Genomic DNA, 115343 nt, shown 5'->3' on the forward strand with positions numbered 1-115343 from the left:
GCATTAGGACTCACCGCCTTTGCTGGACTCTATTTCATTCCATAAGGGATGCTTAATTGTATAGTTCGTATTTTGCAAAACAATCTGCTTTCCTATTTGTTGTTCAATGTTAAAAATTAAAGGTGCAAGCAAATTAACCGTCGTTTTAGACTGATCACTATTCCATGTACAAATACATCGTACTGATATCTGTTCCTGACTTGTAATCCCAATATCCTCTAGAGCATCATCAGATAACTCAAATTCATAATCTTCAAAGAAATCAAATGGATTTACGGTGATAAAAATAGTAGCTGGCTGCTCTACTGCACTGAAAAGACTAAATAATTCATTATGCTCCTGTAGCTGAAATTCCCGAAGTTGTTCAAATCCTGGTATTCCTTTCGGAAACACATAAAGACTAGTATTTTTATCTTGGTTCTCTTCATCTAATTTCTGTTCTGGGGTCATAAGTAACTCCTCCTATATATAGTAACAAAAAAGCTACGGACCACTCGTCCATAGCTTCAAATTATAAATGTCAAAGATAAAAATCAGCTCATAAAGTCCATCAGGGATGGCTGCATGATCTTAGCTGATGATTTCAGGGCAGCCTCATAAATGGTTTGGGCAGATGTAGCCTGAATCATCAGACTAGCAACATCCGCATCTTCCGTTTTAGCTTGAAGTGTCGTCAAATTTAAATTTCGCTCTTCCAAACGGGATTGTATCAGTTCAACTCGATTCGTACGTGCACCCACTTCAGACAAACTTGTTTGCATTTTAGTAAAGCGGGATTCGATACTTGAAAGTTGACTCGATATTGCTGTACTATTTCCGCTGCTTAGTGCAGAAGATATAGCATCCATGACCTTAAAAACATTATCAGCATCTGTAGATTTCCCAAAGAAATCGCTACCGGACGTATTTACCCGAAATGCATCTTGGTCTCCAACTGCATAGCTGACAGCGCCTTGATCCGGATTAATCTGATCATAACTTGTTACCGTAGCAGATAGCTGATACGGCATCTGATCATAATTTTGTCCATTAAAAACATACTTCCCACGAAGCTGGCTGTTACCAATATTCATCATTTGTTCTTTTAACTGATCAACTTCCAGTTTAATTGAATCCAATCCAGATTGAGGAAGCGTTTCACTTGAAGCCTGTACTGTCAACTCTTTAAGACGCTTCATTACATCACTGGCTTGTTGCATGGTTGTATCAGTGAAATCCAACCAGCTAACAGCCGCATCTGAGTTCGTCTTGTATTGTTCATTAGAAGCTAACTCAGCTCTGTAACGTAGCGCATAAGTTACCCCCACTGGGTCATCTGAAGGCTTGTTCAGCTTACGACCAGTCGAAATCTGATTCTCCATTTTACCCATATTACTATTATTTCGATTCAGGTTACTGAGCAATTGCATATTAGTCATCCCTGAAGTCACTCGAATTGGCATGGCTTACTCCACCTTCTCATTATACTAGAGACCTACGCGACCTGTACCATTAATCAGCTTTTCCAACAGTTGATCAAAAGTTGTCATGAACCGGGAAGCTGCACTATAAGCATGTTGGAACTTGATCATGTTTGACATTTCTTCATCAAGCGACACCCCGCTGACGGATTGGCGGTTCAAGTCCACTTGCTCGGTCAACAGCTGTGCATTTTTCGATTGACGCTCTGCTTCCTGGGTTTGGACACCTAATTGTCCAACAATTGAACTGAAGAAGTCATCTACCGTAGTAGATTGGGCTTGAGTTGTATTAAAACCAAACTTCACATTTTTTAGGCTCGCCATAGACAATGCCAAAGCATTGTTACCTACAGTTACCTTTTCATTAGCCGTTCCCGTTCCATCTACACGCAAAGAACTGGCAATTTTATTGGGATCATCTTGAATATCCTTATTCAGCGTAATGTTACCGGCTGTAATAGCAGCTCCATCTTTCGAGGTAAAAAACACTCCTCCCTTTTCTGGAGTTATGCCACTGAGTGTGTATCCCAATTGATGGAGTCCATTAATCCCTTGTACAGTCACTTTCAAATCCGCGGTCAAGGTTCTGTTGTTATTCGCATTTGAGTAAGTCACTGCTGCATTGTTGACACCTGAATTTAGTACCGTTCCCTCAGGCAGAACTGTACCTGCAGGCAAAGTAATTTCAATGTTACCATTCGCCAGCGTATTAGCTAACTGGTCCATCTGAGTTTTGTAATCTGCTACATATTTATCTCTGGATAAAATCATACCGTACACTTCGCCATCAGTTAACGCTCCACCTTGATATGCAGCCTCAAGGCCAGCCGCCGTAATAGCAGTTACCTCTGTGCCAGCCACAGCTATCTGTCCTGCCACCGTTACCTGATAACCGTTATCCAGCTGAGTTACCTGCACATTTGCAAGCTTGGACAACTTATCAACTGCATAATCCCGCTGATCACGCAAGTCATTTGGATTATCCCCAAGTTGTTCCAACTTGTAAATATTACCATTCAGGTCCGCTATAGACTGCAATAACGAATTCATCTCAGATGTTTTTAATGTAACGTTATTAGTCAAATCAGAACTGAGTGCATCCAGTTGCTTGCTAGCCTGGTTCAGCGCATCTGTCAGAGCAAGCGTAGTCTCTTTTACAATTTTGCGATTCGTGACATCCTGAGGGTCTTGGCTCAGATCGGACCATGAATCCCAAAAATTATCCATGACCTTACGAATACCTGTATCGGAAGGTTCATTCATAATGGTCTCAAGCTTGTTCAGTGTGTCATAACGGATGTCCCATCCACCTTGAGAAGAACTTTCATTACGATACTGATCGTCCAGAAAAGTCTGACGGACGCGCTCAATAGCAGTGAATTCAACCCCTGTACCCATTTGACCTCGTACAACGGAACGATTCAAACCGTAGGCTTCCATAGAATCCGAGGCCTTCATACTAACCACTTGTCTGGAGTAACCAGCTGTGTTGGCGTTTGAGATATTGTGTCCGGTTGTATTAAGTGCTGCCGTTTGTGTGTTTAAGCTTCTTTTCGCTGTTTCTATACCATGAAATGTTGAGACCATGTTTTCCTCCTTCAATTAGGCGCGTGTATCAAATAGTCCCGCTCGTACAGTAGAGGTGCTTTTGTCAGCTGGACGCTGATAGACCGCTTCAGATTCCGCATAATATGACATACTCTCAATAGAAAAATCAATATAGGAAAGCGCCTGTTGTATAAGCTGTTGATTCAACTCATTTAATTTTTTCAATTCTACAAGCGTATCCGCTAGTTTTTTTTGAATTTGAAGGAGGCGCTGCTTGTCTTCTACATCAAACACAAGACGAGACAACTCCGTAATATTGAGATTCAACTTAGACTTAATACCACGTTCCTGCAAAAATTCATATGCTGCCTGCAGGCGTCGCTCATCCAGCTGTTCAATGTGTCTGGACATCTTCGATTCCTGGTTCATGACTAGAATGAGCTGATCTACCTTATTTGATATCAGTGCTTCTTTTTTTTGATTCCCTAATGTAATCAACTGCTCGTGAGCCTCTCTAAGTTGCTCCAGCACATCAATCAATCGCTCTAAAGGCATATTCCTTCACCTAGCTTTCAGAAGACTGCTTGAAGTAAGGTAACAGCTTCTCTGCAATTTTATCGGCATCCACACGATAGGTTCCAGAAGCTACTTGCTGCTTAAGCTCCTGAATTTTCTTAACACGGTCTGCATCACTGCTGCGGTTCAGCATTTCCATTGCTTCCGGAGAAATCGAAACCTCATCCTTGCGGCGGGACTTCTTAAGCTCCTCTTGACGTCCTGTTTCAATATTTCGCTGATATGGATTAATAGCTCCGATGCGGTTGGTCTCGTTAATTTTCATAACTTCCACCTTCCTTAGTTATTTGATATGGTCAGAATGTATCAGACGACATAGCGTCGAACATGGTTCGTATTATGCCTCACTTCTTTATTTTGTGCATGTTGCTAAAAATAAAAAAACCGATAAGCTCTATAAAGATTATCGGCGGTATTTGAAACTTTTTGAATAGCTGAATGCGTTTTTAATTCCCCTGTACTACTTTCCACGAAGTTTATCAATCGCGCTGTAGGTACCTAAGCCCATATTATTACTTTGATCCTGATTACTACTGTCGCGTACAGCCTGATGCAGGTCTTTAGTCAGACGTGTTCGACAAGAATCGCACATATGCCCTTCACGAATCGGTATCCCGCATACCTCGCAAGGATACGTCATATTGGGCGCATTAGCAATGGAAATACGTCCCTCACGTATAAATGTCGTGATTTGCTTTACAGATACCTCAGTAGCCTCTGAAAGCTCATGCATATGAATGCCCTTATTTTCACGTATATGTTTGACACAACGTTCGTATTCAATTTCAATTTCTTTAATACAGTTCTGACAGATTCCCCTGACATTCTTAATAAACAGCTTTCCACAGCGAGGACAGTTATCCAAATTCATCCTCTGTAGCGCCCCTTTCCAATTTCCGATCTTTAATTACTTTTATCCTTACATTAACTTATAATGAAGAGCCTCGTCTAGCAAATATTTCAAAAAAGGATTTTCAGATTTTACACAATTGCACATCTTATAAGTTATCATATTAAAAGTAAAAGAGAGAATGATCCATCAGCAAAATTTTCTCTATATTTATATGCATCAATATGCAATGACATAAAAATAAAGAAAGCCCATGAAGGCTAATAGCTCAGCCTAGTGCATGTATCTATTTATCGTCAAACATTACACCGTACTTTAGATAGAAAATAAAATAAGCGCCATTCCAGTTATTTTCGGGAATAGCGCTTCATTATACAATTGTAATAGCTATATATGAATATGAGTAAAGGTAGAAATTATCAAGATGAGGGAAAAACCGGGCGAAACAATCCTCAGAAGAATTCATGTTCACCTGTGCCCCGAATGACATCAAGGAAATCCTCTAAATCCGGGGGAACGGCGCCCATACGAATGCTCCGCACATGGAGTGTGGGTATTCATAAATCTCATAGACCTAACATCATCTCAACTTATAACATATTGAAATCAAGCTAGATGCATCAGTGGAAATTTGCAGCCCAAATAAACAAGCTATTTCACAATTAATTATTCAAAAAAGCATTGTTTTAATAGAGGCCTTCCCGTATACTATAGTCAAACGCTTGGTTTAAAAAACACATTTCATTATACATTTATAATGATAATTATTTATTTGTGTTTGTTTGCGGCACTTGCAGTTCTTGGCCTACTTTAACCAGGTTATTGATTTTAACCAGTTCTTCAACAGTCACACCGTATTTTTCAGCGATAGAAGCCAATGTGTCGCCCTCTTGAACATTTACAGTGATTGTATTTACAGTTGCTGGTGTTTCAGTTGTAGTCGTTGCTGGTTTTGTAGTTGTTGCTTGATTGTTGTTCTCTGTTGTCGATTGAGCAGGTGTTGTAGTTGCTTCGTTCTCAGTAGTTTCAGTTTTAAAGAACTTAGCTTCAAATGCTTTTTGTGCCGCTTCTTGTTGCTCTCTCATGATTTGGTCTTCCAATTGTTGTTTTTCGTAATCTGAACCAGATTTCGCCAATACTTGACCTGTAGCAAGTGGACTCAACAAAGACACTGCACCTAAACTAACTGCCAACATGCTAGAAACTGCTACTTTTTTCATTACGTTTTTCATGATTTTGTTCTCTCCTCTTTTTAACTTTAAATTTTAATTAACTGCTTTACTACTGAGCGAGACACTCCCAATGTCCGCTCTTTAGTCATTAGCTAATCACTTATTACCAATCATGTTAGCTATCAACAGATAGAAATTGTACTCCTCTTTTCCAAAAAAATCAACCTCTAAATTGAAATATTCTGTTTTCATCCCTCACTTCCTTACTTTTTGTTTGTCTCTATACTTTTTATTATATACCTCTCTCTAGCTCGTTGTCAAATCCTGCTGATTGTACGGCTTAAAAGACTTTTACTCTATCATTTAATCCTACTTTCAAGAGAGTTATAACCTCTTTTTCATAGTTTCAAGCAAAATTTCATGGAAAATACTAGATATTTAGACTTATGATCTTGCTAAGGTCAGGCAAAAAATAGTCAAATGTATTCCTTGCTCTAATGCCTTTTCTCTCAAAACACGTGCACACGCCTGCAATGTGCTCCCCGTTGTATAAATATCATCTACAAGCAAAACGGTAACGGAAAGCTTGTTCTCCGTAACACATTGAGATTCAGTTTTTAAAATAAAAGACTTCATCAAATTCGCCATATTGGGGTGGACAGAAAACGCATTATTCATGGTGTTCATGCGTTCCTTTTTGGATTTAAAACTTTGTTTGCCTGTATCTTGTGGACGAGCAAGTAAAGATAGGAAGGGGAGCTTATTCCTCCTAGCAATCTCTTCTGCCAAGATCTGAGCCTGATTGAAGCCTCGCTCTGTCAGCCTCTTCTCACTTACCGGGACACAGGTCACTACATCCACACTCCACAAAGATTGCTTGAAACGAGAATGTTTAAGACTTGCAAACTCATACCTCATCGCCTGATAGGCTCGATTCATGATCTCGCCCAGCAAGGAGCCATACTTTTCATTTCCACGATATTTGAACTGCCCAATCCATTCTCTCATCATCGGTGTATAGCTGGTTGCACTCCGATTGCACACATAGTAACGTACTAATCGGTCAAGCCTTACGCAATCCGGGCAACACGTCGGACGTCCACAATAAACACAACGAATATTGTAAACCCAAGGAATTTGAAGCGAACAAGAAGTACAAATTCCGGGAAATTCGGAAAAACGCCCTGTGAGAGTGCCGCAAGCCATACATGTTTGGGACTTGCGATGGAATAACCAATTCAAAAATAGACGGGTTGTTGGAATCATCCCCATACCAGAATGCACCTTTCTTGGTAGTTTACGTACCGACTTTGTTTCAGGTTTCACATTTCCAAAAAAACTTTTTTTATTTAATGCATTTAGTGCTTCGCCTCCTTCAGGTATCCTCTTTTCCGAGCCAGTGCATTCATACGTTTAATCTGTCTAATTGCTCTCTTTTGACCTCGAGTCCATTGGGGGGATGTAAAAATAACACCTCCACATGGGTCATCCTTGGACCTTCCTGCGCGACCCGCCATTTGGACAAGAGCGGCTTCATCAAAAAGACTGCTGTCCGCGTCTAATACGTACACATCACTCCGTGGAACAGTTACCCCTCGCTCCAAAATAGTCGTTGTAACCAGCACACGTATTTCAGTAGCTCGAAATAAGCGCACTTTAGAGGTTCTTTCTTCATCCTGTGAGGAGGTGCCTGCAATAGGTACATCAGGTAATTGTTTAATCAGCAGCTTCACAAGTCCCTGAATATGTGAGATTCGTGTCACAAACAGGAAAACCTGTGCCCCACGTTGTATGGATACGCGTAGGCGTTGAATAAAGGATGCGGGAAGCCGACCTTTTTGCAGCCAATGTTGCACTGAAGCAGTCTCCAGACGAAATGGGACAGGTAGAGGGTGACGATGAAAACGAACGGGAACCTTGGTGTGTGGCAGTAGACCGCGTGCAGCCTCTTTCTGCAAGGATTGCGGAGGTGTAGCAGACAAATAGATAAACTTTCCCTTCGGCTTACATACTGCTCGTGCAGCAAAGGCAAGCATAGGATCATTGTGATAAGGGAACGCGTCTATCTCATCAATCACAACCAAATCAAAGGCTTGACGATAACGCAATAGCTGATGTGTCGTTGCCAGTGTAAGCTGTCCCCTTTGCCACCGTTCTGCGCTTCCCCCGTAGAGCGTCACCATGCTCACATCGGGAAAAGCGATGGCCAAACGAGGCGCTAACTCCAGTACCACATCACGGCGTGGTGTTGCCACAAGTGCCGTTCCTCCGTGGTCCAACACATATTGCAAAAGCGGAAACATCATTTCCGTCTTGCCTGCGCCTGTTACAGCCCAGAGCAGAAAACGTTCTACCGTGGTATCAGGTACCTGCCGATCAGCGTTATGTCTCGCACCTTCGCCAGGTTTTGGCGAAGACTGCTTGCTGCGGGCAAGGTTGCTGCCCTGCGAAGCGGCAGCATCTGATCCCCGGCGCGCAACCCTAACGCGCCGGAACAACGCCCGGAGCCCACGGCCTTCCGGGCGAAAACGAGCCCGCACTTCGCCGTGCGGTGCGGCCAAAAAGCGCAGCGCCGCTTCGGCGGCGGCACGTTGTGCAGGGCTCAGCCCCCAGCGGTCGAGTTCCGTCGCCGGGGCCCTGCCTGCTGTGCACGGCAGGACGGGTTTCGCTACGCCACGAAGCAGCAGCGAGCATTCACGGCTGCGCCCGAGTGCGAGACATGTCTCGCAGTAAGCGCACGCCTTACGTCCGCACGATGCGCAGCTCGTGCGGTGCACTATCCCGCTGCCACAACGATTGCAGCGAAGTTCATGCGTACGCGCGGCAGACCAGCGCGTACGTGGTGCTGGAGCGAGGCCAGCAGCAAAGCAGAGTCGGCCTTGCAGATATGCAAGTTGTGCAGCGGATCGCCAAGTATGCTCCAAACCTGGCGCTGCCTCTGCCAGCAGCGCTTCGACTTCCGGAACGAGTAACTGGCGTCCTAACAACAAATTTGCCAGTTCATTCGCTTGTCGTGTTAAACACTCCCTATCCAATCCATCAATTCCCGTGATGAGACTCCTTTTTTGAAAAAAACGTAAAACTCCGTCTGTTTCCCGTCCCTCATCCCCACCTTTTGTGCAGGAAGTCCACCCTTGTACATGATCCCAAATGCATATATTTTCTACTCCTCCAGATAAAATTCGTTCACCATCAAAAGGCTCAAGAGCCAGTTCACTTTTTAGCTGTGCGAGAATATAAGCCCACCACTGCCCTTTTCCCCATCGCTCCATATCTGCCAATTCCTTAAATGTTTCGCACAACTTTGTCCCCCAGGACAAGGGAAGCTCATCTCCTAATAACACCCATCTTTCGACAACATTCTCCTGCCCCTCATCTTGATTCATCCACCATGTCATATCTACTCGAATATCCGCAGATAATCGGAGAGTCCAATTCCCTTTATACCTCACTGCATATACTGCAATCTTCACCTTCCCCTGCTCCTCCCATTCATGATTTTTGCGGTTCTTGTTACCCCAGAGAACAGCAAAAAAGCACACTCCTATGGCTAATAGCCTGAAGTGTGCTTCACATCAAGTAGATCTCAACGAAATCCCTGTCGTCTTGCCTATGCAACTGTTTTAAAACATTTATATCCGATTTTAACCACGATGTCCACAATCCCCTATCGCTAAGGAACAAATGGGGCGTCCGCCAACGACTTGACCGTTCTAAGATCAATAACAACCTGCTTTTCACCGCCTGACTTCGGTAAGACCGGGTTCCCCGGTGAAAAACGACTTGAAATGACTGAAACATCCATATGACTATAGCGTAGTAGCCGTGTCAGAATCGGTAGCGTATCGTCCATAGATTCATCATCCAGTACTGTCACATGTAGCGGCCTCCGGTGTAGCCAGGCAAGTATGTTCAGCGAACGCATCACCCATTCCACACGATCTCCGTCATTGGACGTAATCACAATATAGCGAGTCGCGCGATGACCCGGAGATATTGCGCGTGAATCTTCACCATTGTGATAAGCCTGAACCGCCTGTCGTATATACATAAGATGAACGACTGCGGCTCCCACACCGTATATAAGCAATATCCAAACCAAGTGAGCCGTCACGAGGGTTCCACCTCCTCCTATAGCGACAATATATGCCGTATAACAGGAAGAGGTGTCACGGTTATGTACTGGGTTTCCGTATGAGCGGACATATCGCTCCCAAAGAAAGGCGGTATAGCATTCATATCTATTAGCAGCTGCATCATCTAATTCATGGAAAGACTACACTTTACAGCGTAACCCATCCATATTTAATTGAGTTAATAACTGCTTGTGTACGGTCATCAACCTCCATTTTTTGCAGAATGCTGCTGACATGGTTTTTGACTGTTTTCTCACTAATGAATAAATATTCACCGATCATCTTGTTGCTCTTACCTTCAGCCATCAGACGCAGCACTTCAGCTTCACGACGGGTCAATGGATTATTTTCACCTGCGACAAACTTCACGCCGGCTTCCTTCGTATGACCTTCAGCCATAGCCCCTGTTTCATTCAGGTAGGTCATCCGGCGAAGCTGCTGAATGAGCTTACCCGTTACCTTCGGATGGATAAACGCATATCCTTCATGAACCGAACGAATTGCATTAATGAGGGACTCGGCCTCCATATCTTTTAACAGATAACCATTGGCTCCCTTGCGCAACGTCTCGAATACATAGCTTTCATCATCATGAATGGATAAAATGATAACTTTGACATCCGGGAACATCTCACGCAGTTTTTCGGTTGCCTCTACACCATTTTCAATTGGCATATTAATGTCCATCAGAACAATATCTGGTTTCTCTACGTTACAGAATTCCAACACTTGAATACCATCGCCACATTCTCCGATGACCTCAATGTCGTCCTCCATATTCAAAATACGTTTAAGTCCTTCACGGAACAACTGATGATCGTCCGCTAAGAGAACTTTAATGGGTGCATTGCTAATTTCCTGATTTTCCATGTTGTTACTCCTTTCCCTTTTCCACGTTGGTTGGGATATGAATCACTATCTTGGTGCCTTGATTCTCAGCTGATTCGATCTCCATTCTCCCCTCGAGCAGTTCAACCCTTTCCCGCATACCAATCAGACCAAAATGCCCATGATCTTTGCTTTTTTGCTGAAAAAGCTCTGGCTTAAAGCCCAAACCATTATCCTGCACCACGATTTTTACAAGCTGCGCCTGATAGGTAATCTCAACAAGCACATAGGTAGGATAAGCATGCTTGGCAGCGTTGGTCAAAGCTTCCTGGATCAGACGGTAAATGGCTGCTTCCATCGCGGAAGAGAGACGGTGTTCCTTGCCCCTTGTTTCAAAAAGCGATCTAATTTTCGTTTTTTCTTCAAAATCCTGCACATATTTCCGGAGCGTCGGAATAAGTCCCAGGTCATCCAGGGCCATAGGACGCAAATTGAAAATGACCTTTCGCATTTCCTCAAGACTGGAGCGAACCTGTTTCTTCAAGTCTACTATTTCGTCCTGAACCATCTTAAATTCCTGCTTGGCGATCATTCTTTCCACAATTTCCGTCCTAAGCACTAGATGCGCAAGGAGCTGCGCAGGTCCATCGTGAATTTCACGGGATATACGTTTGCGCTCCTCTTCCTGAGCCAAAATAATTTTCAGACCAATAAACTGCCGGTTTTTGGCCGATTCGATGATCCGCGTCACTTGCCCCAATTCACCCGACAAATATTCCAGCACGACCCCCATCTGCGAACCGATGGTTTCGGCGCGCTCGACAGAAGCCTCGACACTTTTGGCCCGCTTTTGAAGATCATCTCTTCTGGCTTTGAGATACATTTCCTTCTCGCGGAAAATCATCACATCGAGTTGAAGCTGTGTTGCCTTCTCATAAGCCTGCTTGATATCCTCTTCCGAATAGCGAACGAAGTCGCGGCTGACCTCAGTCAACCGAATGCGGGACCGCCGATAGTTCATTTCCAGCTGGTCCACCTTTTCGATCGTTTCTGCTGTTTCCTTCAAGACGCTCTGGAGCTCCTGATTTAACGTGACCAGCTCGGTCCGGGCCGTGTCCAATATTTCGAACATCTGATATTTGCTGTTCTCCATCACCTGGATGGCATTTTTAATGACTCGGTCTATGATATCGGCTTGAAAGTCCACAAATGTTCTACTCCAATCCTAGCATTTCAAGTATATATCATACCATATCATGACTGGAGGGTGATGGTCTTCGTTTCTTGTTCCCATTTTACAGTCATTCCTAACTGCTCAGAAACGAGTCTCAATGGGACTAAAGTCCTACCTCCTAGCACAATGGGTGCAACATCAGTGCTTTGACGCTTCCCGTTCAGAACAACTTCTTTTTTCCCTACGGTCAAATCCATCAGCACACCGCCGCGCATAATGGTGATCCGCTGATCGCCCGCATTCCATTTGGCTTGTCCGCCAAATGCGTCCAGTACATACTTGATCGGAACATACGTTGAACCATCGCGAGTCATCGGAGCGGCATCAATCGTGGTCGGCGTTCCGTTCACCGTCATTGATTTTTGTCCAATCGTCATTTGAGCTGTTCCTTTTTTGAGTCCTTCTGTACCGACCGTTCCTGGTGTATTAAAAGAAATATTATCAAAAGCAACATTACCTGTTTTAGCACGCTCGTCCTGACCCTCTGCTACATTGACCACATAAAGACGCTTCAGCTTCGCCGGATACGAAATATTCAAACCGCTCATATCTGCGTTAATGGTTTTCCAGCCGTTCCAGTCGATCACTTTAGCGAGATCAATATATGCTGTTTTGCCTTGGGCATCCTCTAGCTCCGCACGCAGCCAGTTCAGACTCTTATCCCCTCTGACATCAATTGAGATAGAAGCAGCCGCCTGTTCAAGCGTTTTCCCGGATGTGCCGTTCAATTGAGCGTAAGCATACATTTTACCACTGCCGTTCGTCATATCGTAGTTCAGCTCCAGCACTCTGGAATTGGCATGGTCGCCATCTCCTTGTACAACAGCCGCTGTGCCGGTAACACCTTCCACATTCGAAGTAAAATCAACCGGATACGAAACATTTTCGAAGTTCTCCCAGTTGTTTGTACTTGCTCCGCCAGCAGACAGGAAGACGACAGCGCTGAAACCATCATAGCGACCGATGGCATAGCCCGTTTTCACGCCTGCATCCACTGTATTTACCGTAAGCTGATTGTCCTTGACACTTCCCTTAAAGCCGATGAACTCCCATTTGAGCGCATCTGACGTAATGCTGACACTCTGTCCATCTTTTGTCTTTGCCGTTACCGGTACAGCGATTTTAGCTCCAGCGGTAAGCGAGCCACTTCCAGTGCCAGCGGTAAGTGATGAAATTTCATCTGCTCCAAGCACCGTGACCTTGGTTGTAGCGCTGGCTGAGCCACTGGATGCCGTTAAAGTAGCAGTTCCCGGTTTGGCTCCCTTTACAGCACCGCCGCTCACTGAAACAACAGCCGGATTGCTGGATTTCCACGTCACTTGTACTTTCGAGGTATCGAATGGATTGTAGTAATTGTCATAACCTTTGAAGGAATAGCTTCCGGTCTGACCAATCAGCAACGTTTTATTGCCCTTGATGGTGAAGCCTTTGAGCGTTCCTTTAGGAGCATTGGTATATACCCCCACTCCATTTACAATACTACGTTGCTCTGTGCCATATTCTGTATTGAACGTAAGTCCCACTGTCGTATCTCCCAAATCACGAGTCACCATGGTGGTAGAGCCGCCCCCGTCAAGGTTCATACCCTTCCAGACGCCAATATCTTTCATCAGCGTTTGCAACTCGCTCAGGGATACACCAACGCTGTTCCCATTCTTCTCAACAGCAATGACATAAGCGTAACGCTTGTCACGAGAATATCCCAGAGCTGTACGCGCACGCGTCCCGCCTATGCTTGTTGTGCTTCGAGAAAAAGAGGTTTTCTGACCGTCATTTACTAATATGGTATGTCCACCAATCATCATTTGAAGGTTAGAAGGATCTACTTCGCTCCCTGTCGATTTAACCCGAAGGTGATAGCTTGTTTCTACCGTCTGTCCCACGGTCAGATGCGCTTTGGCATAATCAGCAGCTTTACCATGAGTACGTAAAATATAGCCATCCTGCGGAACGGTCATATTCAACGTAGCATTGTCGGAGACTTGTGTAACCACACCATTTTGTACCAATATCTCGGTGGGCGTTGTCGAACTGTTTTTGGGCCGCTCAATCGCTTTCCAAGCAGATGTATAAATATACATAGCATTAGAGTGGCTATAGCCGCCCCCACTCGTCTCAGGCGAATACGAAGCCTTGTTCATCCCCGCCAAAGAGAAGGACGACCCATCTCCAGCTTTTACTGTACCTTCAAAAGTAAACTGCTCCACCATGGGAGAACCATCCTTGGTTACAGCAAAGGCATACATACCCGTTAAATCAGACGGAGTAGACATCAACACACCCTTGGATACTTGTCCACCGATCGGCGCTCCCTCGCTGGAGGTATTAAAATAATCTCCGTTTACACCAGCAACCGCCCCGGTCTCTTTTGCCATGCCACCTGTACTCTGACGGGTCGTAAACTGTCCATTCTTCCCCGTCATGACATCCAGCTTGACGTACGGATTTTGTAAGTCCACTCGAATGATATCAGCCAGCGCTGTTCCTTTGGACCCTTTAAAACGATATTTCAATAATGTTGCACCCGAAGTAATGATCTCTTCGCCCAATTTTACAGTTGAACCAGAGGCTGCACTTGCGATTGGAGCAGACATCCAACCATTCAAGGGGATTAGAGCCCCAGTTCCAGCAACCGGACCGACCCATAATACCCCTGCCAGTGTTAACACGGCCCATCTTTTAGCAATTCCTCTACCATTTACTTTCACTTCACTCTGTTTCTTATTACTTAAAAACATTTGGATAATAGCTCCCATCTCCAGTGTATTCAAACGGTTTTATTCCGCACGTGTACTCTATCAATAAACAAAAAAATCCTCTTATGTTAATAGACTTATTATATAGGCAAAAGTTACGAAAATCCCGTCAACTAATTCATAAAATCTAAAACGACGAATTGACGAATGCAATATCGGCGCACTATAATACATTTGAACTTAATAGTTCAAATAATACTGATTAGTTCACAACTCCAATTATGACCCTATCGGAAGGATTGATAATCATGAATAAACAACGGGCCATCATCATATTCACTTTATCCCTGAGCATCGCAATGACCGGATGTTCTACAGAAAAAAAAGATGCCGCTCTAGGCTCATCTGCACAGCCAACCGTTGTGCGCACCGCAATCGTCAAATCCACGCCACTTCAAACGGCCTATAACTTGTCAGGCACTCTTCAGGCTTATGAGGAGAACACACTGGCTTTCCAAAATGGAGGCACTGTAGCCAGTGCATATCTCACTGTCGGTACTGCTGTACAGAAGGGCGCCGTTATTGCTAGTCTGGATGACGCTGACTACAAGCTTCAGGTGGCACAGGCGACAGCCTCCATCTTGGAGGCACAGGCTGGTATTGATAACGCACAGGCTAATTTACAGGCTGCTACCTCCGCGATTCAATCCGCCGATGCCGGCATTACAGGAGCTCGCGCGAATGTTAACAAGGTCAATAAAGGCGCACGTGCTCAAGAGAAACAACAAGCGCAAGCTACTGTAGATAAGGCACAAAGCGCTTATAACAAGGCCAAGACGGATAGCGAGCGTACACAGAAGCTATTTGAGGCAGGAGCTGCTACCGCATCAGATAATGAAAATGCTCGCCTGAATGCTACCGCAGCCCTGAAAGACCTAGAACAAGCCAAGGAATCCCTGTCCCTTTTGCTGGAAGGAGCCACAGCCGAAGATCATCAATCCGCCCAAGCTTCCTTTCAAGATGCGCTTGCAGGTAAAAGCAAAGCCCTTGCGGCCAGTGAACAGGCTGCAGCTTCCCAAAAACAAGCCCATGCCAACTACGAAAAAGCCCTTGTTGCCAAGGGGCAGGCAGAACTTGCACTTTCACGTACACGTCTAATCTCTCCTGTGAACGGTGTAATCTTAGACAAAATCGTGAATACAGGTGATTTGGTCGCGTCAGGGCAAGCCGTCTATCGCATAGGCTCCATCGACCGCCTCAAAGTACTGCTTCCTGTACCAGATAGTGAAATTAAGGATTGGAAAAAGGGTCAACAAGTAGAAGTGGCGCTCTATGAAGAGACTCGTCAAGGTACGGTGTCTAACGTCTATCCTTCGACCAGCACCGACACGGGAAGGGTTAACGTAGAGATTGTTATAAACAATCCACAGCGAGACTGGTTACCTGGTCAGGTCATTAAAGCTGCTCAACAGGTGACCGACAAGAATGGGATTCTCGTTCCTGCCGAAGCAGTCATTAACACGGGAAGCAAGCCTTTTATTTTCAAAGACATTCAAGGAAGAGCTGTTAAAACCCCTGTGGAGCTTGGTAATCAGGTTGTAGATAATCAGTTGCAAATCGTATCGGGACTTCGTGAAGGCGAACGTATTATCGTTAAAGGGGCAGAAAACCTGTTTGATGGAAATGCGATTCAGTCGGAGGAAGGCGGACGCCCATGATTGAGTACATCGTAAAAAAACGAAAAATTACATTGCTGTTTTTTGTCATGCTGATTTTGGTCGGAATCTTCGGCTTTTTCCAGTTACCACAGCAGGAAATGCCGGATGTCACCATACAGAATGCTATGGTAACAACAGTCTACCCCGGTGCTTCACCACAAAAAGTAGAACAAACCGTAACCAAAGAGCTGGAGAAACGCATTAAGGAAGTTGAAGGTGTTAAAACGATTAGTTCGACTTCTGGTAACGGATTCTCCTCTATTTTAATCGAATCCAAAAACGGAGTTGATCCTCAAACGGTTTGGGATAATATGCGTAAAAAAGTGCAGGATGCACAAGCTGATCTTCCTCAAGGCGCTGAAGTGCCTGTTGTAAATGACAAGCTAACCAGCTCTTTTATCGGCTCCTATGCCCTAACAGCTGACTCTTCCGCACCACTGTATAAACTAAATGATTTAACAACAACTTGGAAAGATCAGCTCAACACCATTTCTGGCGTATCTAGCGTCAAATTCAATGGTCTCCCTGATCAAGAAGTACGTGTTCATATTGACAACCAGAAGCTTCAGCAATACCAGCTGTCATGGGGACAAGTAGCTCAAGCGGTCCAGTCTCAAATTGATCGGGTTCCTACTGGTAATATTGAATACAACGGACGTACCTATCAACTTATTGTTCGCGAGACCGAAAAAGCTGATGAATTGAATCAGGTCCTTTTGACACGCACCAAAGAAGGTAATCCTGTATATTTGAGAGATGTCGGCACAACCGAGCTGGCACATCCTAATACAGAATACTTTGCCTATGTAGAGGGTAAACCGGCGATTACGCTAAGTATTGGAGCAGAAACAGGCACAGACATCCCTTCTATGAGCGAAAAGGTCAATACCAAGCTCAAAGAACTGGAGAAAACACTTCCCGCAGGTGTTCACTTTCAAACTCTTTTTGCACAAAAGGATCAGGTAAGCCATATCTTTGACGACTTAAAGCGTGAAACGATTCTTGCGATTGCGGCCGTTATTCTCGTTTGTATGTTGGGGCTGAATTTGCTCACCTCTGCATTTGTTGCACTGGCCATTCCTATTTCGGTTTCGATTGCCATTATCTTTTTGCCTATGTTCGGCATCACTCTAAATCAGATTTCCGTTGTCGGTCTGATCATCGTACTCGGCATACTCGTGGATGATGCCGTAGTTGTAAATGATAATATTGAGCGTAGACTTACGGAATTAGGAGAATCACCCTCAGTCGCAGCTGTAAAAGGTACCAAAGAGGTCATGCTTTCTATTTTGGTTGCAACTCTGGCTACCATCTCAGCTTTCGCGCCATTGTTGTTTCTTCCTGGAAATGTAGGTGCCTTTATTAAACCTATTCCTGCTATTGTCTCCCTGACCATGCTTGCCTCTATGATCATGTCGCTCACCATCATCCCTATTTTTCGAGAATGGTATGAGAAGCGCAGACAGGCTCGTCACCCTCAGGGTAAATCTAAACCAGCAGGCTTGCTCGGCCAGCAGATTCATTCTTTAAACAAGCTCTATTCACAAAAACTGATGCCTAAGGTCATTCAGCGTCCCTTGTTGACAGCCATGATCGGACTCATGCTTGGAACAGCCGCCTATGGATTAGTTCCCTTTACCTCAGTTGAACTTTTTCCTGAGTCGGAAGATCCTCATGTTGCACTAAATGTAAAAATGCCTGTAGGCACTTCAATTGCGGAAACCGACCAGGTCGTTAAAGACCTTGCAGGCTGGGTGAAAAAGCAACCTGAAACTTCCAAGGTCGTCTACAGCGCTGGAGGGACTGCCCCACAACTGTTTAGTGACATTAATAGTTCGGGTGGAAATATTAGTTATAACGAAACGGTGGGGCAGATTGCTGTCGTCGGCAAAGAAAACGTATTCGATCTCAATACGACAGTTGATGCTTGGGAACAACATGTTAAGAAATCCTACCCTGGAGTTACAGTTACGATGTATGTTCCTCGTCTCGGGATTCCAGTGGGTAAGCCCGTTTCTATTCGTATCTCAGGTCAGGATCTGAATGAACTGCAAACCCTTGCCCAGAAGGCAAAGGAGCAGATCGCGACAGTAGAGGGCACAACAGGCATCGTGGATGATATAGGAATTGAACGATATGCATTGGACCTTGAGGTCAACAAACAAGCGATGGATCAATACCTGGTAAGCTACACAGATTTGACTCGCACCCTGCTTCTATTAAAAGAAGGGGCCCAAGTCAGCCAATTTGATACTGGAAACAGTCTGGTAGATATTAAAATGTATTTGAATCACAGCGACGAGGAACCAAGTAAGCTTTTCCAACAATTAAGTGTAGTTAATGCAGCGGGTAAGCAAATTCCATTAAACCAGCTTGTCCAGATTAAGCCGTCATTTGCTATTCAGCAAATCAAGCATTACAATATGGAGCGGACGATTACGGTGGAAGCCGATTTGAACGGACGAACTGCAAGCGAAGCGATGGTTGATGTTGAAAGTAAGCTGGCGCAAATGAAGTTCCCAGAAGGCTACAAATGGGAGGTTGGTGGGGAAACCTCTGACCAATCGACCATATTCAAGGACTTAGGACAGCTGGCGATCGTTGTAGTCTTGCTCATTTTACTCTTGATTACTATGCAATTTTATTCTCTCTCCATTCCTATTATTATTATGACGACCGTGTACCTGGCAGCAGCCGGCGGGATTATTGGTATTTTCTTGACCGGTATGCCTATTGGTTTTATGAGCATCATGGGAATTATTGCACTCGCGGGCATTGTTGTGCGGAATGGGATTGTGTTAATTGAATTTATCGAGGATGCACGACATGAAGGAATGGAATTAAAGGAAGCCGTAATACAGGCGGCCGCTGCTCGCTTCAGACCGATTTTATTGACATCTTTGGCAGCTATTGTAGGTATGATTCCATTAGCACTATTGGGAAGCCTGCTCTTTAAGCCACTGGCGTTTACCGTCATTTTCGGTTTGTTATTCTCGACCTTGTTAACCTTGTTTGTCGTGCCGTCCTTGTATATGATCATGGCCAAGTACAAGATGCGCCGTCAACTCAAAAAACAGCAGCACACAGTTATCACACGTGACCAACCTTTGTGATGTATAAAGTGAATTCGATGCTGTCGAGTTGGCCGGTCCCTAGGGGGAAGTATGTATGGAAAGTAAAAAAAATGATATTTTACAGGCGGCCATTCGGCTGTTCTCCAGAAAAGGCTATTATTCAACATCTGTTGAAGAAATAGCCAAAGAAAGTGGGATGGCGAAAGCATCCTTCTATAAATATTTTCAAGGAAAAGAAGAACTTCCTCTAGAAATGTGTATCATTCTGGAAAATAACATTGAACAAGACATCCGGGCTCTCTACAGTAAACCTGATCTTTCTAAGCATGATAAACTGCACGGTTTTATTGTACTTTACTTGAAAAATCTCGTTGAAAACAAAGTGTATCTCATGATGGATCTTCCTGAGCCTTCCATACTTATTTTTCAGAATGAACAACTCAATTACGCATTCGAGAATCATGAATACAAATTGTACAGATGGGTTCGCGAGTGCCTGATTGATATTTTTGGTCCGAGCATTGAAGATCATGCATGGGATATGACCTTTGTACTTAAAAGCATTGTGTTTGAATATATCCGCTTCTTTGCCGATCGGATGAATGATGAAACGATTGAACATCTAACACAGTTTATTATCTTCTTATCCAGCTCCTTGGCAACCAGCCTGAACAATGCTGATTCAGCTCCACATTTATTCTGGAGCAAGCAAGGCTGGTTACCTGAAAGTGCTCTAAGTAATCCCTTTGACCAAGGTCGTCAAATTAACAGCCTTCTCCACTCCTTGGAAGACAGTATACTGCTGTCTTCGTGGAGTTCAGAGGAGAAACAAGAGTGTCAGCAAATCTACGCTCATTTAAAGGAAGAGGCTCTGAAATCGAACCCGCAAAAAGGCCTCCTGAAAGCCCTTTTTGCGTATTTGGAGCAGTACAAGGAACTGCAAAAGGTTTGTCGTTTACTTAAAAATTTATTGGACCATGCACCGATATCCGAGTAGTCACTCAGTATTCGGTACTTCGGTGCAAATTCATACTTAACAGCGAAACACATCAAAAAAAGACTGTTCATGCAAAGCATGAAACAGTCTTTTTGGGTTATTGTTTTTATTTTGATAATATACGAGGAATTACAGCCCCGCTTGTTCTTTTAGAATTTCAGCTTTATCTACGCTCTCCCATGGTACATCCAAATCTGTACGGCCAAAGTGACCGTAGGCAGCAGTTTGCTTATAAATTGGACGACGCAGATCCAACATGCGAATGATGCCTGTTGGGCGCAGATCAAAGTTATTTCGGATCAATTCAACTAGCTTCTCATCGCTTACTTTACCCGTACCGTATGTATCGACGTTAATCGAAACAGGCGTAGCTACACCAATGGCATAAGCAAGCTGAATTTCCACTTTGTCTGCCAATCCAGCTGCCACGAGGTTTTTCGCTACATAACGAGCAGCATAAGCAGCGGAACGGTCCACTTTGGTTGGATCTTTACCGGAGAATGCTCCCCCGCCGTGACGCGCATAACCACCATACGTATCCACAATAATTTTACGGCCTGTCAGACCTGCATCTCCTTGAGGGCCACCGATAACAAAGCGTCCTGTTGGATTAATGTAATATTTGGTTTGCTCATCCAGTAATTCGGCAGGAACAACTGGCAAAATAACCTTTTCTTTGATATCTGCTTGAATTTGCTCCAAAGTAGTATCTTCCGCATGCTGCGTAGAAACCACAATAGCATCAATACGAACAGGTTTGCCATTTTCATACTCTACCGTTACTTGAGTTTTACCGTCTGGACGAAGATAATTCAGTGTTCCATCCTTACGTACTTCAGACAAACGTCGTGCAATACGGTGAGACATAGCGATAGGCAAAGGCATCAACTCAGGTGTCTCGTTCGTAGCAAAACCAAACATCAATCCTTGATCCCCAGCCCCAATGTTTTCCGTTTCTTTATCTACTTCAGCAGGATCACGGCTTTCCAAGGCAGCATTAACCCCTTGAGCAATGTCCGGCGACTGTTCATTCAAAGAAGTCAATACAGCGCAAGTATTATAGTCGAAACCGTATTTCGCACGTGTATAGCCAATTTCCTTAATCGTATTACGTACAATGGATGGAATATCCACGTATTCCGATTTGGAGCTGATTTCACCAATGACGAGAACGAGACCAGTAGCTACCGATACTTCACATGCTACCCGTGCATTAGGGTCATTAGCCAGAAAGGCGTCCAATACAGCATCGGATATCTGATCACAGATTTTATCCGGATGGCCTTCTGTTACAGACTCGGACGTGAACAAATGGCGGCCTTTTACAGACATGAATTTCAACCTCCCACAATTAAAATACATGAGGATTTATTAAAAAATCCTGACATGGCAATGGCATTATTCAGATACCTTCAAGCCAACAAATGGCGGGAGATATCTTGTTACCTTATTAATAAAAAATGAACCTTTTCCGGTAGGAAAAGGTTGCGTACAAGCCTCAAATGCCATGATATCCTATTTAAAACAAGGTGTCAATTCATGCAGCCCAATTACAACATTCGAAATTGAGGTAAGTTTACATGCAAATCAATTTTCGATTCACATGTAAATAACCCTAGTTTATACGCTACTATATAATCAAAAACCTAGAAAATTATAGCTATTTACAATGTACCAAATTCAGATAAACTACGTTCAGCAGATTGTATCAGTCGCTTAGTAATTTCACCACCAACTGAACCGTTCTGTCTTGAAGTCAAATCACGCCATGCTACATTTTGGCCCCCCGCAAACTCCCCCAATTCTGCAGCAAATTCACTGTCAGCATTGGGATGTATATGAGTATATTGAGGATTATAAACTGGTAGCCCAAACTCAGCAGCGATTTCGTACTTCAAATCATCTAACCTGGCACGGCTTTCGGGAATTAATCGTCTTTGGCCTCTTGACGCCATCGTATACACCCTCCACTAAACATATTGTCTTTCATGGGGTTAGTGTGCAGCGATTAGGTTCAATTTAGCCAAGAACAATTTGCTATCCCAAGCAGTATTTAAGAAAAAGAGCCACCGAAAGCAGCTTATATACAAAAACAGTTTACTGAACAGTGTAACCGCCTCGTACCATAACGACCAGACCAAACTTCTGACCTTCTTTTACTTGAATACCTCTTCCTTCTCTAGGAAAGGATAATAAATGATTTTTTTCGACAGTCTGATTATGGACAATTTCCGTTCCAGAAGTAATATCAATAGCACCACTGGCATCCATACTATACACAACGGCATAACCATTACGTAAAATAAACTCTGACCCTGCTTTGGCAATCAGTTTTTGACCAGGCTTTACATCAACTACCTTTAAAGCCTCTGTCTGCTCTGGTGTGGAAGTTTTCCCTGCACCAGAAGTTCCTGACGCCGATGGGTTAGAAGTAGCGTTTGTTGCTGGAGTAGTCGAACTAGTTGCTTTACTACTCGTGTTACTTGCTGGTACTCCACCTTTGATGGCCTGAGCAATTTTTTGATCAACATAGCTTTTGGTTACGACTGGATCATCAGCTGTTCCAGGTTGACCAGAACTGGAGGCTCCATTTACTGAATTGTTCATCAAAGAGCCAGCCAAAATTCCTCCTCCAAGTAAAACAGCAGCCAACGATACTTTATAGCGTGATTTCATGAAGTCCTCCTACAGCAGGTTATAGCAAGTATAGTTAAGTTTTAATTATTGTGCGCTAGCTCCAGAAGAACCCTGCATAGCCCAAGGCTTATTGAAAGCCAGCTTCAAAGTATCAATATTTGTAACTATATCTTCGGCCTGTTGCTCAGCAGTAGTGACTTTCAAATTAGCTTCATAAACCTGAAGCTCTGTAGCCAACCCAACATCAAATTGCTTCTTAGCCATATCAGCCGCACTTCTAGCACTCACCAAGCCAGCTTGAATCTGTGAATATTGACTTTCCAATGCTTTGATATTGTTATAAATTGTTCTTACAGCTTCTTCGAGTTGTCTCTTTGTGCCTTCTGTAGCATACTGAGCCTTTTCAACATTAAGTTGTTCAGCTTCATAAGGGGTATTTCCTGGAGTGCTAAAGTTATAAAGCTTCAAACTCAATTCAGCCAAATCCACTTTTTGCTCACTCAACCAAATAGCCGTGCTGCTAGTAAGTACTTGGCTTACTTTTGTCTCTACATTATCTTTAAACTCAGAATATACAGGTTTATCCTTTAATTCATAACGTTGCTCTGGTTTGTAACCAATCACTTGGTTCAAAGATACATATGCACTATCTAAATCTTTTTTTGCCTTCTCTAAAGCAGCTTGATTTTGAGTCAACTGATTAGTCGCTTGCGTGACCTCATAATCACTCGACATTTGATTATCTCTCTTGATTTGCGCAACTTTAAGTTTACGTTCAGCATCTTCAATATTCAATGCAGCCAGCTTAACAGCATTTTGCTTTTGAAGGAGCTTGTTATAGAGATCCTTCACATTATATTCAATACCTTCTTTGGTCATTTCAAGGCTCTTTTTGGTTGCCTCATAATTAAGATTCGTTTGGGCATAACCTTTGTAAGCTTTATCTTGCGCCTCATTACCTGCTTCTGCTGGAACAAAGTCAATATTTTTTCCTGTTTCTTTCATAATTTTTCCTGCCTGGTCAATATTCACTTCTCCTGTTTTCACTGAAGCACTATCAGCAATAGCCAGTTTGACTGCATCATCATAGGTCAACGAATCATTATAATAGGTATCATAAGTAACTTGAGTCACAGGAGTTGTGAGAGGCTTACTGGACAAACTGTTGGTTTGGTCGTCAGTAGTACTGCCATTAGCTTGATTGGAAATGGTCACTGTTCGTGTAGCCTGATCCCAATTTACTTTGGCGCCTAATGATTGGCTCACAAAACGTAAAGGAACGAGTACTTGACCCTTTTGAATTTGAGTTGCTGCATCGAGTTGTACAGGATTACTATTTTTATAAGCAAGCTTGGAACCAACATTCAAAGCCAATGTATCTTCATTTTTAGAAGCAGTTACTTTTTTAGCTTTGCTGTCCCAATCGACTTTCGCACCCAAGCTTTCAAAAACACCACGGAGAGGCACCAAGGTTGTATTTTGACTAACAACTGGGGACTGGGTATATTGCTGTGTTACACCGTTAATAATAACCTTTATATCACCTGGTTGAGCTCCTGCAAGACTGGCGAACGCAGAAGAAAGAACCAATGTGGACAGTACTGCCACTCCAAAACGTTTCATAATTTCTCTCCTTTGTCAATAAGACTAATAAAAGAAAAGGGCTCCAAAAGGAACCCTCTTCTCATCTAATTCAGTTAACTCAAAAGAGTTGCTCTTAAATTAGTTGTTGTTTTCAACAGTTACTGTTTTAGCAGTTGCATCATAGTTGATGGATGCATCCAGCGCTCTGCTCACCCAGAAGATAGGCAGTACAGTACGGTTTTTGTTAGTTACAGCTTTAACGTCCATACGAACCACAGAACCGTTAATAGTCAACAGGTTTGTGTTCAGTTTGATTTGAGCAACGCGGTCACCTTTAATCAGGGTAACTGTGGAAGTTGCTTTGTCAAACAGGATGTTTTGTGGGGATACACCCAAAGCTTCAGCTGCATAACGTACTGGCAAGTAAGTGCGTCCGTTTTCAGCATAAGCAGCTACATCAGAAGTTTTACTTTCGCCGTTCACAGTGTAGGAAGTGCTTCCCAGTGTGAAGACAGCTTTAGTTTTAGTAGCACCTGGAGCTGGAGTTCCAACAGTTGCGATTGCTACTTCAGCAGCTGCAGTGTTGTTGTCTTTCCAGTTTTGAGTGTTGTCAGTTGCGCCTTTGTATGCAGTGTAAGAAACTGCGCTACCTTTCAGCTTAGCAACGATGTCGCCTTGAGCTACAGTACGGTCAACAGTCAGCTTAGGAGCCGAGATTGTGATTGTACTTGGAGTAGCAGATTCGCTATCGATGTAGAAGCTCAGACGGCCTTTGTTGCTTTCGCCGTAAGTATCAGTAGATACGCTCTTCACTTTAACGTCACCAGCTGTAACTTTTACTTCTGGAGTAGAAGCAAAACGTACGCCTGTTGGCAATTCCAAGATTACTTCACGGCTACCATCTTTCTTAACGAAAGCTTCTTTAGCAGCTTCAGTGATTGTGATATCGCCAACTTGTTGATCGCCCAGACCGATTGTCAGGGTTGGTTTGGAAGCAGCAGCCAGAGTAACTGCTTGTTTCACAGTTGCAACCTTAACATTACCGCTCAAACCTTGGCTACCAGCAACTTCAACGTTCAGATCGCCAGAGAAACCTGGTTGCGTAGCAACTTCAACGTTTCTCAGTTTCAAAGTACCAGCATCAGTTGTGCTGTTAGGGTTGTTGAAAGTCAGTTTCAAAGTACGTTTGTCAGAGTCAGTGTAAGATACCTCTGCTCCACCCAATCCGTTGGTATTTTCCATAGAACCAGCGAAGCTGTTTCCTGGGTTGTTACTCTTGAAAGTTTCCTGCCAACGAGCACCTTCAGGCAGACGCAAAGTTACAGTACGTCCTTTTACAAAAGATTTAGCAACAGTTTCTTTAATTACGATATCGCCAACTTTTTGTTCGTCATGCCCAGCAAGAATAGTTGTTGGAGTAGCAACAGTAACTCCACCACCGATTTCGCCATAGTTACCAACAACAAGAGAGCTAACATCAGTTGTTGCGTTACCAGAAACGCTAACAGTAACATCGCCTTGTTTAGCATTTGTTTCATCATCTACATGGAATTTAACTGGCAATTGGAAAGAATTTTGTTTAGAGCTTTTCACAGTATCTTTCAATCTTACAGTAAGAGTATCACCATCAGATTTAGCATCAATGTCAGCAGCTTTTATATCACCAAAAAGAATTGCTGCTGTACCGGAAGCATCCCATTTAAAACCACTTGGCAATTTCAACTTGATATAGTTACTACCTGTCAAAGAACCTGCAGTTTCCTCTTTAACTTTCAATGTTGCAGTGAAGTTATCTTCACTGGAAACTGTGTCGTTTGCAGCAAGAGAAACTTGACCAGAAGAAACAACGTTTGCGATTGTAATTTCACCGCTAGTCAAACCGCTATTGGAAGCTGCATCAATAGCTGCTTTAACTGGACCGTTACTTGGACCAGCTACATTAATTCTACTAAAGTTCAAGAAGAGAGTAACATCATCTTTAATGTTATCTTGACCCGTAAAAGTGATTTTTGCGGAGTTTACGTTAACTGGTTTACCATCAGTGTCATAATTGTTGATGATTGGAGCAACTGTAATACCAGTATCTTTATTATCATCAAAATCAGCGTATACACCCAAGCCATAAGTAGCATCACTTACACTACCTGGGCCATTTTGTGTTCCAGTTACACCAGCAATTTTCGCAACATCGCTACTGTTAAAATAAAAACCTTTAGGCAAAGTAACAGTAAAAGAAGATCCATCTCTTACAGAAGCTTTGCTCACTGTAATTTTCACTCTGCTATCAAGATTTGTGAAATTTTCAGCGTTTCCACTAATAGTAGGAGTATTCACAGTTGTGAAACTAGAAGATGCATGGATAGCAGTTGGTGCAGTCAGTGCTGCGATTGGAGCTGCAACACCAGCAACCAATGTTGCTGTTGCCAGCACGTTGATCATTTTTTTATTAAACTTTGTCATAACCTTTTTTTCTCCTCCTTGAATATAACCAGAAATATTATTTTTGTCTTTTTGTCGGATCTTGTCACTCATCAGTCGTTACACCTCCTTTCCGAGCTTTATGAGAACCCTTATAAAATGATATCTGTGACAATATCACAGAAGCTTGGAATCTAGTTGAAAGAAAGCGTCCATTTATGACGTACTCCAGTATTATACAATGTGATAACAATGCAGTAAAGATTTTTTTTAGCGAATTTTGTCTTTACGCTTTTGTACCCCTTTGTTTCATACTCACCCAATTAGACGTAGCATGGGTTCAAAAAGTTGCGTCCGTTTCAAAAAAATTTTTATTTTTTTTTGATTATGTATTCCGCTTTCCACAGTCATAATTATACTATTGAACCTGTTCCTCCGTCATCCTACAACTTTTACCTTCTCAACCTTAAATGTACAAGGGTTATTTTCGTACATCTAAGTCGGTCTTTAATGGAGTATATTCGTTAAGAATTATCCATAGAATATATAAAGTACATAAAGTCTTATAGATTCCCTTGAAATCTAATACTCTAATACACTTTAAGTAGTAGGAATGACGGAGTAACAGTGATTTACGGTATATATAACCGAGACAAATTACTTCACTACATTAATCTTCGCGCCATCCGTAAGCAGACTAACGCCCTTAACGACAACATTTTGTCCTTCAGCAAGCCCCTTGGTTACCTCAACCTGTTTGGCACTTTCCTGGCCTGTCTGCACTTCTACCCGCTTAGCCACTGTTCCTTCCACTACATAAGCATACTTTTTCCCTGCCTGCTCCGTAATGGCATCCTGCGATACCAAAATGTTTTTAGGAGCTTCTGATTTCATGTATACAGTTACAACCATCCCTGATTTTAATTCGCCAGAACCATTAGGAACTGATACCTCAATAGGGTATGCCTTCAGATCATTATCCATTACCGGATTGACAGCCGATACTTTGGCCTCAATTCGCTTATTTAACGAGTCCACACCTACAGTCACAGATGAACCCACCTGCAACTTAAGAAGCTCAGATTCAGAAACGTTAACTTTTGCAATAATAGGATTGGTATTCGCTATTGTAGCAACCGCAGATTGTGCACTAACCATTTGCCCCTGTGTTCCTGTTACTACCGATATCGTGCCGGAAATTGGAGCTTTGACTACAGTATCCACCAATTGACTACGAGCTGTGTCTAAACTGGACTTAGCCTGATTGACAGAAGCACGAGCTACGTCAATGCCCGTTTTCTGTTGTGCAAGACGTAATGATTTTTGAGCATTATTATATGTTGTTTGCGCACTTTCCTTAGATGTTTGTGCATTATGAAGTGTGATCTGTGCATTCTCCACCGCAGTTACAGCCCTTCTATGCGCTATTTGAGACTGCTCTAACTCGGATTGAGAAAGAGCACCCGCACTAAACAGCTGTTGGTTGCGATTGAGCGTATTTTGAGCATCACGCACGGAACTCTGAGCATCTACCAGACTGGTCTGAGCTTGAGTGATCGTGTTGTCTTGCTGGACAAGCGCACTTTTGGCTTGATCCACGCTGGATTCTGCCTGCTGCACCGATTGCGCTGCACCTGACTCTGCCTGCTTTAAATTGGCCAGGGCAACCTGATACGACTCTTGGGATTGCTTAATCGAGTCCCGCAAGTCCTTTTGGTCTATAGTAAACAATGTGTCGCCTTTATTTACTTTTTGGCCCACTGTAAGGTTAATACTTTGAATTTTACCACTAATTTTCGGAGACACCTGAGCTGTCTCTTTGGGAGCAAAGCTTCCAATAATACCTGTTGAATCGTTAATACTACCTTTAGCCACTTTTGCTACTTGAACTGGAATGGCTTGCTGCGCCGTAGTTGGTGCGGCAGGGGCCTCTCCCCCACCGCAACCCGCTAATGCAACTGATAAAAGCAAAGTTGTAGCAATCAGAGCACTTTTTTTATTCATTATGTTTCTCCACCTCACCTTATATATGAACACTTTTTTGTAGTTTCGCTTCTTTTTTTAATTCTCTCTTCGCTTGTCTTTTTAATTTCCGATTCTTACGTTTTTGTATCATATTATCCATGATGACGTAGACTACCGGAATAAGAATCAATGTAATAACAGCTGCGAAGGATAACCCGAATACAACAACAACTGCCATCGGTGCTTGTGTTTCGTTACCCTCTCCTGTAGCGAATGCCATTGGAAGCAAAGCTAGTACAGTAGCCAGCGTGGTCATCAAAATCGGACGCAACCGCTCAGACGCTCCATGAATAATAGCTTCATCCCGATCTTGGCCGTCTTTTCGGAGCTGAATTATAAAGTCAATCATAACTATGGCATTGTTGACGACCAAACCGACGAGCATGATGTAACCCGTCAAAGCTGAAACGCTGAGACTCGCCCCGGTTACAGCTAAACCGATAAGCACACCAATTACCGTAGGTGGAACGGAAAACATAATAACAAACGGTGTGAGCAACGATTCGAACTGTCCTGCCATAACCATATAAATGAGCACGACAGATAGTAAAATAGCTATCGCCAAGTTCGTAAAGGACTCCAGCATTTGTTCATTTTGTCCACCACCCGTATCTGCACTGTAGCCTTCAGGGAAGTGAGTACTCTTCAAAAGAGCATCTATTTTTTGATTAATAGTAAGAATATCCCCTGTTCCATCAATATCAGCTGTAATCTGCACTTGACGCGTTTGGTCTTCACGAGTAACAGTATCGGGTACAGTCCGTTTATCAATACTTACTACGGAAGACAAAGGTACATCAATACCTTGCGATGTGGTAATCCGTAAGGCTTTTAGATTTGACAAATCATGGCGGTTTTGCTCTGGCAACGATATCTTCACATCAATCTGATCCTCACCTGTACGATAGCTTGTGGCGACTGATCCATTAAAAGACGTATTCACTGCTGATAAAATTTGAGTTGCTGATAAGCCATATCGACTTGCAAGTTCCCGATTAACGGTAATCTCATATTCTTCGCGAACGGCACTCAAGGTACTTTTCACATTGACCGTACCCGGTATGTTTTTTACGTCCGCAACGAGATTGTCCGAGAGTTCTCTCAGGACGTCAATATCGTCACCTTTTAAGTTAATATTAACAGCCGCTCCGCTTGAAAGACCTGTTGTAGACGCCATTGTAATCTCTGCATCCGGAATGCTATCAAATTTTTTACGAAGGCCCTCAACTACACCATCTGTTGGCTGATGTCCATCCTTCAGCGTTACGCTTAGATCCGCCGAATTAGTTGGAGCTGCCCCTGAATAACCAGAATTGCCACCAGAACCAACAGTCACTGTCATTTTATCTAGATCCGGAACTTTCAAAATTTCTTTTTCTATATCTTGAACAACCTTTTCCGTTTCTTCCAAGACCGTTCCATTAGGAAGTTTCACGTTAATTGTGAATTCCCCAGTATCAGATGCTGGGATAAATTCAGCCTTAACGAAAGAAATTAGAGATCCAGCTGCCACAAACATCAATAAAGTAATGATTAACACAGATTTTCTATGGTTAATTCCCCACTTCAATACACGGCGATACCCACCCTTAAATTTCTCAAAGCCAATATTAAACCACACAATAGGGTTAACACCCTTATAAGTACCTGAAGAATAAATGGATTCATCTGGCACGGTAGGTAGCCAACGTGAGCCCAGCATCGGCACAATCATAAGGGATACAAGCAAGGCTGCAATGTGAGAGAAAATAACGGTTAACGCCAACGGTTTAAATAGAACTCCCGCAATTCCGTCAACAAAAACAACTGGTAAAAATACTACGATCTGCGCAAGTGCAGATGCCATAACGGCATTACCCACCTGCTTGGAGCCATCAATAGCCCCTTGTAGCATGCTTTTCCCTTCATGTCGCTGTCTAAAAATATTCTCAATAATAACAACAGCAAAATCGACAAAGGATCCTAACCCCAGAAGCAAACCGCTCAGTGAAATAATATTAATGGTTTGTCCGGTGAAATACATCATCATAAACGTAGCTACGAAGGAAATTGGAATAACGATAGTAGCAATAATGGTAGAACGTATACTATTCAAAAATAATAGCAACACAATAGCTGCGATAATAAGTCCCAGTATAGCATGCTCTACTAATGAGTGTACGGAGTCGCTAATGGGTTTGGATGCATCTGTTACCATCTCCAATTGAGTTCCCGGAGGCAATTCCTTCCGTATCGAATCTAAACTATCCTTTACAGAATCGGCGATTGAAAGGGTATTCCCCCCTGTAGCTTTAGTAACAGAAATATTGATACTTGGCTTTCCGTTATAGGTAGAAATGGTTGTAACATCATCCAAGGAATCTTCAACTTTCGCGATGTCCTTTAGCTTAATGCTTCCCTTCCCTACTGGAATTGGCGTTTCACCCATTTCTGAAACAGCTTTGTATTCACCTTGAACCCGAAGTTGGATTTCTGTATTGCCTCGGTACACCGAACCAGCAGAACCCGCTACGTTATTAGACGATAGCGCTTGGCTGATTTGATCTAGCGTAATGCCATAGCTTTGAAGTTTGGCTTGATCTACGGTAATCTTCACAAGCCGAGCTTGCCCACCTGACATGTTGGCTGCAGCTACTCCCGCAATTCTTTCAAGCCGCGGCTCAATAATATCTTCAGCAATAGGCTTCAACTTGTTAATATCCTGGTCTCCTGTAAGAGAGAGCGTAATAACCGGCGTTGCGTTGAGATCCACCTTAAGGACACGTGGCGAATTAGCCGCCTTGGGAAGTGACCCTTTAACCCCATCAACTTTATCTCGCATGTCGAGGGTTGCTTGATTGATATCTACTCCCCAGTTAAATTGAATCATGACCATAGATGTTCCTTCTGAAGACTCGGACATGACTTTATCCACGTTCTCAATAGAAGCCAGACTTTTCTCAATAGGTTTAGTAACCAATTCCTCAACTTCTGTAGGCGTTGCATTTGGAATACTAGTCACCACTGCAGCGAATGGCAGCTTCATATCCGGCATTTGCTCTACAGGAAGTCTTAACGCAAAAATACCGCCCCCGATTAACAAAGCAATAATTAACATAAATACTGTTACAGGACGGCGTATTGAAAACTGAGACATCTCATCACTCCCCACTCACTTCTCTATGTAATATTTAAGCACACACATCCACTACTACGATGAAATAAGCGTAAGGTTTCAGATAAATGCGCAAAAAAAACATATAAAAAAATAATAAACACATTTTGAGATAAAAGCTTAAAAAAAAGCAATTAATTACAGACGTTTAAGCTAAATCCAAAATAAAAAACGTTGTAAGGCTAATCCAAAGTTCTTACCTCATTGATATTATGGCATAGGCCCTTAATTCCAGTCAAATAGCTGATTTATAAAAAACATCCCTCTCATGTATATGAAAGGGAATTTCCATTTCGCATGGAGGGATGTTTAATAATTTCAGGTGTTTTGTTGATTAGATTTTAGGAAGCAGCTTTTTATCAGCCATAACTTTAGCTACAATAATGGCTGCATCTCCACGTAAGGTCAGAGAAGTAGGATTAAACATATATCCTTTTTTCAGATCGCTTGCATCAACAGGTGAACCCGTAATAAAGCCTTTCTTGGCAATAGCCAATACAGATGCCTGTGCATAGTAATCAATTTTGTCCGCATCTTTAAAGGTCTTAGACAGATTCTTCATGATCTTGTCATGATCTGTTTCAAGCTTCAAATTCAATGCCTTAGCGATAATGACTGCTGCATCTTGGCGTGTGATTACATCTTCCGGCATAAAGATTCTTGGTTGCGAACCTTTGACAATACCAGCGCGTGCAGCTGTTTCAATATAACGATAATCATAGAGCGCATCTGCTGATATCGTATTTGGAATAGACACGTCGTCAAAATGCTTCGCTCCGCTGAAATTAAGCGGAATTTGCAGACCTTTGACGATCATAGACGTAAATTCGCCTCTTTTAATGTAGCTGTCAGGTCCAAAGCTATTAATTGGATCCATTGGGTTCATGACACCTTTAGCCAAAATGGCTTCGATGTAATCTCTGGCGTATTTGTGCTTAATGACATCACTATACGTTTCTCCAACTTTAGCAACTACATAGTAACCGAAACGATCAAACGGTACTTTAATGGTGTGTTTTTTCGGATCCACCACACCACCAATGTTCTGCCAGTCTTTAAGATCAGAATCAAAATAGAACACCGACATTTGTTTCCCTGCATCCTGAGCAATACTGCTATCATACGTCAGCGTCAATGTAGCACGCTTGGAAGGTACTAGCTCGTTAGATGGGTCACGCCAGTAGAAGTTTTTGATCTTGCTATTGTCATTTTGCGATTTGTTAGCCAATTGATATGGATCAGCACCATATGTCACCGGATCGTAAGCATCCGTTTTGATATCATCTGCGGTACCAGGGTCAATCCAGAATACCGGACTGGACTTGGTAAAGCGACTTGGAAAATCCCGGTTGAAATATTTACTTCCATCTGCGATCAAGCTCCGCATATCGGACAATGCTTTTTCAGTTTCAAATTCATGACGATCTACCACACCATCTTCGCTATTTGCTATCGCAAAGTACAAAGTATGGCCAGAGAAAACCTGGTTTTTGAATTGCTGTGGTTGATCGTAATCCCGGCGAATTAGACTCGTTCCCTTCGCAAAAGCAAGTGTAAGATTACCATCGAACACTTTGTGCGATGTTTTCATCGCTTCCATGTACTGCTCGCCAGGGATATTAGTAGGCACATATTTAACAGTAATAGTCTGTTTCAGTTTTTCTTTGCCTACAGTAACCACTACATCAATTTTATTATCTTTGTTGGCTTTTAGACCTGTAACGATGGCTTTGTAAGTTGATGGATAATCAATGGTGCCATCATAATCAGAGTCGAAACCCTCTTGAACTGCTGTTTCTTTACCTACCGTAACACTATCTGCATTACCTGCATTTACAACAACTTGCACAAAGTTTTGATTCACGATTCTCTTTTCAGGGAGTGGACGCAAAATATCAAAAGATGTGGATTGACCGGATACTTGCAGTCGGAAAGTAGCAAATGGTCCGCCCTTGCCGCTATTGTACAAGGTAATGTTATAAGCTACTGGTGTTCCATCTTGCGAAATAGTTTGGTTTTTCAACACAAAGCTGAAATACTTTTTATCCGGATGGTAGTACACAAGCAGGTCTTTTAAATCTTTATTTGTAAATTTATCTGTAGTAGAACCGGAATTGTATGTTGTCTTAGCATCTTCTGCTGAGAAAAACTCGTTACTCAGTGTCCAGTTGACTTCACTGTCATCCGATCCCTTAATCTCCAAAATATATTGATCTTTATTAGCAATATCACTTAACGAACCATTTACCTGATCTGCTTTACCCAAATCAGCAATACTGAAAGTACCAAATACATTGATATTTTTCAGAGATGTATTGTAGTTGGTGTCATCCACTTTGGTGAAATTAGCATCTTTTGATTTCGGAGCAATTTCGCTATATTTCGGCGTATTGCTCAAGCCGCTAACTGGTGTAAAAGGGATGATTCCTTGTGTGTTGGGAACAGGAATTACTGGAATATTCGTCTGTGTAAAGTTTACTTTTACCGTATTGCTGTACTCAATACCTGGCTTGTATACAAACTTGATTTCATTATTTCCGTTCGCCAAGGCATTGGCTGCGGCTGTCTCCGAGGAAGCAGCAAGCTTGAAGTCCGCTCCTGAACCATCCAAATCAACCAATACATTATTAATATACAGAAATACATTTCGGTTACTTCCAGTGTAATGAATATCTGCTGCGTTGCTCACATCAAGTAATTTACCTTTAAAGTTGCCCAGCTGAGTCAATTTATAGGTATTCAAGTTTGAGCTGGATGTATTCAACGGAATTTGTTGCCCATCATAAATCGTGTCGTATTTCATGAACGGACCCTGCAACAGATTCACCGTAGCTTTAATTAACTTGGTCGAATCACCATTCAGATAAAAATTCAGTACATTTTGTCCTTCTTTAGGCAAAGTGTCTACATAAGCAACAATTTTCTTCACTTGCGTTGACTTACCATTAATTGTACGAATCACATCTTGAGGCGACCCTACAGTATGAACCGTTACTCCGGAAAGCTCACTAATTGAAGAAGGTGCACCATTAACAACGATAAACTCCATACCTACGGGTACAGATGCAGCATCTGTAGTCTTGTTCTTCATAGAGCTACCTGTTAATTTCATAGCTTCATCTAGGGCAGCTGCCTGATCAGACCCGCTTCCTTTAGTTCTGTTCAACAATTGAGTATTAAAATCAGGAAGATAGTTAACATCATCAATATACGGCTGAGTGCTGCTGCGCAATGTAAATTGGACAGCCGATGGAGCTGGAGGTGTACTGCTATCCGTATAAGTTATGCCCAGGGATGCTCTGGTCAAATGATCAAGTACAGCTTCCGAAGGTACAGTCACCTGAAATGGATATACTTTATAACCATTTGATGTAACTACATTTGCAGTATCAATTGTGGCATCAACCCCAGTCGCACTACCTACAGCACTACCATTGTTACTCACATCGGTAAAACGTGCATTGATTGTGGCCACTCCTGGATCGGTTGCACCGCCTGGCACCAAAACATTACCTTTTAAAACCACACCACTTGTAGACGATACGGTAAAGTCAGGCGAAGTGGTCAAATCAGCAGAAACATTCCCATCCTTATTCAGGGTCAAATCAGAGAATTCCGGTTTACCCGTATAAATCGTAATTTCACGTGTAACTGTGAGGGCCTGAGTTCCGTTGCCCACTTTAATAGTCACTATATTTTTACCTGGACTGAGTACCACACTACCTGTTAATTTATATGCGGTATAAGAGTTAACTGTATACGTATTACTGCTTTTTGCAGACGTGAGCGTTACACTGTCAGCATTAGGAGCCGTACCTTGAATGACTACTTTCACATCATCCGTACCGCTATTGCGTGCGTCTGTCAGCACCGCTGTCTGATTCTCAAGCAACTGCTCGGTTTCACCATTCAACGTAGCAGATAGATCATAAAGCTTAGGCCCATCCTGATACTCAATGTAAATGGAGTCCTTCATATCAGCCGAATTTTGGCTACTTTGAAATGTAATCCGGTTCAAACCAGGAAACAGTTTAATGTCTGTAACTTTAAGCGTAGAGCCACTGACTGTAATTCCGCCTTTTTGACTCTCGTTCTTATTAACCACGTTAAGGTTTGTTCCATTTTTAGAGAGTTGGAATACACTATAAGATATAGTACTTCCGTTCACTCCGTTAATCGTACCGTTAACTGTAACTCGGTCAGTGTTTACCATTCTAGCCGAATCCACATCATATTTTTCACTTGGAAAAATAAAATAAGTTCCCGTCGCAGCATGAGCCGTACCTACCAGGGCCGCCGGCACCAAGCCAATGATGAGACCAACCGTCAGCAACATGGATAGCAATCGTTTCAAATCATTGTCCTCCTTTGATTCTGTCGCACCTTGGGGTACGTAATCATTCAATACTTTTTTTATCGGTAGTAAACATACAAAAAATTAGTAAATTCTCAAAAAAGGAGGGAGTTTTTTTACAGCAAACATCAAAAAAGCCTTCAAACCCGCGGTATACCGCCAAGCTTGAAGGCTTACTTTTAAATTAAAATTATAATTTCGAACGCGTTTGGGAATCTGGCTTAGCCAGCAAGCGAATCAGTGTGTTTATAACTGGGCGTTTGGTTTTGCCAACAAGACCAATAACCTCTGCACCAATCTGTAGGAAGAACATCATAATACAAATCACGACAAAGGTGACCCAGTTCGCTTCATTAAGCGCAGCAGACGATTGAATCACAGCCAATACACCGAAAAATGCCGCAATACCGTAGATAATCAACACCGTCTGTCTGTGACTGAAACCTAGTTCGCGTAAGCAGTGATGCAAATGACCTTTATCCGGAGAGAAAATCGGTTTTTTCTGCAACTTGCGACGAATGATAGCAAAGAATGTATCTGACAAAGGTACACCGATAATAATCAATGGCGTAATAAAAGATACGATAGCAATTTGCTTGAAACCAAGCATGGATAGCATGGCCAGACAGAAACCTAAAAATAATGACCCTGTATCACCCATAAATATTTTCGCAGGATGAAAGTTGAAAAATAAAAATCCGATAATACTGCCCAGCAGTACAAGACAAAGCATAGCTACCATGTAATTGCCCATCAATACCGACATCACAAAGATAGTCCCAATCGCAATTCCTGAGACACCCGCAGCCAGTCCATCCAGACCGTCAATCAAATTGATGGCATTCGTTACACCTACGATCCAGAAAATCGTAAGCGGAATGGAAATCCAGCTTTCCAAAGATGAGTATGCATCCTGAAAAGGTACATTTACAAAATCTACACGAATATCAAAAGCAAACACGACCATACACGCAACGGCAATTTGAGCCAAAAATTTCAATTTTGCATTGAGATCAAAACGATCATCGAGAGCACCAATCAGTGTAATCAGCGTGCCGCCAATCAGAAAGGCTGCGATAAAGTTAATATCCCGAGAGGACAGCATTCCGTCAGGCACAAAAGGTAACACCGCCAATAAGGACAACAGAAATGCCAAGAAAATCCCCAGTCCGCCAAGACGCGGCATAATTCGGGTATGTACTTTTCGGGCATTCGGTACATCGACGGCTCCAACCTTCACAGCGAATTTCTTGACGAGCGGTGTCAGTAACAGCGCAAGTCCCAGTGCCATGATGAACCCAATAATATAGATCAATAACATTTGATCATTCGACCCCCAATTTTAAAGCAATCCCTTTTCAGATGTAACCGCATTGAATTATACTCTGATCAAAAATAAATACCAAGCTTCATATTCTGGCAAATTAGCGGGTTTTGAAGGCAGATTCAAGCTATTTATCACACTTTTGTGACGTTTTCTTTTTCGCGCATCACTTTCGCGGCGAATTTCGGCAGCGCAAGCATTCTTTTGTATCGGCTTGGCTCTTTGAGGAGTCTATATAACCATTCAGCCCGTAGCTTTTGGAACAATTTAGGTGCGCGTTTGGTTCTGCCTGATATAACATCGAAGCTACCGCCAACCCCCATCATCACCGGTACACCCAGTTGTTCCTTATATTTACCAATCCAGGGTTCCTGTGTGTCCGCTCCACGTGCTACAAACAACAAATCGGGATTTGCTTCACGAATGGCTGCAATCACCGCTTCATCCTCTTTAGGTCCAAAAAAGCCATCACGCTTGCCACAAACCGTAATCCGGGGATAAAGCTCATGTACCCGCTTTGCGGTCGCTTGAATCACCTCAGATGTTGATCCCAGTAAATAAACCTTCCAATGATAGTTTTCTCCAGCTGCAAGTAATTCATGTAACAAGTCAAAGCCCGCTACCCGCTCAGGTACAGGATGTCCTACATAGTTTGCAGCCCAGACCACGCCAGTCCCATCTGGAACAATCAACTCTGCCTGTTTCATCACGTCCATGTACACTGGATCTTCCAATGCAGCCATGACCATAATCGGATTGGCAGTGATCACTTGATGGGGCTGGCGAGACTCCACTGCTTGAATTAATACATTTAATGTATCTTTCATATTAAGCCTTGATACCGGAACACCGAAAATCGGGACGGTAGGCACATTCGTAACCTTATCAACTGTCACTGTATCCATCATCCTTTGCGACACAAGTAATTAACGATATGCTGTGCCGGTAAGCGAGCCTCACTTTTTAACAAAGCAATGGCCGCTCCCTGGCTCTCAATCCATTGACTTCGCTGATCCAGCAACCGCATAGACTCATTAGCCAGCTTTTGTCCATCCAGTGCCTCTGTAGTGCCTACAGGCTGGCTACCGACACGGCTGAGGAAATGATCAATTTTGGGATCGTAGGATATCCCCAACGGAGGCACCTGGTGGGATGCTGCATAGATCAAGCTGTGTAATCGCATCCCGATCATCAAACTGCAACGACTGACTTCCAAAAGCATCTGTTGAGGATCGGTGACTTGATCGCACATGCTGACAAGGCTTCCCGTCCCCCTAATATCCCCCAACAAATCCATTACCATCCTTGAAGCCTGCTCGTCATCAGGCAGATGGAAAGGTAAAAAGCGTAAGTGTACACGGCGCTCAGCAGCTAATTTTTTCAAGCCGTCCGCAATAGCCGTTAAATCGCGACGCTCCTTATCCCAGTAACGTACAGATACACCAACGATCGGAAGTTTATCCTTATCCGTTTCAGTTGCTGCTTTATGCAGCTCGGAACCCGAGGGCAATGGAAGCCCCATTACCGGATCAGGAACAACTTCGACAACCGGGTTCTTTAGTTTCATAGTACCCAGTAGTGCGGCAGACTGCTCATCTCTTACAGAAACATATTCACAGCGCTGAAACACAGAACGGATCATAGGATAAAATATCTTCCGTTGTACCGGACCAATGCCCTGAGCATATACAAACGTCGGTTTTCCAGCCCATTGGGCCAGTTTCAGAATCGCCAGATAATACGGAATACTTTTAGGGCTTGTTGCATCCTGGAGCAAACTCCCGCCGCCACTTATTAGCCCATCGCTGTTTTTAATCGCTCTACGAACTTCCCCCAGACTCATCCGTGGTACAGCTTCTACTCCGTACATTTTCTGTGTCCAAGCGGGGTCAGAAGACAGAACAACAGGCTTGATTGTAATCCCCGCCTGACGACTCTCCTCCTCTAAAGCTGTCAAAATCGACTTAAGCACCGCCTCATCTCCACTATTGTTAAAGCCGTAATAACCCGAGATGATTATCGTTTGAGCTGTGGTGACCATTTCTTCCAACACCCTTCCAGCACTTGCCACACGACAATTGCGATGATTCCCAGCACCAGGCCCAAGCCCAATCCTAACAGCCCGCGACTAAGCGACAATGCCGCTGGAGAGTGAATGTGAGCAAAGGTATCCACCATAGAGGCTTGACCAATAGCAGCTATAATCAGCAAATAGATTGCTTTGCGATATTTCAAAGCCAGGAATGCCCCTGCAATAAACAGTGGGTGAGCCATCAAAAATTCCTTATTGCGCGGACGTACACCAAACGCATTTTCAAGGAAGTTCCGGAAGACCAACTCCGTGTTCGACACCGTACCCGCATTTCCGGTACGAGTCAAATAGTAATAACCTGCGGCTGCGATAACAGCCAGTGCGATAACCCACAATACAGTAATCGGCGTACGTAGCAGCTTGGAAATTTCCTCCCGTATAGAAACGCCACGATAAAAGAAAATATATATCGCTGCCAAGAAGATCGGCAGAATGTGAAGCAAGCTTACACCTCTAAATTGATTCAGCACAAGGCTGTAGGCAATACTGTTCAACAGCGCAATAACGAAAGGCACCGCAGCCAGCGACAAAATCGCCGTCTGCACGTACAGTATAAACGTTTGAATCAAACGCTGACCTACAGAAAGTTCAGCACCCTGTTCACGTTTAATTCTAATCGTACGCACAGCGATGATCATTGCAACCGTAGGTCCGCTAATCGCTGCGAGTAGGGCCAGGCCTTGCTCCATCAAGCTAGAGTTCAAAACATAAAGTCCTGCTGAACCTGCCAAGCCAAGTGCAAATGCCAGCAAAGTCAATGCCGGGACGAAATAGGACACCATAATGGAGAAGAATGCCAGTGCACCTAGTAAGACAATCATTTTCAGATAGCGCTGAATGGACGAATCGACGACTTGGAACGGTTCAGCCTGTCCGAGTTCAAACCCCTTTTTCTCCATCCGTTGTACAGCGTTACCCGGCTTGTCCAAGCTGTGGATTAGGTTATCTACCGAATCCTTCACCTTGGCTTCAGCAATACTACGGCTAGGCGCGGTATTCAGATACAACATGCGAATATTACGGTCCTTGGTGGCCAATGCAAAACGATCGGCCAACGTTTCAACATCGAGCGTTGAATCTTTATCGCTCAATGAGTATAAACGCACAACGTTATAGTGGATATCGTAAGCGAGCTTATTGAAGCCTGCTTGCGGTTTTTTTAAGTTTTCGATAGCAGCTAGGCCAATATCGTATTTGTTCAGCAATTTAGCAAATGCCGCTAAGCTATGCTCTTTCTCGTTATCGGTGAAGCCTTTGACTGAATCACCTTCAAACAAAATGCGTTTTACACCATTTTGCTGAAAGGAAGCAAGCATCTCTTCCGTCAACTCCTGGTTGTAAGGAAGACTGTCGCTCATCCGTGGAACAATAAAAAATCCTTTGCTCCGAAGCTGCTTCATCGCAATCGGGTCAGGCTGCATGGGCTTGAGATACGCATCCTCTGGAGATGTTTCCACAACTAACCCTTCCTGTCCCTGATAAGTCCAAGGTTTTACATTGATGTCCAGGCTTGTAAACGTACGTAAAATTAACGGCTTTAATGCCTCGGCATTTTCTTTATCAGCGAAAACAATATACGTAAAATTCTCATTTGCAGGTGAAAGCCGTTTTTCCATATCGGCAACGTTCTGAGTTGTATAGGTTACGACGCGACCCGCTTTACGGAAATCATCCAACGTACTTTCATACATCGCCATGCTGTTCACACCCGCTTGCTGTAAGCGGTCAAGTTGCTCATTCAGATAGTCCTGCGGGTGAGCCTGATACGAGGCTGCCTCTGTCAAATCCCGATAATCGAATACAATCTCTACTTTTTTACTCGAGGATTCTGTCTTCACACGATCGGCGATGACTGGAATGGAAGCCAGCAAGCCGACAGCCACCAAAATCCATAACCATTTTCGAGAAGTCGTATTCCAATACTGCCATTTCTGATACACCAAAGAACCTCCTTAATATTCGGGATTTTGCAAAATTCAATGCTGCCCACCTCGCCATACTCAGCCTTTTGGTAGGTCACTCATTGAATTTTGCAAAATCCTCCGTTGCCGGAATAAGCCTATTTTCCCAAAGCCTCTTCCAGGTTATTCTGCAATACAGAAATGACCTCCACGGCGTACTGCCCTTTGCCGTGAGAGGTCACCGATTACTATATCTTATCCAATTACCTTAACCTATTCTATTATAAAGGGATTTTTCTCAAGCGTCTACGCGAGCCATAACAGCATCGACCAGATGGCTGATTCTTTGCTCCGCGTCTGCCAGCGAGGAACCGCGTACCGCAAAGTATACTTTGATTTTCGGCTCTGTGCCCGAAGGGCGCAGGCAAAACCACGAACCGTCCTCCAGTAAGAATTTGAGTACATTTTCCTGTGGAAGTCCGTCCAGACCTTGTGAGTAGTCCAGTACCTTGTCTACCTTCACGCCTGCAATCTCTTGAGGCGCGTTGTTACGCCAATCGGTCATTTTGCCCTGAATTTGTGCCACTCCATCCTTACCCTTAAGGGTACGAGACTCCAGCTTCTCAAGGAAGTAACCAAACTGCTCGTACAGCTCTTGTAAAACATCATAGAGCGTCTTACCTTGGGTGCTGTAATAAGCAGCAGCTTCAGCGATCAGCATAGCCGCCAAGACAGCATCCTTATCGCGAGCATAATTCCCTGCCAAATAACCATAGCTCTCTTCATAGCCAAACAGGTAGGTGTACTCGCCAGTTTGGTCAAATTGGTTCATTTTCTCGCCAATATACTTGAAGCCAGTTAGCGTGTTAAACACGGTTGCTCCAAAATGTTCGGCAATGACTGCACCCATTTCGCTGGTTACGATGGTTTTGATAACAGCCCCATTATTCGGAAGCTTGCCTGTTTCTTTCAGTTGATTCAACAAGTAGTAAACCATGATCGCGCCAGACTGATTACCGGACAATACCACATATTCGCCATCACGGTTTTTCACAACTGCACCCATACGGTCAGCATCAGGGTCTGTTCCAATCAACAGATCTGCACCAATTTTCTCACCCAGCGCAATTGCCAGCTTAAACGCATCACGTTCTTCTGGGTTTGGCGACTTGACAGTCGAAAATTCAGCATCTGGCAACTCTTGCTCAGGCACAATATGCACCTGTTCAAAACCGATTTTCTCCAGCACACGACGAACCGGTACATTTCCAGTGCCATGGAGAGGTGTAAACACAACTTTGAAGTTTTTGCCTGGTCCGGCTGCAATCAGCTCACGGTTCACACTCACACTGGCTACCGTATCTACAAACGCTTCATCTTCATCTTCTCCAAGCCAAACCAACAATCCCTGTGCCTCTGCTTCCTCACGTGTCAGACTGCGAATGTCGGCAAACGAAGGAACCTCGCGGATATAACCAATTACCTGTTCAGCCTGATCTGGAACAAGCTGACCCCCTTCATCGTTGTATACCTTGTATCCATTATACTCAGGAGGATTGTGACTCGCTGTCACAACAATCCCTCCACTGGCTCCCAAATGACGTACACTAAACGAAAGCTGTGGCGTTGGACGCAAGGAAGGGAACAACTTAGCCACGATACCATTGCCCGCCAGCACCAAAGCTGCATCCAGAGCAAATTCTGGTGAAAAATGACGCGAATCATGTGCAATAACAACCGAAGGCTTGCCTTCTTTACCAGCATGCTGTTCTAAAATATAGCGAGCCAGCCCTTGAGTCGCCCGTCCAATGACGTAACGGTTCATCCGGTTACTTCCTGCCCCGATCACTCCACGCAGACCGCCTGTACCAAATTCCAACTCTTTGTAAAAGCGATCCTCCAGTTCCTGCTCGTTGCCTTCCAATGCGCGCAACTCCTGTTTGGTCTCTTCATCAATATAAGGGTCTTGCAGCCAGCTCTCAATGCCTTCTAGTGCTTTTTTACTCAACTGCGTCATACGGAATTTCCCCTCTCCATTTTTGGGTTGTCAAAACAGGATTTCTATGTACACATGCACTCGGTTCAGACGTCGTGCTTATGTCGGCAGAGCTTTATTTATGGGGAGGGTCAGATAAAGCAAACATAATTTCGCCCTCAGCTACTACCGTATCGCCTACTTTAGCCGTAGCTTTCCCTTTGCCAAATGCGCCTTTGGAACGAGTGATTTCCACTTCAAGCGTCAGTGTATCCCCAGGAACCACCTGCCCACGGAAACGGAAACCATCCAACCCTGCCAAGAACCCGATTTTGCCACGATTGCTCTCTAAGTGCAGTAATGCGACAGCCCCAACTTGAGCCAGTGCTTCGGTGATCAACACACCAGGCATAACAGGATACCCCGGAAAATGTCCAATGAAATGAGGCTCATTCATCGTTACATTTTTAATGCCTACTGCTCTTTTCCCTTCCTCCAGCTCAATAATACGATCCACCAATAAAAAAGGCGCTCGATGTGGGATAATCTCCTGAATTTGATTAACATCCAATTGCAATTTGTCCATTTACCTTAATAACTCCTCCCGCTTGCAGGTTTGACTCTGTATCAGTCATGAGTTACTGCAAGCATAATATTACCCCGCTTACGCTGCATAAAAACAGCTCATAACGGCAACAATGTTAGATATCCTTCACCTACTGCAGAAGTGGAGGTTGAGATAAGGGGCTTTTTCCGCCGGTTATGCAACCTGAGGCGCGAAGAAGCCCTTTTGCCCGTGCTTGGTTTTACCCCGCAGTGTTATAAACTTCCCCATCATTATACAGTTAACAGATGCAAAAAGAAAATTACGCGGAAGTACCATATTGGGTGCTCCGATTATGGGGTGAAGCGGAGATTCAATTGAGCAAAGGGGGAGGGGCTGCACGATTTATTTGATCTTCCGATCGCTGTTGCCCCTAAATTTTCTCATTTTATAAAACCTGCAAGGTTAAAATTTAGGGGCAAAGGCGAACGCTATCGCTTCTCCAGATTCAAATAAATCCCTCCGCCGAGTTACTTTTGGCTCAAAAGGAAGCCTCGCTTCAATAATACTCGCTTGCCGTGAAGGGCAGAGAAAACCGAAGGCCTCTGTGATGGCCTTCATTGGCCACAATCCATGCGTGCTACGCTGGAGGCCCCTCCCTTAAAAGCATAACAAAACCCTGCGCCACTGGCACAGGGTTTTGTTATATACTACCCGCACAAATTGCTGGTGGTTTATTTTAATAAAAGTGGCCCTGATGGCGGGTAGCAGCGGAGCGAAGGATTTGAATCTGGAGAAGCGCGAGCGTTCGCCTTTGCAACGGGATTTTTACATCTGAATAATTTATAAAATAAGAAAATCCCGCTGCAACAGCGATCGTAAGATCAAATCATTCGCGGAGCGACTTTTCCCGCCCCCACTCATTTAAAGTAAACTAAGGCGCAAATATAAGATCAATGACATGCTGCCAGGTTTTCCACTCGAACACGCCTGACAACCCTTGCTTACCTACAATTACATATCCTGCAATTAAGCCGCCTAACAGCGATAACAAGAGCAGCAACGGAACTATGAAATAACGAGCAGTACGCCAGCGGGACTTCGTCTTTTCAGGCACCGGACGGGAATCAGATTGTTCTTCTTTCATCACCAAATCCTTAAGCCCTCAGATTGTTGGCCAGGTTCATCATCGTATCGCTAGAAGTTAGTGCCCGTGCCGCCATTTGATACATCCGCTGAACTTGCATCATATCCGTCATTTCGCCCGCTAAATCCACATTAGATTCCTCAAGATAACCGGAACGCACAGATACGTCCGCTGGAACAGCACCTGCCACACCTGCTGCTCCGAATACATTTGCCTCTGTTACACCATTCAACAACACGAATAGGTTATCATCCCGCTGTTCCAGTCCCTCTGGACGCTGTACATCCATTAGCTTGATTCTCTGACCAACCGTCGGATTCCCAATTCCATTAGCACGAATCAGCAATTCGCCATCCGAGTTAATAGCCACCTTGGAACCCGCTGGAGCAGTCACAGGAACATCATTGTTATCCAGCACGGAGTAACCTTCAGCAGTGGTCAACATCATCGTCGCACTATCATTTGGATCAGGAACAAAATGAAAGCTACCGTCACGGGTCCAAGCTTTTTGCCCATTCCCCTGGACTTCAAACATGGCATTACCTTGAATCGCCAGATCGGTAGGAAGTCCCGTCTCCTTGAGCGGACCTTGCTCCATATTTTTCATGATTGCGGCCGTTTTAACTCCGTAGCCCAAATTATAGCCGAGCGGCATGGCTCGTCCATTTTGGAGATACGTTGAAGGCTGTTGCTGCACATTGGCCAATACATCTTCAAAGGAACCCTGTTTACTCTTATAACCAACTGTATTGATATTAGCAATATTATCGGCAATTAAATCCAAACGCTGCTGCACACTGGCCATAGATACCATTGCGCCAATCATGGAGTTGTTCATCACTTACCCCCTGTTATACACGGCCTACTTCATTAACGGCCTTGTCCAAGCTTTTATCATAAAATTGAATTACCTTCTGATTCGCCTCATACGCTCTCAACGCAGCCATCATATCCACCATCGACTGTGAAGCATCTACATTAGATACCTCCAGATAACCTTGACGAACGGATACAGCGTCATTAGCGGTCATCATTCTAGCTGTAGCACCGTCCGTATCATTCAGGCGGAAATTTCCATTGCCCTCACGAACGAGCTGGTACGGACGATCAATGACACTAATACCGAGCGTCTTCCCTAACGTCTGGTTGGACTGGCTATCTACCAATTCGCCCCGCTCATTTACTTTAAGCGCTGAGACAGCCCCCGTCAATTGAATTGGCTTTCCATTCGTATCCAGCACCGCTGAGCCAGTCGATGAAAGCAATGCTCCTGCTCCATTTACTTGAAAATGTCCATCACGTGTATAACGAACGTTACCATTACTGTCCCGCACCGTAAAAAACGCTTCTGGACGGTAGGTGACTTCACCGTTAGCATTGATGAATTTCCCTGCCTGATCAAAAGCCATAGGTTGACCAGTAGCTGGGTCGTTCACATTAATATTGGACTGTATCGCGAAATCCGTCGCTTGTCCACTGTCCTTTAATGCTCCCTGAATGTAAGGGGAGAGGCTTTCCTCAGCAAAAACGCCAGTATTGAGCTTGCCGACCGTACGGTCCGGGTTATCAGGGTTACCACCCGTCATGGAAATAAGCATCTCGGGGAAAGAACGCTGAACACTGTTCTCCTGTTTGTATCCCGTCGTATTCATATTAGCAATATTTTGCGTCACGGTGTCATGGCGTCGTTGTTGTGTCATCAATCCGGCGGCCGCAGTATATAAACCTCTCAACATGTATGGTGCACCCCAATCCTATACTCTGCTAAAATCATATGCTCGCGCGGAGGCAGGCAACCTGTCTGACCGCACACGAGTCTCTTATAGTCACTATCGGCAGATTAGAACTTTTTCTTAACCACATGATCCAAATTATCCAGCATAATTCCTGTACCTTTAACGACACAATGCATCGGATCTTCGGCGACCAGTACCGGAACACGCAACTCTTCAGCAAGCAGCTCGTCCAATCCGCTAAGCAAGGCACCGCCACCAGTCAAAATAACACCACGGTCAATAATATCAGCTGACAGTTCCGGTGGGGTCTGCTCCAATACAAACTTGGCCGCAGCAACAATCGCCGACACAGGATCTCTAAGCGCATCCTGCACTTCATCCGCAGAAATACTTAACGTTTTGGGCAATCCGGATACCATATCCCGTCCACGGATGTCCATTTCTGCACGCCGTCCGCTCGGATGCACGGTTCCGATAGCAATCTTGATATCCTCAGCCGTACGTTCCCCGATCAAAAGCTTGTACTTCGTTTTTACATATTTCATGATGGCTGTATCAAATTTGTCCCCTGCCATTTTAATGGAAGAAGCTGTTACGACATCCCCCATAGAGAGGACTGCAACGTCAGTCGTTCCGCCACCAATATCCACTACCATGTTGCCACTAGGCTCAAAAATATCCATTCCTGCCCCGATGGCAGCCGCTTTTGGTTCTTCCTCCAAAAATACTTCCTTGGCCCCGCTACGCTCCGCCGCTTCACGAATCGCTTTTTGCTCCACTGAGGTAATGTTCGTCGGCGCACAAATTAGAATACGAGGGTGGCTGTACCAGCTTTTTCCCCCTACCCGATTGATAAAATATTTTAACATCGCTTCTGTTACTTCAAAATCGGCGATGACACCATCACGTAATGGACGGATGGCTATGATATTACCAGGAGTACGTCCCACCATACGGCGCGCTTCCTCTCCGACAGCCAGAACTCTTTTTGTATCGCTTTCTATCGCGACAACGGAAGGTTCGTCAAGAACAACCCCCTTCCCTTTGACGTGGATAAGCACGTTGGCCGTACCGAGGTCGATACCGATATCATTACTGAACATATTAAAAAGGCCCCCAAAGTGATATTTTAAAAGCTAAGATTCGACAAGAAGCGGCAAATATATGTATAAACCTACGGTTACATGTCATTTTTCGTCTTGTACCATCTTTTAACATATCATACTTCAGGGGGTTGATTCAATGGCTTTGCCAGCCAATTCAGTATATATTTTTAGGACTTGCCGGAAACGAGGATCTCCCTTCGTTTACCACTCGTTTTTTTGTACTTAATTTTCGTCGCTTCTCCTCCCCTCAGATGGCGGATGGATTTATGGTATTCGAGAATGTGCTTCACCTGATCGGCAAGATCCGGGTTGATTTCAGGCAGCCGTTCGGTCAGATCTTTATGCACCGTGCTCTTGGAGACACCAAATTCCTTGGCAATCGTACGGACCGTATTCCTTGTTTCCACGATACAGCGACCGATTTTGATGGTCCGTTCCTTGATGTAATCGTGCACGCTCCCGCCTCCCTACTGTGGATAGTTTGGTACATTATATGAGGAGCGTGCCTATATATTCGCGGTTTGGCGGGAAGACATGCTTCGGAAGGCCTATTTATTTGGCAAAAGCAGCTTATGTTTACCTTATGCACAAAAACTACACAAGAAAAAAGCAGGGAATATGGATTCCCCGCTTTGCATGCAAAGCCATGACCAAATTTATTTTTTAGGAAGCAGACCTGCTGGATTCACCGGCTTGTCATCCTGATACACTTCAAAATGCAGATGTGTTTTCAAATCCTTTTCAAGCTCGTTACGACCCGCTGAAGCAATCACATCGTTTTGTTTCACTTGATCGCCTTCTTTTACTTTCAGATCACTCAAGCTTTGGTACACCGTTTTGAGATTATTATCATGCGTGATTTCTACGACATTACCTACCAGCGGATGTTGTTCTACACGAGATACTTTGCCACTCAGGGCGGCTCTCACTTCAAACGCCTGATCGTCGGCCCGGGAAAGATCAATTCCAGTGTTAGCGGTAAATGTTTTATCGTACTCTACCATAGCTGCCGCCTGCTCATCAGCTGTTGCGTTCTCATCAAAGAACGGCTTTACGACTTGTACTGCGCCAGCATCTGTCACTGGCCATGCGATATTTTCCGACTGGGCAACTACTTCCACGCTTTCTGGCTGTTGTCCGTTAACATCGGTATTCACTGCACTTGTGCTTTGTACCGATGGACTAGCTGGGTCAGGTTTGAAAGACTTCTGGCTGGCATCCTGATAGACCCACACTAAGGTTAGTATAATGGCTGCTGCGGCAATGTAGGCTGCCGGGTATGCCCACCTTTTGGACAACAGCTTTTTCCACGAAGACGGCCGTGAAGCTCTTCCACCCTGAAAGGTTTTGGGTGTTTCTTCATGGTTTTGGTTCTGGTTTTTATTTTGTTCATTCATTTGCTCATCACCTCAGTAACCAGTGTTACCGGGTGCAACTCTTTTATACTTCAAAGTTTCGAAATATTTACTAACTTAGAATACGAGAGGCTTGCGCAAAAGAAATGCCAGTATAATAGTGAAGGAGAATTTGAGTGGCAGTATGACCTTCCTTGGCCATTCCATTGGCTCCCCACTGACTCATACCAACACCATGACCATAACCATAGGTTGTTATAGCAATCCGATCCCCTTCAGCCTTCCACGTAAACTCAGCCGAACGTAACCCCAGTTTGTTACGGATTTCCGGCCCTGTAAAGATTGAGCCACCAACCTCAATCTTCTTGATGCGATGTCCTTCCGTCTTGGAGAGTATACGAATCTCTGGCATACTTCCTCCTCCAGTAGAGGCGGCAATTGCAGTACGACTCAATCCCAATCTATCGAACACACTCTGACGGCTCAGTGTGACGGTATCTGTATAACGCGGGGCCAACTGCTTGTCCCATGGACTTGACACACTTCGTAAATAGGGTACTGGCTTCGCCCATACATCCTCTGAATTTTCGGTATAGCCGTTGCTAGTAGAAAAAAAAGAAGCGGTAATGGGCTTACCCTCATATACCATGATGGTATCCTTGGTGTCTCGTACAGCCTGCTGAATTTTAGCCAGCTCTGCGGATTTACCAGAACGCCCCCATTCTCTAGTAAGTTTAGCTTTGGAGATATAAGCCTGATGTTTAACAGTATCCGTCACATCTGCTCCCGCCGGGGCACCGCTAGTGTCATCAGCCAGCAAACGTCGGGCAATAAAGGTACGCGCGGCAATAGCCTGTGCTTTTAGTGCCTCGCCCTCGAAGCTGGGCGGCATTTCGGCGGCTACTACGCCGACAATGTATTGCTCCAGCGGTAACGTCTCCGTGCGACCGGTAGACGTGACGTACACGCGCACGTCCGGCTCTGCCGCCACCGGCACGCTGCGCGCTGGAGCAGCCGGCACCGCCGGTATCGGCGGGACGCCCGGCAAGCGCGTGACGGGCGTCTCGCCCTTTGCCGTCACGCTAGGCGCAGCTGCTGCTGCCGTGCGACTGCTCGGCGGCAACGGCTGCACCGTCTGGCGAGGCCACGCCATTAGCGCGGGCACAGCCATGGCAAGCACCAGCACCCCTGCCATGGCAGCGAATGGCAGCCATGGGCGTCTGCTGCCCCAGCGCGGGGTACGCCCGGCGGATGGACGCAGGTGCGGCAGCGTCACTTGCAGCGGGGTTGCAGCGCGTGTGTCACGGGCCGCTGCTCCAGCGATAGGCAGAGCCGTTTCAACGGAGTTCACAGCGGAAGGCATGGCTGTTGTACGCCGATTGGGCTTGACGCCAGTCGGCAATGTACCTCTTGTGTCCGGCTGCTGTTGCATAAGCTTATTTTTCTGTAACGAAGTAGCTATAGAGCCAGAGCGTTCCTCCGCAAGTGAAGCCTGGCAATGTTCCTTAGGATGATGAATGGGTATACGGATGCGAACCTGTGAATCTTTCATAGGCTGAAACCTCCATCAAAGGGCTAAGTGTCCGGCTGGAAGTACAGATATACTCCAGCAGATATTTTCAATCATATGAAGTCGTCCACTTTGATAGAACCATTTTAAGAGAACTGAAAGAATGAAAAAGACTGGCTGCAAACAACAAAAAACCAAGTCCTTTCGGACTTGGTTCTTTATTGTACAAGAATATACTTATGCAACATGAAGCTACATACGTTAAGGCTTAGGCGAGGGAAGGCTGGATCTTCTTAAACAGATTCCCCGACGTCTCTTCCGGCATTACGCGCTCTGTACTGGGTGAATGATCCAGTTTGGACTCTTCCACGGTCACTCTGTAAATGTCCGCTCCCAATCCAGTCAGCTTCTCAGCCAAATGAACGTAGCCGCGATCGATGTGATGTACGCCGGATACCTCCGTTGTACCTTCCGCAATGAGTCCGGTCAGAATTAACGCAGCACCTGCACGCAAATCTGTAGAGGTTACTTTCGCACCTGTCAGCTTAGCATTACCAGTTACAATGGCGGAACGACCTTCGACCTTAATTTCGGCATTCATGAGATGAAATTCATCCACATGCATGAAACGATTTTCAAACACGGTTTCCGTAATAATGCTCGTTCCTTCAGCAGCAAGTTGAAGTGCCATCATCTGAGACTGCATATCGGTAGGAAAACCAGGATAAGGCAATGTTTTAACATCAACGGCCTTTAACGGCTTATCTGCAATGACACGAATTCCGTTCTCATCAGGTTGAATGGTTACACCCATTTCTTCCATCTTGGAAATAACCGGTCCCAAATGATCGGATATTGCGCCTTCTACATATACGTTCCCGCCTGTGATCGCAGCAGCAACCATATAAGTACCTGCTTCTACCCGGTCGGGAATGACGGTATGTTTTACACCATGCAGCTTCTCGACGCCTTCAATACGAATAACGCCCGTGCCCGCACCGCGTACTTTGGCACCCATTCCATTCAGGAAATTTGCGAGATCAACAATCTCAGGTTCCTTAGCAGCATTCTCGATGGTAGTTACGCCCTCAGCAAGAGTAGCGGCCATCATAATATTCTCGGTTGCTCCTACGCTGGCTACATCCAAATAAACTTTAGCTCCACGCAGACGCCCGTTACTTTTAGCTTCAATAAAACCTTGGCCCAGGCTAATCTCCGCGCCCAATGCCTCAAAACCCTTTAAATGCTGATCAATTGGTCGCGTTCCGATTGCACATCCGCCTGGAAGCGAGATTCTTGTACGTCCCAAACGTGTAAGCAGCGGTCCCATAACCAAGAATGATGCGCGCATTTTCCTAACCCACTCGTAAGGGGCTTCACAGGAAATTATCTTCCGCGCGTCAACACGAATGACCTCATCTTGGTATGTAACGCCTGCTCCTAAGGACTCCAGCACTTTGTTAATGGTCATCACATCGTCTAGAGGAGGTGCATCAATAATAACACTTTCTCCTTCTTCTCCTAGCAGAGAAGCGGCGATGATCGGCAGAACTGAGTTTTTGGCTCCGCTGACTTTGACACTCCCGGTCAATCTGTTGCCACCGCGGACGATAAATTTGCTCATCTATGGTTCCCTCCGCGCGTCATTTCCCTTTTCCATTCTGGAAAAAAAGAACATATTCCGCTATTTTCATGCCTTGCTTTTTCATTACATAAAAAACAAGGTTTTTACTAATACCCTAACTGCCATCATACCACTGATTAAAACAAGTATACAAGCGTTTTTTGTACTTGATGACCATTGTACTCTAACTGATTCAGCCAGCTATACATGTATGGTTCTTTTGTTTACCATTGTTAACAATATGACGCGATGTTATTCGACAATTCCCGCAGAGACACAGTCATAAGGTCATATAACCCGCCTACTTCATGTTAAAACAAATTCTAGAGCATCTGGCTCCAAGAGATGTAGCTCAACAGGAACCCAGAAACCAACTGTCCCAAGATTATAGCAAGAAACAAGTGCAGCAATCTGCCCTGCGGTCCTTTGGGTTGCCGAATTAACAAATCCAGCTTTAAGCTCTGTAAAGCCCACCAAGCTAACGCTATACAGATAAGCGACACGATCATGGAGATCAGCGCGGTCATACTCGCCGATTGACTTAGCTGTTCAGCCAATTGCTGTTTCCCGTTCAACCATAATTCCTCCCATCTGCGTCACAGACTTCTTTATAATACTCGGCGAACGCCTAATATGCCAGTGCTATTTCTGCTTTTAGGACATTTATTTCGACAAAATGTGATTAATCACTTCTGTTTCGTGAATTTAAAAGGTACTAAATACCTAGCAACTGGGCAAGAAATAGGACTGTACATTTGGTAATAACAGCTAAAAAAGGGCCCGATCACAGTGATCGAAGGAAGCAAGGTTCTCCCTCACCTTCTACCGGACATTCTTTGGCAGAAGTTATGAAGTGGTCTCCTTGTCGTTCCATCCGTATACTATGCCGAACCCTTTTAAAATTCCACTTAAAATCCAATATTAATTCTTATTGGTTCTGATGCTTGTAGCATTTAAACGGTTAAGCGCCCGTTGCAGAGCTACTTCCGCCCGATGGTGATCTATCTGTTCCTGTTTGCTCTGGAGCCGCAGTTCTGCCCGCTCCCTTGCCGCACGGGCACGCTCCACATCAATTTCTTCGGAACGTTCCGCACTCTCAGCCAAAATGACCACTTTATCCTTGCGGACTTCAAGAAAGCCCCCATTGACCGCGATCACTTCGGTTTGACCACCGATTTTAATGCGTATCGGTGCAATCTTCAAGGGAGTGACCAAGGGAAGGTGTCCGGGTAAAATCCCAAGATCGCCTTCCGAGCCGCGAACACTGATGCTGTTTACCTGTTCTGTATAGACCAGGCGCTCCGGCGTCACAATCTCTAGTAAATACGTGCTCACTTGAATCCCTCCTGGAAGCTGTCCACAGACAGCTCACTTCGTAAGGCTCGGCTATTCTTTGCCTGTTGTTTACAACGTTTTAGCTTTTTCAACTGCTTCTTCGATGGCTCCTACAAAAAGGAAAGCCGCTTCTGGAAGATGGTCATACTTGCCTTCCAAAATTTCTTTGAAGCTTCGTACAGTTTCTTTGACCGGCACATATTTACCTGGGAAGCCGTTAAATGCTTCGGCAACGTGGAAAGGTTGAGAAAGGAAACGCTGGATTTTACGTGCACGTGCTACCAACATTTTATCTTCTTCACTCAGCTCGTCCATACCCAGGATCGCAATGATATCCTGAAGCTCATTGTAGCGGGCCAAAATTTGTTTTACCCCTTGCGCTACATTGTAATGCTCTTCACCCACAACGTCTGGAGCCAAAATACGGGAGCTTGATGCGAGTGGATCAACCGCCGGGTAAATACCCATTTCGGAAATTTTACGTTCCAGATTCGTTGTAGCATCCAAATGGGCAAACGTCGTAGCAGGAGCCGGGTCAGTGTAGTCATCCGCAGGCACATAGATCGCCTGAATGGAAGTAACAGAACCTTTTTTAGTAGAAGTAATCCGTTCTTGCAATTGACCCATCTCAGTAGCCAGCGTAGGCTGGTAACCTACTGCTGAAGGCATACGTCCCAACAAGGCCGAAACCTCAGAACCCGCTTGAGTAAAGCGGAAAATGTTATCAATAAAGAGCAACACGTCACGGCCTTCTTGGTCACGGAAGTATTCCGCCATCGTCAGACCTGTGAGAGCTACACGCAAACGTGCACCCGGAGGCTCGTTCATTTGTCCGAACACCATCGCTGTTTTGTTGATAACGCCGGAATCTCTCATTTCATGATACAAGTCATTTCCTTCACGTGTGCGTTCACCTACACCCGCAAATACAGAAATACCACCATGCTCCTGAGCGATATTGTTAATCAATTCTTGAATGGTTACGGTTTTACCTACACCAGCACCACCAAACAATCCGACTTTACCACCTTTGGCATAAGGAGCTAGCAAGTCGATAACTTTAATACCTGTTTCGAGCATCTCTGCTTGAGTTGTCAGCTCATCGAAAGAAGGAGCTTGACGGTGAATCGGATTTCTAGCCGTTTCACTCATATCAGCACCATTATCAATTGGCGTTCCAAGTACGTTAAATACGCGTCCAAGAGTAGCTTCGCCGACAGGTACTGAAATAGGTGCTCCCAGATCTATGGCTTCAGCTCCACGAACCAGACCATCTGTGGAAGACATGGCAATACAACGCACACGGTTGTCACCTAGATGTTTTGAAGCTTCGAGCGTCAGGTCAATTTTGACTCCGCTCTCCAGCACAGTCCCAATATGAATGGCATTCAGGATTTCCGGAAGCTGTCCACGTTCGAACTCAACGTCAACAACCGGACCCATGATGCTCACTACGCGTCCTTTGTTCATCTTTTGGTTTCCCTCCTACAAGCTTGCACAGCCGCAAATCCGAACCACTCTGATTTGTTTTGCGCCCGCAATTTATCATAATAGTGTAGACATGCTATAAAACAGTCGCAACAAGCCTGATTAAGACTGAGCGCTTGCCCCTGCAACGATTTCCGTAATTTCCTGGGTAATAGCCGCTTGACGAGCACGGTTATAGGTCAAGGAAAGCTCACCAATTAACTTGGAAGCATTCTTCGTAGCAGATCCCATCGCCGTCATCTTCGCTCCCAGTTCACTAGCTTTACCATCCAGCAAAGCGCCGTAAATGAGCGTTTCCGCGTAACGCGGCAGCAATACTTCCAGCACTCCTTCTGGTGAAGGCTCATACTCATAGTTAATTGAGGATGAGGATGAAGCTGTAGCTGAATCCGGTGTTGCCATTGGTAACAGACGGTCAACTGTTGGAATTTGAGTCAATGCGTTGACAAAGCGGTTATAGCATAGATAAAGCTCATCAAATTCTTTAAGTTCAAAGCCTTGTACAGCCTTGCTTGCAATTGTTTTGATATCTGCAAAAGCAGGTGTATCTGACAGATCTGTTACCGATTCAGCGATAGGAAATTCACGACGTCTGAAATAATCCCGTCCTTTTCGCCCAATGATGAAAATCACAAATTCATCCTGTGAACGGTGACGTTCAGCAATCGTCTGCGTAACCTGTCGCAAAATATTGGCGTTATAACCACCAGCCAGACCACGATCAGATGTAATGATGAGATAAGCAGTCTTTTTAACCGGACGCGTTTCCAGCATTGGATGCTTGATGTTATTCGCTCCAGAAGCAATGCTACTCACAACTTCCTTAAGCTTTTCCGAGTAAGGACGAGCCGACTCCGCTTTCTCCTGAGCTTTTCTCAGCTTGGATGCAGCGACCATTTCCATCGCTTTCGTGATCTGTTTCGTACTCTGCACACTTTTAATCTGACGTTTAATCTCGCGCATACCTTTTGCCATGATTTCACCACCTTTAAGCTCTAGCAAAGCCAAAGCTAACTTCGTAAGCAATCTCTTAGCTTAGCTTGGACCAAGTCTAAGCACTTCGTAAGATTCAAATCCAGCCGGACATATGTTAAAGGGCCTGTTATAGAGGGTAAAACATGCCAAGGAAGCCAAAACCCGGAGGGCACGCTTCCTTAGGACATCTTTCATCATAAACAGGCAATTCCAATGTATTAAACCGACGTGGCGAATGATTTTTTGAATTTCTCGATAGCCGCCTTCAAAGCCGCTTCGTTATCAGCCACCAAGTCTTTCGTGTCGCGGATAGATTGAAGCACGTCCTGATGGTCAGACACCATGAAAGACAGGAAGTCTTTTTCAAAACGTTTTACATCCGCTACAGGGATATCATCAAGGAAGCCTTTTACTGCAGTATACAAGCTCACTACTTGTTGCTCTACAGCAAGCGGTTGGTTAACGCCCTGTTTCAGAATTTCCATCATGCGTGCGCCGCGATCCAGACGGGCTTTTGTGGATTTATCCAAGTCGGACCCGAATTGGGAGAACGCTTGAAGCTCACGATATTGAGCAAGATCCAGACGCAGGGAACCTGCTACCTTTTTCATCGCTTTAATCTGAGCAGAACCACCTACACGAGATACGGAAATACCTACGTTGATCGCTGGACGTTGCCCTGCATAGAACAAGTCAGCTTCCAGGAAGATCTGTCCATCCGTGATGGAAATAACGTTAGTTGGGATATATGCAGAAACGTCGGAAGCCTGTGTCTCGATGAACGGCAATGCGGTAAGTGATCCGCCGCCCAACTCATCATTCAGCTTCGCTGCACGTTCCAGCAAGCGAGAGTGAAGATAGAAAACGTCACCCGGATAAGCTTCACGACCCGGTGGACGACGCAGCAACAGGGACAATTCCCGGTAAGCTGACGCTTGTTTAGTCAAGTCATCATAAACAACAAGGACATGCTCGCCTTTGTACATGAAATACTCACCCATGGCGCAGCCAGAGTAAGGAGCAATGTACAGCAATGGTGATGGTTCGGAAGCAGATGCCGTAACGACAATCGTGTATTCCAGCGCACCGTGACGACGCAATGTTTCAACAACTTGAGCTACCGTGGATTGTTTTTGACCAATAGCGACATAAATACATTTCATGCCATTGCCTTTTTGGTTCAAAATTGCATCGATTGCGATAGAAGTTTTACCTGTTTGACGGTCACCGATGATCAACTCACGTTGACCACGACCAATCGGAACCATCGCATCAATAGCTTTAATCCCCGTCTGCATAGGCTCATGTACCGATTTACGGGCCATAACACCTGGAGCCTGACTTTCAACCGGACGGAATTCTGTTGTAGCAATCGGTCCTTTACCGTCTACCGGTTGTCCCAGTGGGTTAACTACACGTCCGATCAGCGCTTCCCCTACAGGGACCTGCATGATCTGACCTGTACGTTTTACTTGACCGCCTTCACGAATGTCGGAGAATTGACCCAAAATAACAACACCGACATTGCTTTCTTCCACGTTGAGCGCCAAGCCCAATACGCCAGTGTCGAATTCAACCAATTCACCGGCCATAACTTTTTCCAGTCCGTAGACGCGGGCAATACCGTCGCCGACTTCAACAACAGTGCCGACTTCAACGACCTCGATATCATTTTTATATTGTTCAATCTGACTTTTAATCAATGAACTGATTTCCTCAGGTTTGATACTCAAGTGTGTTCACCCCTATCTTCTATACTCGTCTGTTAAAGGATTTCTCGAGACGATCCAGCTTGCCGGCCAGACTGCCGTCGTACAGTGTATCGCCGATAACCACTTTCAATCCGCCCAGCAGACTCGGGTCCACTATATTTTCCACACGGATTGTTTTATGTTCACGGGCTCCGAATTGCTCGGCTACCGCTGTTTTTTCCTGATCACTTAAAGCATAAGTCGAATACACCTTTGCATGAGCAAGCCCCAGCTTATATTCCTGAATATCGAGGTATCCGGCAAGGAGAGATTCGAACAAATCTGCTCTACTACGCTGAATCAACAGTTTGATCGTGTTAATTAGCGAAGCAGACAGCTTGCCTTCAAAACTGTTAGCCAGAACTTGAAGCTTGACCGTTTCCGTAATGTTAGGAGAATTAATGAATTTACGGATTTCAGCATCCCCCGATACAGCCTCTACAAAAGCACGTAGCTCCTGCTCGGTTTCCATAATGGTCTGTTCTTGCTCTGCCACTTCAAACAAAGCTTTCGCATACCGTTTGGCAACTACCGTATCCCGGCTCATGCTTTGCCTCCTACCTCTTTAAGGTATTGGTCGACAAGCTCTCCTTGGACTTGGTCTTCCTTGATTTCCTTTTGAATCAGTTTGGAAGCAATTTGTACCGAAGCTTTACCCACTTCGCTGCGCAGTTCGGCAACCGCCTTATTACGCTCGCTTGTGATTTCACGAACAGCTTCGTCTTTCAGGCGGACAGCTTCGTCTTTAGCCTGAACAATAATTTGCTCCGCTTGCTTGTTACCTGTTTGTTTTGACTGCTCAATAATGTCGTACGCTTCCTTACGTGCCTGCTGGAGAGCCTGCTTTTGCTCCTCAACATAAGCAGCAGCCTGTTCACGCGTCTGTGCCGCTTCATTCATTTGCTGCAATACAAGCTGACGGCGCTTCTCCATAACGGAAAAGAGAGGGCCGAATGCATAACGCGTCAGTAACCAGTACAAGATCAAAAATGCAATGATAGTGAAAACGATACTTGTCCAATTAAAACTCAATTGAAGTCACTCCTTTCCGGTGAACGTCGGTTCTGGATCTTTCATGTTCAAACGAACAAAGAAGGCGCGGATGGCTGTGCCTTCCCCGCCAAACCTTGCTTCCATTCAATTAAGCACCTGCGTAGAAAATGAATGCCAGAACGACCCCGATGATTGGCAGGGCTTCGACCAGACCTACACCGATAAACATTACCGTTTGCAACGTTGCTTTTGCTTCAGGCTGACGAGCGATACCTTCAACTGTTTTACTTACGATCAGACCGTTACCAATACCTGCGCCCAAAGCGCCCAAACCTACTGCGATTGCAGCTGCGATATATGCCCAAACTCCCATTTTAAAAATCCTCCTTAGTGATGTGTATTTGTATTGTACATGTATTTGCAGTTAAGAGCGAAGCGTACTCCTGAACTTAACTAAAAACCGGAAAACAAGCTTGTCTAATGCTCTTCTTCATGCGTGTCAATGGACTGCGAAATGTATACAAACGTCAGAATGGTGAAGACGAACGCTTGAATACTGCCGACAAAAATACTGAATCCTTGCCAGACCACGAGTCCCAATACGGAAGCAACCATACCTCCCACACCAAGTGCTGTCATTTTCAGCAGAACACTGATCAAAACTTCGCCGGCAAAAATATTACCGAATAGACGCATACCATGTGTCAATAGTTTTGAGAACTGCTCAATCAAGTTAATTGGCAAAAAGAATGGAAATGGCTGAACGTAATGCTTGAAGTAAGCTTTGGTATTACGGAAAATCCCCAGGAAATGAACCAGTACAAAGATCATCAAAGCCAGTCCAATGGATACCCCTGCATCTGCAGTAGGTGATTTCCACCAGCTGATGCCTACATGGGCAGCTTCGCCCGGGTGAGACGCCTGTGCTTGTTCTAATGCTTCTTTGACTGGAATGATTTCATGTCCAAATACTTGGGCACTTTGCACATTATCGAATTCGGTCACAATCCCGAACGGTAAGCCCAGCATATTCCCCACGAAAATGAACATGATCAGCGTCATCCCCAAGGAGAGGAATGGCTTCCCTTTTTTCAAATCCATCGTGCTGGTAATCAGTCCTTGAACGAATTCTACGACCCATTCCATAAAATTTTGCAGCTTGCTTGGATTGTCCACAGACAAATTGCGCGTTGCAGCAAATGCCAGTCCAAATACAATCGCACAAGTCACAATAAGCATAATAATGACGGACAAGTCAATGTTAAACCCGCCCAATTGGATAATCGGTGATTCATGCAACATGTTTTCTCACCCCTTTCTCAGTTGAGCCATCATTTTTCCTGAAGCGCGAATATGATGCCTATAATTAACAGAAGAAATTGCCCAGTCACCAGGCTTGCCATTACAGCGATCTCATGGAAATAGGCCGGAAATTCTATCGCCAGCACCACTGCCAAAATTGAGGTCCCTAATCGAACGCCAAAGCCAATACCAAACACTCTCTTCTTTCTTTCACCGGCGGCCGCACTCGCAACCTGTCGAATTTTGTAGGCCATATACAGCACATTTAGACAGCTTACTCCCGTTCCCAGAATGATTCCGTGAGCAATGTCACGATGTTGGGGCATGAAGGCGGAGACCAGGAAACACAGAGCCATAATACCAAGCGCTACGATCCATAACATTTTTTGCATACGGGTCATCTCATTCATGGTTATCCCTCAGTACCTTTCCGATCACAAGGGCAATACTTAATGCGCCTACAACCAAGCCTGCGAGAACGCTTACGCCAATCCAAATTCCGGAGCCACCAAGTTTGGCATCAAGCCATTTTCCTGCATAGAAACCACCCAGTGTGCATATCGCCAAATCAATGCCGATCGCGCTCACCAGTCCTATAGCCTTAAAGGCATTTCCGGTGTTATTTCGGTTGTTGTTTTGCTTGGAAGGTTTGACCACTTTTCCATGTCACCCCTGCAATTCCAGTCCATTTTACTTAAATATAAGATGCTTTGTCAATTGAGATATTTTAGCGCCCTAAAGTATAAAATCAAACGACAAAGCATCTTAAATTGCTGTATCCCTTGGTAACCGTACAGTTTAACTGTATGCTTGCCTTGTAAAGAATAATTATATCGGACGAACACCTTTTGTGAACATTGTGTGAAATTCTTCAGGACGTTCAGTTTGAACACCATAATGGTGCAAAATCGCATTGACAATTCTTACTGATGCTTGTCCATCGCCGTAAGGATTCGCTGCCTGACTCATAGATTCGTACAACGCGGAATCTGTCAAAAGTGCCTTAGTCCGATTGTACACGTTCTCTTCACTCGTACCCACCAGTTCCAAGGTGCCCGCTTCAATTCCTTCCGGTCTTTCAGTCGTATCACGCAGCACCAGAACAGGTACTCCGAACGAAGGTGCTTCTTCCTGAAGCCCACCGGAATCCGTAAGGATCAGATGTGTATGTGGATAAAAATTGTGCAGATCCACGACATCCAGCGGATCAATCAGCTTAATACGCGGATGGTTGCCTAAAATCTCAAATGCAGGTTCCTTCACTGCCGGACTTGGATGAACCGGATAAACAATAGCGATATCCTCAAACTCATCCGCAATTCGCTTAACCGCATTAAAAATCTGACGATGCGGTTCCCCTTGAGATTCCCGGCGATGCGCTGTCATAAGAATCAGGCGTTTGCCCTGAGCCCAATCCAGTACAGGGTGCTCGTAATCCTGGCGAACCGTATACTGAAATACATCAGTTACTGTATTGCCTGTAACATATATTCGCGATTCAGGCTTGTTTTCCTTCCGCAAATTTCCAGCCGATAAAGAAGTAGGCGAGAAATGCAGATCAGACAGCACGCCTGTGAGCTGACGGTTCATTTCTTCAGGATATGGAGAAAGCTTGTTCCACGTCCGCAAACCCGCTTCCACATGCCCTACTTCAATCTGCTGCATAAAGGCTGCATAGCTGGCCAGGAAAGTCGTCAGCGTATCACCGTGAACTAACACGATATCGGGCTTGGCCTCACGCAATACAGGCTCCAGACCTTGAAGTACCCGCATCGAGATTTCATTTAGTGTCTGGCGATCCTTCATTACATCCAGATCATAGTCAGGGTGAATATTGAAAACTTCCAGAACCTGATCAAGCATCTGGCGATGTTGAGCCGTAACGCATACCACGGACTCGATATGCTCCGGGTGACGCTGAAGCTCCAAAATAAGAGGAGCCATCTTAATCGCCTCCGGACGCACACCAAAAATTGTCATCACTTTGATTTTGGACATTTTCTGTTGAACTCCTTTTCATAATAAATGTCCGCTTTACAGGTCTTCCATTATTCAGAAAAACGACCTGTCATAACGTCCATAGATTTTGCCGAACCGCCATGGGCAGTCTACTTGGTTCCGTACAAGCGGTCTCCCGCGTCGCCAAGACCCGGAATGATGTATCCATGATCATCCAGACGCTCGTCTAATGCAGCGACATAGATGTCTACATCAGGATGCGCATCCTGCACAGCTTTGACTCCTTCAGGAGCAGCAATCAGATTCATCATTTTAATTTGAGTACAGCCTCTCTTTTTCAATACATCAATCGCCGCAATGGCCGAGCCACCCGTTGCAAGCATCGGATCAATCACGATCAATTCGCGCTCAGTTACATCTGTAGGCAGCTTCGTATAGTATTCTACGGGTTGCAGCGTCTCAGGATCGCGGAACAGTCCCACATGGCCTACCTTTGCTGCAGGCAGCAGCTTTACTACGCCATCCAGCATACCCAAGCCTGCACGCAGAATCGGAATAAGACCCAGCATACGTCCTGAAATCACTTTTCCTTCTGTCTCAGCAACCGGTGTCTGCACCGTAATGCTTTCCAGCGGGATATCCCGTGTAATTTCATAAGCCATCAATGTTGCTACTTCATCCACCAGCTCGCGGAAATCCTTGGTGTTGGTCCGCACATCGCGGATAAATGTAAGCTTGTGTTGGATCAAAGGGTGATCGCAAACCACCAGTTTCGCCATAATATATTCCCTCCGGTATTATCGTCACGTTCTTTCGCGCCAGCATATCGAACTATCCTGAGTCGAAAGGATCTATGTAACCTATTTGCACAAACCAAATAAGCACAGATGCAATGCGTGCCTGTAAATCCTGTTTATTATAACATTCCCTTGATTGATTTAACACCTGCCACCGCAACCTTTTGTCAAGGGAAAGATATGACATGTAAAATGCTTAATAGGACCACTTCATGTGTGACTTTCGTCACATAAAACCACATCAAAAAGGCCCTGACGGCACTTGACCGTCAAAGCCTGCTGGCTTTAAACTTCCTGCCCATGCTATAGCCTTTGCTTCCTCATGCAGCGGTATTCTTTTATCTATACTTCAAATTGTCCCATGCCTCCTGAAATTGCTGAAGCATTTCGTCCTTCGTGATAACCCCTGCAATATAGGCTTGCATACTACTGCTTAAATCCTGATTTAGCCCTTTCGGGAAGCGTTGAAAGTTCCAACTCCATATCTTGCCTTCCCTCACATGCCGAGATATTTCTGCACCTAGATCACCTGTCGTCTCGTCACTGGACGTGATACTTTTGAAGGCAGGAACAAACTTAAATTCCTTGGTGATATAATGTTTGCCTGTTTCTGATGTGACCAACCAATTGAGGAATTCTTTTGCCTCCTGCTTCACAGGCGAATTTTTGTTGACCACCCAGTTCGAGGCCACTCCCACCGCGAGTCTACCTCCTGTAGAGGAATCATTGTCTATAGGCGCAGGCAGAATACCCAAATTCAAGTTAGGATTAATTCCATCCATTTGCGGTTGCGTCCAGTTCCCCTGGTGCATCATAGCAGCCTTACCTGTCGAAAACAGTGTCACTTGTGTATTATAATCCGTCGTGAGCGGATTGTGGTTCCCATATTTTATAGTCAGATCAAGCAACTTCACCCACTGATCGAACACGGGGTTACCGGGGATGCGAGCCGTTCCTTTGTTTAAATCCTCAACATAACTTTCCGGGTTCGGCTGTCTGGCAAACGGGATATTGATAAAATGGTTCCCCAGAACCCACCATTCCGCATACCCGTTAGCAAAAGGTATAATCCCTGCCGCTTTCAGTCGCTTGGCTGCTTCCTCCAGTTCATCTATTGTCTGAGGCAGTTTGGTTATGCCCGCTTTTTTAAACAAATCCTTGTTATAAACAAATCCAAATCCTTCTAGATTCATAGGCTGTCCATAAATCTTACCGTTAACTGTCATCGGCTTACGAGCGAAATCGTCCAGATCCTTCACCCATGGCTGATCCGACAAATCCTCCAAGTACTCCAACCACGTATCGCGGTCTTGGTAGCCCTCATTTGTAAAAATGTCCGGCTGATCGCCTGATGCGAATTTAGCCTTCAACGAAGCACCGTAGTCCGTACCACCACCGACAGATTGGATATCCAGCTTGATGCCAGGGTGCGTTTTTTCATATTCTGCCTTCAGCTTGTTTAACGGTTCCGATATCTCTACTTTGAATTGATAAATGTGTATCGTTTTTGTCTCACTCTGTTGAGCCTTCGTATTTCCACAACCTGCAAGTGTACATGCGAGCAGCACCATCAAGGAGATGACAAGTAACGCTGTTTTTTTCATCGATTATCTCTCCCTTCAGCCTTTGACCGCGCCGGCTGCAATGCCAGAAACGATGTATTTTTGCATCACCAGAAAAAACACAACAATTGGCGTGATCCCCAACACCAGTGCTGGCAGCGCCAAGTCCCATTGCTTGGTGTACTGACCAAACAACATATAGGTTGCAATCGGAATGGTACGCAGCTCAGGATCATTCAAAATGAGCGAAGGCAACAGATAGTCATTCCAGATCCATAAGGTATTCAAGATAAGCACGGTTACGAACATAGGCAACAGCAGCGGACAAACGATGCGAAAGAACACCCCGTACCGGGATGAACCGTCCACCCTTGCCGCCTGCTCGATCTCAATAGGTACCGTTTTAATAAAGCCATGAAAAAGAAAAACGGATAAAGGCGCTCCAAAACCCAGATAACATAAGATCAGTCCCGGTATACTGTTGTTCAAGCTCAATACGTTGGACACTTCCATAAGCGGCAACATAATCGATTGAAAGGGAACTACCATCGCAGCCACAAGCAAACCGAACAGGAACCGGTTAAAACGAGTGTCATGCCGAACCATCTGGTAAGCGGCCATCGAGCTGATTAGTAGCAAAAGCGCATTACTGACGATCGTGACAATCAGTGAATTCCCCAGTGCTGTGGGAAAGTTTATTTTATTCCAGGCGTTAGCATAGTTTTCAAAACGGAAGGTTGTCGGCCACGAAGCGGAATGGGCCAAAATGTCGCCAAAGGATTTAACGGAGTTTACGAGCAAAAAATAAAACGGAACCAGAAAGATTAACCCGATCACAATTAGCATTATTTCAGCAACCCACGTGCCCAAACGATAGTTTGACGTTTTTCCCATTACATTTCGACCTCCTTTTTCTTCGTGAGACGCACCTGAATGCTGGTAATGATTGCAACGACCACAAAGAAAATCATAGCTTTGGCAGTCCCCAATCCAAGTCGATTATTTGTAAACGCTTCATTATATATGTCCAACGCTACAGACTCCGTCGACTTGAAAGGTCCCCCCTTTGTGAGAGCCAAATTCAACTCAAATACTTTAAAGGACCAGGATATCGCCAGGAACAAGCAGACGGTCACCGCTGGCATAATAAGTGGCACTACAATATGACGCAGAATCTGTCTTCGACTCGCACCGTCGATTTGTGCCGATTCAATAAGGGCATGCGGGACATTATTTAACGAGGATATGTAAATAACCATGAGATAACCTGCATATTGCCACACAAACACAATGACAGTTCCCCAAAAAGCAGTTGGCCCATCACCCAGCCACGGCAGTTTAAAAAAAGAAAGCCCTGTTGCCTCACCTACTGCAGAAAAGCCGCGTACAAATATAAATTGCCAGATAAAGCCGAGCAGCAAGCCGCCAATCATATTGGGCATAAAAAATACAGTTCGCAGTGCATTACGGGTACGCAACGGTTTGGTAAGTGCATAGGCTAGGAAAAAGCCAATCAGGTTCGTCAGAACGACACCACATACGGTAAACCGGACCGTAAACCAGAATGCATTACGAAAATCTGGATCATCCCTAAAAATATGAATGTAATTCCCCAGTCCGAGCCATCGGATATTTTCAGATACTCCATCCCAGTTGGTCATAGAATAATACAGCCCCAGCAGGAACGGAATGACCATAATCAAGACAAAAAACAACGCCATCGGTCCTACAAATACGAGTTGCTGCAAAAATTGCGCAGATTTTCTTTGACTCAATGCAATCACTCCTTTGTCGTAGATCATGAAGGATAGCGCACATAAACCCTTACTGTAATCGCTTATTACCCAAAAATGTATGTTTCGAGTCGTTCGGAAGCAAAAAAAGACTGTTCTCCTCCGGCTTACGGAAGGAAAACAGCCTATAACATAAAAATTATGAATGTCGATGAATTAGTATTGAGTTCCTGGATAAATCGGGAACTTATCTGTCAACTCGCCAACCGCTTGGCTTGCTTTGGACAATACAGTATCATCTTTCGGGTTTTTAAGGGTTTCAGCAATGATTTTACCGATTTTGACCATAGCCTCTTCATCCATACCACGAGATGTTGCAGCAGGTGTACCAATACGAATTCCGCTTGTTACGAATGGACTGGTCGGGTCAAAAGGAATCGCATTTTTATTCACTGTGATGCCCACGGAATCCAATACATGCTCCGCTTCTTTACCTGTGATATTCAAATTGCGCGTATCCAACAGCATCAGATGGTTATCCGTACCACCGGATACAATGTTAATCCCCTCAGCCAGCAGTGTTTCAGCCAGTACCTGTGCGTTGCGAACTACGTTTTGCGCATAGGTTTTGAACGATGGCTGGAGCGCTTCACCCAAAGCAACCGCTTTGGACGCGATCACATGCATCAGTGGCCCCCCTTGAGTACCAGGGAAAATGGCTTTATCAATCGCTTGCGCCCATGCTTTGCGAGTCAGAATCAGACCCCCACGCGGACCACGCAGCGTTTTGTGTGTCGTTGTTGTTACAAATTGGGCATGCGGAACTGGACTTGGGTGAATTCCCGCTGCCACGAGACCTGCGATATGTGCCATATCCACCATAAACAGAGCGCCTACATCATTGGCAATGGAAGCAAAAGCTTCAAAATCAATAGTACGCGGATATGCACTCGCGCCAGCTACAATCAGACGAGGGCGGTGCTTAAAGGCCGCCTTGCGCACTTCATCGTAGTCGATGCGGAAGTTGTCTTCGCGTACACCGTAAGCAGCAAAGTTATACAACAAGCCGGAAGCGTTAACCGGACTTCCGTGTGTTAAATGGCCACCATGCGCCAGATTCATACCCAGTACAGTATCTCCAGGTTTGAGAGCTGCCAGATACACCGCCATGTTGGCTTGTGCTCCAGAGTGAGGCTGCACGTTAGCATGCTCGGCGCCGAACAATTCTTTTGCGCGGTCACGTGCGATGTCTTCAACGATATCTACATGCTCACAGCCACCATAGTAGCGTTTGTTCGGATAACCTTCAGCATATTTATTCGTCAGCACGGAGCCCATGGCTTCCATTACTGCTTCACTGACAATGTTCTCGGATGCGATTAGCTCGATATTGTGGCGTTGTCGTTTCAGTTCAAGTCCCATTGCTTCCATCACTGCCGGGTCACTTTTACGTAGGTGTTCCATCATGATTGATTACTCCCTCTCCATAGTCAATTGTTGGGTATACAAGCAAACGCCTGCTCCTCTGTTGGGTACCTCATCATCAATGCAAAAAAGATTAGTACAAACATGCCGCCATGCCAAATGCTAATCGCAGTTTCCGCCGACTTCTTGCTCCAGACTATACACTGCCCGTTGTCCACCAATAAGTGGTGGACGGGTGAATGCCGCTGTCACACGTGCTTCGCCAATCCAGCGAAGACTTGGGCGAAATGGAACAGCAATGGGTCGCAGATGCATGCCAATCAGCGTTTCGCCGATGTCTATCCCGGCATGGGCCTGCACGTTCGCCGCCAAACACGCGTCACTCATAGAACGATAGGCGACGGTGGCCATAGAGCCTCCTGCTGTACGAACAGGAACAGCTGCAACCTCCATCAGTCCCAATCGCTCCAGCACAGCCCGTTCAACGACCAGCGCTCGGTTCAAATGCTCGCAGCATTGAAACGCCACATCAAAGCCATACTCCCTGCGAACGTACTCTACTCCAGTCAACAGTTGCTGAGCCACATCGAGCGCTCCCGCCGTACCAATCCGACTTCCAGCCACTTCACTTGTGCTAACGCCAATAACCAGCAGGCGGCCAGCCTTGAGACTGGCTGCTTCTGCGATTTCCCGCACGACAGAAGTGGTCTGTGCTTCCAGCGAAATCTCATGATCCAATTGTCCCACTATTGGAACCTCCTTTGGTTGAACAGCCTCTCAGAGACTAGGCACGGTCTCATGCCCCAAGTTCAACACACTCTCTCCTGATCACAATCTGACTATATTATAGCCGATGTTTCAGATTTCGAGCAGAAAAAATGGAAGAACCTTTAAAGGAATCAACTCTCAGCTAACAATCTGGCTCAACTTGTATATGAAAAAAAGAGCAGTCCACACCTATGTGGAATTGCTCTTTTGCCCAGGCGACCGGCCGTATATCCGATGCTCCATCGTGGTTAATCCCACTTTTGTCGCCAGTTACATCGGATTCTCATTTTTCCACCTTATCTTAACGGATTAGCCGCCGAAAATCAACAGATTCCGTACAAAACAGATGAGTAATACCAATTTTATTCGGAAGAAGCCTTTAGCTTGTCCAGCAGCTTATGCAGCGCCGTACGGATTTCTGCAGCTGTGACATCGTAGTCTTCTCGCGAACCGCCAAACGGATCTGAAATATCAAAGCCCGGAATCCGTTGGTGTAATTCAATCATTCGTTCACGCTCCTGCGCCGATAGCTCTTGTCCGAGTGAAGCCATCAACTGCTGTGAAGCATATAACCCATCCAACTCCTGTAGATCATTCAACACCGCATCCCGGTTCTCCACATATTCCTTAAGTGTAAATACTTTGCCCGCCGTTTGGGGAAAGCGCTGAATGACGTGCTGTTTATGTCCTTGCGTCAAGGTTAAGATCAGATGCGCCCACCCGGCAAGCCCGTCGCTCAAAGGGGTTGAAGTGATCTGATCGGATATATCGTGATCACGTAGAACCGCCTCTGCATGTCGGGATATCGGCGTGCCTTCCATCGCGGCTACTCCCGCAGAACGCACTTCCAGTTCTAGCCCCTGCTCAGCAGCCAACTTACGCAGCATCCCTTCAGCCATTGGACTGCGACAGGTATTCCCTGTGCATACGAATAAGATATTCTTCAACGTTTTCACCCCCCGTATGTTAAAAAAATATATAAACAGAGGATTACTATAATCCTAATCCTTTACTATAACCCTGCACTTATTTTACACTGTCTACGCTAAAATCAAAACATAAACATAAAGCCGAATGCCAACAAAATGGCACCACCCACTGCTTCCCCATAATCTCCTAGATTACGGCTGACCTTGCGACCCAGCAGCAGGCCCAGCATCGCCATTGCTCCCCCGCAAAAACCAAACGCCAGAACGGACAGCACCAGATCACTCTGGAACATACCTAGTGACACTCCTACAGAAAATGAGTCAACGCTCACCCCAAGTGCAAACAGCAAAAGGCCTAAAGGCGAACGATGATCCAATACCTGTACGCCGTCCCCTTTAAAGGAATTATACACCATATGCCCGCCCAAAAGGATGAGTAGACCCCCTGCGAAGTAGGCCGTCACATGACCTAATAAAGAACTCATATAATGGCCTGTGAACATTCCCAGTAATGGCATCAGAATGTGAAAAAAGCCAATGACAGTACTGATGCGCAGCACGTCTCGCAGGCGTATCCCCTTCATGCCGATCCCTACGCCCAGCGATAACGCATCCATTCCTAGCGCTACCGCCATGATCAGAATCGTTACAACCTGCCCGGCATGGGCAGAGGCTGCCAGCATACTCCATCCCTCCATTATCTGTCTGTTCTTGTACACGTTATGCGGACAAGGGGCAAATCAGTACAAGCATGTACTGAAAGTACCCAATACCGAGACGAGGAGGGAGGAAAACTTCATATAAGAGACTCTGGTTCGACAGAAGCTACAAGCGGACGATTCGGTGACCTGCCGCTTTAAGCAGGCGGTTCATGACGGCGTCTCCCAATCCCTTCGGCGGACAGGATTCCGCCAAAATGTAGGTGACGCCGTCCTCGTCGCAGCGACGCAGCACGCCGTATAGGCGCTGCGCCGCCTCATGGAGCGCGTCCAGCTTGCCTAGCGTATAGACGCGTTCTCCGGCGTAACCGGCGGCATGCTCGTCGAACGCGAGCACTGCCGTGCGCTCCCCGCGCGCGGAAGCCTCCGCCAGCGCGGCGCGAATCCAGCCCGTCACCTCAACGGACGACGGGCCTTGTACCACGCTCAAGCGGCCTCGCGGCGCGTAGTGCGTGTACTTCATGCCCGGCGAGCGCGGCGCTGGGCTGTCCGCGTCTTCCCCGGGCGTAACAGTCAACGCCGGGTCCAGCACGACGGCGCGAGCAACCGCAGCGAGCTGCTCAGCCGTCACGCCGCCGGGGCGCAGGATGGTGACGGTTCCGTCGTCACCCGCCTGCACCACCGTGGACTCCAGCCCCACCCCCGTGGGACCTCCGTCCAAAATGCCGCCGATGCGGCCCTCCAGATCCTCTCGGACATGCTGTGCAAGGGTGGGACTGGGTCTTCCCGACCGGTTGGCGCTTGGCGCAGCCAGTGGACAACCCGCTTCAGCGATCAAACGAAGCGCTATCGGATGATCCGGCATGCGCACTCCGACTGTATCCAGCCCGGCTGTCACACGCGATGACAGTGCCTGCGGCACTACCGGCAATACGAGAGTCAGCGGTCCCGGCCAGAACATATTCATCAGCGCTCGGGCCGTATCGTTTATTTCTGCTACCAACCCCTCTAATTGATCAGCATGAGAAATATGTACAATGAGCGGGTTATCGGAGGGACGTCCTTTGGCAGCGAATACCGCCTCCACCGCTTTTGTACTACGAGCATCGGCCCCCAGGCCGTACACGGTTTCCGTAGGAAAGGCTACCGTCTCTCCAGCTTGGAGGAGTACGCCGGCCTCCCGTATGCCCTTTTCCGCCGCGAGCCGAGTCTGTTCAGCCCAAACTTCGTCAGAAACATCCCCGTCAATGTTGCTCACAGGAACCAAACATCTTACATCCCACCATTGGGTATGGGAAGACCTCAATGCCTGCTTCAGCTCGCAATTTTCCTGTTCGTCCAGCTTTTGCTCCGATTTTTCCTTTTGCACAAAATCTCCGCGCAAGTCTTGCATTTGATTCGATTTATCACTCATATCAGATCATCCCATATCTTATTGTCATATACAGGCCAGTGATTTCGCTTGATCTTATAAGGCTACTTTGAAAGATCAGTTTATTTGGCTCTGCCATGTGTATATCTATCGTAAGCTCCATTATAGCATATGGGGAAACTTACACTCCTCAACGTTTAGGCAAACAAGCTACTCACCCAGCTACACAGTCCCGCAAGTGCATCCCACAGAAAAAAACGTACTTCCGGCTCCTTGTCAGCGGCATTCGTCCGACTTTCTCCGTGATCCGTTTTTGCTGATACCGTTTGTGCCGCTGCTTCCCCACTGCCTGCATCAATAAAGCACAGCGGAGGAAACAGCACGCACCACCAATTTTGCCCTTTTCCTTGCCCCAGCGTAACCCGAAGTGCCTCATAATTCCCTGCCGGGTAGACAAGACCACCGTACATTTTCGTTGGGAAAGGTACGCTCGCCAGTTCCACCTGATGATCATATGCAATGCCGCGACGAGCCAGTTCCGTACCTACCAAACGGTCAATTTCAGGTAAATGAGCACCAATCAATGATCTAGCTTGATCTAAGCTTTGCGGGTTTTCCAGCTCACCCACCCAGGCATTCATCTGCTGTACAATAGCGTCCCGTATTTCGCGTTTAACCAGCTGATCCTCCGGACGATCCGAGTTGGCCAAAATACGCAGTCGAATGGAGTCATGTGGAATCATATTCAGCCCTGTTGTAGCTACTCCTGATGCTAAGGTTCCTCTTGTTCCAGTGGTCATAGCAGCATCCGTCTTTTGACCTTCCCAAGACATCATTAATATCGAAATACAAAATAGAATCATTGCAGCTTGCTTGATCCAACTTCTCATCTTCGTCCCCCCAAACCCAAACTCTATCATGTCTATCAGTCTGTCCGGTTTGGGAGAGTCTAAACCTATGAATCTTATAAAAGATTCAGGAACACTTTACAGATTTTCTTCAATACACCCTCAAATCATGCTACACCAAGCTTCTGACCCTCACCGAGGCATATAAAAAAGCCCAGATTTCACAATCTGGACTTTTCGTTGCACCGTTTCAACTCACACAAATGCCAATCAGTTTCAAGCCAAATCCACCTGCACTAGGCTTTTTTCGCCTTCGTCAAGCTTACTCTGGAAGGCTGCGGCAGATCGTCCTCCAGCTCTTGGCCGTGCACCTTAATACTCATAACCAAGCCGATACTAGCCATGTTAATAAGCAACGAGGTACCACCATAACTTATGAACGGGAGCGTAATCCCCGTAAGCGGCATAATGCCCAGAAACGCACCAATATTCTCAAAAATCTGGTACAGCAACATGGACACAATCCCGACAATAATATACGGTCCGGCGCGATCCCGGCATTCCAGCGAAATCAGGATCATTCGGTGAATCAAAATAAAATATAACAATAGCAGCACTGAAGAGCCTACAAAGCCAAATTCCTCCGCTACGACCACAAAAATAGAATCCGCGTACGTATAAGGAACACGCCCGGACTGTACCGAGGTTCCTTGCAAAAAGCCCTTGCCCATCATCCCGCCAGAGGCTATCGCCAGCTTGGCATTTTTGGTATGATAAGACGCCTTCGCGGTTGCCTCTTCCGGTACCAACCAAGGGTCCAAACGCTCAACCCAGTGACTACGGCCAATCCCCTTCATAAAGGAATCAATCTCATCGTGAAACGAAATATAAGCTTTGATCCCGCCACCAACAGCGACTGCAAATACGATGAATCCGATTAACGCATGGGATGCCTTCACATTACCAATCCATAGCATACCGATGACGATGACAATGTAACCGAGCGCATTACCCAAGTCATTTTGTGCCATAACCATGGCAAACGGGACAAAGCTCACCAGAGCGACTGGAAGAACATCCTGAATAAAATACAGCTTGCTCTTGCGCTTTTTGATCAGCATATAAGTCAGAAAAATGATAAGGACCAGCTTGAATACCTCAGCAGGCTGAAGATTCAAGCCACCAATTTTCAGAAAGCCCTGAGAGTTGTTAACCGTCCCGCCAAAAAATCCGAGACCCAACAGGAATATTCCGCCTCCATATACGTACAGGGCTTTTTTAATGAATATCCGAAAATCGACCATCGCTAAACCCAAGATCGCCACAAAACCCAATATATAATACCCAATCATCCTCTGGTAATCGTTGCCGTGATCAGGCAGGTTCGTAGGAGCTCTACCTGCGCTGTATACTGTTACGATACTAATCGCCATGAGCAAAATCAGAATAAAGATAACCGGACCGTCAATTTTTTTCAATTTCTGAAGCATGATTTCCCCCTGAGCCGTTTCTCGGTCATACTCCTCTTATTCTAAAGGAAAGACTCGCAAAAAGAAAATGCAGCACTACTCCGAGACACCTAGGACATGTCGTTCGATCCCAGCAAGGTCAGGAACGATTATAATGTTCTTCCAATGACCCGCCTGTTCCAGCAGGTCAGCCACGTCTCTGGCCTGTCCCATCCCCAATTCAAACCCAATTAGCCGGGGCGGAGCCTGAAGGAGTCCGAGCTGCTCCAGCATTGCCCGATACGGGCCGAGCCCGTCAGGACCACCATCCAACGCCATCCGCGGCTCATGGTCGCGGACCTCTGGCTGTAAGCCAGCGATGTCAGCAGCCGGGATGTACGGCGGGTTGGACACGAGAATGTCCACCCTCGTTCCCGCAAATGGCGCCAGCAGATCGCCCTCGCGGAATTCTACGGCTGCGCCGTTCGCAGCGGCGTTATGAGCCGCTACTTTTAACGCGGCAGCCGAAATATCCCCTGCCGCCACGCGCCAGCTCGGTCGCTCAGCCGCCAGCGTCACGGCAATCGCACCGCTGCCCGCGCCGATGTCGAGCGCCTGCGGAGCGCCGCTTGGCCACAGCCGATCGCCGTGCTGGAGTATCACCTCGACGAGCAGTTCTGTCTCCGGGCGTGGGATCAGCACCGACGGCGAAACCATGAACGGGCGGCCATAAAATTCCTGCCGTCCGATAATATACTGCGCCGGTTCACCCGCAGCTTTGCGGGCTATGATCCGTTCCCACGCCTCCTTGGCGGTGGAAGGGAACGGATCACCCAGAGCGGCGTAAAACGCCGTACCTTCCAACCCGAGCACATGCTCCAGCAGCAAACGGGCATTATGCTGCGGCTCCAGAACGCCACAGCTTCCTAAAAAAGAAGAAGCCTCAACTAAGGCTTCTCTGACACTCATGTTCCGTTCCGGCGACATCCGATACACACAATCGCGTTCGTTCCCCAAAACTTAAACCTCTTGTTCCATCAAATCAGCCTGCTCTGCAATCGTGAGCGCCGATACGATTTCTTCGATCTCCCCGTTCATCACCTGGTCCAACTTATGCATAGTTAGGCCAATACGATGGTCCGTTACACGGCTTTGCGGGAAATTGTAGGTACGTATACGCTCACTGCGGTCTCCGGTGCCTACTTTGCTCTTACGCTCGCCTGCATATTTGGCTTCCTCTTCCTGACGCAACATATCCGAAATACGGGCACGCAAAACTTGCAGCGCCTTCTCCTTATTGGAGTTCTGGGATTTTCCGTCCTGACAGGTTGCCATAATACCTGTTGGCATATGCGTTACACGCACCGCCGACTTGGTCGTATTAACGGACTGTCCGCCCGCACCGCTGGAACAGAACGTATCCACGCGAATATCCTTGTCGGAAATTTCAATATCCACTTCTTCGGCCTCAGGCATAACGGATACTGTAGATGTCGACGTATGAATACGCCCACCTGATTCCGTCGTCGGAATCCGCTGTACGCGGTGTGCGCCGCTTTCAAATTTCATTTTGCTGTATGCACCACGACCGTTAATCATGAAAATAACCTCTTTAAAGCCCCCGAGATCATTCATGTTCGCGTCCATCAGCTCTACACGCCAGCCTTGAGTATCGGCATAACGAGTATACATCCGATACAAGTCAGCTGCGAACAGTGCCGCTTCGTCACCACCTGCTGCACCACGAATCTCAATAATAACGTTCTTATCATCATTCGGGTCCTTTGGCAGCAGCAAAATACGGATTTTTTCATCCAGCTCCCGCTTGCGAACACTCAGTTCTTCAATCTCCATTTTGACCATTTCACGCATCTCGTCGTCCAGCTTTTCACCCTGCATGGTTTTTGCAGCTTCCAGCTCTTCAACGACATTTTTATATTCGGTATATGCTTCATAAGCAGGCTGTAAATCAGACTGTTCTTTGGAATAATCTCTAAGTTTTTTGCTATCGTTCGCTACATCCGGATCGCAGAGCAGTTCGCTCAGTTTATCGTAGCGGTCCGCCAATGATTGCAATCGGTCCAACAAGCGATTCACCTCTTCAGTTAAATTAATATGAAACCAGCTTCAATTCCACTGGCTACAGCTCTTTATTATACCAACTAATTCATGAATTAGCTACAAGAAATACTGACTAATTTAGGATTTTGCAAAAATCCACACAACATGCAAAACAATAAAAAAAGTCGCCGCCCTAATATAGGCAGCGACCACGTAATCTAGCACCTTTCAGAACACACATACATTAAGTCATCGTCTTTTATATATCCGAATCAGGTATTGTATTCTGGAAATTATATATTAAACATTAAAACGGAAATGCATAACGTCTCCGTCCTGCACTACATATTCCTTACCTTCCAGACGAAGCTGACCACGTTCCTTAGCCCCGTTCATCGAACCAGCAGCGACCAAATCGTTGTAGGATACAACCTCGGCACGAATAAATCCGCGTTCAAAATCCGTATGAATTACGCCCGCAGCACCCGGTGCTTTCGTTCCTTTGTGAATCGTCCAAGCGCGTACTTCCTGCACACCTGCTGTGAAATACGTATACAGGCCCAGCAAGCGATATGCTGCTTTAATCAGACGGTTCAATCCGGATTCAGCTAATCCCAGCTCCTCGAGGAACATCGCTTTGTCTTCGCCTTCCAGTTCAGCGATTTCAGATTCTACCTTGGCGCTGATCGGCACCACTTCTGCATTTTCCGCCACGGCAAAATCGCGTACCTTTTGCACATACGGATTGCTATCCGCTTCCGTTACGCCATCTTCGCTAACATTAGCTGCGTAGAGTACAGGCTTCATCGTAAGCAAATGAAGATCGCGTACAATCAACCGTTCTTCATCCGACAATTCTAAGCTACGCGCAGGTTTATCAGCATACAGCGATTCCTTGATCCGCTCCAACACTTCTACCTCTTGGGTGTACTGCTTGTTGCCACCCTTCATGTTTTTGCGGGAACGTTCAATACGCTTGTCTACACTTTCGATATCCGCCAGAATCAGTTCCAAATTAATGGTCTGAATGTCGCTGATCGGGTCAATTTTGCCGTCCACATGGGTAATGTTCTCATCTTCAAAGCAACGTACCACATGTACAATCGCATCCACTTCACGAATATGAGCCAGAAATTTGTTACCCAGACCCTCGCCCTTGCTCGCACCGCGCACAAGTCCTGCAATATCAACAAATTCAAATGCCGTTGGCACCGTTTTATTCGGCACAACCAGTTCGGTCAGCTTATCCAGCCGCTCGTCTGGTACTTCAACGACGCCTACATTGGGGTCAATCGTACAAAATGGATAGTTTGCGGATTCCGCACCCGCCTGCGTTATTGCGTTAAAAAGTGTTGATTTGCCCACGTTCGGCAAGCCCACAATCCCCGCTTTTAAAGCCATAATCAGAACAACTCCCGTTTATATAAAATATGCGTTATGCCATCCGTTAGTTTACCAACCCACATTATATATGAGAACCTATACACGCGGCAAGCATACGGTTATGAAATTCAGGATATTGCTATATCCTTATTTAGATTTCTTTGCTCATCTGGATATCTGTAATCCGATAGCCCGACTTGCGATATACATGCAAAGCTCGCTCATTATGCCCAAATACATGCAAACCGATGCGTACAGCTCCCAGCCTGCGAGCCTCCTGTTCCAAAGCCTCCATCGCCAGCGTGCCTAGACCCCTCCCTTGGTATGAATCGTATACAAGAATATCCAGTAGGAAAGCTTCTTTTCCTTGCACCCCATCCGTAATATTGAACCAGATGTAGCCAGCTTCCTCCTGACTCTGCTCCCCGGCATCGGAAAACATCAACATATACAGGTGAGCATGAGGTGTGTCTAGTCTCTGTGGCAGGTATCGAGCAAAACTTTCTGCCGCACGTTCTGGTGCTTCTTCTACCGTCCATGTACCTGCTTGGATTTTCTCATCCGCATAGTCGGCAAGCGAGCGTTGTTCAAATCGATCATATTGCTCCGCATTCATCGGAACCAATGTAATAAGTCCGCTCATCCGTTTACCTTCTTTCTTAGTCGAGTCGTATCTTTGAGTCCTTCTATTCCATCTACCCCAATACCAAACATAACCGTGCGGAGCTCCAGTTCCACCTGCTCCAAACGTGCCTCCAGCGCTTCCCTAGAGGCAACCGCAGAACCGAGCAAAGAACGCCCGAAGCCTGCCATGTCAGCTCCCAAAGCAAGCGCCTTCGCTGCATCGACACCGTCTCTCAGTCCACCGCTGCCGATCAGAGCACCATGTGGCTCAGCGGCTCTGACTTCCACGATACAATCAGCGGTCGAGTTGCCCCAATCCGCAAATGCCTCCGCCGCCGCGCGACGCACAGGATCAGGATTGCGAAATTTCTCCACTTGGCTCCAGCTTGTCCCGCCTGCGCCAGCGACATCTATAAAGGCTGCACCCGCATCATACAGTCTCGATGCCGTCTCGCCATCTATGCCCCAACCTACTTCCTTCACTCCTACAGGCACTGAAAGCTGACGACACAACTCCTCAATGCGCTGAAGCAAACCGCTAAAATCCAAATTCCCTTCAGGTTGAAAAATCTCCTGCAATCCGTTCAAATGCAGCACCAACATATCGGCTCCAGCAATTTCCACTGCACGGCGACAATCGTCTACGCCAAATCCGTAGTTCAGCTGCACCGCACCCAGATTGGCAAGGATCGGGATACTGGGTGCCAGACGGCGAACCGCAAAGGTTGAAGCCAGTTCTTCCCTTTCCACCGCAGCCCGTACCGAACCGACGCCCAGCGCCCAGCCGCGTCTCTCCGCTGTCTCTGCTAGTCGCTCATTAATCGCTCCCGTCTCGGCGCTGCCGCCTGTCATGGAGCTAATAAGCAGCGGTGTTCGTACAGCTCGTCCTAAAAAAGTAGTATCCAGACGAACCTCGTCAAAATGCAACTCCGGCAGAGCGCAGTGCTTGAAGGCATACCGCTCCAACCCACTGGTGATGCCATGTCCGGCTACATCTTCTTGCAAACAAAGGCGGACGTGCTCAATCTTCCGTTCACCTGTCCTTGCGGCAGGCAGCAAAGAGCCGGATTTGTTAAAACCGTCAGGTGCTCCCTTTATATTCTCCGTACTACTCATCTATGTCCCACCTCATCCAAAGTCACTCTGTTATTGCATCAAGTTCAAGAAGCACAAATAAGACCGTTCCCGAACACGGTAACCGATCTATTTATCGTCTCTTATATTCAATATCGTAGCCCTTAAAGTGGCTATTTTAAGATACTTTCATTGTATCATGGATGGAAAAATATATACACGATCGTGAACATTTTTTCTTACCCATGGCCATGTTGGAAAATTTGCAATAAACCAGTTATTTCGGAAACTCTACAGAAAAGCCGCTCCTAATTGAGCTGCCGCTTTTCTGCAAAATGCCTACTCGAAAGGACGATCCCTATTCCAGCAAGATAAAGGCCATTTACAATCTCCTCATCCCTTCATCGAATCAGGTATAGATGAAATGCTTTCTGTTTGTTCCTTCGTACGCCCATGTCCAAATTTGAATACCAGAATACCACCGATAATGACCAATACTCCGATCAACTTGTTAAAGGTAAACGGAATCTTTTCTAATCCCAGCCATCCTAACGAATCCCACAACAGGGCCGTACCTAATTGCGCCGTCAATACAATGGAGATCGCATAGGTCGGGCCAAGTCGCTTCATTCCTTGCACCAGACAGAACACAACACCGACACCAATCATGCCACTGAACCAGTACCACGGCTGCATATGCTGTAAAGTAAATGTATTTTTCCCTTCAAAAATAAGACTTCCGAGTAAGGAAGCCACGAACCCTGTTCCCAGCACCAATGTTGTTGTAGCCCACGATCCTGTCCGTTCATTCACCTTATTATTGAATATCGTTTGCAAACTGACCAAGGCACCTGCGATAATCGCCAATACAATTCCTAATAACATATGCTAACTCTCCCTTGATGATCCTTGATATTCTTCTGCTTTTATAAAAGCCCATATTACAATGATTCATAAATATTATGTCCTGCCAGTTCACTCAAACCTTTTCTGTTCCGAATGACAATGTAGCCTTTTGTCCGTTCAACCCATCCATCTTCAATCATTTTGCGAATAACACGGTTGAGATGTCTATAGCTGGTTCCGATCAAATTCGCCACATCTACCAGACTGGATGCACGTAATTCCTCATGAAAAGCCGTATTCGATTCGTCAAAAGAAACCGATAGCAGGTAGCTTGCCAGCCTGACTTCCACCGGATACATGAGATTGAAACTGGAAAAGTCGGAGTCCAGGCAAAACTTTCGCGTGACAATATCCAATAGAAATTGCAGCAAAGGAGCATAGTCTCTGCCGTATTTGTTCATCCATTGGTGGTGAATACCGATCACATAGATCGGAGACACTGCCTCTACTGTGTTGATGACGTGACTACTCCGAATATATTCAACATCTCCTATAACCTCGATCGGTGTTTTGAAGCAAAGGATCAGGGTTTTCCCTTCTGTAGAGCTGGTATAAATCTTGACCTTGCCCTGCACCAGTATATATAGATGCTCGATGGGGTCCCCCTGTAAACAGAGCTTTTCCCCTTGCTCCAAACGATGCAACGACAAATAAGGATGTAGTGGCTCGTAGAGTATGGATTCCAACTCATGCAGCTGCAAAAAATATTTTAGCTGCTCTTGATCCTGAATTTCTCTCATTCCTAAGCTCACCTTCAATTTCTACATTCTAAGCTTCTTTACAAGTTAAATTTCTATTTTAAAGTTTCAGAATAATTACACCCGCAATCATCATACCAATACCTATAAATTGTGGAAGCTTCATCTTTTGCTTCACTATACCGAACCATCCCTTAATATCTACCAGGAAGGTTAAACACAACTGCGCAATCAACAACGCCGAGATCGTGAACGTAACCCCAATATGTTGGATTGCCGTGACTTCACTAAATATAATAATTGCTGCAAAGGCACCGCCCCAAAGATAGATCGGCTTTACCTGTTTCAGTTCAGCCACATTGCCATCCCTTGTAAACATCCAGACTAATGCTGCCAAAATAAAGCCTATTAGCTGAGTAACAGTGGCCGCCTGCCATGTACCGATATCCTGACTAATCCGTGTATTCGCTACCCCCTGTAGCGTAATACACGCTCCTCCCAGAAAAGCAAACAAGATTCCTCTCATAAATCGTTATTCTCCCCATGTAAATGACTTTTCTATATATTAAATTATAGGGCAGACTTCTTATAAAGGACATATGTCCTCAACGAATAGTAAAACATCTTCCATTTCATTCTATTTAGTATCCGCGTCAATCCTGCACACTTGCGTTAATAACTTGACAGTATCCCATCATAAAACTGCATGTTCCGGCACGATAAAATGGAATGCAGCATTCAATTGAGGAGTTGATCGTCATATGACTACACGTGATCCGCTGCATTCTGTGCCGGAATATCAAAGAAGAACTGAGAAAAAGGGTCGGGCTTTTAAAATCGCCATTCTGGTACTTATCCTCTGGCTGATTGCCGTCATGCTGTATCAGACCCATAAACCATTGCCTCCGTTCGTCTCTTATGAGAGTCAGGAGTATTCGACCCATGAGGTAAACTTCTGGACAGATTTGACCTATCCCACCGGGGATGGAAGCACTGCACAGCATGAAGGTCAAATTTTGAATCGTATGCTCGGGATCATTGATGAAGCCCAACAATTTATTGTCATCGACCTATTTCTGTTCAATGACTATAAGCATAAAGGTCAGCACTTCCCCCAAGTCAGCGCACAAATGACCGATTATCTTATTGCCAAAAAGAAAGCTCATCCGGATATGCCTATCTTTTTCATTACAGATGAAGTCAATACCAACTACAATTCTGCCCCCAATCCTTTGTTGGAGAATATGAAGCGAGCAGGGATTCAAGTCGTGCAGACCGATGTAGACCCGTTGCGGGACTCCACCCCCATCTATTCGGCAGTGTGGCGTACCTTTTTCCAATGGTTCGGGCAGCAGGGCACAGGTTGGATTCCCAACCTGATGGCCAGTGACGGACCTGATGTTACGGCTCGCTCCTATCTTAAGCTGTTGAACGTCAAGGCCAATCACCGAAAATTGGTTGCCAACGAACAAACAGCGCTCATTTCTACAGGCAACGTGCACGACGCGAGCGCCTATCACTCCAATGTAGCGCTGGAGGTGAAGGGGCCTATCATCGGAGACATTTTACAAACAGAGCAGGCGGTATTGGACTTTTCGGGCGGTGGACAGCTTCCTGCCTATACACCACAGGCCGAACCCAAAGTTCCATCGAGTAAGGACAGCTATCGAATCAAATATCTAACTGAGGGCAAGGTGTACACCTCAGTTCTGAATGGCATTGCGCAGACGAAGAAAGGTGACAGCATTCATATGGGCATGTTTTATTTGGCTGACCGCAAAGTATTGAACAGCCTGCTGGATGCCTCTGCCCGCGGTGTAAACATCCAACTGCTGCTGGACCCCAATCAAAACGCGTTTGGTCAGGAAAAAATCGGCATCCCCAATCGTCCGGTTGCCCAGGAGTTGTCCGATAAATCGGGCGGGAACATTCAAATTCGCTGGTATCATACCACCCATGAGCAGTTCCATACCAAACTGATTTATATCGCCAAGGCGCAAGGAGAGCATATCATTTGGGGTGGCTCTACCAATCTGACCCCCCGTAATCTGGATGATTTGAATCTGGAAAATGAGTTGTGGGTGGCCGCTCCGGCGGACAGCAAGCTGACCCGACAGGTTGCGGCCTATTTTGATAAGCTATGGAATAATCAGGGGGCTGAATACAGTTTGGATCTAGCAGCTTACGAGGATCATTCAACATTTTGGAAAGATATTATATACCGTCTACAGGATATTTTAGGCTTTACTACATTTTAACTACAGGATACTGCTGTAGCGAATTCGTTTATGCTTACAGCAGCGGTGAAAGCAGCCGCGCGAGCGATTCCATCAAACGTTTGAACAGACGTTTTTTCATGAATTCTTCACGTACAATCAGACTGGCAGAGTGTAAGTCTCGTTCGTAGTCTGTTACCATCTGCTGCACACTGTGCGTTTGAATTAACAGAGCGTTAACTTCAAAATTCAAATGAAAGCTACGCATATCCATATTGGCTGTCCCGATCGTCGCAACTTCCCCGTCAATGATGAGGAGCTTGGAGTGGAGGAACCCCTTCTCATATTCATATACCTTGACTCCAACCTCCAGTAACGACTGGAAGTACGAATGAGACGCGAGAAACGGTAGCCATTTATCCGGTTTTGCGGGAAACAGAATACGCACGTCCAACCCGGACAAGGCAGCCATCCGTAAGGCAGTCAGGATATCTTCATCCGGGATAAAATAAGGAGTGGCAATCCAAACTGATTTTCGGGCGGACGTGATCATGGAGAAAAAGAGATTTTTGAGCACTCTCCGCTCATTATCCGGGCCACTGGCAATAATCTGCACGCCTCCGTCCGTAATTGGTTCAATATTGGGAGACAGATATTCGCTATCGAGCACCGACTCACCCGTCATGTGAAGCCAATCTTGTAGAAATATAAGCTGCAACGTCCGTACAGCTTCGCCCTTCACAATCATATGCGTATCACGCCAAAAGCCGTAGGCTTTGTTGCGGCTGAGATACTCATCTCCCACATTTAGACCGCCAATTAATCCGATATTACCGTCGATGACTACAATTTTACGGTGATTACGATAGTTTACCCGGCTGGAGAAGAACAAGATCCGAGCGCCGCCGTACGCAACAACCTCTACTCCTGCATCTCTCATTTCCTTCAAAAAGGACTTCGACAACTGAATACTGCCCACCGCATCGTACATAAACCGAACCTTAACACCCGCTTTAGCCTTTTCGATCAGAATTTTCTGAATGCTGGTACCAATATCATCCGACCGGAAAATGTAATATTCCATATGGATATGATGCTGCGCCTTGCGCAGTTCTTCCAGCAAAGTGGAGAAGGTTTCATCTCCATTGTTCAGAATGTGAGTTTCTGTCGCAAAATAAATCGGGGAGCGGGCCAGTCTGCGTGCCAAACGCATTAACTGCTGCTGCTCACCTGTAAAGCAGGTCAGATCTCGTTTGACTCGCAAAGCATCCTTTTCTATGCGGTCGTAAGCCTGTTGGTCACGCAATGCCTTTTTATCATACTTGCGACGCTTGAATACATTTTGCCCAAACAGAAAATAAAGAGGAAGTCCAACGACTGGCAGCAATGCCAGCAGCAAAATCCAGGACATCGTAGTGGAGGGATTACGATTCTCCGTAAAAATAATCAGACTGATGGAGATCACTGTCAGGGTGGAAAAAATACTGATGACAGTTCCTTCATTTTTGCCGATGTAATTAAACAAGCCAAAATAATAAATAATAAACACCATAGCCGCGATCAATACGGCCAGTAAGCTTCGCCTCATAACTAACCTCACTTCCAGTGGACTGCATTTGACAAGTATTCTTCATTATATTGTACATGAGCCCCTTATTTCTTCCCACTTTTTTATTAAAATGTTGATAAAAAAAATCCAAAGAAAAGCTTTATACAAAACGCAATGATGCTGGGTTGACACTTACTTTTTTTCGTGCAAGAATAAACTAACGAACGTTAGGTAGGTGACAATAATGGGGATGGAAGAGATTCGAAAGGCCGCTCTTTTTCAATTTGCCACCAATGGGTATGAGGGAGCCTCCTTGAGCAGTATTGCCGCTGAGGTTGGTATCCGAAAACCGTCTATATACGCGCATTTCCAAGGCAAGGAGGATCTGTTTCTACAGGTGGCTAGGTACGCTTTTCAAGAGCAGAATTTACGTATTTTCGAATACTTTACGGAACGTAAAGATCAGCCGCTTAAGCATACCCTGCATGACTTCTTGTTTTGGATGGGACAGGAATATGAGAGCAACAACTCAGCCAAGTTTATGCTTCGCTTTTCCTTCTTTCCGCCTGTATCGTTGTATCACGAGGTGCTGAATATTGTTAATCCTTTTCTGGATAAAATGGAGCGAAAATTAACTCGCCGCCTCCGGAATACACGGGATCGGGAACCCTTTGGGCATATGGAGCCAGTGGATGTGGCTTTGGCTTACATGACCCTGGTGGACGGGGTCATGGTGGAGCTCCTGTACAGTGGAAGCATCAACTACCACCGAAGATTGAACGCTGCATGGCCTATTTTTTGGCGTGGGATTACGTTAACCTCACCTCATGAAGCGTGAAGCCGTCGAACTTATAAAATTTATTTTTAAGGAGAACATTCATCATGAATCGCAGTTGGATTTACGTTTTTGTTGGAGGCCTGATTGAGGTTGTATGGGTATCAGGTTTGAAGCATGCGGACTCTATACTCGCCTGGATTGTAACGGTGCTGGCCGTGGTGGCCAGCTTTTATTTAATCATGAAGGCTGCGAACCGACTGCCTGTAGGCACAGTGTATGCTGTATTCACCGGACTAGGGACAGGGGGAACAGTCGTAGGCGAAATGCTGCTATTCGGAGAACCGTTTCAATGGTCCAAAACGCTATTAATCGCCCTTTTGCTGGCAGGTGTGGTCGGCCTGAAGTTAGTTACCGACCGTGATGTTCAGGAAGGGAGTGGCGCATAATGGCTTGGATTGCATTGGTTATCGCGGGGTGCTCGGAAGTGTTAGGAGTCATCGGTATGAAGGGAGTTACGGTGGGCAAAGGCTGGAAGTCCTTAGTGCTTATGGTCTTATCCTTTGTTCTTAGCTTCTCTCTACTCAGCTATGCCATGAAAAGTTTGCCGATGGGCACCTCCTATGCCGTATGGACAGGCATCGGAACGGTTGGCAGCACGATTACAGGCATGTTCTTGTACGGTGAACAAAAAAGCGTACTGCGCGTTTTATTCATCGCCATGATTCTTGCCGCAGCATTGGGATTAAAGCTGATATCTTAGCATGAGCGAATGGCATCAAATATTGCGAATTGCTGATCTTAAAGGAGTGACGCCTTGTGATTACCACCGTAACGCTTAACGCGGCTGTGGATAAAATCTACACGGTTGCAGGCTTCGGTTTGAATGCCGTCCACCGCATGGAAGGCGGCCTGACGGTACCGGGCGGCAAGGGCGTGAATGCCGCCCGCGTCATCCGCACGCTAGGCGAGCCTGTACGAGCGACCGGGTTTGCTGCCGGACACACCGGACGGCTGCTCATTGACGGGTTGAGCACAGAAGGCGTAAGCGCCGATTTCATTGAAACGGTACATGGGGAGACCCGTCTCGCCATTACCGTGCTCGACCCGTCCGCGCGCACGCAGACCGAGTTGATTGAGAGCGGACCGACCGTTGGGCCGCTTGAATTAGCCGCACTGCGGCGCAAAATCGAGACCCTTGCCGAGGAATCGGCTTGGGTCGTATTCTCCGGCAGCCTGCCACCCGGCTGCCCGCCCGATCTGTACGCCGAGTTGTGCACGCTGGCGAAGGCACGCGGCGCGCGGGTGGCACTGGACGCGAGCGGTGAGGCGCTGCGCTTGGGGCTGCGCGGAAAGCCCGACCTCGTGAAGCCTAACGAGGACGAGGCTGCTCGCTTCGCGGGAATTGACGCCGCGCGCCCGGCTGCCGCTGAAGCAGCGGCAGCAAAGCTGCTGGAAGCCGGAGCGCAGCTGGCCGTCATCTCGCTCGGCGCGCGCGGGGCGCTGGCGGTAACGAGCGATGCGCGCTACCGCGTGAGCCTGCCAGACGCGGACATTGTCAGCGCGCTCGGCAGCGGTGACGCTATGGTCGCCGGGCTGGTCACCGGCGCAGCTACGGGGCTGGATCTCCCTGCCATGCTACGGCAGGGAGCGGCCTGCGGCACAGCGGCAGCTCTGCACGCCATGGCCGGGAAGATCGAGCTCCAGGACGTGAAGCGTCTGGAGCAGGGCATTACGGTGACGCTGTTGTAATTCAGCGTCATTTTTTTATTTCATTTAAGCATTCGTTTATCTTCATTTCACAAATACAGTTATTCCGAATGCTCTATATTCCAAATGTGGGTTTTCGAGTTGCTTACAGCAAAACCCTGTTTTCCAGTATATTTTTCATACAAATATGCGACTTCGAAGGCCCCAGCTTAACTAATGAATCCTGAAGCTCTGCAATTTCCTCTACCGACGCGGTTTGCACCTTAATGAGATAATTAAATTCCCCACTGATGCGAAATAAATCGGTGACTTCCTTCGCCTCTCTACAAAATTCAACCAACTCTTAATGTGGATGAAATATATCAAAAAGCCCTTGCCCACGGAGCAAGAACCTTTGTGGAACCCAATCAGCTTACACTTGGCGAACCTCCTCTAGTTGTAACAAATGCATTAGTCCACAGCCCCAATGGTGAGGTTATCGAATTTATCGAGGATGTTGATTTTGATATGTCCTTATCTAGCAATAAGTAATTCTCATAGCTATTAAACGGTTCCTAAAAAACATCCGATATATTGATTATCGCTTTGTTTAAAGGAGTAGATTATCATCTCAATTGATTTCAATGTGTACTGGTTTCATTTTAGCTCCGATTTGCTGATGCCATTGTTCAGCCTGATTGGACTGCTACTCATCTATTTGGGATTCAGAACGATCCGTCGTCATCGTTATCGCAAACGCCACTGGGTCCGTACCAAGGGGCAAATCGTTGATGCGCATATCGAAGTAGACATTGATGTCGTTCCCTTTGACCGAGACGATCCGGTAGATACTAGCTACACCCGCCGATTAAAAGTGCGCTTCTATACAGCTTCAGGTGAAGCCGTAGAATTCTGGAATCCTTATAGCACCAACCTAAGCCTCAACCGGGTTGGCAGCAAGATTAAGGTATTATACAATCCATCTAACCCTCGGGACGCCCGAATTGCAGGCGGTGTAAATGGTGCAGGCTGTCTGGCCTTTATGCTGTTTTTGATCGGTGTTCCCTTTGCTTTGAGCGGGGTATTCGCTGTATTGAAATTTTTCTTCTAACCAGGTTTGGATCACATACTGGTAATAAAATTTATCGCCATATACATTGCCAGGCCTAAAATAATCAGTGCCGATATTTTGTTGAGCACAGTCCCAAACTTCCCTTCTGAATCCATACGTCCCACGAGACGCCCTGCCGTTGCCAGACCGATAAACCATATCCAAGATACGGACACGGCGGCCAGACCAAAGGCCCAGCGTTCCCCGCCGTCATATTGGAGGGAGCTGGTTCCAATTACGCCAACCGTGTCGAGTATGGCATGTGGATTCAATAGCGATACCGAAGCGGCAAAAATCATCTGGCGTTTCGGCCGCATCGCCTGACTTTCTCCCGAGGAAGCTGCCTTCGATCTCCATAAAGTCCAGGCCATATACAGCAGAAACAAACAGCCCGCCGCATAGAGTACGTTCGTGAGCCATAGAAATTGCTGCAAAATAAGAGACACGCCCCCAACCGCAAGCGTGATCAGGATTGTATCACAGACACCCGCTGTAATGACAGCAGGCAGTGCATTGCGAAACCGCGACTGGGACGCCCCCTGATTAAATACAAATACATTTTGTACCCCCAAAGGCAAAATCAATCCCAATGCCAATAAAACAGCATGGATAATAGCTTCCAGCATAATTATATTCCCCCAAATTTAGTCCATCATATTTCTCTAGTATTTGCTCTCCTAAATAGTCCTGCGCAGGAAGCTTGTACGTTTCTAATCCTCTCGTATTTCCTTTAAATTCTTCACGTTCTGCGTGTTCTGTTGTACACTATGCTTCAACTGCTCTAACGCAAGCTCGTAGTCCCGCGGATTATTCATATTGAACGCGGCCTTATGCCACATGTCTTCACTCACCCGCGGCAAATCCTCTACCGTCGCATAACGAACGTTCAGCTTGTTCAACCAATCGGTGAGACGAAGCTGTCTATTGCGCAAACATTCCTCGGCAGACGGCAGCACGCTCCGATGGTACACAGCCAGCAACGGATGTATACGTCCATCCATAGAAGGTATTACTGCTTGCAATGTTGGTTCCGTCGTTCCATGCAACTCCGTCCATTTCTCAGTTACAACGAGCAGGTCTTGCAGCACCTCTAGCTGTATAAAAGGCATATCACAAGCGACAACCATTCCCCACTCCGTAGTAGATGCAGATAATCCCGCATGAATACCGCTTAGGGGTCCCATACCTGGAAAAACATCAGACACAGTTTCCATATCACTCAGACCATATCCTTGGTTGTCACGAGTGACTACGACAACCCGCTGGGCAGCCTGCTGCAATGTAGTATACGTCCGTTCAAGCATAGTGGCTCCATTGATCTCAAGCAAAGCCTTATCCTGTCCCATTCGGCTGGAACGTCCTCCTGCGACGATAATACCAGTCACTTTCACAAATAAATCCTCCTTTTTTTCAGAAAACAATTGCAAATATGCATATGAATTTTTTGAATAAAATTTAATTATTACATAATTGTTAATTTATTGGTTTGTTAACCCTTTCAACACATGATACATTGGAATAAAGAACCTCCCCACAGATCGGCATCGATGCGCAGTTCTCTATCGGGCTAAGAAAGGAATGGCTTGTCTTGCAAAAGAGAGAAATTCAAGAGACTCCTCTATATTCCTTAAAACTGTATAATTTTTTTCTATATGGAGCTATGGTCATTTTCTCCAGCTTCTTCCCGTTGTATCTGCAAGATATCGGCATGGACAAGCTGGAGATCGGGAGTCTGATGGCCATCGGGCCTTTTGTATCCGTATTCGCGAACCCTTTTTGGGGCTATACAAGCGACCGGAGCCGTAACCTCCGACGTATTCTGCTATTTATGATTATAGGTACCTTGTTATTGCTACAAGCTTTGTTTCATGTCCATACGTATATCATGATTTATGTGTCGATGATTGGTTTTTATTTTTTCCAAAGCCCTTTATTTGCGCAAAGCAACAGCCTAATTCTCAGCTATATTGAGGGCACAGACCGGAAATTTGGCGCATTCCGTATATGGGGCTCCTTCGGTTGGGCTGTGACAGCAGCAGCTGCCGGCATAGTTATTGACCAAACGGGGATATCCAGCATATCCACCATCTTTACGGTACTTCTTCTGGCTGCATTGATCTGCACCTTGTCGATTCCACCACTGAAAAGCACTGTGGAGACAGCAACCATTCATTTGCGCGGCTTTGGCAGTGTTTTAATGAACGGATACTTTATATCCTTTATTTTATTGGGCATCCTTGTATCCATCCCGAATTCGATCAACAGCGCCTTTATGTCCCTGTACATCACCGAGCTGGGTGGGTCCAAACAGATGCTTGGTTTTGCTGTTTTTATGTCATCGGTATTCGAAATTATTGTATTTTTGCTGTTTGATCGCTTCTTGAAGAAAAGAATGACCGTGATGGTCGGCTGTTTGGCACTCGTCAGTTTGCTGTTTGCCTTACGTTGGGAACTGATGGCTCTGGCCACAGACCCGATTCAGATTGTCTTCATTCAGGCACTTCATTGCGTCACCTTCGGTGGATACTTCTATGTAGGCACCCAGTTGACCGTCCTATTTACCCCTGCAGCATACCGATCATCCGGACAGGCTGTATATACCTTGACCTGGAGTGGTATATCCGGTATCGTAGCAGGTTTTGCGGGAGGATGGCTATTCCAGAACTTTGGTGGAGAAATGATGTACCATGCAGGGGTGTTCTTCGCCCTACTTGGATCTGCGGGATTCGCTATCATGTGGTATATGCTGTACAAGAACGGTTATCAGCCAGGACTGCCAGCGGGCACAAACGAATAGAAGAAGCCCCTTAACAACACTAGAGGAATGAGCTATCCCCTCTTCCCTTCTGGCTTGTTAGCAAAGACAATAGAGTATCGTCAAGTCAATGATCATGTATAAAGAGTGTGCATGCGTAAAATAAAGGAGTCTGCCGACGGCAGACTCCTTTTCAACTTGGTCGCACGAAGCTACCATCTCTCCCACACTTTCCACCAGCCTATTGCTTAGGCAATTGGAAAGAGCTTTTCAACGATACAACACGGTTAAATACAGGCTGACCCGGTTGGGAAAGCTTCGGATCGACACTGAAATAACCATGACGGAAAAATTGGAACTTGTCCTGTGATTGAGCTTCTTTCATGTTCGGCTCGACATAACCATGAGCAATTTCTAAAGAGTTCGGGTTCAATTGGTCAAGGAATGTTTTTTCCGATGCATCCTCTTCAATCTCTTCCGTGTCCTCTGCGTTAATCAAAGGCTCATACAAACGGAATTCGGCAGGTACAGCCTGAGTAGCCTCTACCCAGTGGATCGTGCCTTTCACTTTACGTCCAGTAAAGCCTGATCCGCTCTTGGTTTCTATATCATAGGTACAGTGGATTTCCGTTACATTTCCGTCTGCGTCCTTAATCACATCGTTACATTTAATGAAGTAAGCATGCTTGAGACGTACTTCATTACCAGGGAACAAACGGAAGTATTTGCTCGGCGGATTTTCCATGAAGTCCTCACGCTCAATATAAATCTCACGGGAAAACGGAATTTGACGTGTACCGAGTTCCGGATTTTCAGTATTGTTTTCCGCCTCCAGCATTTCAACTTGTCCTTCAGGATAGTTTGTGATAACTACCTTCAACGGATCTATGACTGCCATGGTGCGGGGTGCCTTAAGCTTCAAATCCTCACGTACAAAATGCTCCAGCACCTGCAAATCGATGACTCCGTAGGCTTTGGAAATGCCTGTCTCATATACGAAGTTGCGGATGGCTTCCGGCGTGTAGCCGCGACGACGTAAACCGGAAATCGTCGGCATACGCGGATCATCCCAACCATCTACGTGCTTTTCATCGACCAGAAGCTTGAGCTTACGCTTGCTGGTTACGGTTTGAGCCAGGTTCAGCCGTCCAAATTCGTATTGGTGCGGTACCTTTTCCATCTCACATTCAGCTACAACCCAATCATACAGCGGGCGCTGATCTTCGAATTCCAGCGAACAAAGCGAGTGCGTTACTCCCTCAATCGCATCTTCCAGCGGATGAGCATAGGAGTACATTGGATAGATGCACCATGTGTCGCCTGTATTGTGATGTGCTGTGTGTGAAATGCGGTAAATAACCGGATCACGTAAATTAATGTTTCCTGAAGCCATATCAATTTTGGCACGCAGCACCTTTTCACCATTTTGATATTTGCCTGCACGCATCTCTTCAAATAGCTTCAGATTGTCTTCCACACTGCGATCCCGATAAGGGCTATTTTGCCCCGGTTCGGTCAATGTGCCACGAGTTTCACGGATTTGGTCCGCGCTTTGGTCATCCACGTAGGCTTTACCCTTTTGAATCAGCAGGATGGCACGCTTGTACATTTCTTCGAAATAATTGGAGGCAAAATGTTTTTCCTCCCATTCATAACCGAGCCACTTCACGTCCTCCTGAATGGAGTTCACATATTCCGTGTCTTCCTTCGCCGGATTGGTGTCGTCAAAACGCAAATTTGTGCGTCCTCCGAATTCATCTCCCAACGAGAAATTGATCCAGATAGCTTTGGCATGTCCAATATGCAAATATCCGTTTGGTTCAGGCGGAAATCGTGTAACAACCTCCTTTACCTTACCCGTACGTAAATCCTCTTCAATAACATTTTTAATAAAATTGGGGGGAGTGATCGGCTTCTCCACGCTAATCAACCTTTCTTCCGTATAATCTGTGTAAAACCTGTTCCCTTAAATATACCCTTTCACACCGCATAACTCAATAAAATGAAAATCCTTATGCTCTCTTCAGCAAAAAAAGTGACAAGTTATGAAAAAGAGTTAACATTTTCGGCAAATAAATTCGTTATAGTGTATATATCTTTTATTTTGCCCGGAAAAGGAGACCCACCCGTGTTTAAGCTGCTCATTGTGATCCTGCTGTCTATGCTTTTGTCCTCTTCCGTCATGACTTCCGGCCATCCTTCATCGGACCCAGTGAACGAAACCGTACAATCTCGTCCGCTAGCCAGCGCTCCAGAAGACTCATCCGTCCGCTTATATGCCGTTAATCCGTCACAGGGATTATTCCAATCAGCTGTACTGGAAATCGGCCAGCAACGCCGCACATTCCGATGGTCAGGCTCGGCGGATATCTCCACCGCACCACAATTATTTTACAGGGATGTGAACGGGGATGATGTCCGTGAAGCCGTCGTGATCCTCACGCGTGCCTCGGGAACGGGTGTCGAATTGCAGGAATTGCATATTGTTAACGCACGCACGATGGAAGAATATGCGGTCGAATCGGCAGTAGATGCTGTGTCCCAGCGCGTACATAGCTCAGTGGAGCTACGTGACCACAACCGCCAGGTTCATATTGCTGTCACGATTGACGGTGTTACACACACGATAAACCCTAAAGCATCCGTATTTTACGATGATCCAGCCCAATTTACAAAGTATCTCGATTTTAGCTCTGTCGTAATGTATGATGCTGAACAGCTTCCTCTGCAAGCCACTGTATCTGGCAGTGTATCCCCAACCGAATTTGTAGGGGATTTGGATCTAAAATATGTATACGAGCATGAACGGTTCCGGGTGGGACCTATTGAATTTGAAGCTTCCTCTCCCTTTTGACGACTCTCGCAGAATAAGGTAGCATGGGATTAAATGCTAGACTGGCTGGTTTAGCGATTTTCCGAGTGAAAGAGGGGATCAATCATGTTTACATATGCGTTGGACGAACGCACAGTCCTTCGGCCGCTCACCAAGGAGCATGTGCAGCCTCTGTTTGAGCTGATCGAAATGTCCCGTGACCGCCTGCGTCAATGGCTTCCATGGGTAGACTCTACCACGGAAATCAGCCACACAGAGCAGTTCGTGCAGGGCGCCTTGAAACAAGCCGCAGAGAACGGTAGTCTGACCGCCGGAATTTGGATAGACAACGAGCTTGCTGGCATCATCAGCTACCATGAGATCAATTGGACTCACCGCTCCGTTAGCATCGGATACTGGCTTGGACACGGGTACGAAGGACAAGGTCTAATGACCAGCGCCTGCCGCGTATTCGTTGAATATGCTTTGATGGAGCTGGACTTGCATCGGGTCGAAATCCGTTGCGCAACTACGAACCGCCGCAGCCGCGGTATTCCGGAACGTTTGGGCTTTGTGCTCGAAGGCATTGTACGCGAAGCGGAATTGCTGCCCGACGGCTACATGAACCACGCAGTGTATGGTATGCTCCAAAATGAATGGAAGCAACTTCGGTAATATTGTATTGTACAACAACGCCGCAGACCTGATCAGGTCTGCGGCGTTGTTGTTTTAGGCCGGGCATACAACCGAATTGCTGTCTGTAGCCTCCCGCCTATTTTAAGAAATAGGCCATTAACACATCATCTACGAATTGGCCTGCTATGTAAAACTCCTCATGCAAACGTCCTTCAATCGCGAAACCGCTTTTTTCATAAAACATAAGGGCTTCCGTGTTGCATGAGAGTACACGCAAACTCAACTTACGTATGCCCTCCGCAGCTGCAATGTCCTTCATGGAGTTCATGAGGGCCGTCCCAATACCTTTGCGATGATAAGCTGGATGTACAGCTATATTTATTTCGAGTACATGACAGTTACTAGCCAACAGCGTTGGAGGACGAAATCCAATATACCCGCAGAGTACTTCCTGTTCGATGGCAACCAGTTGAGAGCCTGGAGGCGTATTGCGCAGAAACTCTCCACGCGACTTCCAAGACAATGAAGCGGGAGCCGTGCGTTCATTCCATACCAATTCATCCAGCGCGATCAGATCAGGAGCATCCTTCATCTCCGAATGACGTATCGTCAAGGGTTGACTTGTAAACAATTCCTTTCAATCCTTCCTGTGAAGGCTTTCCTGAAGCAATAACTACAACCATCCGTCACTATTGTACCATAATCACAGCATATTACTGCACTTTTATTAGGACTTAAGAACTGGGAGCATCCACCTTGGACGTCGTAGTATCCAAAGTATCCGAATGATGCCGGAAACGGTTCAACCAACTATGCAGGACGAAAAACAGGATCGACAACACCGCTACGCCTGATGCCAGCCAAAGTGTAGGCGGTAACCCACCGCCATCATACAACTTCCCCATAATATAAGGCCCCATTACCCGTCCGGCTGCGCCAATGCCCCCCACAAGCCCAATGTAAAAGGGTGCACCCCGACCTCCATGATCAGACAGGAATGCTGGAACCGCAGGTGCAATCAGCATTTCTCCCAGGGTCGCCAGAACCATAGCGAATATCATTCCAGTATAGTTCTGTGTGCCCAGCATGACAATATAAGCCGCCAAATAAAATCCTCCGGCCCATGTCATTTGCGCTGAAGCGTGATGAGCGTACAGTCGTTTTATCCAAAAAATAATGGGTTGTGCGGCAAAAATAAGGATACCATTCAGTGTCCATAGTAATCCATACATCGTTTTAGGCAAGCCCTGCTCAATAATATGGGGAGACACTCCTGTATTCCAGATCGAATTCCCGAACCATAAAAAAAGCGAACCTAACCCCACAAAGAGATACAGTCTGGTATCACGAAACAGCAATCGAGCTGGTATTTCCTCTCTTTTTTTCACGGACTTACTGAGCTGCACTTCTCCCTCTTCCCGATCCACCCTGCTTAGATAAGACCAGAAGAATCCAGCAAATACCGCAGAAGTCACTCCGTTCATCACGAAGCTGAGCTGATAGGAAAGGTCAGCCAGAACGCCACTCAATCCCGTACCCACGGCAACCCCAATATTGTTAGCGACATAAATAATATTAAACAGCTCACCACGACGGTCAGCAAAACGAAAACCTACAAAGGCCTGAATCGCAGGCACAGATACGACATTAAAAAAACCGATAAAGCCCATCATGATGACAAACGCTACCCAATGGCCACTGGTAAATGGAAGCGCGAGAAGTCCCAGCGCGTTCATCGCGAGTGAGCCAACAATCAGTTTTTTGGCTCCAATACGGTGATAGAGGGCTCCGCCCAGCACTTGACCAAAAATTCCGCCCAGAGATTGCACTAAAATCGCAATCCCTGCATCTCCCATACTACGGTTTAGCTCGTCAAACACATACATGCTAACTAACGGCCACATCAGGGAACTTCCAGCGGAATTAATCAGGCTAGCAACGAGAAACACTTTCACTTCTTTCGGATAAGACTCCAACCATTTCATATCTTTTGTTTCTCCTTTTGCATCTGACGCCATAAAAGGCATTATCTCATTGGCGCTTCACATTCACCACCGTTGAGAAGAAAGTAGCCCCCTGTCCCATATCCGACAGCCGATCAGAGGTTAACACATTGGCACGCTGTCTGCGTCCTTTGCCTTCCCACCATAATCCCTGACTAATCACTGTACCGGGCAGCATTAGATCGGTGACTTTCGCTTTCAGCTCATACGTCCCCCGATCATTCCATACGGTAACCAGGTCCCCATCCGCGATGTCCCTTGTCTGAGCATCCTCCGGGTGAATTTGTAGCAAGGGCTCCCGCTCCAGTCGCTGATGCTTGGGCAAGTTAGCGAAAGTAGAATTCAGAAAATTATGGTTTGGCGGTGAAATAAACATTAATGGATACCGCTCGTCCGCTTGCGGTCGATGCTCTCCGTCGTACCCTTCAATCAGCGGCACATAAGAAGGCATCGCGGGCAGACCTGCTTGTTTCATTTTTTCCGAATACAACTCAATCTTGCCTGAAGGCGTGGTTAAACGATCCAAATAAGTAGCCTTTGGCGTCATATCGAGCTTTACAAAAGGTGACTTCTTTAAGGCTTCCAAAGTTACACCGTTGAGATAAGGGTTCGTTGGATTATCAAGCGCGCCCACTATCATGTCCTCTTCACTTTCCGTAAAGGCAGCTTCGTCAAAGCCCATAGCCCGTCCGAGCAGGCTAAACAGCTCATAATTGCTTTTGCTTTCCCCGAGCGGAGCAATGACGGGTTCCTGCATCTGAACATAGTGATGCCAGTAGGATTTATATAGGTCTGTACCTTCAAAGGAAGACGCTGCAGGCAGCACAATATCGGCATAACGGGCCGTATCCGTAAGAAACAGGTCATGAACGACTGTGAACAAATCCTCTCGTCCAAATCCTTCAGTCACCCGTTCCGAATCGGGGGCTACAACTACCGGGTTACTGCAGTATACGAATAACGCCTTAATCGGCTGTTCCTTTTGTAGCAGCGCTTCTCCGATCCGGTTCATGTTGATCACCCGTGCATCCGGATTCTGTCGCAGATCAGGACGCGCCAGATTGGCGCCGTTAAACTTGCCATAAGCGCCATTAGAGCGTGACGCTCCCCCGCCGTGCTTCAGCCATTGTCCAGTGAGCGCAGGCAAGCATGTAACCGCACGTACGTTCATACCGCCATTATCATGATGCTGAAGCCCATTGCCGATATTGATATACGCTGCTCGCGCAGTTCCGTACATTTCCGCCAAACGGATGATATCCGCTTCCGGTACGCCGGTAATCCGCGAAACTCGCTCTGGTGTATATGTCTTAACATGCTCGCGCAGTTCCTCATGGCCTACCGTGTAGCGATGTAAAAATTCGTCGTCCGTCAGTCCCTGAGCGAACAGTACATTCATAACACCCAGCGCGAGCGCCGTATCCGTCCCCGGATATAACGGAATGAACCAATCCGCCCATTGCGCCGTCCGGTTGCGATGAACGTCAATAACGACTACCTTAGCACCTTTTTTACGTGCTTTCTCAGCCAAAACGACCTGATGCATGTTGGTGCTAATGACATTTCCACCCCACACAATAATGAGGTCTGCATCCTCCGTGTCCTCCGGGCTGGTGCCGCCCTTAAAACCCATAACGGACGCCCAGCCTTCATTCCCTGCCACGCTACATATCGTCTGATCCAGTTGGCTTGAACCCAGCGCATTAAAAAATCGGCGGTCCATTCCATCCACACTCAATACGCCCATATTGCCATAAAAGCTGTAGGGGAGAATAGATTCCGGTCCGTCCATACGTATCAGCTCCTTGAACCGACCTGTAATGGTATCGACTGCCTCCTCCCAGCTAATACGTTCAAATTTCCCTTCTCCTTTGGGGCCTATACGTTTCAACGGATAGAGCACCCGATCAGGATCATATACCCGCTCCGTCATATTGCGAACTTTGTTACAAATAGCCCCTTTGGTAATAGGATGGTCCGGGTTCCCAGTCACCTTGACTATCTTTCCATTTTCCTTGTGAAGCAGGAGCCCACACGTATCCGGGCAATCTAACGGGCATACAGCTGGAAAAATACCGTCCTGCTGCTCCGTCATCCGCTGCCCCATTTGTAAGTCTTGTTGAAGCGTGGCCTCAGGAGGCGCGCTATTACGATGATCCATAGTGTTGATGCTCCTTTCCGTTACCGTTTCCAAAAATTACACTGATCTTATCATATCCACAGCTTTGGCCTATGGCAAGAGAAGGATTTCCCCACACAGCCGCTCTCCAAAATATTAAAAAAATCCGTCTGCTGCATAGAGCAAAACGGATTTTTTTTTAGAATCATAATTTTTTTCGACATCCTGTTTCATCATATCTTACCGAGGGTAAAAGAGATCAAGGCATTATGGGACGAGAGCACACTCATCCTCCATGCCAAATCATGGACCACTCCCAAAAAAATCCGCCATGACAGGTTTCGTTCCCCCGGGCCTGTCATGGCGGATTTGCTTTGTTCATTGCTGTTTAAAGTACCGTAATTAAGCAGGACCACTCAACGGATTTGATGTGCAACCGAAGAAGTAGTTGGAGATTCATTCGCTGGAAGTGCGTTGGTTTGAGGCTTTTTCAAATAGGCCAACCAGTAGGCTCCAGCCACAAACAGGCTACCTCCTACCAAATTCCCCAGCCAGACCGGAATGAAGTTCATAACATAATCTGCCCACGAAAAGTGGCCTGCAAAAATAGCCGCCGGAATGAGAAACATATTGGCAACAACGTGCTGAAATCCAATAGCGACAAAGGCCATTGTTGGAAACCAAATGCCCATAATTTTGCCACCGATAGAGTCTGTGCTATATGCCAGCCATACAGCCAGTGCTACGAGCCAGTTACATCCTATACCCGATATAAAAGACTGCAAAAAGCTTTCATGTAGCTTATGTCCTGCCATATCCACCACTTTGTCCAGATAAGGGCCCGTTTCTGTCAAACCCAGCACATGCCCAAAGAAAAATGCAACGAATAACGCACCTGCAAAATTACTGAGCGTAATAATCGCCAAGTTACGAAGCAAGGCTCCTGTCTTAATCCGTCCTGCCCATCTCGCCAAAGGGACCGCCATCATATTGCCGGTCAGCAATTCTCCGCCGGCGATCAAAACTAATACCAGACCTACGGGGAACACCGCAGCTCCAATAAAGGTGGCAATGCTTCCCCATTCTTTAGGCGCACTTGCAATAACACGTATATCCAGCAAAAAACCGAGTGCAATAAATGCACCTGCCAAAAATCCCAGTACCACCGCCACAGTCCACGGGTTGTTCGCCTTGGCCACTCCTGTTTCCACCGTCTTTTCAGCAATTTGCCCCGGTTTATAGCTCGCCATATGTCCCCGCTCCTTTAATATCTTTTTACTAAAATATTCTTCTTTCATATTTTATTTAAAATCAGTGATTATGTTTGTGAAAAAAATCACTTTCTCAACTATAAAAAAAACAGCCCTTGGAAAAAGGACTGTCTTTCTGTATTATTACATCTACTGCGCTACTACGCGCTTTACATTTAGTTGTATTCTTCCTTTTCAACTGCTCTCAAGAACCAAATAACTCCACCGAGGCCTACCAGGGCCACGACTACAAGAAAAAGGATATAAAACAAATCCATAAGCTACTTACCCCCTAATCCTTATGCTACTCTATATTGTACTATAAGGATTCGTCCGTACGTCTCAGATTGTTGACAAACTTATGAACAATGTCACAGACAAATCTAATTATACAGTAACTGGGTTCCGTTCGGATATTGTAGGCAATGCTTGCAAGCCTGCTGCATTCAGGAAATTCCAAGGCTTGTTATAATGCGGCTGGAAGAAGAAATCGACAAAGGCCAACTGGTCAATGGTCATATGATTTTGAATGGCTACGGATAGTGTGTTAATGGATTGAGTCAAATCCACCTTCGACATAATTTGAGCCCCCAAAATTCTTCGTGTCTCCTGCTCATATACCACTTTCAGTAATACCTTTTCGGAGGTTGGCATAAATTCAGGCCGGTAGCTGTCCTCAATGGTTACAGCTTCTACAGTCATGCCTTCGTCCGTTGCCGCCGCTTCCGTCAAGCCTGTTCCTGCGATATTGTCTTCGTAAATTTTGATACCCGAAGTTCCTTGGGTTCCCATGTAGGCAATCGTTGGTTGTACCAGATTACGTGCTACCAGCGTACCCATACGAACTGCGTTGGTTGCCAAAGGGATATAAGCCGTTTTACCTGTCGGATTATAGCGGATTGCACAACTATCACCTGCTGCAAACACGTCCGGGCAGCTACTTTGCATATAGTTATCCACAATGATCGCACCGTTAGGCAACATATCTACCTGACCTTTGAGCAGATCCGTTTGAGGTCGGAAACCGATGCAGAGAATAACAAGCTCTGTTTCATATTCTCCTTTAGAGGTCACGACTTTACTCACCTTACCGTTCGTACCCTCAAAACGACTCACCGTTTCGCCAAGTACCAGCTTAATGCCATGTTCCTTCAGGGAACTTTCAATCCGGTCTGTATACTCATGGTCCAAATACTTATTCAATATACGATCAGCACTGTCGATCAGCGTTACGTTTTTACCGTTCATTTGGAAAGCTTCTACCAGTTCAACACCAATGTATCCAGCCCCGACGACTGTAATGTTCTGTACGTGCTGGGCTTTCTCAATGATATCATTGGAATGATTATAGTTTTTACAGAGCAAAATATGATCAAGTTCAATGCCCTCCAGCTTTGGAATAATGGGCCATGATCCTGTGGTCACAATCAATTTATCAAATGTGTCTGTAAATTCTTCACCTGTTTGGAGATTACGTGCATGCAGCGTCTTGCCTGCCGTATCCACACTCGTTACCTCGTGAAGCATCTTGGTCACTACACCCAAGTCAGACAGTTGATCTGGAGACGAATAAAACAGGCCGTGTGGATCTTTAACGACACCACCTACATACAGGGCAATACCACAAGATAAAAATGAAATATTATCATTACGCTCGTAAACGGTAATTTCTGCATCTGGATAACATTTAGCTGTGTTGACGATAGCTGCCGTGCCTGCGTGTGTACATCCGATAACTGCTACTTTCATGTAAAATTCCTCCTTGGTGTGTGGGCATAAAATGTATAATAATTGTGAATAGTTTCACGTAAACAGCTCGTTTGCGTTTGTGATTTATTTCACTTCATGCGCTTATTATAGTGTGATATTTTTCACATTACAATAGCTTTTCGTGATATTCACAATTTGTCCACATTTAAAAAAGAAAGGATATACAAAATCAACGGTTTGCTGAAATATTTTTTTGCTCCATTCAGTTTTCCCTGTAAGCCCCCTGATTATGCCCTTGGAATCGACTTTCACATGATGCGACCACCCTTAAACAAATGCACATGTAGAGAAACAAAAAAAGGTCCGTTTCCCGGAGACACGCAGGAAATCAGACCTTTTTAAACATATACTTTGGAGTAAGGCAAAGCTACTATAGCAATTGCTCAATGGCTGCTTTCATCGCTTCTGGTGACTCCTTCGGTTCAAAACGACCCACAGGTACACCTTCACGATTCACAATGAATTTCGTGAAATTCCACTGAATTGTTCCATCTTCCTGTTCTCCAGGCTGTTGCTTTTTCAAATATTCAAACAGAGGCGCTGTATCCGGTCCGTTGACGTCCACTTTGGCGAATACCGGGAAACTAACCCCGTAATTCAGTTGGCAAAATTCAGCCGCTTCCTCGCTGCTGCCCGGCTCCTGACCGCCAAATTGGTTGCAAGGAAAGCCTAATACAACTAATCCCCGATCCTTATATTCATCATAAAGCTTTTGCAAATCCCCATATTGCGGGGTAAGTCCACATTTACTGGCGGTATTCGCAATAACCAGCACCTTACCGGTGTAAGTATCCAGAGAAACCTCCTGATTCGCTGGTGTTACGGCATTATGTGAATAAACAGACATACAGCATCCTCCTTCGTGTCGCTTGGTTTAGGTTACATAACCTATTTTAACCAAAACGTGGCGGACATGCCAACATCCGCAGATTTCCTTTACCGTGATGCCATCACTTCGAGTCTGCGTTCTTCACGTTCGGAAGCGGACATTTTTGGGCAAGCATAACAATACCGCTGGCCTCCACCTGTCTTGTAATATTGGCAACAGGACGGTTTCATGTAGGTATTTTCACCGGGGCGGTAAGGATTGTCCAATTCAATGAGACGAACCGTAAACGGATTTCTTTTACGCCCGAATACCTCTCCCTTCAGTTCACGTGTCACATACATATAATCTTGTTCAAAGCGCTCCACATCCTGAGGATCAGTCAACGATGGCTGTACTCTATCCTTAAAATACAGCAATGTCAACGGAAACTGTCCCCACATTTGCCCAATAGATGCGCTCCCCACTGCAGCTATTGCCTCCAATATGGGCCGCATCTGCAAACTGTAAAAGTCACGTAACACTTGCTGAGCCTGTTCGGGAGAAGGGTCATCCCCATTGTTCCGCGTATTGTCCAGCTCTGTGAGATCGATGACCTGGATGCTAATAGAGGGATATTGACCTTCATAACAAATATGAAATCTGAGATTAGATACGGACAGATCCAAACGGCGTTCACACAGTGACACCATAAAATGCTGTGCAAACACGAGACCACGCAACTGGTTCACAAAATAAACGGCTGCGGTTAAATCGTCTTCAGCACGCAGAAGATCGCCGTAATACTCCATCACAGAACGGATCTTCTCTGGTTCAAGCCATTCGGCCACTGGCCCGGAATATACTGCATCCTCCGGCGTGACTCTCACTATTTTCGCTAGTTGCTCAAGCTGATCGTAATCCAGTGGTTTCATGGTATGTCCTCTTTAACCTCTTGCCGCTACTTGTGCTCTAGCATCACGTCGCTCAGCAACAGAACCCACGAGTTTCTTATCTTCCACATTCATTTCTTTTACTGCTTGGCTCACCGCAGGCTGTCCAGCCAAAGCATACGGAAGACAGAGCGGTACACCCGTACGAGGATCGGTTACAATATCCGCCTCGATCCCGAACACCTCACGCAGCACATCAGGGGACATAACCTCTGTTGGAGTTCCTACCGCCTCGGCCTTCCCCTTTTTGATTGCAATCATATGCTGAGCATACCGGGCGGCATGGTTTAAATCATGCACGACCATAACAATGGTGCGCTTCTCCGAAGTATTTAGATACTCTAGCAAATGCAGCACTTCCAGTTGATGTGCCATATCTAAAAATGTCGTCGGTTCATCCAGAAACAAAATATCCGTATCCTGCGCAAGCGCCATAGCAATCCAGGCACGCTGACGCTGACCGCCAGAAAGCTGATCAATCGGACGATCGTGGAACTCGCTCATTCCCGTTACTTGAATGGCCCACTCCACCATTTTGCGATCTTCCGCTTTCATAGAACCAAAACCTTTTTGATAGGGGAAACGTCCGTAAGATACCAGTTCCGTCACGGTTAATCCTTCCGGTGCAGTCGGATTTTGTGGCAAAATAGCCAGCTGCTTAGCTACTTCCCGGGTGGATTGCTTATGAATGGATTTACCGTCAAGCAGAACACTGCCGCCCTTAGGATTCATGATGCGAGCCATCGTCTTCAGAATGGTGGACTTGCCAGAACCATTTGCGCCCACCAAGGCTGTGATTTTCCCTTGCGGTATTTCTACGTTCAGATCTTCTACAATCAATCGATCTTCATAAGCAATATCCAGATTTGCCGTTTTCAGACGAAACATTTGGAATCATCCCTTTCCCTTATCCAATATATATAGTCACGGGCTTAACGCACGACTTTCATCAAAACTTCATTCTATCTTTATATAATAAAGATATTGATAATCATTATCAAGTGTTAACTGGTTTATTTCCTATATCATACAGTGCATATCATCCAATATTCCCTCAAAAAATTCAAAAAAAGATCACAGCTCCTCGAAGCTGTGATCTTTTAAATCCGGCGATTCGCATTATAACTGTACAGAAGACAGTCCAAATGCTTCAGCCATGAGACGTATAGATTTTATTTTGGCATCAAAGTCGTGAATAATGCTCGCAACCATGATCTCCTGTGCATTATAGTCCTTACTTAACTGCTCAATCTGACGCTTCACCTGTTCGGGCGAACCGACCACCATACGTTTGCGATTCTCACGAATCCGCATCCGGTCAAACGGCGTATACGGATACGCCAGTGCCTTTTCGACGGAAGGTGTTCCAGCGGAGCGCATTCCCTGCTCTAATAGAACAAGAGACAAGTCCATACTGGAAGCCAACCGATTCGCCTCCTCTTCGGTATCCGCACAGATCGCAAATACGGCAACAAGCGAACGTGGTTGGTCACTATGCTGGGAAGGCTGGAAGCTTTCCTGGTATTCCTTCATAGCCCCTGTGCCGCCTTCACCATTAATGAACTGCGCAAACGCAAAGCCCACGCCACGCTCGGCTGCCAAACCTGCGCTATCACCACTGGAGCCGAGCAACCACATTTCCGGTACAGTTTCTATAAGCGGCATCGCCTGTAGCGAACCGAAACGGTGATTATTGCCCGTGCTGTCATGTAAATAAGCTAACAGGTCATCCAACTGCTCAGGGTATAGATCTACACCACCTCGCATTTTGCCTTCTTGCAGGGCTCTGGTAGCAATGGGCATGCCTCCGGGCGCTCGTCCCAGGCCTAAATCAATGCGTCCCGGATACAATCCCTCCAGCACACGGAAGTTTTCCGCTACTTTATAAGCGCTGTAATGGGGCAGCATCACACCACCCGACCCCACTCGAATGGCCCGGGTACGTGCGGCCAGATGTGAAATCAGTACCTCCGGACTGGAGCCTGCGAGATTTGCGGCAGAATGATGCTCTGATACCCAAAAGCGATGATAACCCAAGCGTTCCGCCTCTATAGCAAGCTCAGCGGTCTTTTGTAATGCCCTGCGCATGCGTCATGCCTTCCGATACCGGAGATTGGTCAAGAATGCTGAGTTTTATCATAAAAGTCTGACCTTTCTATTTGGGAATAAGGATAGGCATTAATTATAGCACGCGTAGCCACAGTTACCCAAGAGGGGCCCATATCAATTTTATAGTGGAAAATTTTATTTTTCGTAAAGACTTGCGTTCCCTTTATCCGCCTCATAGAGATGCGAACGTTTTTTAAAGAAACTATACAAATGTGTAACGATTACTTTCAAGACAGCATACCCCGGAACCGCCAGTACAATTCCCACCACACCAAACAAATTGCCTGCGGTCAGAATAACGAAGATAATCGTGATCGGATGTACCCGAAGAGATTTGCCCATAATTTGTGGAGAAATTAATTTACCCTCAATGAGCTGTACGACTGTCCACACGATAACCATCTTGAGCAGCATAATCGGTGAGGTGACCAAGGCTACAATTAACGCAGGTGTAATGGCAATGACGGGACCTAAGTAGGGGACAACGCTCGTAAAGGATGCAATGACTGCAAGCGTCAGAGAGTAGTCTAATCCAATGATTAGGTAACCAATATACAACAGCGCCCCAATACAGAAGCTGACAATAATCTGCCCACGAATATAGGAACTGACCTGATGATTCATCTCGGTCATAATGCGATCTGTTTCTTTACGAAACATAGGCGGGAGCATTTTCAGGATAAACTGTGGCAGCTTGTGTCCATCTTTTAGCAAGTAGAACAGAATAAATGGAACCGTGGCAATCGCAAGTACCGTTTCTGTAACCACGCCCAAAAAGCTGCCCACACCCGTCCATGCATTATTAATAAAGCTAGATAACTTTTCAGAAGCTTTGGAGGCCAGCTCAGATGGATTAATTTGAATGGTGTTCTGGAACTGGTTTACAAAATCGCTGCCGATCAGTTTCTCGAATTGTCGTTGTACTTGCTCGCTATAGGCAGGGAAATTCTGGATAAGCCCCTGTATTTGATCGCGGATTACAGGTACCACAGATGTAACCACAATCGCAATAACCCCTATAATAAGCAAAAACAGTACAACAATGGAGTATATTCGTTTCACCTTGTTACGCTCCAGTACATCAACCAACGGGTTGAACAGATAGTACAACACGCCGGATAAAATGACGGGGAGAATTATCGTTTTTAACAGCACCATGACAGGTGTGAATATGTATGAAATTTTGGTAAGCACCAAGATATTCAAGCCGATCAGCAGCAGTACCAGCAGGAATAACACAAACTTGTTGTTCAGAAAAAACTTCTTGAATCGGTCTTTCCATGCCGGAGTTATTTCCACACCACATTCCCCTTCTCTTTATACAAATGAGTAGACGTTCTTCATAGATACGATATATTTTTGGAACAAAATATACAAGGTTATACCCAAATAAACACAAAAGCAAACAAAGTTGTACGTCATCGTACGAACTTCGCTTGCTTTCGAGGGTTATGGAGTATCATTTATCGTGGTTGCAGCATCCACCGTCGTGGTCACAGGTTTGTTCTCCTGTTCAAAAAGATTCTGTATGAAGCGCTTGAGCTTTCTTTCGTCTACACCCAACACCTGCGCACCCTTAATGGTTTCCCCGCGCACCAATTCATTCGGCGGGATTTGCTGCTTCGCTACTGTTGTTGCATCGATATTAAAGCCCAATGAAGCCAATTGCAGCATTTCCGTAGTGCTGAGATTCGTTTCAATATAAGGAGAAATGCTATTTAGAATACTCGGCAGTTTAATTAGAGATGAGGTTGACTGAATTTTACCGCCAAGCTCGGTAATAAATTTGCGTTGCCGCTCCGTACGCGTAAAATCGGAAGTCGCATCATGTCGGAAGCGTACATATTGCAAGGCTGTTTTACCGTCCATGTGCTGCATTCCCTTTTTCAAATCAATATCAAACTGGTGTTTATCTGCCTTGGAGGTATAGTGCATATCTTTTTCGACATCCAGGTCAATACCACCCACAGAATCCACCAGCGCAATAAAGCCATTAAAATCAGTATATACATAATATTGAATCGGTATGCCCAGCAGGTCGCTCACGGTCTGTCTGGTCAAATCCGGTCCACCGTAGGAAAAAGCAGCATTCAATCGACTTTGCCCATGACCTGGGATATTGACGTACGTATCACGAAGAATCGACATAAGTGTAGCCTTTTTCGTAACCGGATCAATAGAAGCAACCATAACGGAGTCAGAACGCCCTGAATCCTCTCCACGGGAGTCGCCGCCTAGCAGCAGAATATTCACTCTTTCTGTCCCATCCCATTCCGGTGGGAGCGATACCTCTACAGGTTGTACATTGGTTTGAGTTTGTGCCTGCGGTTTGAATTTCGAATCCTGTCCGGAAGCAACCGAAATTTGATTCGTAAAATGATATATAGAATACGTATAATAACCGCCCACTAAAAGAACCGCTGCAGTCACAGAAATGCCTAACCATTTTAAAAATTTTCGCATATTTTCGGGTAACCTCGCTTTTATTCATCATCGTTCGGCTTTTAAAAGCATACCCTTCCTGCAAGTTATCTGTCAATTCGTGTCGTCTGTTCTAGTGGTCATCCTCATACCATGGATTCAAATGGACAAGCACCTCATAAACCCGCGGTTCCCGCTTCATAACAGCCCCCTTAATCAGCCGGATAATATCGTGTCCCTGCTGAATCGTCAAAGAGGCATCCACTGAAGCGCGGATATCCACGATGATATAATGGCCGTGCTCACGGGCACGGATACGGTCAATACGTTGAACCTCGGCTACACTCAGTGCGGCTGCGGCGTAGCTTTCAATTTCCTCCGTTGCAATCGCTTTTTCCATAAGTACATCTATGGATTCACGGCCCATTTCCCACGCCAATTTCAGAACTAGCAATGCCACTACGAATCCCGCAATAGGGTCGCCGTAAGATAAGATTGAAATGCTCCAGTGCTCCCCAATTAGCCCTAAGCCGATACCCAGTACAGCAGCCCCAGAGGCGTACACATCAGCGAGATGATCTTTTGCCGTTGCAATAAGACCCTGACTATTGGCCGCTCTCCCGATACGAATCGTGTAAATATACAGCCATAGTTTCCAGAGCAAAGAAATAATGGCGGCCACCAATGCCAGTATATGCTCCTGTGGCATCGGTTCGAACAGTGCTGCAATGGAATGATAGCCGATAAATATGCCCGCTCCAAACAATATGACCGCCACCACGCTTGCACCGATCACTTCTGCTTTGCCGTGACCATAAGGATGATCCTCATCCGGCGGCTGGCTGGATATGCGCATCGCTCCCAGTGCCGTCGCAGAGGCAATCACATCTCCGGCATTATGCACACCATCGGCTACCAGCACCTTACTGTTGAACATAAGTCCTGTAATAATCTTAATGCCGGTTAATAGGATGTTGCTAATCAGGCTGATCCATGCTGAGACCATGGCGCGCTTGCCCATATCCTGTTCCTGCATGATGTATAACCCCTCCAAATTTATCTTTTGAAAAATGTAACCTAAACGCTAATCGTATATTTCAAGGTAGCTCCGCTACTCATGTCATCTTATGGTGCCGCTCCTTCAGCGGTATGGATGAAGATTACAATAGCCCCGGAAGATGAGCCTCCCCGGGGCTATTATGATAACCATAGTGGAGCATTCTATGAGAATACTCCTGTTTTAACTATCTGGACCGTCCGCGACGGCCTCCTTGTCCTTGACCACCACGCGGGCCGCCTTTGGCTTGTCCACCGCGGCCACCTTGGCCTCCGCGTGCGGAACCGCCGCTACTGCGGTCATACCCGCCACGCTCGCTGCTTTGTCCTGTCGAGCGGCCTTGGCCTCCGCGTGCAGAACCACCGCTGCTGCGGTCATATCCGCCACGCTCGCTGCTTTGTCCTGCCGAGCGGCCCTGACCTCCGCGTGCAGAACCACCGCTGCTGCGGTCATATCCGCTGCGCTCGCTGCTTTGTCCTGCCGAGCGGCCCTGACCTCCGCGTGCGGAACCGCCGCTACTGCGGTCATACCCGCCACGCTCGCTACTGCCGCGGCTAGAGCGACGTTCGCCGCCTGTGGCATCACGACGGCCCGCCTGTTCGCGGCCGCTGCCCCGGCGCCCACCGCCGGAGTCGTTGCCGCCGTAGGAACGGCGGTCGTTTCTGCCCGAGCGGCGTTCTCGACCCTGCCGATCAGCCGTATCGGAAGCAGGTCTACGCTGTCCGCCGCCCTCACTGCTGGTGAATGTGACACCAGCAACTCTTTGGATGTTCCGAAGCTCTGGAACATCCCTTGGCGTAGCGAGCGTCACCGCCACGCCTTTGCCTCCGGCACGGCCGGTACGCCCGATGCGGTGGATGTAGCTTTCGGCATCCTGCGGCATGTCATAGTTAAAGACATGCGTGACGCCTTCTACATCCAAGCCGCGTGCAGCTACATCAGTCGCTACGAGCAATTGGAGTTTCGCTTCCCGGAACGCCTTCATCACTTGCTCCCGCTTGTTCTGGGACAAATCCCCGTGAAGCTCACCGCTCTCAAAGCCCATCTCTTGCAGCTCTTCGTTCAGTTTGGCAGCCCGGCGCTTCGTACGGCAGAAAATAACAGCCAAGTACGGACGATCCGTATTCAGCATATCTACCAATGCCTGTTGCTTACCACGGTCTGTTGTTTGCACAACGACCTGACGGATTTGGCTAACCGGAACGGAAGAAGCGGATTTCACTTTGACATCTACGGGTTCGTTCATATAGACACGAGCCAGCTTGCGAATACCGGCTGGCATCGTAGCGGAAAACAGCATCGTCTGTCTCCGGTAAGGAACCTCCTGAAGAATCGTCTCCACATCGTTCAAAAAGCCCATGTGTAACATTTGGTCAGCTTCGTCCAGAACCAGCATTTTAATGCCACCCAGATCCAGCGTGCCACGTCTCAGGTGATCCAGCAGTCGCCCAGGTGTACCAATAATCAGTTGTGCGCCGCCTTTCAGTTTACGGAGCTGACGCTCTACGTCCTGTCCTCCATATACAGCCAGTAATGACAGGTTCGGCTCCGTAGCAGCCAAGCATTTTGCTTCCTCCGTAATCTGGAGCGCCAGTTCACGCGTAGGTGCAATCACGAGCGCCTGTGGGTGTCGCTTATCCAAATTCAGCTTTTGTAGAATCGGCAGTAAAAACGCAAGCGTCTTCCCTGTTCCCGTATGTGCCTCGGCGATAACATCCTGACCTTCCATCAACAGTGGAATCGACTCCTGCTGTACAGGAGTTGGGGATGAAATTCCCTGTTCTTTCAAGGCTTCTACCCAATGCTGCTCTACGCCTAATGCTGCAAAATTCTTCAAGTGGTATTCACTTCCCTTATCTGTATTCAATATGTGTCACGTAAAATAGGTTCATGTGCCATATGACATCTATCGTTCCATAGTTCAGAATTCCCATTTTTGTATCGGTTCTCATTCTACCCTTTTCAGGAAGGGAGCTTATCCGTTATCGTTGAATCTGTTCATGTAACCAACATACGGCCGCCATGCGGCTCAGGCCCGTTCCATGTATGACTTTCCTAGTATACGCGAAGTTGAACTGGTTTCCAAACGATTTTAATGAACAGTACCACAGTCAATGTAAAAGGTGAATTCGATCTTCATGTCATATATTATGGTATAAGAATTGGTAATTCCGTCATATAGCAAAGGGACAACGCCGGAAGTGTACATTCTTTTGTCCAATGACCCCATGTGCCAATCTTCTAATCATTGCGGCATGCTCGTTTCAATCCGTCAGGACGCTTATGAAAATATCGACCAAGCAATCGTCGAAGACGTTATGATGAAGCTGAGCCAGTGGTTAAAGGCACACAAGCTGCTACACAGCGCGCGTAACTTTTATGCTGGCAGTAAAGCACGTGCTATTATGGATATTGTTCCATTTATGCTCGAACAGGATACCCCGGATATGAAGTATGTTTTTCAATCGTGGACTCCGTTCCCTTTACCACACACTTAAACAATCCGCCATACCATTAACCCTAGGAGGCTGCAATTTATGCAAATTCAAGTTCAAAAGGTTGAAAAAAAAGAGAACGAATATCTCATTCATTATCAAGCCGGGGGAGCGTTGCCGTTCGTTCCGCATGATATTGTTCTGATCCATGACAAACAGTATTTTATAGGCACGATTTTGAAAGTAGAGCCGGAACAAGCCCTTGTACGTATCAATCCAGAATATGAAGACCAACTGGCAGGGTCCATTGGACTGGAACTGGCTTTCTCTCCAACCGTTTCTATTCAAGGTGCAGACAGCATTGTTGAAAAGCTCGGCTATTTTCCTCCCTTTCATTATGACCGAATTACGGCTGCTAATATGACGAAAGACCAGATTACACTGACGATCGAGCTATCCTACGCTAGCGTGCTTGTCCCTAGATCACCGGATCTGGAGCCTTCGGCTGAGGCACCTGTAATCCCTGAAGCTCCAGCAAAAGACGTCCCACGCTATGCAGTGACTTTTACATTTCTGGAAACCAAAGAACATGTATTAACTCCTGTAGAAACAGAAAACATCATCTTACAGCTTGATTTCCGCTATGAAGAAGCAGACATGGTCGTTGATATCGATGCCTTGTCGGGACTGTCAGGTAGCTTTCTGTGCAGAGGTATCCGCGCAGAGATTAAGGAACTGAATGAATAAACAGGAGGCTCGCGAGCTGCGGACCGGAAGAAGCTTTATCGAACTACAGACATGAGAGTTGATCCGCAGTGATACATATATCTTAGTCAAGGGGGCCGCTTTTGCACTGCTTCGCGCACATAAAAGCATGCCTTTCGCACAACATGCTCTGAAGCAATTATTGCAGCATGAGGAATTCGGTGCATCTGCCAAACGGGAGCTGTCCACATCATCGACATCCAAAGGAGAATCACTCTACTTATGCGTGTAAGAATATTTATATTCATATTGATTATCGGAATTATATGTGTGCCTGCCTATTTCATTATGAGTAGCTTTGGATTATTTCAAAATGAAAAGGTGCTTGTACATTACAAGCTTGCCATTGAAATAAAGGATAAAAAGTATGATGCCTGGCCTTTAATCAGCAGCTATACCGCTATAGATAAAAAAGGAGACAATCGTCAGCTCTACTATCAGGCGAAGGGCTCGGGCATAGAGTATCTGTTTCAACTAGCCTACGGACACTATGAACTCCGACCCTCCAAGGAAAATCCTTTTCTTGACGGGGGAGTCCACTACACCATGGACCATCCTGAGTATGTGCGTGAGGAAAAGCAGTATGAGAATGCTAACGACTACACGGAATTAACCCATTATTACAATCAGCAGGAACAGATCATTTATACCTATAATCCCGAAGCCAAGCTCGATAAAACATACGTCCGTTCCATTATCACCGCTGGAATGACTCGCACAACCGGTAGATCAAGCCGTGCGGTAAAGGATGACTATATCAATATCAGCAAGCTGTTTAAGGATAAGCTGGGAGTGAATGTGAAGGTAGATGTGGATGAGAACAACAAAATCGTCACCTTATCTATGACATGATCTCACAAATGATGCCCCACTAGCGATTAATGATGAATTTCTGGATGAAATCAATCATGTCGAGAACGCTTTGTTGATTGGTGCAGATGCGGGCGACAATTTCTACGTTCTGATATGTAATGAATACACCCCGTATGTGTACTACTGGGACCGCACACATCTTCATGCTTATGATGACAAACTGAACTATGATATTGCAGAGCAGGACCAATGTGGACATTTGTATCTGGTGGCAACAGACTTTACAACGTTTTTTAACCAGGTAATTGAACGACTCAACGAGCAGAGAGGGAGGCCTACTGATGACAGAAATACATAATCCTAAATGTGGACCGGCTTATTTGGAAGGTTGGGTTGTACCCGAAAACCCGGAGGCATGGGTCGAGCAGGAGTGGACAGGTAAGCTCTGTTCACAGGCCGGACATACGAAATTCCACATTTTTTATTATGGAGAGCTTATGGACGAGCTAATCGCTGTAACTGAATTTGCACCCCAGCTCATTATTGCAGAAGATGCAGTCACAGGTGAACAGATCGTGATTTTTGACGGAACCCGCCATGGTTACGATGCTCTGCTATGCGAAGTGTATACCAAGGAACAGCAGAACAATCGCACTCCCCTGCTGCCCTATCTGGACGAAGATGGTGAAGATACTTTCGAGGTAAGCTTGACCGCTTTTTATAATGTGGATTGGGATGACGAGTTTGCAGACGATGTGGATGAGAATGGACAGTTAGAGCTGATCAACGGCGAACGATGCGATTTTGAAGATGTGAAGCGGAACGGCTATGATGCGATCAGCATTACGATTACCAGCGCTAAAGGTCTAAAAACAGAGATCATTCAGGAAGAGCTGGCCTGACGATGGTGTTCAAAAGAATCAAACATCGGGAAGGCGATATTTTTGTTATTCCCACGCATGACGGCCGATTTGCGGTATGTCAGGTGATCTGCGCACTGTATGGTAGATTCAAAAAAGAGTTCTCCTTCGGGGTTCTATCCATAGGCCAGAATCAAGCGTACGAGGGAGAAACGACATATCTTCCGTTCACTAGTTATCGCGGCCGATTTGAAGTTATATTCACCGCCACCCAAAATCTGACGAAAGGAGTATGGCCCATTATCGATCATCGCCCTCTTTCCGAGGAACAACAGCAGCTAAAATATTTTAATTGCGCGGGCCATCTATACTGTGGGGATGAATATATACGCAATCTGGAACTGGAAGAATATAATCAATATACGGTAATGGGCGTGGCTGGATATGAGTTGGTACAGCAATATTTAGCCCAATATGAAGACCATTAGCAGAAGAATAGCAGCGCAGCGCTAATAACCACCTTGAAGTTTGAATGCCAAGGTGGTTATTTGACCTGTTAAAAGGGTTCAAACGTATATGGGAATGATGTACGCTCTGTCCCTAATACCGACTTCACGCGCTCTTCATCCACCAACGCTTCGATGAAGCTATACAAATCCGAGGCTGCATACCGAAAATTGCCCCATGTGCGTAGATTCAAAGCATAGATTGGGAATTCCCCCCGTTCATCAGGCGATTGAATATCCCAGATCAGCAAGTCATCCTCTCCACTGGAAGCGAAAGGGACCGCATGCTCCAAAAGCTCCGGAAAACCATCTGGCTCCAGCACCGCTTCTTGTAAAACCTCTTCTGATTCCAGCAAATCATCAAACCAAGCCCGCCAATCATGATAACGATGGAGCCATGAATCCGGGTGATCACCAAGAGGAATATGAATGTTCCATAAGCCGCATAGTCGCCCGTAACCAAGAGTTTTGACATAATCTATATAAGAAGGCGGAAAGCCCATACCATTTTCAAAACAATGCTCTATAAGAAATTCCTCATCATAGTAGGCCTGGAATTGCGGACGCTGTAGTCCTGTAAAAATGCTCATGCTCGCCCTCTCCTTTCGCGCATCTTTATTCACCTTTTCGCTCTTAGGCACATTGAAAAGGTCTTTTTCAAGTGTTAAAATGGGAATAAGATGTATATTCTAAAAAAGAGTGAAGATGCGTCAACATCCTCACTCTTTGGCAACAGCCGCTTTTAAGGGCGGTGGCTGCAAGTTCACGGTATTCGAAATAGACCGGTTCCTACCACGGGCGGTCTATTTCTTTTTATGGAAGGAAAGAATCAGAATCACCAACGTTGCGAATTGAATCATCAACATTAAGGTGTCTTTAACCTCCACAGGCCTCACCTCCCTCACAGGAGACTAGCCGACCGCCCATCTAAGCCATTCTGTTGTTAAGGAATATTATAACATATGATATATAAAAAGTACGTTTTTACGCTCTTTCCGAAAAGGAGGAACGAACATGGAGCAAAAACGCTTCAAAGATGAACATGGATATAAATATGACTTTGCCGCTG

General features: G+C 46.0%; 104 protein-coding genes, 4 pseudogenes and 1 riboswitch (2 of these 109 cut by a window edge). Of the genes and pseudogenes, 21 read left to right on the forward strand and 87 right to left on the reverse strand.

Annotated elements, in window-relative coordinates; translation table 11 throughout:
• From csrA to AOU00_RS10230, 14 genes are all read right to left on the reverse strand, one after another.
• Positions 1–4, reverse strand: the beginning of a protein-coding gene (gene csrA, locus AOU00_RS10165) for a carbon storage regulator CsrA (RefSeq protein ID WP_061829918.1). The gene continues 230 nt to the left of window position 1, outside the view; the window shows 4 of its 234 coding nt (coding positions 1–4); it begins with the start codon at positions 2–4; its stop codon lies off the left edge, out of view.
• Positions 4–450, reverse strand: a complete 447-nt coding sequence (locus AOU00_RS10170) for a flagellar assembly protein FliW (protein ID WP_061829917.1) — start codon at positions 448–450, stop codon at positions 4–6. The genes csrA and AOU00_RS10170 overlap by 1 nt, the downstream gene beginning before the upstream one ends.
• Before the next feature lie 83 nt (positions 451–533).
• Positions 534–1442 carry a flagellar hook-associated protein FlgL gene (flgL, locus tag AOU00_RS10175; protein ID WP_061829916.1) on the reverse strand — a complete coding sequence of 303 codons (909 nt, stop codon included), beginning with the start codon at positions 1440–1442 and terminating at the stop codon, positions 534–536.
• Positions 1443–1466: 24 nt separating this feature from the next.
• Positions 1467–3047 (reverse strand): flagellar hook-associated protein FlgK, encoded by a 1581-nt coding sequence (gene flgK, locus AOU00_RS10180; RefSeq protein WP_061829915.1) that lies wholly within the window; start codon positions 3045–3047, stop codon positions 1467–1469.
• A gap of 15 nt (positions 3048–3062) precedes the next feature.
• Positions 3063–3563, reverse strand: a complete 501-nt coding sequence (locus AOU00_RS10185) for a flagellar protein FlgN (RefSeq protein WP_061829914.1) — start codon at positions 3561–3563, stop codon at positions 3063–3065.
• A gap of 10 nt (positions 3564–3573) precedes the next feature.
• Positions 3574–3849 (reverse strand): flagellar biosynthesis anti-sigma factor FlgM, encoded by a 276-nt coding sequence (flgM, locus tag AOU00_RS10190; RefSeq protein WP_039271505.1) that lies wholly within the window; start codon positions 3847–3849, stop codon positions 3574–3576.
• 195 nt (positions 3850–4044) lie between these two features.
• Positions 4045–4455: a TIGR03826 family flagellar region protein gene (locus AOU00_RS10195; RefSeq protein ID WP_069290530.1), complete on the reverse strand. Its 411-nt coding sequence runs from the start codon at positions 4453–4455 to the stop codon at positions 4045–4047.
• Positions 4456–5198: 743 nt separating this feature from the next.
• On the reverse strand, positions 5199–5666 hold the full coding sequence (locus AOU00_RS10200) for a LysM peptidoglycan-binding domain-containing protein (protein WP_061829912.1): 468 nt from the start codon (positions 5664–5666) through the stop codon (positions 5199–5201).
• Positions 5667–6050: 384 nt separating this feature from the next.
• The gene (locus AOU00_RS10205; protein WP_061829911.1) at positions 6051–6617 is read right to left on the reverse strand and encodes a ComF family protein; all 567 of its coding nucleotides are present in this window, start codon (positions 6615–6617) and stop codon (positions 6051–6053) included.
• A 347-nt stretch (positions 6618–6964) separates the two neighbouring features.
• Positions 6965–9079, reverse strand: coding sequence for an ATP-dependent helicase ComFA (locus tag AOU00_RS10210; RefSeq protein WP_069290531.1), 2115 nt, complete (start codon positions 9077–9079; stop codon positions 6965–6967).
• A 200-nt stretch (positions 9080–9279) separates the two neighbouring features.
• Positions 9280–9720: a hypothetical protein gene (locus AOU00_RS10215; RefSeq protein ID WP_061831630.1), complete on the reverse strand. Its 441-nt coding sequence runs from the start codon at positions 9718–9720 to the stop codon at positions 9280–9282.
• Between the two features lie 169 nt (positions 9721–9889).
• On the reverse strand, positions 9890–10612 hold the full coding sequence (locus tag AOU00_RS10220) for a response regulator (protein WP_007432713.1): 723 nt from the start codon (positions 10610–10612) through the stop codon (positions 9890–9892).
• A gap of 4 nt (positions 10613–10616) precedes the next feature.
• Positions 10617–11777 (reverse strand): sensor histidine kinase, encoded by a 1161-nt coding sequence (locus tag AOU00_RS10225; RefSeq protein ID WP_013312293.1) that lies wholly within the window; start codon positions 11775–11777, stop codon positions 10617–10619.
• A gap of 47 nt (positions 11778–11824) precedes the next feature.
• Positions 11825–14542 carry a stalk domain-containing protein gene (locus tag AOU00_RS10230; RefSeq protein ID WP_069290532.1) on the reverse strand — a complete coding sequence of 906 codons (2718 nt, stop codon included), beginning with the start codon at positions 14540–14542 and terminating at the stop codon, positions 11825–11827.
• A gap of 266 nt (positions 14543–14808) precedes the next feature.
• On the opposite strand from AOU00_RS10230, the gene AOU00_RS10235 reads away from it, so the two are divergent.
• From AOU00_RS10235 to AOU00_RS10245, 3 genes are read left to right on the forward strand one after another with little or no spacing between them, the layout of a single operon-like run.
• Positions 14809–16218: an efflux RND transporter periplasmic adaptor subunit gene (locus AOU00_RS10235; RefSeq protein WP_069290533.1), complete on the forward strand. Its 1410-nt coding sequence runs from the start codon at positions 14809–14811 to the stop codon at positions 16216–16218.
• Positions 16215–19331 carry an efflux RND transporter permease subunit gene (locus AOU00_RS10240; RefSeq protein WP_069290534.1) on the forward strand — a complete coding sequence of 1039 codons (3117 nt, stop codon included), beginning with the start codon at positions 16215–16217 and terminating at the stop codon, positions 19329–19331. The genes AOU00_RS10235 and AOU00_RS10240 overlap by 4 nt, the downstream gene beginning before the upstream one ends.
• A gap of 55 nt (positions 19332–19386) precedes the next feature.
• A complete protein-coding gene (locus AOU00_RS10245) occupies positions 19387–20289 on the forward strand; it encodes a TetR/AcrR family transcriptional regulator (protein ID WP_061831634.1) in 903 nt (300 codons plus the stop codon).
• A 129-nt stretch (positions 20290–20418) separates the two neighbouring features.
• Here the strand turns inward: AOU00_RS10245 and metK are convergent, their stop codons facing one another.
• The 53 genes from metK to AOU00_RS10510 form a co-directional block, all read right to left on the reverse strand.
• Positions 20419–21621 (reverse strand): methionine adenosyltransferase, encoded by a 1203-nt coding sequence (gene metK, locus AOU00_RS10250; protein WP_013312298.1) that lies wholly within the window; start codon positions 21619–21621, stop codon positions 20419–20421.
• A gap of 332 nt (positions 21622–21953) precedes the next feature.
• Positions 21954–22244 (reverse strand): alpha/beta-type small acid-soluble spore protein, encoded by a 291-nt coding sequence (locus AOU00_RS10255; protein WP_061831635.1) that lies wholly within the window; start codon positions 22242–22244, stop codon positions 21954–21956.
• 142 nt (positions 22245–22386) lie between these two features.
• Positions 22387–22965 (reverse strand): hypothetical protein, encoded by a 579-nt coding sequence (locus AOU00_RS10260; RefSeq protein ID WP_061831636.1) that lies wholly within the window; start codon positions 22963–22965, stop codon positions 22387–22389.
• Between the two features lie 45 nt (positions 22966–23010).
• Positions 23011–24549, reverse strand: coding sequence for a stalk domain-containing protein (locus AOU00_RS10265; RefSeq protein ID WP_061831637.1), 1539 nt, complete (start codon positions 24547–24549; stop codon positions 23011–23013).
• A 99-nt stretch (positions 24550–24648) separates the two neighbouring features.
• The gene (locus AOU00_RS10270; protein ID WP_061831638.1) at positions 24649–27042 is read right to left on the reverse strand and encodes a copper amine oxidase N-terminal domain-containing protein; all 2394 of its coding nucleotides are present in this window, start codon (positions 27040–27042) and stop codon (positions 24649–24651) included.
• 543 nt (positions 27043–27585) lie between these two features.
• A complete protein-coding gene (locus AOU00_RS10275; protein WP_061831639.1) occupies positions 27586–28932 on the reverse strand; it encodes an efflux RND transporter periplasmic adaptor subunit in 1347 nt (448 codons plus the stop codon).
• 19 nt (positions 28933–28951) lie between these two features.
• Entirely contained in the window at positions 28952–32089 is a 3138-nt protein-coding gene (locus tag AOU00_RS10280; protein ID WP_061831640.1) for an efflux RND transporter permease subunit, read from the reverse strand.
• Between the two features lie 352 nt (positions 32090–32441).
• Positions 32442–36461 carry an S-layer homology domain-containing protein gene (locus AOU00_RS10285; RefSeq protein WP_069290535.1) on the reverse strand — a complete coding sequence of 1340 codons (4020 nt, stop codon included), beginning with the start codon at positions 36459–36461 and terminating at the stop codon, positions 32442–32444.
• 190 nt (positions 36462–36651) lie between these two features.
• Positions 36652–37782, reverse strand: coding sequence for a glycosyltransferase family 4 protein (locus tag AOU00_RS10290; protein ID WP_013312307.1), 1131 nt, complete (start codon positions 37780–37782; stop codon positions 36652–36654).
• A gap of 137 nt (positions 37783–37919) precedes the next feature.
• A complete protein-coding gene (locus AOU00_RS10295) occupies positions 37920–38681 on the reverse strand; it encodes a WecB/TagA/CpsF family glycosyltransferase (RefSeq protein WP_069292032.1) in 762 nt (253 codons plus the stop codon).
• 8 nt (positions 38682–38689) lie between these two features.
• Complete coding sequence (csaB, locus tag AOU00_RS10300) at positions 38690–39826, reverse strand: polysaccharide pyruvyl transferase CsaB (protein WP_061831642.1); 1137 nt, start codon at positions 39824–39826, stop codon at positions 38690–38692.
• Positions 39802–41817 (reverse strand): DUF5693 family protein, encoded by a 2016-nt coding sequence (locus AOU00_RS10305; protein WP_069290536.1) that lies wholly within the window; start codon positions 41815–41817, stop codon positions 39802–39804. The genes csaB and AOU00_RS10305 overlap by 25 nt, the downstream gene beginning before the upstream one ends.
• 259 nt (positions 41818–42076) lie before the next feature.
• Positions 42077–43795: a phospho-sugar mutase gene (locus tag AOU00_RS10310; protein WP_069290537.1), complete on the reverse strand. Its 1719-nt coding sequence runs from the start codon at positions 43793–43795 to the stop codon at positions 42077–42079.
• Between the two features lie 94 nt (positions 43796–43889).
• The gene (gene fabZ, locus AOU00_RS10315; RefSeq protein ID WP_061831645.1) at positions 43890–44339 is read right to left on the reverse strand and encodes a 3-hydroxyacyl-ACP dehydratase FabZ; all 450 of its coding nucleotides are present in this window, start codon (positions 44337–44339) and stop codon (positions 43890–43892) included.
• A gap of 892 nt (positions 44340–45231) precedes the next feature.
• Complete coding sequence (locus AOU00_RS10320; RefSeq protein ID WP_061831651.1) at positions 45232–45444, reverse strand: DNA-directed RNA polymerase subunit beta; 213 nt, start codon at positions 45442–45444, stop codon at positions 45232–45234.
• 10 nt (positions 45445–45454) lie between these two features.
• On the reverse strand, positions 45455–46282 hold the full coding sequence (locus AOU00_RS10325; protein WP_061831646.1) for a flagellar hook-basal body protein: 828 nt from the start codon (positions 46280–46282) through the stop codon (positions 45455–45457).
• Positions 46283–46295: 13 nt separating this feature from the next.
• The gene (locus tag AOU00_RS10330) at positions 46296–47180 is read right to left on the reverse strand and encodes a flagellar hook-basal body protein (protein WP_069290538.1); all 885 of its coding nucleotides are present in this window, start codon (positions 47178–47180) and stop codon (positions 46296–46298) included.
• Positions 47181–47284: 104 nt separating this feature from the next.
• Positions 47285–48283, reverse strand: a complete 999-nt coding sequence (locus tag AOU00_RS10335) for a rod shape-determining protein (protein WP_023990703.1) — start codon at positions 48281–48283, stop codon at positions 47285–47287.
• Between the two features lie 170 nt (positions 48284–48453).
• On the reverse strand, positions 48454–48741 hold the full coding sequence (gene spoIIID, locus AOU00_RS10340; protein WP_007432737.1) for a sporulation transcriptional regulator SpoIIID: 288 nt from the start codon (positions 48739–48741) through the stop codon (positions 48454–48456).
• A gap of 201 nt (positions 48742–48942) precedes the next feature.
• On the reverse strand, positions 48943–49683 hold the full coding sequence (locus AOU00_RS10345) for a M23 family metallopeptidase (protein WP_069290539.1): 741 nt from the start codon (positions 49681–49683) through the stop codon (positions 48943–48945).
• 70 nt (positions 49684–49753) lie between these two features.
• Complete coding sequence (gene spoIID / locus AOU00_RS10350) at positions 49754–51193, reverse strand: stage II sporulation protein D (RefSeq protein ID WP_069290540.1); 1440 nt, start codon at positions 51191–51193, stop codon at positions 49754–49756.
• A 226-nt stretch (positions 51194–51419) separates the two neighbouring features.
• Entirely contained in the window at positions 51420–52775 is a 1356-nt protein-coding gene (gene murA, locus AOU00_RS10355) for a UDP-N-acetylglucosamine 1-carboxyvinyltransferase (protein WP_013312320.1), read from the reverse strand.
• 323 nt (positions 52776–53098) lie between these two features.
• Positions 53099–53350 carry a DUF1146 family protein gene (locus AOU00_RS10360; RefSeq protein ID WP_013373430.1) on the reverse strand — a complete coding sequence of 84 codons (252 nt, stop codon included), beginning with the start codon at positions 53348–53350 and terminating at the stop codon, positions 53099–53101.
• Between the two features lie 346 nt (positions 53351–53696).
• The gene (locus tag AOU00_RS10365) at positions 53697–54110 is read right to left on the reverse strand and encodes a F0F1 ATP synthase subunit epsilon (RefSeq protein ID WP_013312322.1); all 414 of its coding nucleotides are present in this window, start codon (positions 54108–54110) and stop codon (positions 53697–53699) included.
• A 69-nt stretch (positions 54111–54179) separates the two neighbouring features.
• Positions 54180–55580 (reverse strand): F0F1 ATP synthase subunit beta, encoded by a 1401-nt coding sequence (atpD, locus tag AOU00_RS10370; RefSeq protein WP_013312323.1) that lies wholly within the window; start codon positions 55578–55580, stop codon positions 54180–54182.
• 120 nt (positions 55581–55700) lie between these two features.
• Entirely contained in the window at positions 55701–56573 is an 873-nt protein-coding gene (gene atpG / locus AOU00_RS10375; RefSeq protein ID WP_069290541.1) for an ATP synthase F1 subunit gamma, read from the reverse strand.
• 218 nt (positions 56574–56791) lie between these two features.
• Positions 56792–58306 carry a F0F1 ATP synthase subunit alpha gene (gene atpA / locus AOU00_RS10380; RefSeq protein WP_013312325.1) on the reverse strand — a complete coding sequence of 505 codons (1515 nt, stop codon included), beginning with the start codon at positions 58304–58306 and terminating at the stop codon, positions 56792–56794.
• A gap of 19 nt (positions 58307–58325) precedes the next feature.
• Positions 58326–58871: a F0F1 ATP synthase subunit delta gene (locus tag AOU00_RS10385; protein WP_061832042.1), complete on the reverse strand. Its 546-nt coding sequence runs from the start codon at positions 58869–58871 to the stop codon at positions 58326–58328.
• Positions 58868–59356, reverse strand: coding sequence for a F0F1 ATP synthase subunit B (gene atpF / locus AOU00_RS10390; RefSeq protein ID WP_069290542.1), 489 nt, complete (start codon positions 59354–59356; stop codon positions 58868–58870). The genes AOU00_RS10385 and atpF overlap by 4 nt, the downstream gene beginning before the upstream one ends.
• A 109-nt stretch (positions 59357–59465) precedes the next feature.
• Positions 59466–59690 (reverse strand): F0F1 ATP synthase subunit C, encoded by a 225-nt coding sequence (gene atpE, locus AOU00_RS10395; protein ID WP_007432750.1) that lies wholly within the window; start codon positions 59688–59690, stop codon positions 59466–59468.
• Positions 59691–59794: 104 nt separating this feature from the next.
• Positions 59795–60619 carry a F0F1 ATP synthase subunit A gene (atpB, locus tag AOU00_RS10400; protein ID WP_069290543.1) on the reverse strand — a complete coding sequence of 275 codons (825 nt, stop codon included), beginning with the start codon at positions 60617–60619 and terminating at the stop codon, positions 59795–59797.
• A 29-nt stretch (positions 60620–60648) separates the two neighbouring features.
• On the reverse strand, positions 60649–61029 hold the full coding sequence (locus AOU00_RS10405) for an ATP synthase subunit I (protein ID WP_013312329.1): 381 nt from the start codon (positions 61027–61029) through the stop codon (positions 60649–60651).
• Entirely contained in the window at positions 61022–61276 is a 255-nt protein-coding gene (locus AOU00_RS10410) for an AtpZ/AtpI family protein (RefSeq protein WP_023990711.1), read from the reverse strand. The genes AOU00_RS10405 and AOU00_RS10410 overlap by 8 nt, the downstream gene beginning before the upstream one ends.
• A gap of 171 nt (positions 61277–61447) precedes the next feature.
• Entirely contained in the window at positions 61448–62617 is a 1170-nt protein-coding gene (gene wecB / locus AOU00_RS10415; RefSeq protein ID WP_061832041.1) for a non-hydrolyzing UDP-N-acetylglucosamine 2-epimerase, read from the reverse strand.
• Positions 62618–62727: 110 nt separating this feature from the next.
• A complete protein-coding gene (gene upp / locus AOU00_RS10420; protein ID WP_013312332.1) occupies positions 62728–63357 on the reverse strand; it encodes a uracil phosphoribosyltransferase in 630 nt (209 codons plus the stop codon).
• A gap of 356 nt (positions 63358–63713) precedes the next feature.
• Complete coding sequence (locus tag AOU00_RS10425; protein WP_069290544.1) at positions 63714–64979, reverse strand: ABC transporter substrate-binding protein; 1266 nt, start codon at positions 64977–64979, stop codon at positions 63714–63716.
• Positions 64980–64994: 15 nt separating this feature from the next.
• Complete coding sequence (locus tag AOU00_RS10430; protein ID WP_069290545.1) at positions 64995–65831, reverse strand: carbohydrate ABC transporter permease; 837 nt, start codon at positions 65829–65831, stop codon at positions 64995–64997.
• Positions 65831–66712, reverse strand: coding sequence for a carbohydrate ABC transporter permease (locus tag AOU00_RS10435; RefSeq protein ID WP_061832037.1), 882 nt, complete (start codon positions 66710–66712; stop codon positions 65831–65833). The genes AOU00_RS10430 and AOU00_RS10435 overlap by 1 nt, the downstream gene beginning before the upstream one ends.
• A 174-nt stretch (positions 66713–66886) precedes the next feature.
• Positions 66887–68137, reverse strand: coding sequence for a serine hydroxymethyltransferase (gene glyA / locus AOU00_RS10440; RefSeq protein WP_013312336.1), 1251 nt, complete (start codon positions 68135–68137; stop codon positions 66887–66889).
• Between the two features lie 120 nt (positions 68138–68257).
• The gene (locus AOU00_RS10445; protein ID WP_069290546.1) at positions 68258–68845 is read right to left on the reverse strand and encodes a TIGR01440 family protein; all 588 of its coding nucleotides are present in this window, start codon (positions 68843–68845) and stop codon (positions 68258–68260) included.
• 220 nt (positions 68846–69065) lie between these two features.
• Positions 69066–69147, reverse strand: a riboswitch (ZMP/ZTP riboswitch).
• Positions 69148–69225: 78 nt separating this feature from the next.
• Positions 69226–69810, reverse strand: a complete 585-nt coding sequence (locus AOU00_RS10450; RefSeq protein WP_069290547.1) for a low molecular weight protein arginine phosphatase — start codon at positions 69808–69810, stop codon at positions 69226–69228.
• A gap of 104 nt (positions 69811–69914) precedes the next feature.
• Positions 69915–70475 carry a manganese efflux pump MntP gene (locus tag AOU00_RS10455; RefSeq protein WP_023990719.1) on the reverse strand — a complete coding sequence of 187 codons (561 nt, stop codon included), beginning with the start codon at positions 70473–70475 and terminating at the stop codon, positions 69915–69917.
• Between the two features lie 142 nt (positions 70476–70617).
• Positions 70618–71865 (reverse strand): L-threonylcarbamoyladenylate synthase, encoded by a 1248-nt coding sequence (locus AOU00_RS10460; RefSeq protein WP_069290548.1) that lies wholly within the window; start codon positions 71863–71865, stop codon positions 70618–70620.
• Positions 71866–72020: 155 nt separating this feature from the next.
• On the reverse strand, positions 72021–72713 hold the full coding sequence (spoIIR, locus tag AOU00_RS10465; RefSeq protein ID WP_069290549.1) for a stage II sporulation protein R: 693 nt from the start codon (positions 72711–72713) through the stop codon (positions 72021–72023).
• A 254-nt stretch (positions 72714–72967) separates the two neighbouring features.
• Positions 72968–74161, reverse strand: coding sequence for an FtsW/RodA/SpoVE family cell cycle protein (locus AOU00_RS10470; protein ID WP_039271567.1), 1194 nt, complete (start codon positions 74159–74161; stop codon positions 72968–72970).
• Positions 74162–74236: 75 nt separating this feature from the next.
• Positions 74237–75136, reverse strand: a complete 900-nt coding sequence (gene prmC / locus AOU00_RS10475) for a peptide chain release factor N(5)-glutamine methyltransferase (RefSeq protein ID WP_069290550.1) — start codon at positions 75134–75136, stop codon at positions 74237–74239.
• A 3-nt stretch (positions 75137–75139) separates the two neighbouring features.
• Complete coding sequence (gene prfA, locus AOU00_RS10480) at positions 75140–76207, reverse strand: peptide chain release factor 1 (protein ID WP_013312344.1); 1068 nt, start codon at positions 76205–76207, stop codon at positions 75140–75142.
• A gap of 273 nt (positions 76208–76480) precedes the next feature.
• The gene (gene ychF, locus AOU00_RS10485; protein ID WP_039271572.1) at positions 76481–77581 is read right to left on the reverse strand and encodes a redox-regulated ATPase YchF; all 1101 of its coding nucleotides are present in this window, start codon (positions 77579–77581) and stop codon (positions 76481–76483) included.
• A 133-nt stretch (positions 77582–77714) separates the two neighbouring features.
• Positions 77715–78206, reverse strand: a complete 492-nt coding sequence (locus tag AOU00_RS10490; protein ID WP_069290551.1) for a GNAT family N-acetyltransferase — start codon at positions 78204–78206, stop codon at positions 77715–77717.
• Positions 78203–79303, reverse strand: a complete 1101-nt coding sequence (fni, locus tag AOU00_RS10495) for a type 2 isopentenyl-diphosphate Delta-isomerase (protein ID WP_069290552.1) — start codon at positions 79301–79303, stop codon at positions 78203–78205. The genes AOU00_RS10490 and fni overlap by 4 nt, the downstream gene beginning before the upstream one ends.
• 351 nt (positions 79304–79654) lie before the next feature.
• Positions 79655–80146: a DMT family transporter gene (locus tag AOU00_RS10500; protein WP_069290553.1), complete on the reverse strand. Its 492-nt coding sequence runs from the start codon at positions 80144–80146 to the stop codon at positions 79655–79657.
• A gap of 56 nt (positions 80147–80202) precedes the next feature.
• Complete coding sequence (locus AOU00_RS10505; RefSeq protein WP_069290554.1) at positions 80203–80907, reverse strand: Crp/Fnr family transcriptional regulator; 705 nt, start codon at positions 80905–80907, stop codon at positions 80203–80205.
• Positions 80908–80965: 58 nt separating this feature from the next.
• Entirely contained in the window at positions 80966–81391 is a 426-nt protein-coding gene (locus tag AOU00_RS10510; protein ID WP_069290555.1) for a DMT family transporter, read from the reverse strand.
• Positions 81392–81626: 235 nt separating this feature from the next.
• Between AOU00_RS10510 and AOU00_RS10515 the strand changes: the two genes are divergently transcribed.
• Positions 81627–83123, forward strand: coding sequence for a phospholipase D family protein (locus tag AOU00_RS10515; protein WP_069290556.1), 1497 nt, complete (start codon positions 81627–81629; stop codon positions 83121–83123).
• A gap of 34 nt (positions 83124–83157) precedes the next feature.
• Here the strand turns inward: AOU00_RS10515 and cls are convergent, their stop codons facing one another.
• Complete coding sequence (gene cls / locus AOU00_RS10520; protein ID WP_069290557.1) at positions 83158–84669, reverse strand: cardiolipin synthase; 1512 nt, start codon at positions 84667–84669, stop codon at positions 83158–83160.
• 205 nt (positions 84670–84874) lie between these two features.
• Here cls and AOU00_RS10525 point away from each other — a divergent pair, with 205 nt between their 5' ends.
• Genes AOU00_RS10525 through AOU00_RS10540 form a run of 4 tightly spaced genes read left to right on the forward strand, consistent with a single transcriptional unit; the run spans position 84875 to position 87157 of the window.
• Positions 84875–85468, forward strand: a complete 594-nt coding sequence (locus AOU00_RS10525) for a TetR/AcrR family transcriptional regulator (protein WP_069290558.1) — start codon at positions 84875–84877, stop codon at positions 85466–85468.
• A 44-nt stretch (positions 85469–85512) separates the two neighbouring features.
• The gene (locus tag AOU00_RS10530; protein WP_039271586.1) at positions 85513–85854 is read left to right on the forward strand and encodes a DMT family transporter; all 342 of its coding nucleotides are present in this window, start codon (positions 85513–85515) and stop codon (positions 85852–85854) included.
• On the forward strand, positions 85854–86168 hold the full coding sequence (locus tag AOU00_RS10535; RefSeq protein WP_013312355.1) for a DMT family transporter: 315 nt from the start codon (positions 85854–85856) through the stop codon (positions 86166–86168). Before AOU00_RS10530 ends, AOU00_RS10535 begins: the two co-directional genes overlap by 1 nt.
• 56 nt (positions 86169–86224) lie before the next feature.
• Positions 86225–87157 carry a 1-phosphofructokinase family hexose kinase gene (locus AOU00_RS10540; protein WP_069290559.1) on the forward strand — a complete coding sequence of 311 codons (933 nt, stop codon included), beginning with the start codon at positions 86225–86227 and terminating at the stop codon, positions 87155–87157.
• A 103-nt stretch (positions 87158–87260) separates the two neighbouring features.
• On the opposite strand, the pseudogene AOU00_RS25770 reads toward AOU00_RS10540, so the two are convergent.
• Positions 87261–87458, reverse strand: a pseudogene (locus AOU00_RS25770) (Lrp/AsnC ligand binding domain-containing protein); the annotation flags it as partial.
• 2 nt (positions 87459–87460) lie between these two features.
• On the opposite strand from AOU00_RS25770, the pseudogene AOU00_RS27020 reads away from it, so the two are divergent.
• A pseudogene (locus AOU00_RS27020) lies at positions 87461–87646 on the forward strand (VOC family protein); the annotation flags it as partial.
• Between the two features lie 94 nt (positions 87647–87740).
• Positions 87741–88205, forward strand: a complete 465-nt coding sequence (locus AOU00_RS10545) for a DUF3592 domain-containing protein (RefSeq protein ID WP_061832014.1) — start codon at positions 87741–87743, stop codon at positions 88203–88205.
• Between the two features lie 11 nt (positions 88206–88216).
• On the opposite strand, the gene AOU00_RS10550 is transcribed toward AOU00_RS10545, so the two are convergent.
• Entirely contained in the window at positions 88217–88831 is a 615-nt protein-coding gene (locus AOU00_RS10550; RefSeq protein ID WP_039271593.1) for a LysE/ArgO family amino acid transporter, read from the reverse strand.
• An 84-nt stretch (positions 88832–88915) separates the two neighbouring features.
• The gene (gene mobA / locus AOU00_RS10555) at positions 88916–89596 is read right to left on the reverse strand and encodes a molybdenum cofactor guanylyltransferase (protein WP_061832015.1); all 681 of its coding nucleotides are present in this window, start codon (positions 89594–89596) and stop codon (positions 88916–88918) included.
• 197 nt (positions 89597–89793) lie between these two features.
• On the opposite strand from mobA, the pseudogene AOU00_RS10560 reads away from it, so the two are divergent.
• A pseudogene (locus tag AOU00_RS10560) lies at positions 89794–91016 on the forward strand (MFS transporter).
• Between the two features lie 185 nt (positions 91017–91201).
• Here AOU00_RS10560 and AOU00_RS10565 read toward each other — a convergent pair.
• On the reverse strand, positions 91202–92881 hold the full coding sequence (locus AOU00_RS10565) for a glutamine--tRNA ligase/YqeY domain fusion protein (protein ID WP_069290561.1): 1680 nt from the start codon (positions 92879–92881) through the stop codon (positions 91202–91204).
• Between the two features lie 207 nt (positions 92882–93088).
• Between AOU00_RS10565 and AOU00_RS10570 the strand changes: the two genes are divergently transcribed.
• Positions 93089–93814, forward strand: coding sequence for a copper amine oxidase (locus tag AOU00_RS10570; protein WP_069290562.1), 726 nt, complete (start codon positions 93089–93091; stop codon positions 93812–93814).
• Between the two features lie 84 nt (positions 93815–93898).
• Positions 93899–94447, forward strand: a complete 549-nt coding sequence (locus tag AOU00_RS10575) for a GNAT family N-acetyltransferase (RefSeq protein WP_028540721.1) — start codon at positions 93899–93901, stop codon at positions 94445–94447.
• A 97-nt stretch (positions 94448–94544) separates the two neighbouring features.
• Here the strand turns inward: AOU00_RS10575 and AOU00_RS10580 are convergent, their stop codons facing one another.
• The 13 genes and pseudogenes from AOU00_RS10580 to AOU00_RS10640 form a co-directional block, all read right to left on the reverse strand.
• Positions 94545–95039, reverse strand: coding sequence for a GNAT family N-acetyltransferase (locus AOU00_RS10580; protein WP_039271600.1), 495 nt, complete (start codon positions 95037–95039; stop codon positions 94545–94547).
• Positions 95040–95142: 103 nt separating this feature from the next.
• Positions 95143–96393: an MFS transporter gene (locus tag AOU00_RS10585; RefSeq protein ID WP_069290563.1), complete on the reverse strand. Its 1251-nt coding sequence runs from the start codon at positions 96391–96393 to the stop codon at positions 95143–95145.
• 46 nt (positions 96394–96439) lie between these two features.
• Entirely contained in the window at positions 96440–98572 is a 2133-nt protein-coding gene (locus AOU00_RS10590) for a molybdopterin-containing oxidoreductase family protein (RefSeq protein ID WP_069290564.1), read from the reverse strand.
• A 374-nt stretch (positions 98573–98946) separates the two neighbouring features.
• Positions 98947–99780: a formate/nitrite transporter family protein gene (locus AOU00_RS10595; protein WP_155765235.1), complete on the reverse strand. Its 834-nt coding sequence runs from the start codon at positions 99778–99780 to the stop codon at positions 98947–98949.
• A gap of 387 nt (positions 99781–100167) precedes the next feature.
• Complete coding sequence (locus tag AOU00_RS10600) at positions 100168–101529, reverse strand: FAD-dependent oxidoreductase (protein ID WP_069290565.1); 1362 nt, start codon at positions 101527–101529, stop codon at positions 100168–100170.
• 391 nt (positions 101530–101920) lie between these two features.
• Positions 101921–102397: a glutathione peroxidase gene (locus AOU00_RS10605; protein WP_039271605.1), complete on the reverse strand. Its 477-nt coding sequence runs from the start codon at positions 102395–102397 to the stop codon at positions 101921–101923.
• An 89-nt stretch (positions 102398–102486) separates the two neighbouring features.
• Entirely contained in the window at positions 102487–103290 is an 804-nt protein-coding gene (locus AOU00_RS10610) for a (2Fe-2S)-binding protein (protein ID WP_069290566.1), read from the reverse strand.
• 12 nt (positions 103291–103302) lie between these two features.
• Positions 103303–104196, reverse strand: a complete 894-nt coding sequence (locus tag AOU00_RS10615; protein WP_039271609.1) for an ABC transporter ATP-binding protein — start codon at positions 104194–104196, stop codon at positions 103303–103305.
• 231 nt (positions 104197–104427) lie between these two features.
• Positions 104428–105448 (reverse strand): annotated as a pseudogene (locus AOU00_RS10620) (LLM class flavin-dependent oxidoreductase).
• 104 nt (positions 105449–105552) lie between these two features.
• Positions 105553–106716, reverse strand: a complete 1164-nt coding sequence (locus AOU00_RS10625) for an AI-2E family transporter (protein WP_039271613.1) — start codon at positions 106714–106716, stop codon at positions 105553–105555.
• A 150-nt stretch (positions 106717–106866) separates the two neighbouring features.
• Positions 106867–107880 (reverse strand): LCP family protein, encoded by a 1014-nt coding sequence (locus tag AOU00_RS10630; RefSeq protein ID WP_013312376.1) that lies wholly within the window; start codon positions 107878–107880, stop codon positions 106867–106869.
• 91 nt (positions 107881–107971) lie between these two features.
• Positions 107972–108874: a cation diffusion facilitator family transporter gene (locus AOU00_RS10635; RefSeq protein ID WP_069290567.1), complete on the reverse strand. Its 903-nt coding sequence runs from the start codon at positions 108872–108874 to the stop codon at positions 107972–107974.
• A 208-nt stretch (positions 108875–109082) separates the two neighbouring features.
• Positions 109083–110732 carry a DEAD/DEAH box helicase gene (locus AOU00_RS10640; protein ID WP_069290568.1) on the reverse strand — a complete coding sequence of 550 codons (1650 nt, stop codon included), beginning with the start codon at positions 110730–110732 and terminating at the stop codon, positions 109083–109085.
• A 391-nt stretch (positions 110733–111123) separates the two neighbouring features.
• Between AOU00_RS10640 and AOU00_RS10645 the strand changes: the two genes are divergently transcribed.
• The 7 genes from AOU00_RS10645 (at position 111124) to AOU00_RS10670 (ending at position 114256) form a co-directional block, all read left to right on the forward strand.
• Positions 111124–111393: a hypothetical protein gene (locus AOU00_RS10645; RefSeq protein ID WP_237166342.1), complete on the forward strand. Its 270-nt coding sequence runs from the start codon at positions 111124–111126 to the stop codon at positions 111391–111393.
• A gap of 39 nt (positions 111394–111432) precedes the next feature.
• Entirely contained in the window at positions 111433–112077 is a 645-nt protein-coding gene (locus tag AOU00_RS10650) for an immunity 50 family protein (RefSeq protein WP_069290569.1), read from the forward strand.
• Positions 112078–112204: 127 nt separating this feature from the next.
• Complete coding sequence (locus AOU00_RS27455; RefSeq protein WP_257785375.1) at positions 112205–112327, forward strand: hypothetical protein; 123 nt, start codon at positions 112205–112207, stop codon at positions 112325–112327.
• A complete protein-coding gene (locus AOU00_RS10655; RefSeq protein WP_069290570.1) occupies positions 112318–112947 on the forward strand; it encodes a hypothetical protein in 630 nt (209 codons plus the stop codon). Before AOU00_RS27455 ends, AOU00_RS10655 begins: the two co-directional genes overlap by 10 nt.
• A 70-nt stretch (positions 112948–113017) precedes the next feature.
• The gene (locus tag AOU00_RS10660) at positions 113018–113266 is read left to right on the forward strand and encodes a hypothetical protein (RefSeq protein ID WP_172828281.1); all 249 of its coding nucleotides are present in this window, start codon (positions 113018–113020) and stop codon (positions 113264–113266) included.
• Positions 113250–113810 carry a hypothetical protein gene (locus AOU00_RS10665; RefSeq protein ID WP_069290572.1) on the forward strand — a complete coding sequence of 187 codons (561 nt, stop codon included), beginning with the start codon at positions 113250–113252 and terminating at the stop codon, positions 113808–113810. The genes AOU00_RS10660 and AOU00_RS10665 overlap by 17 nt, the downstream gene beginning before the upstream one ends.
• A 2-nt stretch (positions 113811–113812) precedes the next feature.
• Positions 113813–114256, forward strand: a complete 444-nt coding sequence (locus AOU00_RS10670; protein ID WP_069290573.1) for an immunity 26/phosphotriesterase HocA family protein — start codon at positions 113813–113815, stop codon at positions 114254–114256.
• Between the two features lie 68 nt (positions 114257–114324).
• On the opposite strand, the gene AOU00_RS10675 is transcribed toward AOU00_RS10670, so the two are convergent.
• Positions 114325–114864, reverse strand: coding sequence for an SMI1/KNR4 family protein (locus AOU00_RS10675; protein ID WP_069290574.1), 540 nt, complete (start codon positions 114862–114864; stop codon positions 114325–114327).
• A 213-nt stretch (positions 114865–115077) separates the two neighbouring features.
• The gene (locus tag AOU00_RS27700; protein WP_219728090.1) at positions 115078–115179 is read right to left on the reverse strand and encodes a putative holin-like toxin; all 102 of its coding nucleotides are present in this window, start codon (positions 115177–115179) and stop codon (positions 115078–115080) included.
• 109 nt (positions 115180–115288) lie between these two features.
• On the opposite strand from AOU00_RS27700, the gene AOU00_RS10680 reads away from it, so the two are divergent.
• On the forward strand, positions 115289–115343 hold the start of the coding sequence (locus AOU00_RS10680; RefSeq protein ID WP_069290575.1) for a hypothetical protein. Its footprint extends 605 nt past the window's final position; the window shows 55 of its 660 coding nt (coding positions 1–55); its start codon is at positions 115289–115291; its stop codon lies beyond the right edge, outside the window.

The organism is Paenibacillus polymyxa, assembly GCF_001719045.1.
GTDB lineage: Bacteria > Bacillota > Bacilli > Paenibacillales > Paenibacillaceae > Paenibacillus > Paenibacillus polymyxa_B.

Coding starts and splice junctions, on each gene's coding strand:
- AOU00_RS10595 (WP_155765235.1), bottom strand. CDS start 99,780: ATGGCGAGCTATAAACCGGGGCAAATTGCTGAAAAGACGGTGGAAACA.
- AOU00_RS10470 (WP_039271567.1), bottom strand. CDS start 74,161: ATGCTTCAGAAATTGAAAAAAATTGACGGTCCGGTTATCTTTATTCTG.
- AOU00_RS10385 (WP_061832042.1), bottom strand. CDS start 58,871: ATGAGCCGGGATACGGTAGTTGCCAAACGGTATGCGAAAGCTTTGTTT.
- AOU00_RS10265 (WP_061831637.1), bottom strand. CDS start 24,549: ATGAAACGTTTTGGAGTGGCAGTACTGTCCACATTGGTTCTTTCTTCT.
- ychF (WP_039271572.1), bottom strand. CDS start 77,581: ATGGCTTTAAAAGCGGGGATTGTGGGCTTGCCGAACGTGGGCAAATCA.
- AOU00_RS10220 (WP_007432713.1), bottom strand. CDS start 10,612: ATGGAAAATCAGGAAATTAGCAATGCACCCATTAAAGTTCTCTTAGCG.
- AOU00_RS10525 (WP_069290558.1), top strand. CDS start 84,875: ATGGGGATGGAAGAGATTCGAAAGGCCGCTCTTTTTCAATTTGCCACC.
- AOU00_RS10550 (WP_039271593.1), bottom strand. CDS start 88,831: ATGCTGGAAGCTATTATCCATGCTGTTTTATTGGCATTGGGATTGATT.
- AOU00_RS10670 (WP_069290573.1), top strand. CDS start 113,813: ATGGTGTTCAAAAGAATCAAACATCGGGAAGGCGATATTTTTGTTATT.
- AOU00_RS10275 (WP_061831639.1), bottom strand. CDS start 28,932: ATGAATAAAAAAAGTGCTCTGATTGCTACAACTTTGCTTTTATCAGTT.
- AOU00_RS10260 (WP_061831636.1), bottom strand. CDS start 22,965: ATGAAATCACGCTATAAAGTATCGTTGGCTGCTGTTTTACTTGGAGGA.
- flgK (WP_061829915.1), bottom strand. CDS start 3,047: ATGGTCTCAACATTTCATGGTATAGAAACAGCGAAAAGAAGCTTAAAC.
- AOU00_RS10500 (WP_069290553.1), bottom strand. CDS start 80,146: ATGTTATTAGGAATTGTATTGGCGATTATCGCAGGTGCCTTGGTCAGT.
- AOU00_RS10185 (WP_061829914.1), bottom strand. CDS start 3,563: ATGCCTTTAGAGCGATTGATTGATGTGCTGGAGCAACTTAGAGAGGCT.
- fabZ (WP_061831645.1), bottom strand. CDS start 44,339: ATGGACAAATTGCAATTGGATGTTAATCAAATTCAGGAGATTATCCCA.
- AOU00_RS10605 (WP_039271605.1), bottom strand. CDS start 102,397: ATGTCTGTTTATTCACATAATGCCGTAACACCAGCGAATCAGGAGGTT.
- AOU00_RS10530 (WP_039271586.1), top strand. CDS start 85,513: ATGAATCGCAGTTGGATTTACGTTTTTGTTGGAGGCCTGATTGAGGTT.
- AOU00_RS10405 (WP_013312329.1), bottom strand. CDS start 61,029: ATGAATGAGATGACCCGTATGCAAAAAATGTTATGGATCGTAGCGCTT.
- AOU00_RS10425 (WP_069290544.1), bottom strand. CDS start 64,979: ATGAAAAAAACAGCGTTACTTGTCATCTCCTTGATGGTGCTGCTCGCA.
- glyA (WP_013312336.1), bottom strand. CDS start 68,137: ATGATGGAACACCTACGTAAAAGTGACCCGGCAGTGATGGAAGCAATG.
- cls (WP_069290557.1), bottom strand. CDS start 84,669: ATGAGGCGAAGCTTACTGGCCGTATTGATCGCGGCTATGGTGTTTATT.
- AOU00_RS10645 (WP_237166342.1), top strand. CDS start 111,124: ATGTGCCAATCTTCTAATCATTGCGGCATGCTCGTTTCAATCCGTCAG.
- AOU00_RS10600 (WP_069290565.1), bottom strand. CDS start 101,529: ATGAAAGTAGCAGTTATCGGATGTACACACGCAGGCACGGCAGCTATC.
- AOU00_RS10510 (WP_069290555.1), bottom strand. CDS start 81,391: ATGAGAGGAATCTTGTTTGCTTTTCTGGGAGGAGCGTGTATTACGCTA.
- fni (WP_069290552.1), bottom strand. CDS start 79,303: ATGAGTAGTACGGAGAATATAAAGGGAGCACCTGACGGTTTTAACAAA.
- AOU00_RS10245 (WP_061831634.1), top strand. CDS start 19,387: ATGGAAAGTAAAAAAAATGATATTTTACAGGCGGCCATTCGGCTGTTC.
- AOU00_RS10330 (WP_069290538.1), bottom strand. CDS start 47,180: ATGTTGAGAGGTTTATATACTGCGGCCGCCGGATTGATGACACAACAA.
- wecB (WP_061832041.1), bottom strand. CDS start 62,617: ATGTCCAAAATCAAAGTGATGACAATTTTTGGTGTGCGTCCGGAGGCG.
- AOU00_RS10515 (WP_069290556.1), top strand. CDS start 81,627: ATGACTACACGTGATCCGCTGCATTCTGTGCCGGAATATCAAAGAAGA.
- AOU00_RS10430 (WP_069290545.1), bottom strand. CDS start 65,831: ATGGGAAAAACGTCAAACTATCGTTTGGGCACGTGGGTTGCTGAAATA.
- flgM (WP_039271505.1), bottom strand. CDS start 3,849: ATGAAAATTAACGAGACCAACCGCATCGGAGCTATTAATCCATATCAG.
- AOU00_RS10615 (WP_039271609.1), bottom strand. CDS start 104,196: ATGTTTCGTCTGAAAACGGCAAATCTGGATATTGCTTATGAAGATCGA.
- AOU00_RS10325 (WP_061831646.1), bottom strand. CDS start 46,282: ATGAACAACTCCATGATTGGCGCAATGGTATCTATGGCCAGTGTGCAG.
- AOU00_RS27455 (WP_257785375.1), top strand. CDS start 112,205: ATGCCTTTCGCACAACATGCTCTGAAGCAATTATTGCAGCATGAGGAA.
- metK (WP_013312298.1), bottom strand. CDS start 21,621: ATGTCTGTAAAAGGCCGCCATTTGTTCACGTCCGAGTCTGTAACAGAA.
- AOU00_RS10675 (WP_069290574.1), bottom strand. CDS start 114,864: ATGAGCATTTTTACAGGACTACAGCGTCCGCAATTCCAGGCCTACTAT.
- AOU00_RS10610 (WP_069290566.1), bottom strand. CDS start 103,290: ATGAAACCACTGGATTACGATCAGCTTGAGCAACTAGCGAAAATAGTG.
- upp (WP_013312332.1), bottom strand. CDS start 63,357: ATGGCGAAACTGGTGGTTTGCGATCACCCTTTGATCCAACACAAGCTT.
- AOU00_RS10280 (WP_061831640.1), bottom strand. CDS start 32,089: ATGTCTCAGTTTTCAATACGCCGTCCTGTAACAGTATTTATGTTAATT.
- AOU00_RS10240 (WP_069290534.1), top strand. CDS start 16,215: ATGATTGAGTACATCGTAAAAAAACGAAAAATTACATTGCTGTTTTTT.
- AOU00_RS10170 (WP_061829917.1), bottom strand. CDS start 450: ATGACCCCAGAACAGAAATTAGATGAAGAGAACCAAGATAAAAATACT.
- spoIIR (WP_069290549.1), bottom strand. CDS start 72,713: ATGAGAAGTTGGATCAAGCAAGCTGCAATGATTCTATTTTGTATTTCG.
- atpB (WP_069290543.1), bottom strand. CDS start 60,619: ATGTTGCATGAATCACCGATTATCCAATTGGGCGGGTTTAACATTGAC.
- AOU00_RS10255 (WP_061831635.1), bottom strand. CDS start 22,244: ATGGCGTCAAGAGGCCAAAGACGATTAATTCCCGAAAGCCGTGCCAGG.
- atpE (WP_007432750.1), bottom strand. CDS start 59,690: ATGGGAGTTTGGGCATATATCGCAGCTGCAATCGCAGTAGGTTTGGGC.
- AOU00_RS10270 (WP_061831638.1), bottom strand. CDS start 27,042: ATGAGTGACAAGATCCGACAAAAAGACAAAAATAATATTTCTGGTTAT.
- AOU00_RS10345 (WP_069290539.1), bottom strand. CDS start 49,683: ATGAATGAACAAAATAAAAACCAGAACCAAAACCATGAAGAAACACCC.
- AOU00_RS10535 (WP_013312355.1), top strand. CDS start 85,854: ATGGCTTGGATTGCATTGGTTATCGCGGGGTGCTCGGAAGTGTTAGGA.
- AOU00_RS10205 (WP_061829911.1), bottom strand. CDS start 6,617: ATGATGAGAGAATGGATTGGGCAGTTCAAATATCGTGGAAATGAAAAG.
- AOU00_RS10665 (WP_069290572.1), top strand. CDS start 113,250: ATGACAGAAATACATAATCCTAAATGTGGACCGGCTTATTTGGAAGGT.
- AOU00_RS10230 (WP_069290532.1), bottom strand. CDS start 14,542: ATGTTTTTAAGTAATAAGAAACAGAGTGAAGTGAAAGTAAATGGTAGA.
- AOU00_RS10310 (WP_069290537.1), bottom strand. CDS start 43,795: ATGACGCAGTTGAGTAAAAAAGCACTAGAAGGCATTGAGAGCTGGCTG.
- AOU00_RS10635 (WP_069290567.1), bottom strand. CDS start 108,874: ATGCAGGAACAGGATATGGGCAAGCGCGCCATGGTCTCAGCATGGATC.
- csaB (WP_061831642.1), bottom strand. CDS start 39,826: ATGGTCACCACAGCTCAAACGATAATCATCTCGGGTTATTACGGCTTT.
- AOU00_RS10455 (WP_023990719.1), bottom strand. CDS start 70,475: ATGCTGGCAGCCTCTGCCCATGCCGGGCAGGTTGTAACGATTCTGATC.
- murA (WP_013312320.1), bottom strand. CDS start 52,775: ATGAGCAAATTTATCGTCCGCGGTGGCAACAGATTGACCGGGAGTGTC.
- AOU00_RS10650 (WP_069290569.1), top strand. CDS start 111,433: ATGCAAATTCAAGTTCAAAAGGTTGAAAAAAAAGAGAACGAATATCTC.
- AOU00_RS10585 (WP_069290563.1), bottom strand. CDS start 96,393: ATGAAATGGTTGGAGTCTTATCCGAAAGAAGTGAAAGTGTTTCTCGTT.
- AOU00_RS10460 (WP_069290548.1), bottom strand. CDS start 71,865: ATGAGTGATAAATCGAATCAAATGCAAGACTTGCGCGGAGATTTTGTG.
- AOU00_RS10590 (WP_069290564.1), bottom strand. CDS start 98,572: ATGGATCATCGTAATAGCGCGCCTCCTGAGGCCACGCTTCAACAAGAC.
- atpD (WP_013312323.1), bottom strand. CDS start 55,580: ATGAACAAAGGACGCGTAGTGAGCATCATGGGTCCGGTTGTTGACGTT.
- AOU00_RS10655 (WP_069290570.1), top strand. CDS start 112,318: ATGCGTGTAAGAATATTTATATTCATATTGATTATCGGAATTATATGT.
- AOU00_RS10290 (WP_013312307.1), bottom strand. CDS start 37,782: ATGTTATTGATCTATATTATTGGGTTCATCATGGCACTGGGACTTGCG.
- AOU00_RS10575 (WP_028540721.1), top strand. CDS start 93,899: ATGTTTACATATGCGTTGGACGAACGCACAGTCCTTCGGCCGCTCACC.
- AOU00_RS10505 (WP_069290554.1), bottom strand. CDS start 80,907: ATGAGAGAAATTCAGGATCAAGAGCAGCTAAAATATTTTTTGCAGCTG.
- AOU00_RS10320 (WP_061831651.1), bottom strand. CDS start 45,444: ATGAAAGAAGAACAATCTGATTCCCGTCCGGTGCCTGAAAAGACGAAG.
- flgL (WP_061829916.1), bottom strand. CDS start 1,442: ATGCCAATTCGAGTGACTTCAGGGATGACTAATATGCAATTGCTCAGT.
- AOU00_RS10335 (WP_023990703.1), bottom strand. CDS start 48,283: ATGTTCAGTAATGATATCGGTATCGACCTCGGTACGGCCAACGTGCTT.
- AOU00_RS10200 (WP_061829912.1), bottom strand. CDS start 5,666: ATGAAAAACGTAATGAAAAAAGTAGCAGTTTCTAGCATGTTGGCAGTT.
- spoIID (WP_069290540.1), bottom strand. CDS start 51,193: ATGAAAGATTCACAGGTTCGCATCCGTATACCCATTCATCATCCTAAG.
- atpG (WP_069290541.1), bottom strand. CDS start 56,573: ATGGCAAAAGGTATGCGCGAGATTAAACGTCAGATTAAAAGTGTGCAG.
- AOU00_RS10630 (WP_013312376.1), bottom strand. CDS start 107,880: ATGCGAAAATTTTTAAAATGGTTAGGCATTTCTGTGACTGCAGCGGTT.
- AOU00_RS10490 (WP_069290551.1), bottom strand. CDS start 78,206: ATGAGCGGACTTATTACATTGGTTCCGATGAATGCGGAGCAATATGAT.
- AOU00_RS10235 (WP_069290533.1), top strand. CDS start 14,809: ATGAATAAACAACGGGCCATCATCATATTCACTTTATCCCTGAGCATC.
- AOU00_RS10195 (WP_069290530.1), bottom strand. CDS start 4,455: ATGAATTTGGATAACTGTCCTCGCTGTGGAAAGCTGTTTATTAAGAAT.